Genomic DNA, 85694 nt, shown 5'->3' with positions numbered 1-85694 from the left:
TATACATCGATAAACTTCTTTACCTACATTGTTTTTCAAAATCCTAAATCGATACTTTGGTGTCCACACTATGTGATATTGACATCTCCAAAATACGTGGGAAGCTTGATTATATCTGCTCATGTTATTTGTCCTCTTTGACTTCGCTAAAAATCAAGGGAGCATTTAACATGGGTAGAACTACAGGCAAAGCCAAACTGAATGATAACCACCTACTGAAGTAGGTGGTTTAGGGCTGAAAACAAAAGGGCTGATCATGATCAGCCCTTTTTGCTATCTGCTATTGACTCTAACCCAAGCCGACATCGGCAATCCGCTTTTGAATTAACTCACCACATTCTTCTTTGACCACTCTTCTCAACCATTGCTGTGAGGCAGAAGAGTCGCAGCGTGAGTGCCAAATCAACGAGTAATCAAATGGCATAAACTCGAATGGCAGCGGCTTAACGACTAAGTCATAACGCTCTGCAACCAAGTATGCCAAATCAGCCGGTACCGTAATCACTAACGGCATTCTATCGACAATCGCCAATGCCGCTTCAAGGTGATAAGCACGCAGTACCATTTTCCTCGGTTGTTGATTGGCTAAAGCGTTGTCCAATAACGCCTTTACACCATCACTGATCGCAATCATCGCATGAGGTAAAGATACATAATCCTCGAGACTCAACGAACTGTCTGCCAAGGGGTGATTTTTAGAGAGTAAGCACGACACACCCACAGGGCCAAGGACCTCTTGATGAAGTGGCGCAACACTGCCACTTGGTCGGCAGATCGCCATATCGACGCGCTCGGTACTAAGCTGCTTAAACAAATGTTCATGCTGCAGCGGGGCGAATTCTAAAGAGATATTCGGTGCTTGCTCATAAATCTTCGGCAGTGCATACGGCAAAATGGTTTGCATCGCATAATCAGTGGTCGCAATTAGAAAGCGTTCACTGCAATAGTAAGGGTCGAAATCACTCGGGCTAAGTAGTTGACGGAATGACTCCAAAGGCTGATCAATTCGCTGACTGATCTCGAGTGCTTTTTTGGTCGGAATAAGATGCTGGCCCTGGCGAGTAAACAGAGGATCGTTGAGTAAGTCTCTTAAGCGCCCTAATACTCGGCTGGTTGCCGACTGGCTCAAGTTGAGACGAAGCGCTGCCTGGCTAACACTGCCCTCTTCAATCAATACCTTTAAGGCGACCAATAAATTAAGGTCTCTACGATAGATGTCTTCTAATTCCACGCCACTTACCTAGCTGAATACAATGATCATTGTTCACTAACTTGTTTATAGCATGCTTTAGATAAAAAAAATCCCGCAATTACGCGGGGAAGCCCAAGAAAATTTGGGGATAGTGTCGGAATGTCGTATCGGAATTTGTTTGCTGTACTTAGGTTAGTGCTCTTGCTCTTCGGCTACACCCTGCCAACGGCGCATCTCAACCCAAATACCAATAATCGTTGCTACTATGCCAAAAATAGGCATCAGTGAGGTCTCTGTCGATGAACGTAAAACTAACGCACAAAAAGAAATAAAACAGAGAACCGAATAAATTGTTAATCTATCTAATCCTGTCAACATCGCCACTCCTTAGCTAGTTGCCTTTGTTTCAAGTTGTTATCAACTTGTTAACTAAGTTATAGGAAATGATTCTGTTTGCCAAGCACTTATTGCATATTTTTTCTGCAGACGTATTATTCACACGTTAGATAGATATAGAGATACAAACCATGACATTCAAACCTGAACTGGCAACCCATACTTTAGAAGCTGAAGGCCTGCGTTGCCCGGAGCCAGTAATGATGGTTAGGAAGACAATTAGAAACATGCAGGATGGCGATGTGTTACTGGTAAAAGCTGACGATCCTTCGACCACTCGAGATATCCCGAGCTTTTGTCGATTTATGGATCACCAGTTGGTCGGCCAAGAGACAGAAACGCTGCCATACCAGTATTTGATCAAAAAGGGATTGGAGGCGTAACGCCCCACCGAGAATCAAACATCAAAAAAGCCGCTAGTACCCTATGTTCTTAAGCAGAACTCAGAGTACCAGCGGCTTTTTGTTTATTCATCTCTAGACTTGGTTTGCAGATAATCAAGCTGCTGTTGTAACGCTCGGATGTCTTTACGCATCGGAATAATATGCGCGACTCGAATCCAAGCCTCTACTGCAAGTCCAGTCATGATCATAGCGCCGGCGACCATTGGTAGCCACATGTCCGTCAGCACCATGCCTAATAGTGTAAGTGCAAGACCAAAGGTAAATAGATAGCTTTGGCTTTGTGGAGTAATACCCATATAACGCGTCAACATAATCATGCCCTCGTGTTCTTAACTCACAAGATTAAAATATCATGACAAGTATGACAGTTATATGTCCATTCGCTCGATAAACCCCACAATACTGTAAGAGTATGACCTACAACACATTACTCCACTGGTTGAGTATAATAAGACTCAAAACACTCATGAGTAAAACGCAGCAGCGATAGCCAAACCGACAAATAACAGGGCTGTAATCTTACGAATCAGATCGAGTGGCATCTTGTCTGCCGACAGCTTACCAATGATCACTACAGGTACATTCGCTAGCAACATGCCTATGGTTGTACCCAGAATCACCCACGCTAAAGCATCGGCGTATTGCGCCCCTAGGATAGAAGTCGCAATCTGGGTCTTATCACCAATTTCAGCGATAAAAAACGCAATAAAACTAGCAACAAAAGGGCCACGGTTTGAGATCTGTTCATCATCATCGAGCTTATCGGGAATCAGAATCCAGCCCGCCATTGCAATAAAACTGACCACCAGCACCCACTTTAAAACTTCTGGCGATAAGTAATCAGCGACAACCACACCGAGCCACGCTGCAAGAGCATGATTGGCTATGGTGGCAAAGAAGATAGCCGCAATGATAGGTATCGGTTTTCGATATCGACTGGCTAATAAAAGGGATAGCAACTGGGTCTTATCACCGATCTCGGCTAAAGCGACAGTTGTAATTGAAATTGCTAAAACGCTCACGACATGCTCATTTGGGATGGAGATTATTATATTTAACCAAAGACAAACCTCGCGCCCCATCCCGGTTCACGATGCTTGTCTAAGGTCTTGCTAAGCGCCACCAAGGTGGTGGTTGCCTCGAACGCCATGATGATTTTGCATCAATTATGTTGACGAACGAACTCATTCACTAGGATATGAACAAGTAAGCTACTCCCCAAAGACCGCGAGATTCTAATCACCCACGTAGTCAAAAACAAGTGTCAAACTTATCAAAATATCTACTTGCACCGAAAAACAAACATTAAAGGCAAAAAAATCCATTAAACGACATTTTAGACCACTAATTAAACAAGATTACCCCTACTCGCTTTACGAATATCTCGGTATACTCAGAGGTTATTTTTCTCATTCATTTAAAAGAATCGCGCGAACCTGACTATGCAAAAATACGATATCAAAACCTTCCAGGGAATGATCCTCGCGCTGCAGGATTACTGGGCTCAAAACGGTTGTACCATTGTTCAACCTCTAGATATGGAAGTAGGTGCAGGCACCTCTCACCCAATGACATGTCTACGAGCACTTGGCCCAGAGCCAATGTCTACAGCTTACGTACAACCTTCACGTCGTCCTACTGATGGCCGTTACGGTGAAAACCCTAACCGTCTTCAGCACTACTACCAATTCCAAGTAGCGCTAAAACCATCGCCAGACAATATCCAAGAGTTGTACCTAGGCTCACTAGAGGTTCTTGGTGTTGACCCACTTGTTCACGACATTCGCTTCGTTGAAGATAACTGGGAAAACCCAACACTAGGTGCATGGGGCCTTGGTTGGGAAGTATGGCTAAACGGCATGGAAGTAACTCAGTTTACTTACTTCCAACAGGTTGGCGGCCTTGAGTGTAAGCCTGTAACAGGCGAGATCACTTACGGTATCGAGCGTCTAGCAATGTACATCCAGGAAGTAGACTCAGTTTACGACCTAGTATGGAACGTTGCACCAGACGGCTCTAACGTAACTTACGGTGACATCTTCCACCAAAACGAAGTTGAGCAGTCAACGTACAACTTCGAACACGCAGACGTAAATTTCCTATTCGGTTTCTTCGACCAGTGTGAAAAAGAGTGTAAAGAGCTACTTGAGCTTGAGAAGCCACTTCCGCTTCCAGCTTACGAGCGCATTCTAAAAGCAGGCCACGCATTCAACATCCTTGATGCGCGCAAAGCTATCTCTGTAACAGAGCGTCAACGTTACATCCTTCGTATTCGCAACCTAACTAAATCAGTTGCAGAAGCATACTACGCATCACGTGAAGCACTTGGCTTCCCAATGTGCAAGAAGGACGAGGAGAAGTAATCATGGCTAAAGAATTTCTAATTGAACTGGGTACTGAAGAGCTACCACCAACGCAACTTCGCACTCTAGCAGAAGCATTCGCGGCAAACTTCGAAGCTGAGCTTAAAGGCGCAAACCTAGCGCACGAAGGCGTGAAGTGGTACGCAGCGCCTCGTCGTCTTGCTCTAAAAGTAGCAGCACTGGCTGAAGGCCAAGAAGACAAAGTTGTTGAAAAACGTGGCCCAGCGGTTTCTGTAGCATTCGATGCTGACGGCAACGCAACTAAAGCTGCTCAAGGTTGGGCTCGTGGTAACGGCATCACGGTTGAACAAGCTGACCGTCTAGTAACAGACAAAGGCGAGTGGCTTCTTTTCAAACAAGAAGTAAAAGGCCAAGCGACGTCTGAAATCGTTGTTGAACTAGCGGCTAAAGCACTAGGTAACCTGCCTATCGCTAAGCCAATGCGCTGGGGTAACAAAACAACTCAGTTCATCCGTCCGGTTAAAACACTGACTATGCTAATGGGCGCTGACCTTATCGAAGGTGAGATCCTAGGCGTAGCATCTGGCCGCACTATCCGTGGTCACCGCTTCATGGGTGAGCAAGAGTTCACTATCGATTCTGCAGAGCAATACCCAGCGATCCTAGAAGAGCGCGGTAAAGTAATGGCAGATTACGAAGCGCGTAAAGCAATCATCCTAGCTGATTCGCAAAAAGCAGCAGCAGCGGTTGGCGGTAAAGCTGACTTAGAAGATGATCTTGTTGAAGAAGTAACATCTCTGGTTGAATGGCCAGTAGTACTAACAGCGAAGTTTGAAGAAGAGTTTCTAAAAGTACCTTCTGAAGCATTGGTTTACACCATGAAAGGTGACCAAAAATACTTCCCTGTTTACGATGAAAACAAGAAGCTACTTCCTAACTTTATCTTCGTATCGAACATCGAGTCTAAAGAGCCTCGCCACGTTATCGAAGGTAACGAGAAGGTTGTACGCCCACGTCTTGCTGATGCTGAATTTTTCTTCAACACTGACCGTAAGCGCCCTCTGATCGACCGTCTTCCAGAACTAGACCAAGCTATCTTCCAGAAGCAACTTGGTACTATCAAAGACAAAACAGACCGCATCACTGAACTTGCTGGCTACATAGCTGAGCAAATCAATGCTGACGTTGAGAAGTCTAAGCGCGCAGGCCTACTGGCTAAATGTGACCTAATGACCTCTATGGTATTCGAATTCACGGATACTCAAGGTGTAATGGGTATGCACTACGCGACTCACGATGGTGAAGACGAGCAAGTTGCACTAGCACTTTACGAGCAGTACATGCCTCGTTTCGCTGGTGATGACCTACCAAGCACTGGTATTTCTTCTGCAGTAGCAATGGCAGACAAGCTAGACACTATCGTAGGTATCTTCGGTATTGGCCAAGCTCCAAAAGGTTCTGACCCATTCGCTCTACGTCGTGCATCACTAGGTGTGCTACGTATTATCGTTGAAAACGGCTACAACCTAGACCTAACTGATCTGATCGCAAAAGCGAAAGAACTACTGGGCGACAAGCTAACCAACGACAACGTAGAAGCTGACGTTATCGACTTCATGCTAGGTCGTTTCCGCGCATGGTACCAAGATGCTGGCTTCAGCGTGGATATCATCCAGGCAGTACTAGCTAACCGTCCAACTAAGCCAACTGACTTTGACCAACGCGTTAAAGCGGTTTCTCACTTCCGTGAACTAGAAGCGGCAGAAACACTAGCAGCAGCGAACAAACGTGTAGGTAACATCCTTGCGAAATTCGATGGCGAGCTAGCAGCAGATATCGATCTAGCCCTTCTTCAAGAAGATGCAGAGAAAGCACTGGCTGAAAACGTTGCTGTAATGACAGAAGCACTAGAGCCAGCATTCGCGACAGGTAACTACCAAGAAGCCCTAAGCAAGCTAGCAGCTCTACGTGAGCCTGTTGATGCGTTCTTCGATAACGTTATGGTTATGGCTGATGACGAAGCACTTAAGAAGAACCGTCTAACGCTACTGAATAACCTACGTAACCTGTTCCTACAGATTGCTGACATCTCTCTACTGCAAAAATAAGTACGAGTGAGAAAGCTGTTCAAAGCGCTGCTCTGAGCAACGAAAGGTAAATACCCAAAGGGAAGCGAAAGCTTCCCTTTTTGTTTTTGTGAGCCAAGCATTTGTTTGTAGAGGTGTTATTGATTAACTGAATGAATCAGCACTCAGACTGTAGAGGGCATTGTTTGCTATAACTGACCTGTTTATTCAGGGGAAGGAAACAATGAAAAAAACAGTACTTGCACTTTCAATGCTTGCACTCAGCGCATGCAGCCAAACTAGCGACAACAGCCTATTACTGGCGATTGATAACGACACCGTGGTGTTCGAATCGACAGGCAAAGGCACTGTGATCGCAGAACAGGAACTCGCCAAAGGTAGCTATACCTTCTCCATCAGCGACAGCGAAAATACCTGTGGCACCAACTATGAGCTGGCGGAAGAGAGTCGCATTAAGTTCAATAAACCCCTTCGCCTGGACGATTGCGCTGAGAAATCTGAGCTCGCTATTAAGGTCTTTCGCGCGAATACCTACCAATTTATACTCAACCCGCAAACTAATGAGTTAACGGTTCAAATAAAACCAAAGCAACAACAAGTTCAAAGCTTTGCTTGTCCGGTTCCTAGTGACGGGCCAACCACCATCAATGTTGCTCAAACCTTTGATGATGGCACCGTGGTCAGAGATGCCCTTTCCGGAATACAAACAACGGTCACTAACGGCAGTGTCACCATGCAACCAGCTGAAAGTAGCCAAGGCGTCTTATTACTAGAAAAGGTTGAGCCTGAAACCAAAGCAGATTTTAGTTGGGATAACGCCACGGTTTACTTCGTGATGACCGACCGCTTCCACAACGGTAACCCTGACAACGACAATAGCTACGGCCGTAGCCAAGACGGACAAGATGAAATCGGCACATTCCATGGCGGTGACCTAGCAGGCTTAACCGAAAAGCTCGACTACATTGAATCTCTCGGTGCTAATGCAATCTGGATTACGTCTCCCTTAGAGCAGATACATGGTTGGGTTGGCGGTGGTGACCGTGGCGATTTCAAACACTATGGCTACCATGGTTACTACCATCAAGATTGGACCAAACTTGATGACAACATGGGTACTGAAGACGAGCTAAAAACCTTCATCGATACTGCGCACAGCAAAGGCATTCGTGTCATCTGGGATATAGTCATGAACCACACTGGCTACGCTACCCTGGCCGACATGCAGGAGTTCGACTTTGGTAAGCTCAACCTAAGTGATGAAGAAGCAACAAAAATGCTTGGTGAGAACTGGACAGATTGGCAACCAGCAAAAGGTCAGAACTGGCACTACTTCAACAACTACATATCTTACGGCGACAAAGAAGCGTGGGAAAAATGGTGGGGCAAAGCCTGGCTGCGCAGCGATATCGGAGCTTACGACTCTCCGGGTTACAACAACCTGACCATGTCGTTAGCGCACCTGCCCGATCTCAAAACAGAATCGACAGAAACAACAGGGCTACCAAACTTCTATCGCAACAAATCCACCAGCGCGACTGATGAGCTCAAAACACCTCGTGACCACCTCATCACTTGGCTTTCAGACTGGGTACGTGAATACGGCGTGGATGGCTTTAGAGTCGATACCGCAAAACACGTTGAGCTCGAAGCCTGGGCAGAGCTAAAAGAGAGCGCCAACCAAGCTCTTGCTGAATGGAAACAGAATAACCCTGACAAAGCCTTAGATGACTTACCTTTCTGGATGACCGGCGAAGTCTGGGCACACAGTGTGGTGAAATCAGATTACTTCGCTAACGGATTTGATTCGATCATCAACTTTGAATTCCAGAGCGACATCGCCCCTAAAGCGCTTAAATGCCTATCCGCTCTCGATGCTGACTACCTTCGCTATGCCGAGAAGATCAACAGTGACAGCGAGTTCAACGTGTTGAGTTACTTATCCTCTCACGACACCTCACTATTCTGGACGCAGCACGGCAGTGACTTTGCCAAACAGACCAAAGCGGCAAACGCACTGATGTTGGCTCCGGGTGCAGTCCAGATCTATTACGGAGATGAAATCGCCCGTGATTTCGGCCCAACGGGTTCCGACCCTATGCAGGGTACTCGTTCAGACATGCCTTGGGAGCAAATAACCGGAGAGCGAGCTGAGCTGTTAAAACACTGGCAAGCACTCGGACAATTCCGTCAGCGCCACCCTGCTGTCGCTCAAGGAAAGCACATCATCCGCAACAGCAAGGGCTACTATGCGTTTGAGCGCCAATACCAAGATGACAAAGTGCTAGTTGTGTATACCGGCTCGAAATAAGCCAGCAGGTTTAAACAGTCAAAACTCATGGAGAAGCTTCGGCTTCTCCTTTTTGATCTCAAAAACCAGTGCAATAAGCAAGCAGTCACTCATTAGCCAAACTTTATAGAAGTTTTTTACGTGTTAGAGCATTTGGCGCTATGCGTTGCAAAAACATTGCGGTATGTTCAAGGATTACACTGATGGCAGACATAAGGTCTGCCTTAATGACACATAACAAGCAATCACAATGAATTAGGTAAAATAAGTAATGCAGTTCTCTAAGTTTGGTGAAAAGTTTAATCGTTACTCTGGAATCACTCGTTTAATGGATGATTTGAATGATGGCCTGCGCACTCCTGGCGCAATCATGCTTGGTGGTGGCAACCCAGCCGCTATCCCTGCCATGCTCGATTACTTTAACCAAGCCAGTGCCGACATGCTCGCCAGTGGAGAACTCATCGCCGCCCTCGCCAACTACGATGGCCCACAAGGCAAAGATAGCTTTATTAAGTCTTTAGCGGCTATGCTGAAAGAGACCTATGGCTGGGACATCAGCGAGAAGAACATCAGCCTAACTAACGGCAGCCAAAGCGGCTTCTTCTACCTGTTCAATCTACTAGCTGGCCAGCAGCCTGACGGTTCTCACAAGAAAATCTTGCTGCCAATCGCACCTGAATACATCGGCTACGGTGACGCTGGGATTGATGACGATATTTTTATCTCTTACCACCCTGAGATCGAGCTACTAGAAAACCGCCAGTTCAAATACCATGTCGATTTCGAACAGCTAAAAGTGGATGACTCCGTCGCTGCTATCTGTGCGTCTCGCCCAACTAACCCAACCGGTAACGTACTGACAGATGAGGAAGTGCGTAAGTTGGATAAACTCGCACGTGACAACAACATCCCACTGCTGATCGACAATGCTTACGGCCTACCATTCCCAAACATCATCTTTGAAGATGTGGAACCATTCTGGAATGAAAACACGATTCTGTGCATGAGCCTTTCTAAGCTTGGTTTGCCTGGTGTGCGTTGCGGTATCGTGATTGCGAGCGAAGAAGTAACCCAAGCGCTAACCAACATGAATGGCATCATCAGCTTAGCGCCAAGCAGTGTTGGGCCAGCTATCGCCAACCACATGATTGAAAACGGTGATCTGCTGCGCTTGAGCAGTGAAGTGATCAAGCCTTTCTATAAAGAAAAGTCTTTGCGCGCCGTTGAACTGCTGCAAGAAGCGATTGATGACCCGCGTTTTCGTATTCACAAACCTGAAGGCGCTATCTTCTTGTGGCTATGGTTTGATGAACTGCCAATCACCACCATGGAACTGTACGACAGATTGAAAGCTCGCGGCGTATTGATTGTTCCGGGTGAATACTTCTTTATCGGCCAAGAAGACGAGTGGGATCATGCTCATCAGTGCCTACGTATGAACTACGTACAAGACGATGAAGCGATGCAGAAGGGTATTGCGATCATTGCTGAAGAAGTGAAAAAGGCTTACAGCGAAAGCAAATAGAGATTCCCTACTCGGTCGTTCCTCCCTCTATGGAATGACGCTAGAAGGACAAACAAAAAGAGCACCTCATAGGTGCTCTTTCACTTTTACTTCCCGATAATGTTTGTCACTTGAATACCCTAAATAATTGGGGCTTCAGCTAGGCGACTAGAAAATTCAGCCCTATGAGCATAGGGAACCTATGTGATTAGGGGGAATTTACGACGTCAACAACGCTGTAGTTTCAAGTATGACGAGTATTAGCCTTCTAGTAGGCTATTACCATTGATAGCAATCTTACGAGGTTGCATCGCTTCTGGGATTTCGCGCTCTAGGTCGATGTGAAGAAGACCATTTTCCATGCTTGCACCGACCACTTTTACGTAGTCTGCTAGTTGGAATTTACGCTCGAAATCACGCTCTGCGATACCTTGGTACACATAGGTTTTTTCTGCTTCAGGTTTACGCTCACCTTTAACAATTAGCATATTCTCTTTCTGAGTCAGGTCTAATTGGTCATCAGCAAAACCAGCAACAGCCATCGTTATACGGTAGTTGTTCTCGTCTTTTTGCTCGATGTTGTATGGAGGGTAACCGCCAGAAGTGTTCTTCGATGTGTTCGCTTCCATCATGTTGAATAGACGATCGAAGCCGATTGCGTTGCGGTAAAGTGGAGTGAAATCTACAGTTCTCATAATGCTATCCTTTTAGTAAGCAATAGTCTTAGCTGCGAATTTTACTTAGATCGAACCTGTGTATGAGACCAAGCAAACAGCTAAGAGATTCAATTCGCATTCCTCGGGTTTCACCTCTATTGGCGACAACACTGGGACATGACAGTGAATCAATTTTTAAGTTGTGTGCTGCTAAAGTTATCCTCTGTTGAGCGATACTTAGTCAGCGGTAATGAAGGTTCTGTTTCTTCTCTTGTAGAGCAAGACAGTCATCCTCTTCACAAATAGATATATGGATTGAGCAAAATAGTTTCAAGGGATTACTTTCAATTATTTTTTTAATTCAATATTTTTCAATCACTTAAAAACAAAAAAAGACTGCCATTTCTGGCAGTCTTTTAAATAACTTAGATTGCTTTTTGGGACAATCTACACATCCAAGTTAGCAACCTTCAATGCGTTTTCTTCGATGAAGTTACGACGAGGTTCAACTTGGTCACCCATTAGCGTCGTGAACAGCTGGTCAGCGCCGACTGCATCTTCAATCGTTACTTGCATCATGCGACGTGTCTCTGGGTCCATTGTGGTTTCCCAAAGCTGATCTGGGTTCATCTCACCTAGACCTTTGTATCGTTGTAGGCTTAGACCACGACGAGACTCTTTAATCAACCAGTTAAGCGCTTCAACAAAGTTTGATACTGCTTGAGTACGCTCACCACGTTTGATGTAAGCGCCCTCTTCAATCAGGCCATCTAACGCTTCTGATAGGCTTGCTAGTTTGCCGTACTCTTTCGAGTTGAACAGATCAACGCTTAGTGCGTGTTCGTGTGTCACACCGTGAGTACGAACCACAATCTTAGGTAGGCTTAGACCTAACTCTTCATGCTTCTCAACTTCTAGAGAGTACTGGCTTGCACCAACCTCTTTCGCATTCAGTTGTTCTACTAGCTGCTTGCCCCATGCCTCTACCGCTGACTCATCGTGACACTGCTCTGCAGTTAGACGAGGCATGTAGATCATTTCATGCATTAGAGCATGTGGGTAACGGCGGCTCATGCGCTCCACCAGCTTGATACCAGAGTTGTATTGCTGAACTAGCTTCTCTAGTGCTTCACCTGCCAATGCTGGTGCATCAGGGTTTACGTGTAGCGCTGCGTTGTCTAGAGCCAATGCTACTTGGTATTGGTTCATTGCATCTTCATCTTTGATGTACTGCTCTTGCTTACCTTTCTTCACTTTGTAAAGCGGTGGCTGAGCAATGTAGATGTAGCCACGCTCAATAAGCTCTGGCATTTGACGGTAGAAGAAGGTCAATAGTAGCGTACGAATGTGCGAACCATCGACATCGGCATCGGTCATGATGATGATGTTGTGGTAACGCAGCTTATCTGGGTTGTATTCGTCGCGGCCGATACCACAGCCAAGAGCAGTGATCAGCGTTGCCACTTCTTGTGAAGAAAGCATCTTGTCGAAACGTGCTTTCTCTACGTTTAGGATCTTACCTTTTAGTGGAAGAATCGCTTGGTTCTTACGGTTACGGCCTTGTTTTGCGGAGCCGCCTGCCGAGTCACCCTCCACTATGTATAGTTCAGACAGTGCAGGGTCTTTTTCCTGACAGTCTGCAAGCTTGCCTGGTAGGCCAGCTAGGTCTAAAGCACCTTTACGACGGGTCATTTCACGTGCTTTACGCGCTGCATCACGAGCTCGTGCTGCATCGATAATTTTAGTACAAACGGTTTTCGCTTCTGTTGGGTTCTCAATCAGGAACTCAGACAGTTTTTCACCCATCGCTTGTTCAACGGCAGATTTCACTTCAGAAGAAACTAGCTTGTCTTTAGTTTGGCTAGAGAACTTAGGATCTGGCACTTTTACCGAGATAACTGCAGTCAGACCTTCACGAGCATCATCACCCGATGTTGCTGTCTTCGCTTTCTTAGAGAAGCCTTCCTTATCCATGAAGCTGTTCAGAGTACGCGTCAGCGCAGCACGGAAACCAGCAAGGTGAGTACCACCATCACGTTGAGGAATGTTGTTGGTGAAACAGTAGATGTTCTCTTGGTAACCATCGTTCCATTGCATTGCTACTTCAACAGTAATGCCATCTTCACGTTCGTGGTCGAAGTGGAAGATTTTTTGAATGATTGGTGTTTTGTTGGTGTTTAGGTGATCAACGAACGCCTGAATACCACCTTCAAACATGAAGTGATCCGATTTATCTTCTTCACGCTCATCAATCAGCTTGATAGAAACGCCTGAGTTTAGGAACGACAGTTCACGTAGACGTTTAGCTAGAATATCGTAGTGGAAAAGTACATTTGAGAATGTCTCTTCACTTGGCCAGAAACGGATTTCTGTACCCGTTTTATCCGTATCACCAATCACAGCTAGTGGCGCTTGAGGCTCACCGTGGTGGTACGTTTGAGTATGGATTTGACCACCGCGGTGGATAGTAAGAGTAACCTGCTTAGACAGTGCGTTTACTACTGAAACACCTACACCGTGCAAGCCACCTGATACCTTGTATGAGTTATCATCGAACTTACCACCAGCGTGAAGAACCGTCATGATTACTTCAGCAGCAGACACGTTCTCTTCTGGGTGAATTTCAGTTGGAATACCACGGCCGTCATCGCGTACCGATACTGAATTGTCTTCATGGATAGTAACAATGATGTCATTACAGTGACCAGCAAGCGCTTCATCAATAGAGTTATCTACTACCTCGAAGACCATGTGGTGCAGACCGGTACCATCATCCGTGTCGCCAATGTACATTCCAGGACGCTTACGAACCGCATCCAGACCCTTCAGTACCTTAATACTCGATGAATCGTAATTATCTGACATAGTTACTCTCTGACTAATTATCCTTGCTCTATTTTGCCATGTTCCACATGAAACATCCTGCTATTTTCATCATGCATATCTGCAATCTGATCAGCGGTAATAGAGCTTACAAAAACTTGAGCCTCGGTCGCCTTTAAACACTCAGCAAGACGTGCGCGGCGTTGGCTATCTAATTCGGAAGCGAAGTCATCTATTAAATAGATACACTGCTTACCTGTCATTTGAGTGAGGTGCTGCCCTTGTGCTACTCGCAACGCACACACCATCAACTTCAATTGACCTCGTGACAAGACATCTTCCACTGGAGTGCCGTTCACTTTTATCTTCAGGTCCGCTTTGTTTGGTCCACTAAAGGTGTAACCAAGCTGCTGATCCCTTTCAAAATTCTTCTCTAATATCTCGGCATATGGGGTATCTTTGTCCCAGCCGCGATAATAGTTAATCTTTATCTCAAACTCAGGTAGGAAGGTCGCGCAGATATCTTCAGCGACTTCTTTAAGCTGATTGACGTAGGTGGCACGCCACTCACTGATGCTTTCCGCTAAACGGGCCAGTTCTTGGTCCCAGTAGCTCAACTCTCGATAATGCGTTGCCGTTTTCAATAAGGCGTTTCGCTGCTTATTGAGGCGCTTTACCCTGCCCCATGCATCATAGAAACCCGACTCACTGTGGAAGACTCCCCAATCAATGAATGCGCGGCGATGCTTAGGTCCATCTGTCAGTAAATCAAACCCTTCCGGGTGAATCAACTGCAAAGGTAAGACTTGCGCTAACTGCGCGAGTTTTTGCCCAGTTTGACCGCTTATTTTAACCTCTGTTGTGCCATCGCGCTGCTTATTAATGCCAATTGGCAGCTCAAATTGATCCGAGGTCATAAAACGGCCGTGCACAAACAGTTCGCTACACTCATTTTGTATGATGCGTCCCGTTAGGGAACTCTTAAATGAGCGACCGTGGCCGAGCAGATATACCGCTTCAAGGACACTGGTTTTACCGCTTCCGTTAGGCCCTATAAGAAAGTTAAAGCCTGATGACGGTTGAATGTCACAGGCTTCAATATTTCTAAACTGCTTAACGATTAGACGAGAGAGTGGCATAGCGTCATCATATTAATCATTAACGATGGCACCAACTCTATAGGCGGATTGGCATAACAACGTACATTGCGCTGTCATCTTGTGCATTTTCAATCAAGGCACTCGCGTTCGCGTCTGACATTGAGATACGAACCTGTTCACAACGCAGTGTATTCAATACATCAAGTACATAGCTTACGTTGAAGCCGATCTCTAGCGCGTCACCATCATAAGTCACGTCTAGCATCTCTTCGGCTTCTTCTTGTTCTGGGTTGTTAGCGGTAATGCGCATCTCGCTATCTGCAAGGTTCACGCGAACACCACGGAATTTTTCATTCGATAGAATCGCTGCACGAGAGAACGCTGAACGCAATTCATCACAGCCCGCTTCTAGTGTCTTGGTAGTATTCTGCGGCATTACGCGGCGATAATCAGGGAAACGACCATCAACAAGCTTCGAAGTGAAGACATAGTTGTTCACTTCAGCACGCACGTTTGAGTTACCAATTTGCAGCGTTACTGGTTGTTCAGGTGCATCCAATAGCTTCACTAGCTCTTGCACACCTTTACGAGGCACAATGATCTGCTTCTGTGCAAAGTCAGCACCAAGCTGAGCTTGAGATACCGCCATACGGTGACCATCGGTCGCCACACTACGTAGAGTCGAGCCTTCAATCTCAAACAACATACCGTTGAGGTAGTAACGAACGTCTTGGTTCGCCATTGAGAATTGAGTTTTTTCGATAAGACCACGCAGTTCAGCTTGTGTCACAGACACTTCAACTTCGCTGCTCCAGTCTTCAATATTGGGGAAATCGGCCGCAGGCAAGGTTGCCAATGAGAAGCGGCTACGACCAGAGCGTACTTGAACACGGTCGCCATCCAATACCACAGTGATCACTGAGCTATCAGGTAAACCACGGCAGATATCTAGGAATTTACGAGAAGGCACAGTAATGCTGCCCGCTTCAAAATCACCTTCAAGCGTTACACGGCTGATCAGTTCAACTTCTAGGTCCGTTGCTGTCATCGACAACACGTTATCTTCTACCTTAATCAGTAGGTTTCCTAGAATTGGAAGTGTTGGCCTGCCACCTAGCGCGCCAGACACTTGTTGTAACGGCTTAATCAGATGACTACGTTCAATGGTAAATTTCATATCTTGCTCTTACGGTCTAAATGGCACGCAACATAGGTGCGTGACCAAGATTCTGCTTATTAAGGTTAAGAATACTGTGTATTAAGAAGAAAGGGTACGAATCAAGTTCGAATAATCTTCTTTAATGTCGTGGCTCTCTTCACGCAGCTGAGCAATCTTACGGCAAGCGTGCAGTACCGTGGTGTGGTCACGGCCACCAAATGCATCACCAATCTCAGGCAAGCTGTGGTTAGTCAGCTCTTTTGCTAGTGCCATCGCCAATTGACGTGGACGAGCAACAGAACGAGAACGACGCTTAGACAGCAGGTCAGCCACTTTGATTTTGTAGTACTCCGCCACTGTCTTCTGAATATTATCGATAGTAACCAGCTTCTCTTGCAGTGCCAGTAGATCACGTAGCGCTTCGCGTACGAAATCGATAGTGATTGGACGACCAGTGAAGTTCGCATTCGCGATAACACGGTTCAGTGCGCCTTCGAGCTCACGAACGTTAGAACGCAGACGCTTAGCAATAAAGAATGCCACTTCATCTGCAAGGTGAATTTGATGGTCTTCTGCTTTCTTCATTAAGATCGCAACACGCGTCTCAAGCTCTGGTGGCTCGATCGCAACCGTCAAACCCCAACCGAAACGAGATTTAAGACGATCTTCTACGCCGTTGATCTCTTTTGGATAACGGTCAGAAGTTAGGATGATCTGTTGGTTGCCTTCAAGCAGCGCATTAAAGGTATGGAAGAACTCTTCTTGAGAGCGCTCTTTATTCGCGAAGAATTGGATGTCATCGATAAGCAGTGCATCAACACTACGGTAGTAGCGTTTGAATTCTTCGATCGCATTGTTTTGTAGCGCTTTAACCATATCCTGAACAAAACGCTCAGAGTGCATGTAAACCACTTTTGCATTCGGCTTGCCATCAACAATGGCATTACCTACCGCGTGCAACAAGTGAGTTTTACCTAGGCCGGTGCCACCGTATAGAAATAGTGGGTTGTATGCCGCGCCTGGGTTATCTGCCACCTGACGTGCTGCAGCCAAACCAAGTTGGTTCGACTTACCCTCAACAAAGTTATTGAACTTGTGTTTAGGGTTCACGTTTGAACGGTGGTTGATGTCCACATCCACAGGCTCTTCATCGCGCCATGTGTTATGAACAGGCTTACGAGCTTGCAGCTGTGCAGGCGCCGACGACTCTGCCGCTACATCCGCAGCGGTACGAGTTGGCGCAGGAGCCGATGCAGGTGCTGCCGGCTTAGGTGCCGATACACGCTTGCTGCCGACTTCAAAATGCAGATGCGGGATATCGTTGCCGCAATATTCTTGCAACAGACGGTTAATGCTATTTAAGTACTTATCACGAACCCAATCGAGTACGAAACGGTTCGGTGCAAATAGAGTTAGAGTATTGTCATTGAGCTCCGCTTGTAACGGACGAACCCACATACTGAATTCTGTAGCTGGTAACTCTTCTTGAAGCTGTTGCAAACACTGCAACCAAAGCGAAGATGACACGGTGCCCCCACTCTATTTAAGTAATATGAAATGACTGCTAATTTTACCTGTTGATAAGTCAGATCACCAGCAATTGATCACAGATCCAGTGAATAAGATCCAAGTTATTCACAATAAATTTGTAATTAACCGGCGGATCCGCACATCTTGCCCCAAATTTACTCACACAACGATCCACTTATGCCCGGATCCTTGCTAGTTATCCCCAAAACGAGAATGCGATCTAGTTATGGTTAATAACATCTGGTTATTTATTCTATCGAGCAATTTACCAGTAACATCCAATCCCATAAATATAAGGAGTTACCAAATGAATAACTGGATTAAGGCTGCAATTGCGGCTATCGCACTCTCTGCTGCTACTGTTCAAGCTGCGACTGAAGTTAAAGTCGGCATGTCTGGTCGCTACTTCCCATTTACTTTCGTTAAGCAAGACCAACTACAAGGTTTTGAAGTGGATTTATGGGATGAGATCGGTAAACGTAACGACTACAAGGTTGAGTACGTGACAGCGAACTTCTCTGGTCTGTTTGGTCTTCTTGAAACGGGTCGAATCGATACCATTTCTAACCAAATTACAATGACGGATGCACGTAAAGCGAAATACCTATTCGCAGACCCATACGTAGTAGACGGCGCGCAAATTACTGTTCGTAAGGGTAATGATAGCATTAAAGGTATCGAAGACCTTGAAGGTAAGACTGTTGCGGTAAACCTAGGCTCGAACTTTGAACAACTGCTACGCAGCTACGATAAAGACGGCAAGATCAACGTGAAAACCTACGACACAGGTATTGAACACGATGTCGCTCTTGGTCGTGCCGATGCATTCGTTATGGATCGCCTATCTGCACTAGAGCTTATCAAGAAGACTGGTCTACCATTACAGCTAGCAGGTCAGCCATTCGAAACGATTGAAAATGCTTGGCCTTTCGTAGACAACGACAACGGTAAGAAACTACAAGCCGAAGTAAATGAAGCATTAGCAGCAATGCGCGCAGATGGTACGCTAGAAAGTATCTCTCAGAAATGGTTTGGTGCGGACATTACTCAGAAGTAATCACTCACTCTCCATTCAAGGCCCACTGCTTTATACAGCGGTGGGCTTTTGCTTTTATATCACTGATAAAAACGCTTGATATCACGCGGCTTCCAATAAAAATACGAGATAGATTATGGGATTTGATTTTAACTACATGCTAGAGCTGCTACCGATACTGTTAAAGTATCTCGGCACCACCATGGAGATGGCGATTTGGGGCTTGTTCTTTGCTCTGATCCTGTCTGTTATACTGGCAAACATTCGTGTGTTCAAAATCCCAGTACTTGACCAACTCAGCCAGCTTTATATTAGCTTCTTCCGTGGCACACCACTGCTGGTTCAGCTGTTCCTCCTTTATTACGGCTTACCTCAGGTATTCCCGTGGATGGTTGGCTTAGATGCATTCAGTGCTGCAGTCATTGGTTTAACCCTGCACTTTGCCGCTTACATGGCAGAAAGTATTCGCGCCGCGATTATCGGTATTGATCGCAGCCAGATGGAAGCGAGCCTTTCGGTAGGTATGACGACTAGCCAAGCGATGCGCCGAGTGATCTTGCCGCAAGCGACCCGTGTCGCTCTGCCTTCTTTGATGAACTACTTCATCGATATGATCAAATCGACCTCACTTGCCTTTACGCTAGGCGTGGCTGAGATTATGGCTAAAGCTCAAATGGAGGCATCTTCAAGCTTCCGCTTCTTCGAGGCTTTCTTGGCAGTAGCACTGATTTACTGGGGCGTGGTGGTTATCCTCACTCGTATTCAAATTTGGGCCGAAGTGAAACTGAATAAGGCATACGTACGATGATCAAATTACAAAATATCCACAAGCACTTTGGTGACACCGAAGTTCTCAAAGGGATCGACCTAGAAATCAAGCAAGGTGAGATCATTGTTATCATAGGTTCGAGTGGTACAGGTAAGTCTACACTACTGCGCTGTGTGAACTTTCTTGAACAAGCCGACCAAGGTACGATCTCGATTGATGACATCAAAGTCGATGCCCAAAAGCATACCAAAGCAGAAGTGCTAGCACTGCGACGTAAGACCGGCTTTGTTTTCCAAAACTATGCCCTATTTGCTCACCAAACCGCCAAGCAGAACATTGCTGAAGGTTTGATTACAGTGCGTGGTTGGAAGAAGCAACAAGCCTATGAAAAAGCACAACAAATACTTGATGATATCGGCCTAGGCGACAAAGCAGACAGCTACCCAGCAGCGCTTTCTGGCGGTCAACAGCAACGTGTTGGTATTGGCCGTGCAATGGCACTCCAACCAGAGCTTTTACTGTTTGATGAGCCCACTTCTGCGCTGGATCCTGAGTGGGTTGGCGAAGTACTTAACCTAATGAAAAAATTGGCAAACCAGCATCAAACCATGCTGGTGGTTACCCATGAAATGCAGTTCGCTAGAGAGGTCGCAGACCGAGTGATCTTCATGGCTGACGGTCATATTGTCGAGCAGGGATCTCCACAGGATATTTTTGGTAATCCACAAGATCCTAAATTAAAAAAATTCCTAAATAAGGTTGGGATCGACTAAGGATCCTTGTGATTTTAGTTATTCTACGTATAATCCCCCGACCGGAATTTTAGTTAACCCAATCATTGACACTTTTTGTGACAGTGATTACAATTCCGCCTCTTTGTTGAGAGGCGTCGGTTTTCCTTTCTTATATAAAGAAGAGAAAAAATGCCCACGCCGGGTTTAACAAAAACCTAAAACTACTGATCAGTAAGGTAATTACAATGAAACGCACTTTTCAACCTACAGTTCTAAAGCGTAAGCGTACTCACGGTTTCCGTGCTCGCATGGCTACTAAGAACGGTCGCGCAACAATCAATGCACGTCGTGCAAAAGGCCGTAAGCGTCTTTCTAAGTAATCTTTGATTATTTTGAATAAGCTAGCCTTCGGTCGGGAGTTACGCTTGTTAACTCCCGAACATTATCAAAATGTCTTCAAGCAAGCTCATCGAGCTGGCTCTCCTCATTTCACAATCATTGCTCGAAATAACTCTCTTTCAAATCCTCGTCTTGGATTAGCCGTTCCGAAAAAGCAGATTAAAACCGCCGTGGGTCGTAATCGATTCAAGCGTCTTACTCGTGAAAGCTTTCGTAACACTCAGCACAAACTTCCTAACAAAGATTTTGTTGTAATCGCTAAGAAGAGCGCGCAAGATTTAAGCAATGAAGAAATGTTCAAGCTACTCGACAAATTATGGCTTCGCCTGTCTCGCCCTTCGCGTGGATAGCGCTAATACCCATCTATTTTTATAGATGGTTTATTAGTCCACTCATCGGCCCACGCTGCCGATTTACTCCAACCTGCTCTTTATATGCGATAGAAGCGTTGAAAGCTCACGGTTTTGTAAAAGGGTGTTGGTTATCAGGCAAACGTCTATTAAAATGCCATCCTTTGAACGATGGGGGCTTTGACCCCGTTCCACCAGTCCAAAAACAAGACAGAGATAAATAACGATGGATTCTCAACGTAATATCCTGTTAATCGCATTGGCTTTGGTTTCTTTCCTACTTTTCCAACAATGGAATGTAGCTAAGAACCCAGCTCCTCAAGCGGTTGAGCAGGCACAATCTGGCAGCACCCTACCAGCGCCATCTTATGCAGATGATCTAGACCCGGCTCCTGGTCAAGTTGCTTCTTCTGCAAAAACTATCACAGTGACCACTGATGTACTGACTCTGTCAATTGATACGGTTGGTGGTGATGTTGTGAAAGCAGACCTAAATGATTACTCAGCTGAGTTTGATTCTGAAGAGAGCTTTGTTCTTCTTAAGAATGAGCCAGGCCACCAATTTATCGCTCAAAGCGGTCTAGTTGGTCCTCAAGGTATCGACCTTAGCAGCACAAACCGCCCTAGCTACACGGTTTCAGCAGACAGCTTTACGCTGGCTGACGGTCAGGATGAACTACGCATCCCAATGACTTACCAAGCGAATGGCCTAGATTACACAAAAACATTCATCCTTAAGCGCGGCAGCTACGCGATTGACGTTGAATACGATGTAGTCAACAACTCTGGCAACAACGCGACATTCGGTATGTACGCTCACCTACGTCAAAACGTTATGGATGACGGCGGTAGCCTAACAATGCCAACTTACCGTGGTGGTGCTTACTCTACGGAAGACACGCGTTACAAAAAATACAGCTTCGACGACATGCAAGATCGCAACCTGTCTCTTAACCTAGCAAATGGTCAAGGTTGGGCAGCGATGATTCAGCACTACTTTGCAAGTGCTTGGATCCCACGCGACGAAGCAGGCAGCAACCTTTACACTCGTGTAATCGGTAACCTAGGCGACATCGGTGTTCGTATGCCGAACAAAACCATCGCTAACGGTGACGAAGCAAGCTTTAAAGCAACGCTTTGGGTTGGTCCAAAACTTCAAGACCAAATGGCAGCAACTGCACCAAACCTAGACTTGGTAGTAGATTACGGCTGGCTATGGTTCATTGCTAAACCACTTCATACTCTGCTTTCGTTCATTCAAGGCTTCGTATCGAACTGGGGTGTGGCAATCATCATCCTAACTTTCATCGTTCGTGGTGCTATGTACCCACTAACGAAAGCTCAGTACACGTCTATGGCGAAAATGCGTATGCTTCAGCCTAAGCTGACTGCAATGCGTGAGCGTATCGGCGACGACCGTCAACGCATGAGCCAAGAAATGATGGAGCTTTACAAGAAAGAGAAAGTAAACCCACTAGGTGGCTGTTTACCTATCCTTCTGCAAATGCCTATCTTCATTTCGCTATACTGGGCACTAATGGAGTCTGTTGAACTGCGTCACTCACCGTTCTTCGGTTGGATTACTGACCTTTCAGCGCAAGACCCATACTACATCTTGCCACTTCTGATGGGTGCTTCAATGTTCCTAATCCAGAAGATGAGCCCGACAACTGTAACGGATCCAATGCAGCAGAAGATCATGACCTTTATGCCGGTTATGTTCACATTCTTCTTCCTGTTCTTCCCTTCAGGTCTGGTTCTTTACTGGCTAGTATCGAACATCGTAACTCTGATTCAGCAAACGCTTATCTACCGCGCGCTGGAAAAGAAAGGCTTACATTCTAAGTAAGTTCGATAATAGAAAGAGCTAAAGAAAGGCGACCAAAAGGTCGCCTTTTTGTTTTTAGCTGATTACAATTCAGCTAATTGATTAATCGTGAATGCCCTTTTCGGCGTTCACATGCTAGCAGGCACAACTATGACTACAGATACGATTGTTGCTCAAGCGACCGCGCCCGGCCGTGGTGGCGTCGGTATTATCCGCGTTTCCGGCCCATTAGCGACTCAGGTTGCCCTAGAAGTAACGGGAAAAACACTTAAGCCTCGCTACGCTGAGTACCTACCTTTTAAATCTGCCGATGGCATCGAGCTCGACCAAGGTATCGCGCTCTACTTCCCTAACCCGCACTCCTTTACCGGTGAAGATGTCCTAGAGCTGCAAGGTCACGGTGGCCCTGTGGTTATGGATATGCTCATCAAACGCATCCTAAGCATCTCAGGCGTGCGTGCAGCTCGTCCTGGTGAGTTCTCAGAGCGTGCGTTCTTAAACGACAAAATGGATTTAACCCAAGCCGAAGCGATCGCTGACTTGATTGACGCAAGCTCAGAAGAAGCGGCCAAATCCGCACTGCAATCTCTTCAAGGTGAGTTCTCAAAACGCATTAACACACTAGTCGATTCACTGATTCACCTGCGTATCTATGTTGAAGCAGCTATCGACTTCCCAGAAGAAGAGATCGACTTTCTGGCAGACGGTAAAGTAAGTGCTGACTTACAGGCTATCATCGACAACCTAGAGGCAGTACGCCAAGAAGCCAACCAAGGTGCCATCATGCGTGAAGGCATGAAGGTGGTGATTGCAGGCCGCCCAAATGCCGGTAAATCTAGCCTACTGAACGCGCTGTCAGGCAAAGAGTCGGCAATAGTGACTGATATTGCTGGTACTACACGTGATGTACTGCGAGAACACATCCATATTGATGGTATGCCACTGCATATTATCGATACCGCAGGCTTACGTGATGCGTCTGATGAAGTTGAAAAAATCGGCATTGAGCGTGCTTGGGAAGAAATAGCTCAGGCTGACCGAGTCCTATTTATGGTGGATGGCACTACAACCGATGCCACAGACCCGAAAGATATCTGGCCAGATTTCGTTGATCGTTTACCAGATAACATTGGGATGACCGTCATTCGTAACAAAGCGGATCAAACCAATGAAGAGCTCGGGATTTGTCACGTGAACGATCCAACTCTGATTCGCTTGTCCGCAAAAACAGGTCAAGGCGTGGATGCCCTACGTAGTCACCTAAAAGAGTGTATGGGCTTTGCTGGTGGTCATGAAGGTGGCTTTATGGCTCGCCGTCGTCACTTGGATGCGCTTGAGCGTGCCTCAGAGCACCTCGATATTGGCCAGCAGCAACTTGAAGGCTACATGGCGGGTGAAATCTTGGCGGAAGAGCTTCGTATCACTCAGCTACACCTTAATGAGATCACAGGCGAGTTCAGCTCAGACGATCTCTTAGGGCGTATCTTCTCTTCATTCTGTATTGGTAAATAACCCAAGAAGGCTGGCTGATGCCGGCCTTTTTCTTTAGTAAGGACAGCTTAATGATCCACATTATTACAGGTAGCACCTTAGGTGGCGCTGAATACGTTGGCGATCACCTTAATGATCTTCTAGAAGAACAAGGCCATGAGATAACGCTACACAACCAGCCTGAATACAATGATATTCCTCAGCAAGGCTTCTGGTTAGTAGTGACCTCGACCCATGGTGCCGGTGAATTCCCTGACAATATCAAGCCATTCATAGCCGATCTGACAGAGCACGCACCTCAACTCGATAAGGTTCGCTTTGCTGTGATTGCCATTGGTGATTCAAGCTACGACACCTTCTGCGCAGCAGGCCAAACCGCTCATGAGTTATTAACAAAACTTGGCGGACAGGCGATTTCTGACTGTTTTACCATCGATGTTTTGGAGACTCCGGTCCCTGAAGACGCTGCAGAAGAGTGGTTTAACGATCATAGTGACCAATTTTAACCCTCTATTCTCTTAAAAAAGCGGCTTTTGCCGCTTTTTTTGTGCCTGAATATCGAGATTGTGAATAACTTTTTGGGGTAAAAGCCGAAAATTAGCCATTTATTTTCAAGATCTGTTGTGGATAAGATCATACATATTCGGTGATTAACCTATAGTTATCCAAATAACAAGTTTTAGAGCTATTTACCTCTGTGAATAAGTAGCCATTTTGATCCCAGCTAGTCCTCACTCTGATCAAAGTTAGATCACACCATTTGATCCAAAAAAGATCCATGATCTCGTTGATCATTTCCGACTTATCCACAGACCGCTTCGATCCTAATAATAGATCCAATAAAAGATCTCTTTAAAGATCTTATCTATATTAATTAAAAACAGCTTAATCGAAAAATTCCAAAAACGTTTTCTCAAGCTATGAAAACAGGTAGAATATCGCTCCTTTTTATCAGTTTAGAAAACGTTTGAATACCTGAGGTCGGTTCATGCTTTATCACGAAAAATTTGACGTCATCGTTGTTGGTGGCGGCCATGCAGGAACGGAAGCCGCACTCGCATCTGCACGTACTGGTCAAAGTACGTTATTACTTACTCATAATATCGATACCTTGGGACAAATGTCTTGTAACCCAGCTATCGGTGGTATCGGTAAGGGCCACTTGGTGAAAGAGGTCGATGCAATGGGTGGTTTGATGGCACAAGCCATTGATCATGCAGGTATTCAGTTCAGAACACTAAACGCGTCAAAAGGTCCTGCGGTTCGTGCAACGCGCGCTCAAGCAGACCGAGCGCTTTACAAAGCCTTTGTGCGTAATGTTCTTGAAAACACACCAAACCTAACCTTGTTTCAACAATCGGTTGATGACCTAATCGTTGAACAGGATCAAGTGGTCGGTGTGGTAACCCAAATGGGTCTTAAGTTCCGGGCTGATGCTGTGGTACTGACGGTGGGTACATTCCTAGGCGGTAAGATCCATATTGGTATGGAAAGTTCTTCTGGTGGTCGTGCTGGTGATCCACCATCGATCGCTTTAGCGGACCGTCTTCGTGATCTTCCCTTTAGAGTTGATCGCTTGAAAACCGGCACGCCTCCTCGTATCGATGCGCGTAGTGTTGATTTTTCTGAGCTTGAGGTTCAACACGGTGATAACCCAACACCGGTTTTCTCATTCATGGGCAGCCGAGCACAACAGCCACGCCAAATCCCATGTTACATCACGCACACCAATGAAAATACGCACGATGTGATTCGTGCCAACCTTGACCGTAGCCCTATGTACGCTGGCGTGATTGAGGGTATTGGTCCTCGCTACTGTCCTTCGATTGAAGACAAAGTGATGCGTTTTGCTGATAAAAACAGCCACCAAATTTTTATTGAGCCTGAAGGCCTAACGACACATGAGTTATACCCGAATGGTATCTCTACTAGTCTGCCGTTTGATGTACAGGTTCAAATTGTTCGCTCAATGAAGGGCTTCGAAAATGCTCACATCGTGCGCCCTGGCTACGCGATTGAGTATGATTTCTTCGATCCTCGCGACCTAAAACTGACTTACGAAACGAAGTTTATTAAAGGTCTGTTCTTTGCTGGTCAAATCAACGGTACAACTGGTTATGAAGAAGCAGCTGCGCAAGGCCTGATGGCTGGTTTGAACGCAAGCTTGTTTACTCAAGGCAAAGAAGGCTGGAGCCCACGTCGTGACCAAGCTTACATGGGCGTTCTGATCGACGACCTATCAACCATGGGCACCAAAGAACCGTACCGTATGTTTACGTCTCGTGCGGAATACCGTCTGTTGCTTCGTGAAGACAACGCCGATATCCGTCTGACAGAAAAATCTCGTGAACTTGGTTTGATTGATGATGCACGTTGGGCTCGATTCAATGAGAAGATGGACAACATGGAGAAAGAACGTCAGCGTCTGAAAGAGACTTGGATTAATCCAAAATCTGAAGATATTGGCGCGCTGAACCAGATCCTAAAAACACCAATGTCTCGTGAAGCGAGCGGTGAAGATCTTCTGCGTCGTCCTGAAATGACTTACTCACAGTTGACGGCTCTGGATCGTTTTTCTCCTGCACTGGAAGATCAACAAGCGGCTGAGCAAGTTGAGATCCAAGTGAAGTACGAAGGCTACATTCAGCGTCAGCAAGACGAAATTGAAAAATCACTGCGTCATGAAAACACCAAACTTCCTGCTGATATTGATTACAGCCAAGTAAAAGGGCTTTCTAACGAAGTGGTTCTAAAACTAACTAACGCTAAACCGGATTCAATTGGTATTGCTTCTCGTATTTCGGGTATTACACCTGCGGCAATTTCAATTCTACTGGTTTACTTGAAAAAACACGGCCTGTTGAAAAAGGGTGAGGAAGCATAATGAGCGTATTACGCGAAAAACTGGATCACCTGATTGGCCAGACTGACCTAGAAGTATCTGAAAAACAACGTAGCCAGTTGGTTGGCTACGTTGAGTTACTCAACAAATGGAACAAGGCTTACAACCTGACTTCGGTTCGTGACCCATTAGAAATGATGGTGAAACATATCTTAGATAGCATCATTGTTAGCACTCACTTACAGGGTAAGCGCTTTATCGATGTAGGCACCGGACCTGGCTTACCTGGGATTCCGCTCTCAATCATGAACCCAGACTGCGAGTTTTACTTGCTAGATAGCTTAGGTAAGCGTATTCGTTTTATTAAACAGGTAGTTCATGAGCTAGGGATCGACAACGTTGTGCCAGTTCAAAGCCGTGTTGAAGAGTTTCAACCTGAAGAAAAGTTTGATGCAGTGCTCAGTCGCGCATTTGCGTCAATGACAGACATGGTAGAGTGGTGTCACCATTTACCTAAAGAGCAATCCGGTGTATTTTTGGCTCTTAAGGGACAACATCCTAGAGACGAAATTGACCTGTTACCTGAATGGTGTTCAGTGACAGACATTAAAGCTTTGCGAGTGCCAGAGCTTGACGGAGAGCGTCATCTAGTAACTTTATCGCGTCAGGGATAATCAGCGAGGCCATAGTGGGTAGAATCGTAGCAATTGCCAACCAGAAGGGCGGCGTAGGAAAAACAACAACTTGCATTAACTTAGCAGCATCAATGGCGGCAACTAAACGCAAGATATTGGTTGTTGACCTCGATCCTCAAGGTAATGCCACTATGGCGAGCGGTGTCGACAAATATCAGGTTGAAGCAACTGCTTACGATTTGCTGGTTGAAGACACCCCATTTGATGAGGTAGTTTGCCGGAGTACATCTGGTAATTATGACCTCATCGCCGCAAACGGTGATGTTACTGCGGCAGAAATCAAACTAATGGAAGTGTTTGCGCGTGAAGTTCGCCTTAAAAATGCACTCGCATCCATTCGCGATAATTATGATTTCATCTTTATTGATTGCCCGCCCTCATTAAACCTTCTTACAATTAATGCCATGGCAGCTGCCGATTCCGTATTAGTTCCAATGCAATGTGAATACTTTGCTCTTGAAGGTTTGACTGCGTTGATGGATACCATAAGTAAGCTTGCGGCGGTGGTTAACGAGAACCTGAAGATCGAAGGTCTTCTGCGTACTATGTATGATCCTCGCAACCGCTTATCAAACGAAGTATCAGATCAACTCAAAAAACACTTCGGTAGCAAGGTCTACCGAACCGTGATCCCTAGAAATGTACGCCTTGCTGAAGCGCCGAGTCACGGCAAACCAGCAATGTACTACGACAAATATTCCGCTGGTGCTAAGGCATATCTTGCTCTTGCAGGCGAAATGTTGCGTCGTGAAGAAGTCCCAGTATAGGTCTAACCAAAGGAATTCGCTCAATGTCTAAGCGTGGTTTAGGAAAAGGGCTAGATGCACTGCTTGCAACTAGCTCATTGGCTCGTGAAAAACAGCAAGTCGCTTCTCATAGTCAGGCGTTATCGGCTGATGGAGAGCTAACAGAGTTGGCTGTTGGTAGCTTGAAGCCAGGTGTTTATCAACCGCGTAAAGATATCGCGCCTGAAGCGCTAGAAGAGCTGGCGGCTTCCATTCAATCTCAAGGCATTATCCAGCCAATCGTTGTACGTCCATTAGCACAAGATCAGTATGAGATTATTGCGGGTGAGCGTCGTTGGAGAGCAGCTCGTCAAGCAGGCCTTAAGCAAGTGCCGTGTCTGGTCAAGCGAGTGGAAGACAAAGCCGCTATTGCGATGGCGTTAATCGAGAATATTCAGCGTGAAGACCTGAATGTTATTGAGGAAGCACAAGCGCTAGAGCGCTTACAGAATGAATTTGAACTGACGCACCAGCAAGTCGCTGATGTGATTGGTAAATCGAGAGCAACGGTTAGTAACTTATTACGTCTAAATCAGCTCGAAAATGAAGTAAAAGGTTTAGTTTCCAACAAACAACTGGAAATGGGGCATGCTCGAGCACTGCTTGCGCTCGAAGGTGATACCCAAGTTGAGACAGCGAACACTGCGGCGACCAAAAACATGACCGTGCGTCAAACTGAACAACTTGTTAAAAAGTGTTTAAAACCAGACGTTGAGCCAGAATCGAAGCCTGAAGACACAGAAGCTATCGAACTTTCACGAAGACTCACGGAAAAATTGCAAGCAAACGTTTCAGTTACTCGTTCTGTTAGCGGTAAGTCAAAAGTGACAATTACTCTTGATGAGCCTCACAAATTAGAGCAACTTATTGCTAAATTAGAGTACTAAATGAGATAATTGATTTAGGTCAATTATGTAATAAACAAGTAATTTCGTACAAAAGTTGTCGGTTTGTATGCAAAAATGTAAATGATTGCAGCGTTCTTATTGCAATCGATTTGGCTGAACGTATAATTTTCGCCAATTTCTCAGCACGCTTTTTAGCGAGTGGTAAAGTGGGCTTAAAGAGGAACGAATACATGGTAGCGGCGTTAGCAAGACCAGGACGAGTGCTTGCAAAGCAAATGTTATTGATCGAGCTTAGCGCGGTTATATTAGTGGCGATAGGGTTAGGTTTAGCTGTTAATCCTGACTGGGGTTTTGCTGCATTGATCGGTGGCGGTATTTTTGTCATCGCGAATGTGGTTTTTTGTGTGTGTGCTTTCCTTTTTTGTGGAGCTCGCGCGACTAAGTTAGTTGCGGCGTCGTTCTATGCTGGCGAAGCGCTAAAAATCCTAATCACAGTTCTACTATTCTCTATTGTCTACATGTATATGCAGGTGGAGTTAATTCCCCTCAAACTGACCTATTTACTGGTTCTTGGTATTAATATCTTTGCGCCAGTGCTTTTCATTAACAATAAGAAATAGGACGAGTTATGGCTGCGGCAACAGCATCCGGATACATTGAACACCACTTACAGAATCTATCTTTAGCTAAGTTAGGTTTTGTAGAGGAGACAAGTTTCTGGAACGTACATATAGACAGTCTGTTTTTTTCGGTGTTGACAGGGATGTTATTCCTTTGGGTTTTTCGCTCAGTCGCTAAGAAAGCAACAGTAGGTGTACCTGGTAAGCTTCAGTGTTTTGTAGAAATGGTAGTGGAATTCGTTGGCGACAACGTTAAAGAAACTTTCCATGGCCGCAACCCGCTGATTGCCCCATTAGCACTGACTATATTCTGCTGGATTATTTTAATGAACTTGATGGACTTAGTGCCAATCGATTTCTTACCATATCCTGCAGAGCATTGGTTAGGCATCCCTTACTTGAAAGTGGTTCCTACAGCTGATGTAAATATAACCATGGCAATGGCTCTAGGTGTTTTTGCTCTGATGATCTACTACAGCATCAAAGTAAAAGGCTTGGGCGGATTTGCTAAAGAATTGGCACTGCATCCATTTAATCACCCAATCATGATTCCATTTAACTTGGTACTTGAGGTAATTTCGCTTCTGGCGAAGCCACTATCTCTAGGTATGCGTTTATTTGGTAATATGTTTGCGGGTGAGGTGGTGTTTATTCTTATCGCGGCAATGCTACCGTGGTACTTACAATGGGTAGGTGCACTACCTTGGGCTATCTTCCACATCTTGGTTATTTTGATTCAAGCATTTGTTTTCATGATGTTGACAATTGTTTACTTATCAATGGCTCACGAAGATAGTGATCACTAAAAAAAATTTTTAAGCTTTATTCTAACTATTAATGTTAATCGGAGAACGTAAATGGAAACTGTACTAAGTTTTTCAGCAATCGCTGTTGCTATTATTGTTGGTCTTTGTGCCGTAGGTACTGCAATTGGTTTTGCTATTCTTGGTGGTAAATTCCTAGAAGGCGCTGCGCGTCAACCTGAAATGGCTCCTATGCTACAAGTTAAGATGTTCATCATCGCTGGTCTACTGGATGCTGTTCCAATGATCGGTATCGTAATCGCACTACTATTCACGTTTGCTAACCCATTTGTTGGTCAACTAGCAGGCTAATTAACTCTTTAATAGTTAATTAAATTTTTGTAGTTGATTCTTAACGAGGGGTAGCTGTTGTGAATATGAACGCAACTCTGCTAGGTCAAGCAATTGCTTTTTCACTGTTTGTTTGGTTCTGCATGAAATATGTATGGCCACCAATCATGCAAGCAATTGAAGAGCGTCAGAAGAAAATTGCTGACGGTCTAGTAGCCGCTGAGCGCGCTGCTAAAGACTTGAACCTGGCACAAGCCAACGCTTCTGAGCAAATGAAAGAAGCAAAGCGCACTGCAACTGAGGTTATTGAACAGGCAAACAAACGTAAAGCTCAAATTATTGATGAAGCTCGCGAAGAAGCTCAGGCAGAACGCCAGAAAATCTTAGCGCAAGCTGAAGCAGAACTTGAAGCTGAGCGTACACGTGCCCGTGATGACCTGCGCAAACAAGTCGCAACTCTGGCTATAGCTGGTGCTGAGAAGATCCTTGAGCGTACGATCGATAAAGACGTACACAAAGACCTTCTTGACAACATTACTGCAAAACTTTAAAGCAAGGGGCTGTATATGTCTGATTTGACAACAATCGCACGCCCCTATGCTAAAGCAGCTTTTGACTTTGCGGTAGAAAAAGGTGAGCTTGACCAATGGAGTCAAATGCTCTCTTTTGCTGCCGAAGTGGCACAAAACAATGATATCCACAATCTACTAAGCAGTTCTCTAACTGCTGAAAAATTAGCGGAAGTATTCATTGCAGTTTGTGGCGAACAATTTGATGAATTCGGCCAGAACTTGATAAAAGTGATGGCAGAGAATGGCCGATTAATGGCTTTTCCTGATGTTTGCAAAGAGTTCTTATTGCTCAAACAAGAGCACGAGAAAGAGATCGACGTTGAAGTGACTTCAGCGGTTGAACTTTCGGAAGAACAACGCGCAGATATCAGCAGCAAATTGGAACAGCGCCTAGCGCGCAAAGTACAGCTGAATTGCAGTATAGATGAGACTCTGCTTAGCGGAGTTATTATTCGAGCCGGAGACCTAGTCATCGATAACTCAGCGCGTGGTCGACTAGACCGCCTGAGCGATGCATTGCAGTCTTAATGGGGATTGGAGCATGCAACTTAATTCCACTGAAATTAGCGATCTAATTAAACAACGTATTGAATCTTTCGACGTTGTTAGTGAAGCTCGCAATGAAGGTACTATCGTTTCGGTAAGCGATGGCATCCTTAGCATTCACGGCCTAGCGGACGTGATGCAAGGTGAAATGATTGAACTACCGGGTGGCCGTTACGCGCTAGCACTTAACTTGAACCGTGATTCGGTTGGTGCTGTTGTAATGGGCCCATATGCTGACCTACAGGAAGGCATGAAAGTTACAGGTACTGGCCGCATTCTTGAAGTGCCAGTAGGTCCAGAACTACTTGGTCGTGTTGTAAACACACTAGGTGAGCCAATTGATGGTAAAGGTCCTATCGAAGCGAAACTAACTTCGCCTGTAGAAGTAATTGCACCAGGTGTAATCGACCGTAAATCGGTAGATCAACCTGTACAAACTGGTTACAAGTCTGTTGACTCAATGATCCCTATCGGTCGTGGTCAACGTGAGCTAGTAATCGGTGACCGTCAAACTGGTAAAACAGCGATGGCGATCGATGCGATTATTAACCAAAAAGATTCTGGTATTTTCTCTATCTACGTAGCAATCGGTCAGAAAGCATCGACTATCGCTAACGTAGTTCGCAAACTAGAAGAGCACGGCGCGCTAGCTAACACTATCGTTGTTGTTGCATCTGCTTCTGAATCTGCAGCGCTACAATACCTAGCGCCATACGCAGGTTGTGCGATGGGTGAATACTTCCGTGATCGCGGTGAAGATGCACTGATTGTTTATGATGATCTATCTAAGCAAGCGGTAGCTTACCGTCAGATCTCGCTACTACTTAAGCGTCCACCAGGTCGTGAAGCATTCCCTGGTGATGTTTTCTACCTTCACTCTCGTCTACTAGAGCGTGCTGCTCGTGTAAGCGAACACTACGTAGAAACATTCACTAAAGGTGAAGTGAAAGGCAAGACTGGTTCTTTAACTGCTCTTCCTATCATTGAAACGCAAGCTGGTGACGTATCTGCATTCGTACCGACGAACGTAATCTCGATTACCGATGGTCAGATCTTCCTACAAACTGAGCTATTCAACGCGGGCGTACGTCCAGCTGTTGACCCAGGTATCTCAGTATCTCGTGTAGGTGGTTCAGCGCAGACTAAAATCATCAAGAAGCTATCTGGCGGTATCCGTACAGCTCTAGCACAGTACCGTGAACTAGCGGCATTCGCACAGTTCTCGTCTGACCTTGATGAAGCGACTAAGAAGCAGCTAGACCATGGTCAAAAAGTTACAGAGCTAATGAAGCAGAAGCAATACGCTCCTATGTCTGTATTTGACCAAGCACTTGTAATCTTCGCTGCAGAGCGTGGTTACCTTCAAGATGTAGCGCTTGATAAGCTGCTAGATTTTGAAGCTGCTTTACTATCGTTTGCTCGCGGTCAATATGGCGATCTAGCTACACAGATCGACACAACGGGTGCTTACAACAATGATATCGAAGCTGAGCTGAAGAAGCTTGTTGACGATTTCAAAGCAACCCAGACCTGGTAATTGGTGGGTGGCCTTCGGGTCACCTCATACCATTAACGGAGAGTAACGATGGCCGGCGCAAAAGAGATACGTAATAAAATCGGTAGTGTTAAAAGCACACAGAAGATTACGAAAGCAATGGAAATGGTAGCAGCTTCAAAAATGCGTCGTTCTCAAGACGCAATGGAAGCTACTCGTCCATATGCAGAAACAATGCGTAAAGTGATCGGTCATTTGGCTAACGGTAGCCTTGAGTATAAGCATCCTTATCTTGAGGAACGTGAAGCCAAACGTGTTGGTTACATCATCGTTTCTACAGACCGTGGTCTATGTGGCGGCTTGAACATTAACTTGTTCAAGAAAGCTATGTTAGACATGAAAGACTGGTCTGAGAAAGGTGCTGAAGTTGAACTGGCAATTATCGGTTCAAAAGCAACAGCATTTTTCAACAACAGCGGCGCGAAAGTAGCAGCTCAAGTTTCTGGCCTAGGCGATAGCCCAAGCCTTGAAGACTTAATCGGCTCTGTAAGCGTAATGCTAAAGAAATATGATGAAGGTGAATTGGATCGCCTGTTCGTAGTGTTCAACAAGTTTGAAAACACTATGGTACAAGAACCAACGATCGATCAATTACTTCCTTTGCCTAAATCAGATAGCGAAGACATGCAGCGCGATCATGCTTGGGACTACATTTATGAGCCTGAGCCAAAACCACTACTAGATGCACTATTGGTTCGTTACGTCGAATCTCAAGTGTACCAAGGTGTGGTAGAGAACCTTGCTTGTGAGCAAGCGGCTCGAATGATTGCAATGAAAGCTGCAACCGACAACGCTAGCGACCTAATCGATGATTTAGAGCTTGTGTACAACAAGGCGCGTCAAGCGGCTATTACACAAGAACTTTCTGAAATCGTTTCAGGCGCAGCAGCGGTTTAATCGCTTATTCGTTTTAAGCTTAGGTAAAACTAAATAGTTAGAGGATTAACGATGGCTACAGGTAAGATCGTACAGATCATCGGTGCGGTAGTCGACGTAGAGTTCCCACAGGGCGAAGTACCTCGTGTATACGATGCTCTGAATGTTAATGAAGTGAAAGAGCGTCTAGTTCTTGAAGTTCAGCAACAACTTGGCGGTGGCGTAGTTCGCGCAATCGTAATGGGTAGCTCTGATGGTTTACGTCGTGGTTTGACAGTAGAAAATACTGGCGCTCCAATCTCAGTACCAGTAGGTACTAAGACCTTAGGTCGTATCATGAACGTTCTAGGTGACGCGATTGATGAGTGTGGTGAAATCGGTGCAGAAGAGCACTACGCAATTCACCGTGAAGCTCCAAGCTACGAAGAACAGTCTAACGAGACAGCTCTTCTAGAGACGGGTGTTAAGGTAATCGACTTGGTTTGTCCATTCGCTAAGGGTGGTAAAATCGGTCTATTCGGTGGTGCAGGTGTAGGTAAGACCGTTAACATGATGGAACTTATCAACAACATCGCACTTCAACACTCTGGCCTATCTGTATTTGCAGGTGTAGGTGAGCGTACTCGTGAAGGTAACGATTTCTACTTTGAGATGCAGGAAGCAGGCGTTGTAAACGTTGAAAAACCTGAAGAATCAAAAGTAGCGATGGTTTACGGTCAGATGAACGAGCCACCAGGTAACCGTCTACGTGTTGCACTGACTGGTCTAACAATGGCTGAGCGTTTCCGTGACGAAGGTCGTGACGTTCTACTGTTCGTAGATAACATCTACCGTTACACGCTTGCAGGTACTGAGGTATCAGCACTTCTAGGCCGTATGCCTTCTGCGGTAGGTTACCAACCTACTCTTGCGGAAGAAATGGGTGTTCTACAAGAGCGTATCACGTCAACTAAGCAAGGTTCTATCACGTCTGTACAGGCGGTATACGTACCTGCGGATGACTTGACTGACCCGTCTCCAGCAACAACGTTCGCGCACTTGGATGCAACGGTTGTACTTAACCGTAACATCGCAGCTATGGGTCTATACCCAGCGATCGACCCGCTAGATTCTACTTCTCGCCAACTGGATCCATTGGTAGTTGGACAAGAGCACTACGACATCGCTCGTGGCGTTCAGTCTACACTTCAGCGCTATAAAGAGCTGAAAGACATCATTGCTATCCTAGGTATGGACGAGCTATCTGAAGAAGATAAGCAAGTAGTATCTCGTGCTCGTAAGATTGAGAAGTTCCTTACTCAGCCTTACCACGTAGCGGAAGTATTTACTGGTGACCCAGGTGTTTACGTACCTCTAAAAGAGACTCTACGTGGCTTCCAAGGTCTACTATCTGGTGAATACGATGACATTCCAGAGCAAGCGTTCATGTACTGCGGTACTATCGACGAAGCTATTGAGAATGCTAAGAAGCTATAAGGCTAACTAGGAGGCGATATGGCAGCAATAACCTTTCACCTAGACGTAGTAAGTGCAGAGAAAAAGCTTTTCTCTGGTCTTGTTGAGACGTTTCAGGTGACCGGTAGTGAGGGTGAGCTTGGTATTTTCCATGGTCATACTCCACTGCTGACCGCTATCAAGCCTGGTATGGTGCGTATTGTTAAGCAGCACGGCCACGAAGAAATTATTTATGTTTCTGGTGGTATGGTAGAAGTTCAGCCTGGTACAGCGACTGTACTGGCTGATACAGCTATCCGTGGTGAAGAACTAGACGCAGCAAAGGCGGAAGAAGCTAAGCGCAAGGCTGTGGAGAATATCCAAAATCAGCATGGCGACATAGACTTCGCACAAGCGGCCGGTGAACTGGCTAAAGCCATTGCTCAGTTACGAGTTATCGAACTGACAAAACAGCGCCGTTAATCTTTTATAAGATTATTGGTTCTGAGATAAAGGCGACCTAAGGGTCGCCTTTTTGTTTTTTTTGCATTCTCATAAATATACGTTTACGTATCACTACCGATTAAATGGTTATTACAATTTAAGTTTTTGTCTCAAAACGGTTACAATATCAGCTTAATAAAAATTACGTCGGATAGGTTTACAATGAAGTTTAGCGCGGTAATTCTTGCAGCGGGCAAAGGCACTCGCATGTACTCAAACACACCAAAGGTTCTGCATACTCTTGCGGGCAAACCAATGGTGAAGCATGTGATCGATACCTGTAATGGTCTAGGCGCTCAAAACATCCACTTGGTTTACGGCCATGGTGGTGATCAGATGAAGGCTACTTTGGCTGAGGAATCGGTAAATTGGGCACTGCAAGCAGAGCAGTTAGGTACAGGTCACGCGGTTGATCAGGCATCAGCGCACTTTGCTGATGATGAGAAAGTACTGGTGCTTTACGGTGATGTTCCTCTTATCTCGCCTGAAACTATTGAAAACCTATTAGACGCTCAACCAAACGGTGGTATTGCACTACTAACGGTTGTGATGGATAACCCAATGGGTTATGGCCGTATCATTCGTCGCAATGGTCCAGTAGTGGCGATCGTTGAACAAAAAGATGCAACGGATGAGCAGAAGCTTATCAAAGAGATCAACACCGGCGTGATGGTTGCGACAGGCGGTGATCTTAAGCGTTGGTTGTCTGGTTTAAGCAATGACAACGCGCAAGGTGAATACTATCTAACTGACGTGATTGCTGCAGCTCACGATGAAGGTCGTGCGGTAGAAGCGGTACACCCTGTAAGCCCAATTGAAGTTGAAGGTGTGAACGATCGCTCTCAACTTGCTCGTTTAGAGCGTGCTTACCAAGCAGAACAAGCAGACAAGCTATTGAAGCAGGGCGTTATGTTACGCGACCCTAGCCGCTTTGATCTACGTGGCGAACTGCAGTGTGGTATGGACGTTGAGATCGATACCAACGTTATTATTGAAGGCAGCGTAAGTATTGGTGATAACGTGGTTATCGGCACTGGATGTGTTTTAAAAGACTGTGAAATTGATGACAACACGGTTATTCGCCCATACAGCGTAATTGAAGGTGCGACTGTTGGTGAAGACTGCACAGTTGGTCCATTTACTCGCCTACGTCCAGGCGCTGACATGCGCAATGATTCGCACGTTGGTAACTTTGTTGAAGTGAAGAACACTCGTCTTGGTGAAGGTTCTAAAGCCAACCACCTTACTTATTTAGGTGATGCTGAGATTGGCCAGCGCGTAAACGTTGGTGCTGGTGCTATTACTTGTAACTACGATGGTGCGAACAAGTTTAAGACCATCATCGGCGACGATGTTTTCGTTGGTTCTGATAGTCAATTAATTGCCCCTGTTACTATCGGCAATGGCGCGACAGTAGGTGCGGGTTCTACGGTAACACGTGACGTTTCTGAAAATGAACTGGTTATCAGCCGTGCTAAAGAGCGCAAGATTGCGGATTGGCAGCGCCCAAAGAAAAAGTAATCTTCGAACACCTAAAGTGTGATTCTTGTGAAAGCCAGCAACTTACGTTGCTGGCTTTTTTGTCATCATTTACTGATAAAAAAATAATCTATTTCCTAATTGTATTTTGTAGGCAGATTGTTAATATTTGGGCTGTCATTCTGTAAATTTAAAGTGTGTGCAAAATGAGACTTGTTGATAAAAAGTGGCAAACCTTGCCGATCGTTATTTTATCTTTTTCAATGCTGGTGGGCTTATACGGCTTTTACATCACCTTGGAAAAGTTAGTGGTAGAGAACGAACGTAACCATCTCGTCTCATTGATGTCTGATGTTGTCTATGAAATCCGTGAAGATAGCAGCTTGTTTACCCCCGGAGTGGATGTGGACGACTATATAGGCAATCTTACGCAAGCCAGTACTCGACTGAGAATTCAGGTCATTAACACTGACGGTGTGGTGATACAGACCTCTCCGATCATGCTCTTGCAAGTGTTGAGAATCACAGCAATCGCCCTGAGTTTCAACAAGCTTTAAAAACCGGCCTTGGTAGTGACGTGCGCTTTAGTACAGTTACCTCTGTCGATCGTATCTATTACTCGCACAAAGAGTCGATGAACAGTAGCAGTTTCGTTATCGTGATCTCTTCACCAATGCATCAACTTAAGCAGATGAACTTCCAGCTAATGGGTATTCTGATCGGGATGGTCGTATTGAGCTTGAGCTTTTTGATTGGCACTTCGTATGTGAGTAACCGTCAGATAGTACATAAGGTCGAAGAAGAGCAGAAGAAGCAAGATGAGCGTATTCGCCAAAGAACCCATGAGATTGAGTTGATGCACCGTTTGGCCAATATGCTTGCGGCATGTAACAACATGGTGGAAGCTCAGCAGATTGTCTCAGATATCTTGCCGCGAATTCTTGGTAAGGTGAACGGCAGTGTTTCATTGATGCGTGCTTCGCGTAACCAGCTCATTACTCAGCTCGATTGGGGAGACACTTGGCCCGGAAGTGCGAGCTTTGCACCGGAAGAGTGTTGGTCATTGCGTAAGGGGCGAGCACATCAATCAAATGATGACTTCCACTCTTTAACTTGTGGTCACATGCATGAGATGGAAAACAATCAGACGCTTTGTATCCCATTGACTGCGCATGGCAACACCATTGGCATCATGCACCTTTATTTCGGTCAAGGTCATATCGAGATTGACCCAATCACCGAGCAATTGGCTTTCAGTGTGTCAGAACACCTAGGCTTGGCGCTTGCTAACTTGAGCCTGCAAGAGAAGCTCCGTTCGCAAGCATTGAGCGATCCACTCACAGGACTGTTCAACCGTCGTTTCTTCGAGCAGAAGCTAGAAGAACACTCGATGAATTCGGCCACCAGCGAGCAACCTTTGTCATTGCTGATGCTCGATTTGGATCACTTCAAACGCTTCAATGATAACTTTGGCCATGATGCAGGTGACTTCGTACTAAAAGAGATCAGTGCACTACTCAAACAGAGTGTCAGTGAAGATGAGATAGCTTGTCGCTTAGGTGGTGAAGAGTTGGCTGTGCTGCTTCCACATTACACCATGCAGCAAGCGACCGAGTTCGGACAAACCTTGTGTGATGCAGTTCGTTCCATGCACTTAGAGCACAAAGGGCTATCTTTAGGTCAATTAGGTGTATCGATCGGTGTTGCTACGTATCCTAAGCCAGCCTCAGATACCGAATCTCTAGTGAAAATGGCGGACAACGCGTTGTACATGGCAAAAGACATGGGACGCAGTCGAGTGGTTAACTATGATGAATACAGCCGCCATAAGGCACCTGCGTTAGAAGTTGTTGATGGAGAAGCGGTTTCGCAGTAACTCTAGTGAGTACAACATTCAGATATAAAAAGAGCGAGTAACCTCGCTCTTTTTTTGTTTTGATGAAGCTAGAAACTAGTCTTGCTTCTCTTCTGCTACAACACGAGAGTTATCTGGTGCTGCAAAGTGTTCTGAAAGCTCTTTGTTCGACACAATATAGCCAACCCACAGGGCGCCTAAACAAATTACAACTGCAATACCTGTTGCACTTAGTGCTTGGCTTGCCATTGCTGCTACCAATGCGCTTGATAGGCCGCTGATGCTGATTTGCAAGCTATTCTGTAGGCCAGCCGCTGTTGCTGGGCTTTGCTTCGCACTTGATAGAGCACGGTTTACCACGATTGGGTAAAGTGCGCCATTCGCTACGGCAATCAGACAGAAAGGTGCAAGTAGAGGCCAGATTGATGTCAGCTCCCACTGTGATGCGATGAAGATAAGCATTGCAGCAACGCTGAACAAACCAAGCAGATTTCTTAGTACCACGCCATCGCCATATTTCTTCACGGCTTGCTTACCGAAGTAACCACCCGCCATGAATGCGATCGTCTGTGGGATGAAACTCAGGCCGATGTCTTTTGCTTCGTAGCCTAGCTGAGCCATGATCTCAGGCATACCCGTTAGGTAAGCGAAGAACGCTGCAGAAGCTGATGCAAACATCAATACGTTACCCACGTAAGGCTTCGATTTAAGCAGCATCTTAATATCAGTTTTAACTGATGTCTGTTTTTCTTCTGGCGCTTCTTTTGGTTGAGCCATAGTGGTTGCCACTAGCAGTGCACCCATTAGTGTTAATGTCACGAAGATGCTGTGCCAGCCAAAGTTATCTGCCAGTAGTACACCAAGTTGAGGTGCCAGAGCTGGAGACAGCGCCACCAAAGGCATGATGGTTGCAAAAATTTGTTGGCTGCTGCTCTCTGAGTAACGCTTGATAACCATCGCTTGCCAGATTACCGCTGGTGCACATACGCCAATCGCTTGAATGAAGCGCAGCGTCAGTAGGTGCCATACCTCAGTACTGAATGCCAAACCGAACGAAGCGGCAGTGAAAATAAAAAGACCAACTGCCAACGTATTGCGGTGACCGTATTTATCACTAGCCAATCCCCAAAGCAGTTGACCCATTGCCATACCACCAAGGAACACAGTAAGAGATAGTGCGATCTGCTCTGGACCGGTTGCGAAATCGATCTCCATCGCCTTAAATGCAGGAAGGTACATATCGGTCGCGATAAAACCTAGCATTGAAAGTACTGCAAGGTAGACCAATTGAAATTTAGAAATATTCATAAGATGCCATTACACTAAAAGTAGTGATGTTTTTATCATCAAAAAAATTGTTTGATATACAGAGGTGAAAGTCCCTGTTTATTTATGCTGACATTCTATTTTTCGGGTCTGATAAAATAAAACGCTAAAATATGTGGTTATCAATCAAAAAATTTGAAGGCTTATGTTCTCTAAATCCTCTTTAGAAATGCTCGATACAGTGGCGCGCTTAGGCAGTTTTACCGCGGCGGCTGAGCAGTTGCACAAAGTACCCTCGGCGATCAGTTATGGTGTTAGGCAGGTCGAGCAAGAACTGGATGTGCTACTTTTCAGGCGCTTACCGAGAAAGGTCGAGCTCACTCCGGCAGGTGAACTCTTCATTGAAGAGGCGCGTGCACTTCTGAGGCAGATGGAAGAGGTCAGTGCCCAGACTCGTCGAGCAGCTCGTGGCTGGAAGAAGACCTTGCGTCTGACGCTCGATAATGTGGTGAAGCTCGACAAGATGAAGCCGATGATTGAAGAGTTTTATCAAACCTTTGAGTTTGCTGAGCTACAGATCAACATGGAAGTGTTTAACGGCTCTTGGGAAGCAATAGCACAAGGTCGAGCGGATATCGTAATTGGCGCGACCTCTGCGGTGCCAGTGGGTGGCGATTTTGAAGTCAAAGACATGGGGCAATTAGATTGGGCGTTTGTAATGTCGCCAAGTCACCCGTGTGTGCGCGAACAGAACCTCAATGAAGAGTTCGTGAGCCAATATCCAGCTATCTGTTTGGATGACACCTCAAGCGTGTTGCCTAAGCGCCACACAGGACACTACGCCAATCAAAGGCGTTTGCTGTTACCTAATTGGTATAGCGCTATTGAATGCCTGAAGAACGGCGTTGGAGTCGGGTACATGCCAAGGCATATTGCCGCGCCGATTATCGAGCAAGGTTTGCTGGTGGAGAAAATCTTGCCAGAACCAAGCCCGTTGAGTCAGTGCTGCTTGGTGTGGCGAAAAGACGACAACCACAAGTTGATCGAGTGGATGGTCAACTATTTAGGATCCAGTGAACAACTTCACCGAGATTGGTTGGATCATCGCAAAGCGATCTAGTTGAAAGATCTTTGTCGGCAAGATCAAAAAGAGCGAGTGAAAACTCGCTCTTTTGTTTTGGTAACTCGCTCTTATGACAAGAAGAACTTGTAAGAAGGGTTATCGGTTTCATCTTTACACTGATAACCAAGCTCTCTCAGGTGCGTAGAGAACTGAGCCAAATCTTCATCATCCAGTTCGAAGCCACATAATACACGACCGTAATCAGCACCGTGATTACGATAGTTGAACAGGCTGATATTCCAGTGGGTACCTAAGGTATCAAGGAACTTAATCAATGCACCTGGATATTCTGGAAACTCAAAGCTGTACAAGCGCTCTTTCAATGGTTTTGATGGCTTGCCACCAATCATGTAGCGAATGTGCAGTTTTGCCATCTCATCATCAGACAGGTCGACGACTGGGTAGCCACCTCCACGTAGGTCGTTGATGATGTGATCGAGTTCTTCCTGTCCACCATTGAGACGTACACCGACGAAGATGTTCGCCAGGCTGTCATCGTTATGACGGTAGTTAAACTCAGTCACAGCACGGCCGCCAATGATATTACAGAACTCTAGGAAGGCACCTTGTCGTTCAGGAATAGTAACCGCAAGTAGACCTTCTCGCTTCTCACCCAATTCACAACGTTCAGACACATAGCGCAGACCATGGAAGTTGGTATTAGCACCAGACAGTACCGTTGCCAGTTGTTTGCCTTGCAATTGGTTCTGCTCAGCAAACTTCTTCAAACCTGCCAGAGCAAGCGCACCAGAAGGTTCGGCAATCGCACGAGTGTCTTCAAAGATGTCTTTTACAGCAGAGCAGATCTCATCGCTAGATACAGCAATGTGACCATCGATGTACTGCTGACACAGACGGAATGTCTCTTCACCAATGCGCTTAACCGCAACGCCATCAGCAAACATGCTGACTTGATCCAGTACTACTGGTTCACCGGCGTCCAGTGCTGCTTTCAAGCAAGATGAATCTTCTGGTTCAACCGCGATGACTTTGATTTCTGGCATCAGCTGCTTAACCAGTACTGCGACACCTGCAGCTAAACCACCACCACCGACAGGAACAAAGATGTAATCCATGTGACCATTTTGCTGAAGCATCTCCATACCCATGGTGCCTTGCCCCGCGATCACCAATGGATGATCGAAAGGAGGCACAAAGGTGTAGCCATGTTCAGCAGAAAGGCGCTCTGCTTCAGCCTTCGCTTCATCAAAGTTGCTGCCATGCAGAACCACGTTACCGCCAAAGCCACGTACAGCATCGACCTTGATGTCTGGTGTGGTTTTTGGCATCACAATCGTGGTTTGAATACCAAGCTTAGAACCGGACAGCGCCATACCTTGAGCATGGTTACCTGCGGATGCGGCAATCACACCTGCGGCTTTCTGTTGCTCTGAAAGGCTTGATACCATGTTGTAGGCACCACGTAGCTTGAACGAGTGGACCGGCTGACGGTCTTCACGCTTTAGCTGAACCTGATTACCAATACGAGCACTTAAGCGAGGCATCTCTTGCAGAGGTGTCACTATTGCTGCTTCGTAAACTGGGGCTCTCAGGATCTGACGCAGATAATCTGCGCCAGTTTGTTTTTGGGGACTGACCGTGTCATCACTCATAGATTAGCCCTCAAGCTTCGACTTATCACGCACCGCACCTTTATCGGCACTGGTAGCCATGCTTGCGTAAGCTTTTAGTGCGAATGATACTTCGCGTTGACGGTCTGCAGGTTTCCAGCCTAGTGCATCCTGCTTAACACGACGTGCTTCTAGCTCAGCTTCAGGCACATCCAGTGTGATCGAACGGCTAGGGATGTCGATAGTGATGATGTCGCCATCTTGAACCAAGCCGATAGTACCGCCACTTGCTGCTTCTGGAGAAGCGTGACCGATAGATAGGCCCGATGTACCACCAGAGAAACGACCATCTGTTAGTAGTGCACAAGACTTACCTAAGCCCATCGATTTTAGGTAAGTTGTCGGGTAAAGCATCTCTTGCATGCCCGGACCACCTTTAGGACCTTCGTAACGGATAACAACTACTTCACCCGCTTTTACTTTACCGCCTAAGATGCCTTCTACGGCAGTATCTTGGCTTTCAAATACGATCGCAGGACCTTGGAATTTCAGGTTCTCTTCATCAACACCAGCTGTCTTAACGATACAACCGTCAACGGCGATGTTACCTGAAAGTACCGCTAGGCCGCCTTCTTGGCTGAATGCATTCTCTTTAGTACGGATACAACCTTCTTTGCGGTCGTCATCAAGGCGATCCCAACGACAATCTTGTGAGAAGGCTTTGGTAGTACGAATACCTGCAGGGCCAGCGCGGAAGAACTTAAGTACCGCTTCGTCTTCTGTCTGCATGATGTCGTATTGAGCAAGCTGCTCTTGCATGCTTAGGCCAAGCACAGTGCGAGTTTGGTTGTTCAGTAGGCCAGCGCGGTCTAGTTCACCTAGGATAGCCATTACACCACCTGCGCGGTGAACGTCTTCCATGTGATATTTCGGTGTTGAAGGTGCCACTTTACATAGGTGTGGAACACGGCGAGACATCTCGTCGATATCACCCATATCAAAGTCGACTTCACCCTCTTGAGCCGCTGCCAATAGGTGAAGAACGGTATTACTTGAACCACCCATTGCGATATCTAGAGCCATCGCATTTTCAAAGGCTGCGCGGTTCGCGATATTGCGAGGCAGTGCTGATTCGTCGTCTTGCTCGTAGTAACGCTTAGTCAGGTCAACGATACGCTTGCCGGCATTGATGAACAGCTCTTCACGGTCAGCGTGGGTTGCTAGCATAGAACCGTTACCTGGCTGAGATAGACCAAGCGCTTCGGTTAGACAGTTCATTGAGTTAGCCGTGAACATACCTGAACATGAACCACATGTTGGACATGCTGAGCGCTCTACTTGCTCACTTTGCTCATCTGAGATTGTTGGATCGGCACCTTGGATCATCGCATCAACAAGGTCTAGCTTGATGATTTGATCGGAAAGCTTGGTTTTACCTGCTTCCATTGGGCCGCCTGATACAAAGATCACTGGGATGTTTAGGCGCATAGCTGCCATCATCATTCCCGGGGTGATTTTGTCACAGTTAGAGATACATACCATCGCATCCGCACAGTGAGCATTAACCATGTACTCTACAGAGTCTGCGATAAGCTCACGTGATGGCAGAGAGTACAGCATGCCGCCGTGACCCATTGCGATACCATCATCAACTGCGATGGTGTTGAATTCTTTAGCTATACCGCCCGCTTTCTCGATTTCACCCGCAACCAATTGGCCCATATCTTTAAGGTGAACGTGGCCTGGAACGAATTGAGTGAAAGAGTTTACAACTGCGATGATTGGCTTACCGAAGTCATCATCTTTAACGCCAGTTGCACGCCATAAAGCGCGCGCACCAGCCATGTTGCGTCCGTGGGTAGTCGTTGCTGAACGATAGATTGGCATTGCTTAAATCCTTATAAAATATTTGGCTGTTGCTTACTGATTTTCTGAAGTTTGGTTTTCTGGGTAAACATAGTCTAGCCAGCCCCACTTATCTTCAGTGGTACCATTGAAAAGACCAAAGTAAGCCGCTTGAACTTTTTCAGTGATAGGACCTCGTTTTCCTTCACCTACTGTAATTTTGTCTACACTGCGAACTGGAACAATTTCCGCTGCTGTGCCTGTCATGAAGACTTCGTCGGCAAGGTATAGCGCTTCACGAGCAATGTTCTCTTCACGGATCTCATAACCCATGTCTTTTGCTAGCGTCATGATCGAATCACGCGTGATGCCCGGCAGAATCGCGCTGGTTGCTGGTGGTGTAGATAGCACGCCATTGCGCACGACAAAGATGTTTTCACCCGCACCTTCAGAAAGGTAACCATCAACACTGAGAGCGATGCCTTCATCGTAACCATGGCGACGTGCTTCACCACCAACCAGTAGTGAAGATAGGTAGTTACCACCCGCTTTCGCAGCCGTTGGGATAGTGTTTGGAGCCGCACGGTTCCAGCTTGAGATCATTGCATCTACGCCATTTTCTAGCGCTTCTTCACCTAGGTAAGAGCCCCAAGGGAAAGCGGCAATGATAAGGTCCATTTCAGTGTTTTCTGGAGGACATACACCCAAACCCACGTTACCAACAAAGCCTAGAGGGCGAATGTATGCTGACTCTAGTTTGTTTTGACGTAGTGTTTCGCGAGTCGCTTCCATAATCTCTTCCTCAGTGTAAGGAATCGGGAAGCGGTAGATTTTTGCTGAATCTTTTAGGCGCTTTGCGTGTTCTGGGTGACGGAAGATGACCGGACCTTTTGGCGTGTCGTAGCAACGTACACCTTCAAACACTGAAGTACCGTAGTGCATAGTGTGGGTTAAGACGTGAACGTTCGCCTCTGCCCAAGGAACCATTTCACCGTTAAACCAAATATAGTCTGCCGTTTTTGCTGTCATGTTTGCGGTTCCTTATGCACTTATCTTTTGTTGTAAGTTGTTGTTTGGCAATTCATTACGACTGATAGAGATAACGTCAACGGTACGTACATCCCACAGTTTTTCGATTTGATTAACCAAGAAGGAAATTGGACGTTCACTGTCGACAATGATCTCTACGCTGGCGATCTTACTTTCATGGTTCTGAGTGCCGGCTACTTGCTTAACAATAAAGCCACGGTGACGAATAACACGAAGAACACGCTCTAGTAGTACAGGCTTATCATCGGCTTTGATGTCTAATAGGTATCTTTTCATGTTATGTGTTCTCCAACATATCACTGTTTGAAGCACCTGGCGGTACTAGTGGCCATACGTTCTCTTCTTCATCGATAAGAACATGAAGTAGGTAAGCCGTCTTGCTCTCTAGCATCTCTTTTAGAGCGGGTTCTACTTCTTCTTTGCGAGTGATGGTCTTGCCCGGGATATCGAAGGCTTTTGCAAGCATTACGAAGTCTGGGTTGTCATCTAAGATGGTTTCACTGTGGCGACCATCAAAGAACAGCGATTGCCATTGGCGAACCATACCCAAGCGAGAGTTGTTTAGCAGTACCATCTTCACTGGGATTTGGCGGCGTTTTAGCGTACCAAGCTCTTGCACGTTCATCATGAACGAACCATCACCAGAGATAAGGATAGATTGGTCATCAGGACGGCCAACCAAAGCACCCATCGCGGCTGGTAAACCAAAGCCCATGGTGCCTAAACCGGCAGATGTGATGAAGTTTTGTGGATCGCGAGGTTGAATATGCTGCGCAGCCCACATTTGGTGTTGGCCTACATCAGTTGAAACGATAGAGCTTGCTGGCATCATGTCTGAAAGCTGCTTCAACAGCAGTGGAGCGAAGATCAGATCGCCAGGGTGGTCATAACGCCACTTGAATGAGCTACGTAGGCCTTCTGAGTGGTGAACCCAAGAAGAGATATCTTGAGTAAGCTCTAGTTGAGGCATGATCTTGTTGATGTCACCACGAATTGGCGCATTAGCCAGACGCAGTTTGCTGAACTCAGCTGCATCGATATCGATATGGATAACCTTAGCGTGAGGTGCAAAGGTATCTAGCTTGCCAGTTACTCGGTCATCAAAACGAGCACCAACAACAATCAGTAAATCACTCTCTTGAACCACTAGGTTAGCGGCTTTGGTGCCGTGCATACCTAACATGCCTAAGTAGTGTGGGTCGTCACGCTCAATGGTGCCTAAACCTTTCAATGTGCTTACAGCTGGCATTGGGTTAAGACGTAAAAACTCACGAACTGCGCCGGTTGCTTTTGCCAGTTGCACACCACCACCTACGTATAAAACAGGGCGGGTTGCTTGAGACAAGAAGTATTGTGCCTGCTCAATTGCATCGGTTGTCGCAACCGGAATTGCAGGAGGAGTAAATTCAGGAAGAGAGTTAACAGGAGCTTCAGCCAGTTGAACATCTTTGGCGATATCAACGATAACTGGGCCAGGTCGGCCAGATTTTGCTACCACAAACGCTTCGGCTAGTGTTGGAGCTAGCTCTTCAATGTCGGTGACTAGGTAGCTGTGTTTAGTACATGATAGAGACATACCAATCACATCCATCTCTTGGAATGCATCGGTACCTATGTGGGAGCTTGCAACTTGACCTGTGATTGCAACCAATGGGATAGAATCCATAAAGGCATCGGCTAAACCAGTGACTAGGTTAGTAGCACCAGGGCCTGAGGTTGCCATACACACTGCCACATCTTGTGTTGCACGAGCCATACCGATCGCAGCCATTGCTGCGCCTTGCTCATGGCGACATAAGATATGTTCAACTCCGCCGTCATAAAGTGCATCGTAGATTGGCATGATGGCACCACCTGGGTAGCCAAATACGGTCTCTATTCCTTGCTGCTTTAGTGCGGATACGACTAATTCTGCGCCTTTCATCGGAATTCTCCCGTATTACCTTTATTTTGGTAACTTTTTCCTTTGTCTCTGCACATCTTGTGCTCCCATTCTTCCTGTAAATCGGCAAAGCCGAAAATGTTCAAAAATATAAAATTCGAATCTATAAATTAGAAAAAACCCCCGGACTTGTCAGTGCGGGGGTTTTTTCTAATTCGTGGTTACTTTTTTCCCACTCGCCCCCGCGCAGTCTCAATAATGACTACGATAATCAGGTTAATCAGTGCGTAAATGCGAGCGTTGAAGTTCATATAATTCGAGTTTTCTTGTTTATTCTGTTCAGTAAATGTCTACATCTCTAGTGTTATCACACAAATCTGTCGCATGACAAGGAAAATGTCATTCTTTTTTCACATTAAAACACCATTCCACCAAGCTATATAACAATCTTATTGCTTTGGTGCGCAACGAATATCCAGAGCGAATACTTTTAAATCAAAGACAAAGGAAAGTTATGGGACTCGCGATAATTCATAGCCGGGCTAGTGTGGGGGTAGAAGCGCCAGAAGTGACGGTTGAGGTGCATATCAGCAATGGAATGCCGGGGTTCACGCTGGTGGGTTTACCTGAAACGACAGTCAAAGAGTCCAAGGATAGAGTCCGAAGTGCCATCATCAATTCTCGCTTTGAGTTTCCATCGAAAAGAATCACGGTCAACCTTGCTCCGGCGGATTTGCCAAAAGAGGGCGGGCGTTTTGATTTACCGATTGCGCTTGGAATCTTAGTCGCCTCTGAGCAACTTCCTACTTCCAAGATCGCGCAGCATGAGTTTATCGGTGAGTTGGCACTGTCGGGAGAACTGCGTTCAGTGAAAGGGGTACTGCCAGCAACACTGGCTGCTGATAGTGTTGAGCGCTGCTTGGTTGTGCCGCATTACAATGGCGATCAGGCAGCCCTAGTGGGTAAAGGAGCCCATAAGTCGGCGCAAACCCTATTGGAAGTTTGCGCAGATATGTGTGGTCAGGCTCAACTGGGTTTGTATCGCACCGAGCAACATCAAGTCGATGTGTCTGAGCTTCGTGACTTGCAGGACATCATTGGCCAACAGCAGGGTAAGCGAGCATCACCGTCACCTCGATCAAGTTTATGGAAGTATCACCTGTAAAATAATGCAAAAAGTGTTACCCTTTAGTTTGTGTTACTTAACAGTGGTTATCCATATGATTCTTAAGAAGGCTATCGAATTAGAAGTAGGCGCATTAGGTTCTTTCAATGGAGAGACAGAAGAGCTGAATGGTGAACATTTGAGAGTTATCAAATATCAGGCACCAGAGGTGGTACTTAAGTTTCCCGTGTTGCATAGCACTTCTATGATGAGTGAATGTCTTGATGCTAACTTGTTCTTACAGCAGAAATACACAGGTCGTGTTAATTACAAGGATATAGAGGACAAGAATAGAGATAGCGATGGTGAGACAGTTCAGGTGGTCACACTTGATAAGATAGCAGCTTCACTCAAAGCATACTTTACTTTCTGCGAAGAAGAGAGCTTAGATATTTACGATGGCCTACTAAACACTTTCTCTGCTGACCAGAAACTATGGCTGCCGCCATACCGATTTAAAAGTCATGTCATTGATAGAGTGAAATCTAGAGAGATAGAGTTCAGCACTGGGAACCTTTTACTCTTGCACGTTAAACAGTTTTACGAATGGATGTATAAGACTGGTCGAATTGATAAGATCCCTTTTGATTACAAGTACGTTTCAGTATCCAAGGGCAAGGATAAAGACGATGATGAGTTGGACTTTCTCTTTGCTCCTGATGCAGTTATTTCTGCATATAAGAAACCACTCCTAGTACAAACAACTGACCTAAGGGTACCAAAGAAACACAAATCGGATAAGGTGAAACGAGACAATCAGCCTTGGTCACTAGCTGAAATGACGGCTTTTTTCGGAACTCAATACATGCAGTTTGAGACAAGACGCCTCTGGGCTGATTTAGGTTTTCAGGTGGGTCTCAGAGCTAAAGAAATAACCCGCTTACCTGATGAACAAATTGTAGATCCTGAACTCTCTGATAAATCAGTATTCGATGTTGAGATAATTGGCAAAAATGACAAGCGAAGAACCGTATTAGTTCCCAAGAAACTGATGTCACGTCTTTTTGCTCATAAGAATTCTGCAAAACGACTCAAGCATATGCCTAAGTACAAATCCTACTTAGAAAGCCTTCCTGAACACTCCGATGCATTAGCCTACGAACAAACACACGGCAAGCCATTATTTATAAACCAACGTGGGGTCAGAATCTCTGAGCGCTCTGTTATTAATATTGTTTCCAAATCGAGACCAGAACTCAGAAAAAAAGGCAACTTAATCCTTGATGAGCCGCACTTTCATGGCTCTAGAGCCACATATGCTACAAGGTTAATTAAAGCTATGTTCGCTATGGGGATGCCATTAGGTTTCATCAAATGGAAGGTTATGGAGCTGCTAGGTCATAATAACTGGGATACCACATTACAGCATTACGTTAATGTGGCCAGAGGCATTACATATGATGAGAAGTTAGACCTGTGGGTTAGTGAAATTTACAAGGATGTCGAAGAACGTTTAACTCGGGAAAAACAGGAGCTAAGTCAAGAAGTGGAAGCTTCAGTAATAGAACTAGGAAGTGAGGATCAGGGATGACAATAAGTGAAGCAAACATGGTTAAAAAGTTTCACGAGAAGAATGGATCCATCATTGAAAGGCATCATTTGCAAGATTCTAGGCTACTGAAGCAATTAGATAGCATACTCACAACTTCTTTACCTGCGGGAGCATCAAGGGACACAAAGCGCCAAACAATAAATTATTTCTTTGAACTCTTGGACTGTTTATCCGATGAAAACCTTAAGGTATTGAGAGGTTCTGGCGTAAGCTTCTTGTTAGAAGAAACAGATGTATGGGTTGAGCTAGAATATCTTATTCATGCTGCTCACGCTTCTAACCCCAAAAAAGCAGTAGGATTAAGAAAGGCTTTAGCAAATATCATAAATTACTCTCATGGTATTTATGCAACATCTAAAATAGTTACTACAGAAACTCTGGTAGGTAATGAGTACAGACTTCAATTACACAGTGACCTCATTTTTAATCATGGACTTTTTGGAACAAAGCTTTTTCAAGATCTAAGAGACTTAACTTCCTCTGTTTACAAACATGGTGGATTATCAGTAACGCTTGCTGGCTCTATCAAAGGGTTTTTTGACATCTTACCTCTTTTGAATAATCAGCAAATCAAGAAGTTAAAAGAAAAAGGTTTGCATCCACTTATAATCAATAAGGTGGATTGGATCGATCTTGAGTATACCATATATAACGTAAGTGACGAAAAATCAGCTTTGCTACGAATAAAACAACTAACTAACTTAATAAATTACTCTAATGGTGTTTATAAGCAGGCTGATTTAATTACAACAACTAAACATGAAGGGGTTGATACCCCAGTGTTATACAGTGCTTACCATGTGTCGATTGAATTCTTTGATGCACTTGTTGATTGGAAAGTTAAGAAACTAAGTAATGATGTTAAAGAATGGACTGTCAGGTTGAGTATAATTGGTGCATTAGAAGCAATTGAATACATAAAAAGTAGTGATAAGTATAAAGAAATATTCACTGATGTAAATCTGTTGATATTCAATGAAAATATAGATTTGTCAGAAGATTTAAAGGGAAATATAGATCATTTTAATCATAAAACTATGATTGAAGTCTTGACTCCGCTAGGTATTGATTACCCAAATTATAGAGTGCCACTAAAGTTACAAGGAGGAGATGTATTTTTAAAAAATACCTACAAATACTCAAGGGTAATATTCAATGAATTAGCGGATATAGCTACAAAACATGAATTTAAGGGAGTAAGTAGAACCACTGTCATGCATTACTTTTCAGACTTTGACTCTATTGGCCTTCCATTGCTAAAAGAGATACTACCTGATAATGAATTTAATGAGTTATGTAGATTAGGTCTTAATTATTTAGATAAAGAAGATATCAATGATAGGATCAATGAACGCGCCAGATTAATTGGAGCAAAGTCATTATATCGTCTTGGATTGTCAATACTAAAACATCATTTCAATAAAGATGTATTTGTTATAAAAGACTCTCCATATACGTTATATTTTGGCGGTATATCAAGAAATAATGAAATTAAACCTATGAGCCTAGATGTCTTAGGGTATTTATCAGAAAAGGCTTTCTATGACTTCAAAGTAAAACATGAAGAATATATGCGAAATCTAGACCATCTTGATATTTCTGAAATAACCTATCACTCAAAACTTCAGAATTTTATAGCTGGTTTAAAAAAAGTCTTGCCAAGGTTATCCAGTAAACAATTAGAGGCAATAAAAGATAATGGATTATTAGCCTTTGTTGATAGAAAATACAATGTAGGTGTTACTTGCTTAGAGATATTTCAATCTCTTGTAAAAGATAAAAGCGAAAATTCCACAACAATTATGCACTATAGAAATTCATTTAGGAGTATTATTGGCGAGTTTGCTGGAGAGGTTCCTGATGTGTATGTTATATCAAACTCTAAAGATGAGAAAATTAAAAAGATTTCTGGTAATAGTAATAAACACTATACAGTGGAAGAAGTTAGAGAATTGGCTTTCTACATAGAGAAAGCACTAAGATGTAAAAATACTTCTTTACGTGATAAAATATATTTCTATTATGCAAAGATACAAATAAAGACAGGTTGGAATCAACAGCCATTATTGGACTTATCATTAAATAGATTAACCAAAAGAGTTAACCCTATAACTAATCAAGAAAACTATGACTTGGTTTTGATTAAAAATAGGCGTTCATATAAGCCAAGTCAATATGACTTTGATAGCAGTTCAGTTGCAGACCGAGACTTAAGGTCGGTTGTAAGAGATATTATATTTGTCAGAGATAACCTAACTTCTGAACTCAGGAAAAAACACAGTGTCGAAAATCATTTATTTATAGAGCCATGTGAAGTGAATGGTGTAAAAAGGATAGATGCCGGTAATTTAAGAAGGATACCTAAATTAATATCAGACTTAGGGTGTAAGATACACTATAACCCAAGAAAAATTAGAAAAGGTGGCGTAAATTTTATTTACAAAAATATAGCCAAGAGTGTGAGAGAATATGAGGATTTGGCTGCTCATAACTTTCAAACTTTCCTGAAAAGCTACAAAACGATATCAAAATCTGAGGGCGAGGAAACACTTTCAAGGGGAATCGATATAATGGCTAACTATTTCTCAGGGAAAGAAATAAGCCAAGAGTTAAATGCTATCGATGATATTAATGAACTTGATAATGCTCAAGAAACACCAGTAGGAGTTTGCTTATCAGAACCAGATAGCGATGAAGTGAAACGATTTAATAAATTAAATGCTAAAATTGTTGATAAAGACAATAAGTATTGCGGCGATTTTCTTGCTTGTATTTGGTGTAAGTATTTTAAAGTAGTGAAAGACGCAGACCATATGTGGAAGTTATTGTCATATAAAGAATATGTCATATCATCAATGGAGCGAGCTATAGTCAATAATGAAGATCCTGAAAATCAGAGGGAGTTCGTTGACATATTGTCAAAGAGAGTTGATGACATTATATCTTTCATAGAAGCATCTAAGCCAGACATTGTTAATAAAGCGAGATCTTTAATTGAGACAAAGGGGCTGCACCCTGATTGGGAGTTTGCATTTCCATTATCTAATATTGTAGGTAATAGCCATGAATAAATTGGATGAAGTGTTTGATCAGCTAGTGTCTCAAGAGCTAGATGGAAGCTATAAAATTAATAGGCTAACATTGGAAGAAGTCAATCAAATACCTGATTTTACTGTCTACGAATCACAGTTGAACGGCGAAGCTTACAATTTTAAAGGTAATAAATTTAGACCAAATAAAACTGAAAAAAGACTCGTAATAGAGACGCTTCCTATATTCGAGTTTGAAGTAAAAACGATTTTTATCTTAATAGCTAAGCGTGGTACTAAACTAGGAGGTGCCACAAAAAGGTTCAGTACATCTTCAAGAATAATAAAAGAATTGATAAGGCTCTCAAAGTATCTTAACTCCAGAGGTTATGAATCATTTCATGAATTAGGTGAATTACCAAAGTTGAAGTTTAATGATGTTGTTTCATCTTATATTAACTATCGGCAGGAGGGTGGTCCGTCAACAGTTGGTGTGGTTAAGGACTCCTTGACCGTATTGCTTGAGCTGAACTTCATAAATCAAGAGTTTTCAAAGGAAGTTATTGAGGCTAACACTAAAGCCAAACGAACTAAAGCTGATACTGTCAACCGACTGAAACACCCATTAGTTCCACCGATGATTCAGAAAAAAATAATTTCTGAATGTAGTAAATTATTTGAAAATAAAAAGGATATCAAGCGGTTTATCGCCCTAGGGAAAAAAGTTAATGTCAATTTTGAAGCTTATGCACTAAGAAACCCAAATGTGAACCAGAATGTTTTAAGTATATTACCTAGAATGTTGAGTAAAGATGAAGTTGTTGAATATAGGGGGCTAAGGGATAAGATAAGAAGAATAACTCCTTATGCATTTACTATGTTGCTAGCTCTTACAGGGTTTAGGGTATCGGAAGGCAAAGCAACAAAAAACAACGCTCATAAGTGTAAAAGAGAAAATGGGAAGGTGAAATATTTCATTGAGTCAACATTGAGGAAATATACCAATGAGGATGTTGTTCTTGATTGGGTATCCTGTAAACAAGTGTATGACGCTATGAAATTACTAAGTGACGTTAATACTGTCTATTATGATAGAATTAAGCTAATTCTAAAATACTACCCTTCAAAAATTAGTGAAAGGAACGGGGAGCTATTTGAAGAAGCTCTTGAAAATAATTATCTCTTCGCATTTAACTACGCATCACAAAAAGGAAACCTCTGGTTTCCTAAACCAACCAAACCAATTAAAACTGATACTTCTGGGCAAGGCTCGACTGCTGTAGCGTTAGATTTAATTGAAGTTGAAGTAACAGAGTCTGATATTGAGTTTTTAAAAAAATACAAATGCAACTATAAATCAGTAAGTGCAAACTCTGGCATGAGAGGAGTTGAATATAAAGTAGGAGATATTTTCAGAGTTACGCCTCATATGTTGAGGCATAGTTTTGCGTGGTTCATTATTGCCAATAAATTAGGCGATATCCATCATATATCCCAACAGTTTAAGCATATGAACGAGATGGTCACATTTGTTTATGCTCAACGTGGTTTTGAGGCGATTGATGATTTAAAAAATATTATCGAGGGATTTGATGCTCTTTTAACAGAGGAAGTAATTACCGATATTGTAGAAAGCGCTATAAAAGGTGAAATAGGTGGCGGTGGTGGCAAGCGGCTGAAAAACATCGTCAATAAATTAAACAAAGGGCAATCAGGAATTATATTCTCGACAGACCATCACGAACATATAGAGAGTATCCAAGAGCTAATTGCCTTGGCGACAAAAAACAGTGATGGAATCCTTGGTTTACCTCATGGTTATTGTGCAGCAGGTTCTAGCTGTAAAATGCACAATGTGGCCGTTCCTGATAGCTGTATTTATTGTTATACATATTTTGCGACTAGAAGGCACTTACCATTTTGGACGGCAACCAAAAACAGCGCCGAGCGAGGCATTAGCCGAATCATGGATGCTGGCTTAGCTGATAGATACCAAGCCTTCTTAAGTGTCTTGAAAAGGACGCTAGCATCAGCTGATAAGGCTATATCTGATATAGAAGGTAATGGAACAAAAGAGGTTTATAATGGGTAAAGTATCAGAGAAAAAAATTGAGCAGGCTTTAGCCCTTTTTATCAGTGAAGATAGAAAAATAAATGCTAATGCCATCGCGAGATATCTAGGCTGCCAACGCTCTAACATTGCCAATAACTATCCTAAACAATTGGCAAAAATTGACACTGCGGGGCAAGTTCAAAAAGCACAATGGGATAATAGAGATTTATCCTATAAAAATAAGAAGCTAACAGAGCAGAATAAGAAGCAACGGAAGGCTATATCACAGTTGAGTAAGTCGGCTAAAGGTGATGACGTATCTGCCTTACTATCACACATTAACGCCTTGTACAGCATGTATGATGATATGAGAGTCAGATACGAGAATGCATCTGAGTTACTACTAGAATATAAAGAAAAGTATGGGAAGCTTTAATGCGCAGTGAAGTGACTATTTTAGGTAAAGGCTATAACAGCATCCCCCTAGTTTTGAATTTAAATAGGAATAACTTCGAGAATTAAGCGTGTACGTTTCATTGGGCTTCATACCCCGTTATGTACTACTACTTTCTCTTCGTGCGCGCTACTCATAGGCTTTGTGTGGGTGTAGGGTTGTACTGTTGCCTGAGAAGTATTCATCCAATGATAGAGCTCGATATGCTCACGGAATTGAAATGTTGCGTGAATAAGTTAGGCCTGAAGTGATTGTATTTATGTGATATTTCTCATTATCAATGGTAAATATGTAGATTGTGTGATAGAAAATAACCACAAAAAGTGTTGGCTAAAAATGAATTTTAAGGTTGGTTATGGAACGCTCTCTCAGTGATACGTTTAAGAAAATTAACGATCAAACTTTGTTATTGCCTGACTTCCAGCGGGATTACAAATGGGGAACGGCAAAACAGCAAAGCTTACTTGCATCGATTCTACTTAAGTTTCCGGTTGGCAGTTCCTTGATTTTAGAAGGGCAGTCAAACGATTTTGCTTTGCGTAAAATTGGGGAAACGGTTCAACACACTTTAGCTAGTGCTGATCCCTGCGAATATTTGCTCGATGGGCAGCAGAGAACAACTACACTGTACAATGCATTTAATGATGTGTTTGACTTCTCTCAGTTCTCTGACCAAGCTGAACTGTCCGAATTCATTTCGAAAAAAGCCAATCCGATGAAAGTTCGTTGGTTTATTCGCGTGCCGGTTGTTGGTAAGGCGAATGAAAACGTTACTGATGTTTTCAATGCTACTAAGGTCGTGTTTGATAAAGATGGCCTTGATCACTTTGAGCCAAATGATATCGTCGATATTTTTAACTGTGAAACGTTCAATGAGCGCAACAGTAAAGGTGTGTCTAAATGGTTTTCTCCATACAACCAAATTAAAGCCATCGAGACGGGTAAGACTAAACCACAGGTCATCACTCAATTTGTCAACGACTGTGTCGAATATGGCATGATTCCTTTGTTTATGATTGGTACCAAGTCGATCGTAGTAAACCGTATCTTAGAGGGGATTGCTGAAATCAACATGCAGGCAATCCGTGACAAATACGAAGACGATTTTTCCTTCATTAAAGAACATTACGATACAGCACAGCTTTTTGATGGTATTGACTCCATTGAAGAGTGTGAAGAAAATAGTATTGTCTACTCAGAAGAAATCGAAAAAATCTTCATCACTTGTAAAAGTGAGTGGAAGAATAATGTTTCTAACTACTTAATTCGTGATATTTTTGATGACTATAAACTCAATAGTCTCGTGACCAACGATATTCGCCGAGCTATTCCTATTTTCTGCCACTTGAACGATGGTGGCATGAAGCTTGATGACTTTGACTTGGTATCAGCTAAAGTTGCAAAGAGCGTTGCTGGGGATACGTCTACATACTCACTCAGCTCTATCATTCGTTCAATGTTTATTAAACCTGTTACTCTTTGTTCTTCGCTTCAGCACGCGAGTGGTGCATCCGGTGGTCTGTATCTCAATGAGCTAGACAGTTTGTCTGATGGTTTACCTTCTGGTTACCTTTCTAAGGCGATTCTCGCTATCTGTACTGCATTAGCTCGCCGTGAAATTGAGCTTGAAGCGGGCAACGATTTTGAAGTGAAGAAAAAAGATACCAGTTCAAAAACGTTACTGAGTCTAGATACTGAAATTATCCGCAAGTATATTGAAACTGCGACTTTAGCAGTACAGCGCGCATATTCGTTCCTATTGATTCGCTGTGGTGTTCATAACTCTAACAAGCTGCACTATAAGCTAATGATTCAGCCTATCGCTTTCATTTTCGCGGAAGAGCGTTTTTGGAATGATTCTGCGGTGCATAAAAAAGTCGAGTTCTGGTATTGGACGAGTGCGTTCTCTGGTCGTTACCTTTACGATCAAAGTGCAGTAGTGATTGATGATATTAATCAGTTGTACAACTGGGTTGCTAACGGAGAGGGACAGGTAATCTTGGATCGAGAAACGCAGATTTTCCAAGATGACAAGTTTGCATCTAAAGACCTGTTGATGCAGCGTTTAAATGAGTACCCGAAAGAAGGAATTCATAACCTGATTTTACAATACGTTTTGAGTGTGTCGCCAAGTTATGACTTACATGCAACAGAAACTAAGCCACTCAATGCATTCAGAAAGAACGAGCAGGATGACGTTGTGTTGTGGCCGGCGAATGCGTCAGATGGTTTGAATGACCACCACATTATCCCTCTGGGATCTGTAAAGGGACTGGGCCAAAAAACCGAGGATATCCGCCAAGACCCTAACCACATTTTAAACAGTCCATTAAACCGGGTACTGATTTCTGGTGCGGCGAATAATGTGATTAGCTCAATGGACCCCTCGCGTTATTTTGCTGATATTCCACAAAACAATATTGTGATGAATTCGCTTCTGATCGGTGGTTCGTTTAAACGTATCTCTACTAGTTCCACGATAGAGGATATTGAAGCTGCTTTGTCTGATCGTTTTAACGAGCTGGAAAGCTCTTTGAAGTCTCGTTTGTTGAGCTTACGCGTCTAAGCTTAACGTACCTACCATAATCTTATAAGGCGCTTTGTATGTTGTACAAAGCGCCTTTTTTATTGCAGTCTTCACTTATTTGTAGCAAGTTATACAGGCGCCACCACCCTCTTCAAGATCGTACATTGCGTCCATGTCTAGCGTGTCGATGAGCATGCTTTCATCGACCATTGCATGCATACCTAAGCGGCGTTTTCTCTCACGTTGCTTTTTCTTTTCGAACCGAGCCTTTACCTTCTCATGGTTTTCTTTGATTTGTTTGATGCGCTCGGGATCTTCGAGCGTTTCTAATGGTTCATTAGGGCCCATCCAAAAGAAGGTTTCACCATTGGCACTGGTTTCCGCTCTTTTCTCATAAGACTTTGCTTCTTCAAAGGCTTCTGGGTGCTCTTCACGTAGGCGAACCCATTCAATCTTGCGTTGGAAGAAGCAGAACGTACAGCCTGAACGAGAGCGCCAGTCGTAGTACTTGGGTAAACCCAATCCGGCACTATCAAGAATGTCGAGTACTCCCTGTTTCTTTATGCCGTCTTCTGCAAATGGCATTTTAATAGTGAGGTACTTTTGGTTTTCATTCGGACGGTAACCGTCTCGCCAGGGTTCATCTGCGCGAATACCGACATAAGAGATGACTTCATAGCCATCATTAAGAAAAGGTCGAATCCATTTTTCAAAGGGCTCGAGTTTCATGCGAATCGTACACCACCGTTGCTGACCAGCGGGTAGAAAATTATTGTGTTGCTCTAACCAATAATCGAACCCTTTCTTGTCATTGATGTGCAAAATTGGTTTACCCAGTACAATTTCAAGTTGTTCTAGGTATTCATACACCTCGGGTAGTTCTTTGCCAGTATCAGTAAAGAAATACTCGATATCGAGTTCAGGATAGTTTCTAGCCATGTACACTGCAAGAGCAGCACTGTCCTTACCTCCTGATAAGCCAAGGACATGTTTTACCTTACGTTTATCACTCATTAATAATACCTGCGTGCGTTAACTTTGCGCTTCGAGCGATTTTCTTAGTAGTTGTTGTAATAGATTGATTTTATGGAAATCATCGAGCCCTGAGAGCTGGCGTTCAATCGTAATTATGGTACTTTTCAGCTCTTCTGTTTCTATTGCTCTGATTTCTCGTTTGAACGATGTCAGCTTGCCGTCATCCCCTTCTAAAACGAGGGAGACCAACTTTGTTTTACTGGATGGGAAGGCTGCACCGCTGCTATTACGTTGGGATTTCACTACACTCAAAAAATCTTGGGCGTAATCACTGATTTTGTTTGACGCAGTCTGAAGGATACCTTCGTTCCAGTTCTGTTTTCCGCGTCCGATGACGATCTGAATGATGCTTTCCAGCCATTGTAACAATCCTGTGTCACTTTTCGCGAGTTCGCGTGCGAACGCCTTTAAGCGCAAGTCGCCGGAGTTTTGCTCGACATATTGGCACATATCCACAAGCTCTTCGCCACTTTCGGGGAAAATGGTTTTCACCTTGATTTTAATCGCGGCAAGCATCTGCTCGTGCTTTTGTCTCAATGTCTTAAAGCAGTCCTCTAACACATCGATTTGACTCGCAAACTCATCAGCACCAAAGGCGATTAACTCTTTGCGTAAGTCTTTGATGAGTAGTGTATGCGGGTCATTGGCTTGTAAAAATAGATCTCGGATCCTCAAATAGGTTCTATTGCGCTCGTCATTGTCTGGGAAAATATGGTGCGCGTTTTTTACCCAGTGTGGAAGGTTGTGCATAGTCGTTACTAATGGCGTCGCGACAGAAAGGATGTTATTGGATACATCACGGTTAGTTTCAGACGCCGCGAAAATCGCGAGATGCTGCAACCATTCTTTCTCATCTTTCGCCAAAACAATGTATTTAACGGCGAGATCGCCCGGATTCTTGATCAGTTTGTGGACATATTCACTATCTGGTTCTGTAATAAAGGCAAATTCACCAGACATATCTTTTTCGTAAAAGGCGATTTGTTCACCCATCGATTTCAAAAACGCGAGCAAGTAGATCGGGATGACACCTTTTGTTAAACCAAAAGGCGCGTTTGCCCAAAGCTCCGCGATTTCAGATAAGTCGACCTCGTTGCCCTTGCGATCTTTTAGGCGTTTTTCCGCAGCGGCGAATACTGCATTTAATTTTTTATCTAGGTTATCTCTAAACCAATGCTGCCCTTTTTCACCTTCAGCTGAGTGAATGTTAGTATTTTTTAAGCAGCTGATATACATTGATTTCTCCGGTGGAAACCCTTTAATACCCAAATCCTCTCGATCTTCTGCATCAAGCATCGCTTCCAGTAGTTTTTTCAAAGCGGAAACCGCCGTACCAGAGAGTTTGTTACGGTTAACTAGCTCATTAAGAATTCTAGGGGCTTGATGGAATATGCTGTCAGCGGCAAAAGTGGCGATTTCACTCATCGTTTCTTTACCATAGACCATGCCATTGTGTATCCATCGCGAGTTACTGAAGGCGGTAGTCAATGCCCCGTCTAAAGCCGATTGAGCGTTAAACGAGCGTGCTCTATGTTCTTCCCTAGCGACCTTGTCGTGCGTCAGCGCTGCGCCAGTGGTCTTGTCACTTTTGATGAGCTCCAGTGCGTACTTTTCATTAGCTAGACCGATGATTTCATTTGCATTAGGTGCACATGCGATCATCAATGACTTATCATTGCGTGTCAGCTCAAGTAGGCGATCTTCTGGTTCTTCTTTTAGCAATAACAAGAAGTTTGCAAACTCGCCACTCCGAGATCGAATAAGGGTCGGCATATCGATATAGTTGAGTTGCATCGCTACGGTTTGAGCAGCCCATCTCAATGTACCAAATTCATGATAGTGGCCTTTTGCAATTACTTGAGAACTAAAGTTAATGCGCTCAATAGCTTCGTGGCTGTTATGCAGTTGTTCTATTTTCTCTTCTACTAAGCCTGCAATATCGAGATCGGAGCCTTCAAATACGACCCAAGAAGATAAGTACTTTCTAAAGACTATGCATGAGGTTTCTTTGAGCCGCTGTAAGCATCCTTTTAGCTGCTTTTTATCGGTAATCTCCGTTGCGGTAAGGAGTATGGTTTCCGTCGCTGTTAGGTTAGCTGATTTACCAAACAGGGTAATTAATGAGATAGCTTTAAGCAATGCGATGCATTGTGGTGAAAAATCTTGTTTGAGCGCTTTTCTTATCGCATCCGCCGCTGTTGCCCATCCATGTCCATCAGGAGAGCCCAATATTGCGTGTTCCATGTTAGCTTCAAGATAATCCCACAGATGGCTAAGATCGTATCGAGCGTTTTGGTTACTCGTTTGTTGTAAGAAAAGTTGGAAGCTGAATTGCTCGTACGAGTTTAAAAAGCTGAATGTACTGCGTTCGTTTTGACTAAAGCGCCTCTTGGCGATAGGCCCTAGTAGTAATGCTGTTAATGGGTGAAGTGGAACACATTGCTCTAGGCGCGTGAGTAGCAACTCTTTACGCTGTTGTTTGTCTTCAAGAGCTGAGAGTACGCGTTGAACGAGATCATCACCACTACGGTGTGGTGATGTTGTTTTGATCGAGTTACTGATCAGCGCGACTGTTTCATCGGTCGACACATTGTACAGAATGTCGCTGTAACGGCCTTGAATTTTGGCCCATTCATCTTGTAGTTTAGTGCCGCGCTCTTTTGCATACTCACTGAATGCTTGATGTAGCAAGCCTAAGAAAATGACAGGAGTATCAATGCGAGAGAGCTCTTCAGCAATGTCTTGGAATAAGTGTAAATCCCCCCCGCTTCGGTTAATGAACTCTAAGCTTTTCCCCATCTCATCGGCAATGATCAATACACCATCAACATAAGGCGCGACATCATCAAAGAGAGCCTTCCATGAGCTAATCAGTTCGCTATCACTCTCAACACTGGCTTTACGGTACTTGTTAAGCACTTTGGTCTTATGCGTCTTAGGGTGCTCCTCAAGTGCTCTCAACGTGGCACTCCAAAAAGATTCGATAGGGCCATTGACGCCTCCTACGGCACGTATTTGTAGCCATCCCTTCTGATATGGTGTGCTCTCTTTTAATAGTGATTGTGACTCTGCATTAATGGAGTTGATTGCAGCACTACGGATACTTGAGTCAGCATGCAATAGACCTGCCATGAGCAGCGCTACCGTCGATTTACCGGACCCGTAAGCTCCTGTTAATGTGTAAGCGCTTTGTCCTGTTTGGCCGTACTGGCGAAAGAGTGTTTCTAAGGAAGCTTGTGCTGTCCCGTGATAAACCAAGCCAGGAAAGAAGTCGGCGCTCAAGTCACTATCGATACGGGTTGAACGTTGGTGGCGTGTAGCGATAGAGTATTGTTTACTGAGAGTCACGCTTATTTTTCCTCTGGTTGGTAGTAGTGTTTAAGGTACTGGCTTGGGTCTATGCAATCGATGCTGTCAAAAGAGTGCTGCACTTGTCTTAAGCCCTGAGTATCGGTCCAAGCAATTTTGCCGTCAGTGAGTGTTTCGACTTGATCCAATTTGTCACTCAACCCTACGGAAGATAGGCGGAATATTCGGCCTGGGGAGCCTATGTCATTTAACAATGCGTCAAAAGATAAGGTGTTGACCTTGCTACCTTTATGTTTTTTCTGCATGTAATCAATCAGTGCATAGGTGAAAATTTCGACGGGCAAAGATGGACGTCGAGTAAGCTCCGCAATGTAGCTTTTAGCGTCCTCTTGTTTTAATAGGCCGAGTTCGGTAAACGGAGAGGCAAAGCTGTCTTCGTTGATTTTGTTGGTCTGTAACGATTTGTGTGCATACATTTGTAAAAGACAATCAATGTCTTTATTCAGCGTTGCTTCTGTGAGTTCTTTTTCATGATTCGCCAGTGCGTCTTTGATTTCTGTCGCTAAGGACTCTTTCTTTACTTTTATTCCATTGAAATAATTAAAGAAAAATCTAGAAGCGTTAAGTTCAGCTTTAGTAGGCTCGATAGATTGCAACAACCAATGTAGGAGCCAAGTTGTGCCTATTTTATCGAGGTATTCATCATACGCAGTATGCTCGTATTTGTCCGTAAACAAGCGCTCAGCAAGCGGTGTCAATTGATAAATCTGTTCTTTGTTATCGATACAAATCACCAAGTTGAGCGCACGGATCCAGTGTCGAACAGACAGTACCATGTTCTTACCTACGCCCATCGATTGCATTTGCTGCTCTATGTTCGATTTACTAGAAAGGGATTCACCTTTTACAACTTCTTGAATAATCTTGTAAATCCACCCGTAACGAATAGGGAAAGTTTGATGTCCGGAGAATTTCAGTGTCGTAGATTCGATGTTCAATGCGCTTACCTTGCTGAATTGGAGATTTTATCCAAACAGCGATCTTACACATTAATACCTTCAGGTCTAGCCGCTTTTGCTGAAAGGTGATACGGGGCTGTTTTTTTATACAGTGATCGGGTCATTACGTTCACTGAAGCTATTTGGTAATATCCTTTGTGCAGTTTAGTGTATGATGGTTAACTAATAGGAATCTATGATGTCATTTTTATATTAATCATTGGGTTAGTTATATTTTATTGAGAAGTGCTTTATAGGGAAACCCAAATCGGTATACGATACACCTTTATAGCGAACTTCAATCCTTGGCTAGAGTTTTATTGCTTATAATGAACAATTACTATGACTATGCTGCTTCTACGCCGGTCTCTCCACAAGTTTTAGATGCCATGAAACCTTGGGAGAACGAAAAGTTTGCGAATGCCTCGTCAGCTCACCAAGCGGGACGTGTCAGCACTCAGGCAATCCAACAAGCAAGAGAGTGTATTGCTGAGAAGATAGGAGCGCTACCGAGTGAGATTATTTTTACAAGTGGGGCCAGTGAAGCGAACAACCTCGCACTAAAAGGTGTTGCTTTCAAACATCTAGATAGTAAAAGCCACATTATTACTTCAGAGATTGAACACAAGTGCATTCTTAATACTTGCGCATTTCTCGAGTCAATCGGCTTCGAAGTGACTTACCTCGCACCAGATAGAGATGGTCGTATATCGCCATCGTCTCTCGCAGCTGAAATACGAAGTAACACTATTTTGATTTCCATCCACCACGTTAATAATGAACTTGGGACTATTCAACCCATAGAAGACTTTGGTGCGATAGCTTTTAAGCATAATATCCCCTTTCACACTGACGCTGCACAGAGTTTTTGTAAATGTGATATCGATGTAGACGATATGGATATCGACATGCTCTCGTTATCAGGTCACAAAATCTACGGTCCGAAAGGCATAGGCGCACTTTACATACGGGACGCCAGAGACTCTGAACTCGTCCCACTGATCCACGGGGGGGGGCAAGAATTAGGGTTGCGAGGCGGGACCTCTCCTACCCCGTTGATCGTTGGACTTGCCGCGGCGGTGGAATCGTATCCAACAAAATCAGGCTTTATCGAAAAGCAATTTCTCGACGTAATGGCACATTTTGATTTTACAAGGAATGGCGGCGCATCTGTAGTTCCGTCGACGTGGAGTGTTACATTTCACACGGATGAAGAAGTGAAGCGCTTTACGAGCGAGCACCCTTGGCTGATTTCTCAAGGTTCTGCGTGTAATGCGCTCTCAAATGTGGCTTCACATGTCCTTACAGCGATTGGTATGCCCGAAGATGTTGCACGACGCACTTATCGTATCAGCCTTCCACCATACCAGTTCAGTGAGAGTTGAGCCTAAAGCCAGAGACAGTTTTTCCAGCTTGAAGCAAGCGCTCTTCGTACATTTTTCGGTGCAAAATGACTTCAATTGTTGGCGTTGTTCCTAAGAGCTTTGATAGTCGCAGATCAAAGCGCTTTTGCTTTTCATACTGCCCACTCTGTTTATCAAGCAACAAGTGTTTATTGAGTAAGGGTGGGCGGTGCTGTTCATCTACATAGTCAAAAAAATCGATATCTTGATCTGCCATCTTTATTTTTGTTCTTTCGACTAAATACGGGACTGATTCTTCGAAATCATCGTATTGAGTCAAGGTAAGCTTCCCGGAGTTGATATGTATTTTGATCAAGTCAATGCTGTCATCGAGCTCACCGTACATCTGCAAAGCGGCTCCAATATAAACGCGTAAAAGAAGCGGTAACTGTTCTATATAGATCTTGTGGAAAATTAGAGAGTGTCCTTCGTTGAGGATGCTCGCCGGTAATTGCTGGTGAGCTTTGACACACTGCTCTCCAATGAGCTCCGTATCTGCGATCGCAAAAAGTAACTCGGTCGCGAGATTAATGGCCGTACGATAATCATCAAACAAGGCTTTAATATCACGCTTTAGGCTTTCAGGCTGTTGTGTGTAGGGTTTGCGCTTGTCAAATAGCCCAATAGCAAAATAGACAAGTAGGTCCTCTTTTCGGGATTTCTCTGCATTGGCAAATTCTCGTGTATCGAACATTTCCTGAAGTAAACGAAACACTTTTTTATGAGAACCAATTAAACTTCTCACTTCTTCAGAACGGTTAAATTCGTCATTCGCCGGTATCCGGCCAAGTTCCAGACATACGTTCCAAAAATCATCAAACAAAGTGCTGTTTTGGCTAATGACCAACTTGGCTTTATCTTTACTCTCTATAGGCTGAGGCGATGTCAGTTGCTGCCAAGTATGGTGTCGCTGGTACTTACTTTGGAGGTAACGCTGTTCTTCTAGCTTATCTTTGAATATGTAGAAGATGCCCGGTGCAACAGCAATAGCATCCTCTTGCAAAGAGCGTTCTAAGTACCCCTTGAATTCTGATTGCGCGTAGTATTTTTGGAACGTGTTTCTCGACGTAATCACTCCGTCTTTATAGGGTTGGAACTGCGCAATATACGAATCGTTGGCCAGCATTACCGAGACGACCAGTACTTTGTTTGCTAGCTCCCAAGCGCTCAATAGTGCTTCAAGACGTTCATCTTGGTCTTCGATAACATTTAGGACAAACCCCAAGTTCACAATATCCGAATTGACTTTATCGTTATCAGGTGAGAAAACCGGATCCCAGCCCAACGCATCGAGCCCGTGTGCTTCAAGCTCTCTCAGGTCATCCCCTCGGCCACATCCGTAATCGAAAATAGAAAACCGCCCATCTAGGTAACCTTGCTTCGCCAATGTTTTCATCGGGCCTGATAGTTCATGACGTACAATGGCTGTTTTGTGGCGATCTATCCCTGTATCTTTTTGAGCATTACTGAATGCATCCGGTTCGGCTTTCAGTATCCTCCCATCGACTAACTGGTATCCCTTTTTTTGGATCAAATTTAACCACGACTGTTTGAAGCCAATAGTGCGGGTGTTCTCGTATAGGCCCGCAGCCTCTCCTTCTTTAGTCAGTGCGGTGAAGAGCTCAAAATGGTCACTGCCTGGTAGAATCATCGTCTCTTTTCGATGCAGAATCGGTGGATTTTCTGAAGAGCGATAGCAAGTCACTTTATGACTAAGTTTGCTCAGATCTACATTCAGGCTCTGCTCTAACGCTGGGTAGGAAGCGGTATAAAAGGTAGGGTAATTCAACAACGATAAACGGAATTCCTTTTTAAACAGCTTAATGAGGTTCCATTGGTCGTCCGGTAAGTTTACCGCTTGAGCAACCGCCCGTACGAACTTTTCTAGTGAGTGGGGAAGTTCACTCATAGCATCCCTATGCAGGTAAACCGCATCGGGAAGCTGCTTCCCTATACGAACCTGATTGACAAGCTGTTTAAATAGTTGGAAATCCATATATATCACCCTTGGCGCCTAATCGCTCTATTTTAACGGGTTTAATCATGCTTAACTATCCATTGTTACCCTACTTTCGGGTGCCAACCTCCCTCACAATAGAGATCAAAAGAGCTGAACCCTCGTTATTAAAAGTGTCGTCGAACATTAGCGTTATAACTCGACAATAAAGTTCGAAACTTTCCGATGTTTTTTGTCGTCGTTTGTCTTTCCCTCTAAGAAGGTTTTGCTCCAAAAACACTTAGAATCAATACTCTACACAATTCAGAGGGCGTGCATTTCCCCTATCAAATCTAATCCGAGCCTAGGAGAAAGAGCATCATCATCCCTCCTTTCAGTGGTGAATGGCGTTTTTCAATGCCTAAACCCGCATATATTCATGTCAAGATGTGATTTTCATTCAATAGATCATTTTAATTTCAATATGTTACCTATGGCATAGTGGTTAAAATGAAATCGTGAAATATTTAATCAGGTCAAGGTAATATGAGCTATCGAGTTGTACGGATCACAGAGTTAATGGCTTATGAGTTTGGACAAGTTGAAGGTGGCTTTAATGAACTCAATGAACGCGAGTTGAAGACGGCAATTCCGTCTGGGATGGGGTTTAAAGCTTTCATGGATCAGTTAAGGCAAGGACACCTTGTTTTACTGACGGACTCACCCTCAACACCGATGTTGCTCTCTGAATCAGGAACGATGGGGGGAGGCAAAACGTGGTCTTTGAACTCTCAAGCTACCGATAACGTTGAGCCTGCTGCACAAAGTGCATTGCTAGCGAGAACTCGAATGAGTGGAAGTAGCGCTGGTTACAGTCGAAATCAGAGTCTACATCCTCCGCTACCGATGCCAACGTATGTTCCAGAGCCTCCGAGACCAGATTACTCAGATGAACCACCGAAGCTAAAGTATGAATACAGCTTTGAAATTACGTGCTCTCAAGATTCAGCACGCAGGGCTAGCAATTGCCACTTTATTTTAGCCAAAACAAAGAATGAAGTGGAGCTAGGTCGCTGGGTTGAAACAAAAACTGAACATGGCACCCGCTACACTATACAGACGGCATTTGATGAGCCTAAACGGCTTGTCGCCCAAGTTGCTTCTCGTCCTATGGGGATTTCTCCTACACATCCCGTCAAAGTCAGAAATATCGGCGCACAAGTTGCCAATGAAGGCTTTATTCCCGTGACACCTACCGTGCAATTGGGCGAACGATTAGGGTTCCCTACCGAAGGCTTTTATTATCACTTCCACGACAGTCAGTTGGTACAAGAGTACCGTTTACTTGGTGATGGACGTTGGAGTTTTTATGCCAACCTAAGTAGGCATCAGCGTCTTGACCCTGAGCGCGGGTACAACACGGATCAATCTGTCATTCTAGTCTTTTGGAAGCTAGGAGGCAAAGTTGTTGAAAATCAGTATCTCGTTTACCTAGAAAAACAAATTACTCGCGATGAGCTGGATAATTTGACCGAAGAGTGGTTGAACGAGCATGGGGTAAAATTAGATATTCCTCAGCTACTTGAAGCGACCAAACACCCCATAATTAAACGAACTGAAGTAACGAAACCAGCCGAACAAAAGCAACCTGAGCCAGTTAATCATATTGTTCAAACCGATCCCGAAACAGGAGCGCGAGAAACGTGGATGAAGATTGCCAAGCAGCACGGTCTCGCTCCAAAAGCTTTATTGGATCTCAATCCGCAGTATGACGCAGATCCGATGTCTTTATCGGTAGGTGATTCTCTGAATGTACAGAAGTCGCAACCTCAATGCATTGAAAAAGAATCCGTTTATGAGATACCGCCAGAGAGTCCTAAGCGATTTAACCAACCGTTGAATACATTTTATGGATATACAGGCCACTGTTTAGCTGATACTTCAATAGTCTCAATCAATAGCGAAAGGTTGGTCGAAAAAGACATCCCTGTGGTAAATATCAAAACAGTCTCTGACGTTGCAACAGAATTTGAACTTGGTTTTACCCAAGTAGGACAAACACAGCCGCTTGAAAACTATTGGCAAAGCCTTTTCTCTTCAGAAACAAGTGAAGACATCAAAAAGCTTTTGAAGAAATATAACACGCATTTGAATAACCCAGTGCGGCAGGGAGAGATAGTAGTAGTACCAACTAAAGAACCAACCACTGAAGCACATAGAAGTAAGCTTGATTCTCTTATTGAGGAAGCAAAAGCAGCCAGTGCCGAGTTAGCGAAACTAACTGAAGAACAAGTTGCTACCGTTAATCGACACTTTGAGTTATTAGACTATTATGCTAGCGAAGCAATCAAAAAAATTGAGGAGGACGGTCTTCCAACTGACCTATATGCCGATGTATCAATAGGAGTTGGTGTTGTAGCAGCATTTGTTGAACAACATTTAAAAAACATCAATGGTGTGCTTCTTGAAATAAACCATCTTTACGTATCACAGGTGGCAATGGCGAGTCGCGTTGGTGGTGTCAACTATGGTTCTTTTATCGCAGAGCGAGCTTCGCTCTTTAAAAAGTTAGATGGTAGCTTTGCCGCGTTATCAAAGCGTAGCGTTCAAATACCTGTTTATACTCAGATTAAACGCAACCTCAAACTATCTACTCGCTCAATCATTCATAATGCCGATGAGATTATCGCAAAAGGTATCGTGCCTAATTTAGGTAAGCGTATGGCAAATGTGGCGATTGGTATCGCTACATCTCGTGGAGTTGGCTACGTTGGGCTAGTGCTTGGCGCAGCAAGTGGCGCGAAGAATATCTATGATGCATGCTCTGTCGATGGCTCTGGTGAATGTGGCAGAATAACTACTCGTGAAGTGGCTGGATTTATTGGCGGAATTTACGGTGGAGGCGTCATGGGTAATGCAGCAGTTGGTGGAACACTATTAGCACTAGGGGTTGTTGGTGTAACTTCTGCTCCGATCTTAGCGATTGCTTCAGTAGGGGCTTTTGTTGCAGGTGGTGCTGTAGGTGGTATCGCAGGTTCTACTATAGGAAAGAATGTCGGTGATGTTATTTATATTGCTTATCAGTGGGGGCAAGAGCAGCTTGAAGTCATTCAGGAAAGTTTTTGATGATTACTCTTAAATTAGTTTTAGCCTTATTCTCGATTATCATATTTTGGTACTTTGTCATCTGGTGCGTACTAGGTGCTATATCTGGAGCAGTATTGAGCTTAGGAGATCCTCAACGCATTGTCTTTATTGATAAACAGTTAGCAAAAGATGTCGATAAACTTCACTCTGATTATCAGTGTATGATGTCTTATAATATCTTGACAAGATTCATGGGGTATTGCTTTAAGTACCCTTTTATACGTTATAGGGTGAAAGTTTACTCTTGGAAATTCAATGTGTTTATGTGGTTGAATTGTATTGGATTTTGGTTGTTTTTTATAACGTTATGTATAGCGCTTCTAGCGAAGTTATTTGTACCGATAGTCCTAGGTTAATGAAACAAAAGAGCTATGTAATCAAGTTAAGATAGTTGGTTCATCGTTTTATTGGAAATTTGTGACCATCTCTTCTTTGATTTCCACTATTTCATGAAGTGATCTTTGTTCATTTGAATGCTTAACAAAGTAAGCATTCATGGCTCTGTTGCAATTATAGTCGAGCCAGGCATTATTATGAACCTGTGGTTGACTGAATGTGGTCATTTGATTGGAGGTTCGCAATACCTGAAATTCCCGAGAGATGCTAATTTAGCAGACTCACTGATGCGCTTATGTCCATTTTTGTTAAATAGCGGTTTAAATGCTCACTAACCAGGTTTATTAAGCAGGATGCACTAAGATGTGGGCTTGATGTATCTCTGCGTTCCACTCTTTCATTTCAGCAAGGAATAGGCCGTGAGTATTAATAGAATTGATGAGCTCTGGTGCACGCTCTAGTTGGATAAGCATCGATAGTGGGGTTACTTGGTTGTGTTCTTTATCAAAACCGTGTTCGACTTGCTCCTCTAACATGTAAAGAACCCCTGGTTCCGCTTCGCTACCTTCCTCAAACAGTCGCGACTCAATACCCTCTTCGTCATAAAGGTGTACGAGTAGGTTATAAAGCTTTTCAGCGCCGACGAGTTTGGCTTTATTCGACTGTGAGTTTAGCTGGTGCAGTTTTATTTCTAGGTTTCCACCTTTTTTTCTTGCTACGCTGAGCATCAGCTTTATGTCTTTTTTTATATTTGATAACGACTTATCGTTGAGCTTTGGCTTAAGGTATTTGATAAGGATGTCATTGCGCGTTGTGACTGGTACAAAACGGGTGGATGCTGATACCTGACACAACAAATGAAGCAGGGCGTGGGTAATGACGTTGTGAAGGTTGTGGTAGTAGTCAAAGTCTCTTTTGATTTGCATGGGCAAGATAACGTTGTGGTTCGATATTTCAAAATATGGGGGCTCGTAGTGCTTTATCAACCACAATCTTGAATCGTGAAGTGGTTTCCCATACTTTTAGTTATTCATGATTTCCTAATGTTTAATTTCCCGAAACTGATATGCCTAAAAGTCAGTTTCAACTTTGTTGTCACACTTTCTTTGGATAGCCATGATAGAAATACACTTCGGAAGCAGAAAAGTTTCAAACTATTTATAACTATTATCCTCCAACAAAAAAGAAAAAGCCAAGGGCTTCCAACGATATTACTCATCTCTCCCGAACACGATGCAGCAGAGGATGAAGGGTAAGTCAAACTATGCTTTAGAGAATTGAACGCTCGAAACTAATAATAAAGAGGTAGTAGTTTGTTGAGCGAAGCCGTATTAAATAACAGTGAACTTGCGATATTTAGTCTATAACTTTAGACTAGACGTGAGAGCCTCGGGTATTTCTGCTTTTTCATTGAGCTGCTATTTACTGTCTGGCCAGAAGTAATAGTATCAATTTGAATCTGGCGTAGTTGCAAAGCAGCCCTCCGAGGACATACGATAGCCCTGTTTTTCCGCTCATAGAGTATTAACTACAGGTAGATACGATGAGAGCCGCTAACAGTGGCTCTTATCGTATCTAAGCACCAGAAAAGCTAAGATATCTCTCTTCAGATTCGTCACGTTTATATGTGGTGCGTAACACATTTCAGAGCAAATGTGTGTTTGTCGTGAACTTTTCTGGCACACCTCTGGATATCTATCAGCAATCGCAAGAAATGGGTGTCTATATAGTGAAATATGACATCTAACCACTAGTATTACCTGTCTTTGAATTCACAAAAGTTTGAGTTTGCAGGTAGGAGTAGTAACAGTGAATTTAACCTCATTTACGGTTGGAGCGTAACTCCCCAGGAAATTGAGATGAATGACGGTAAGATTAACCGAAAATTTAATAAAATTTACGGTTGCATCAGGTGATTTTTTGTTAACGTTGGTATTTTTTCTTCAGCTTTTCTAGCTCTTCTGGATTGTTTTGCTCTAGCTCTTTCTCATATTCATCCATGTGTTTCGAGAGCCAAATGTGGACTTTTTGCGCATAAAGAGCAAAAACACCAATAGCTAAACTCAATGCGATTACTATACTTAAAAACAATATCCTAATCCTCTCATGATTTATGTAGGCGCGCTAGAGAGTAATAGCGAGCAACCCTATCAATTCATCAGTTGTAGCTGTCTTCCATGAATCATTTCTCGTTTATTGTATATACAACAATACGATACTTGGATTAGTTATGGTGTAGCAAAATCAGCTGACCACTGAATAGAACGAGCTTGTAACTCGCAAACGTCGAGACATTTCCGTGTTAAAGTTATCAAATTACACCATTTGTCGCCTATTGTGTAAGTGTAGTTATATTCGGAGGTACTTTAATGTTCAGTGTTGCTTATGAGATGCTTGGAGGTGATAAGCGCAAAGCTCACAGTGTAAGCGATAGTCTAAAAATTATTCGTCAAGGTCTTCCTGTCGGGACGTTGGATAGAGGAATGTTAATTATTGGTCTGACTAAGACAGAGTACGCGAAACTCATTGGCGTTAATCTGCGTACTCTCCGGCGAAAAGTGAAAGAACCGAACGCAACGCTAAGTCCAACGGCCAGTGAACATGCGCTTATGCTTACCGATATGGTCAAAGAAGCAGATGTGTATTTTGGTAATCGTGATGCGACATTACGCTGGTTAAATAAACCTAGTTTGGTGTTTGGCAAAGAAACACCACTTTCATTCTGTGATACAATAACTGGCATCATTCTGGTGATAGAAGAGATCAATAAGTTGAAATACGGATATACGGTTTAAATGGAAACCTACCTATTGTCACACAACAACTTTATTGACATGGTTGGGAAAGTCAGTCTGTTTGGTTTTGCGATTTGGACCTTAGACACGCTATGATTGGTTCTTATGCAGCGTATCTCTGCGTTGCATTTTAGGGCGCTATAGCTCGACATATTAACCTGAGTTCTTTGAGATAAAATTATCTCAAGAAATATCGCCATATTTGATACGATTTAATGCCTCTAAAACGCGTTTTAAGTCACCTTCAAGCACTACTTCAAGCGGAGTTAAACCAGACAGCGCTGGAATTGCAGAAGTTAACCATTCTGTTTTCAAGTCAGAGTCGTCAAACACACCCTCCATTTGAACTTTTAAGGTAGGATATTGTGAAAGAATATACTCTATAGACTTTGACTGGATATCCCCCTCAAATCTGACTTTACGTAAAGTCCATGAACCGTCTTTATTTTCCAGCCATTCGATTTGATCGCCTTCATTCCATTGCAATTGTTTTTGCAGTATTTCTGGAATGGTGAAGAAAGCTTCACCATCACTAGTCTTCTCAATTTTTACTTTCATTGCTGCTTAAAACCTATTCTATTCACATAGTGGGGTTATGACACGTTTATGTTAGTACTAGAACCCCTATCAATTCATCAGTTGTAGCTGCCTTCTTTGAACCATTTATAGTATATACGACAATACGATGCTTGAATTGGCTTTGGTGTAGCAAAAGCAGCTTGCCACTAATTGGAAAGTGATAAGCTCCCAGCATACTAAATTCTCACCAAACTGATAAGAAAAGGTAGGCCAAACCAGTAAAGTATGACGGCTAAGTGAGATAGCTTAGAGATAGGCACAACCAATATAGAGCAACCTGTCTAGATTGTGTGCTCCATATAATGTTTGATATTCAATGGGTTTTTCTGATGTGATCGCTCAAATCCCTCCGTTTAGGTAACGATTTTCCATAAAACCTCAAATCAGTACATATAAAGTATGCATAAGTAACACTTTTTTGTGTTATCTCTTTGTAAGCCTTGTCTGGCAGTATTTATAATACTTTTAGTAAAAAACTAGGTGACGCTAGCCGTCTGGAGATCGCAGCTGCGGGTAACCATAACTTACTTTTTCTCGGACCTCCTGGAACGGGCAAGACCATGTTAGCGTCTCGTCTGCGTGATTTGTTACCTGATATGAGTGATGATGAGGCGATGGAAACGGCATCGGTGGCTTCGTTGACTCAGCAAGAGATCAATCAGTACAACTGGAAGCAACGTCCGTTTCGCGCGCCACATCATTCGAGCTCAATGGCAGCGCTGGTTGGTGGTGGCTCTGTACCTCGCCCGGGCGAGATCTCTTTGGCACATAATGGTTTATTGTTTCTTGATGAGATCTATGTAATCCTAATGATTAAAAAGTATCAAAAATGTTCTATGATGTTGTAAATAAAGTACATTTTGTTTTTTATTACTATCTTTTTTTGTTGATGATTGTCAGGTTGATATTTATATTAACCATTAGTTGTCAATCTATAGGGTTAAATCATGAATATAAAAACATTGAGTGGACTTTCTTTGTTAAATACCGCCCTGTCAGGGGAATACCTTAGCTACCTCAAATCAGCTTCTGAATTATCTCAGCCAAAAGAACATACTCAAGCATTACTGAATACTTATTCTGCATACTGTTATTTAGTGGAGCAAGGCAACTACACAGCATTAAAAATCCTAAATGACTCTATCTCGTTCAATAAGCACGTTCAATTGTTCATTGGCTTCATTTATGACAACGATAACATCCCTCTCAATCAAAGATACTCGTATTGCAATAGAGCCAAAACCCTTTTTCGCTATATTGCACAGGATAAGCACTTAAGCTTGAATGAGATAAAACTATCAAACCTCAAAATAACAGAAGATGCTTCAAACTGCCTACTGCAATTTCGCAAGCTTAAGATAGATAAAATAAAAGTTGATTACCTAAACGGGTGGCGGGTTGTATCAAAAGAAGGCAAAAGCTTCGAGGCTCATCTTGATACGCTTTATGTAAATTTTGGCGAGGATTTTACTAATAAAGTTCATATTGCGCTAAAAAACTATGCTTCAACACGTAAATCATCATCCCTTGCAGGCATTCTGTATGAACTTAGAGTCTTTTTTGATGGAATGTCCACCGTTTATTCTGAACGGGGTGGGTTAACTATACAAACTTACTTGAGTCGCAACCATGTTCAGCTTTTCTTCCATAAGGTGTTTAAGGTGCTATTTGTTCGCTCCCTAGCCGCACATCACAACCCAAAGCGCTTTCACTCTCGGTGGGCGAATATCATTAACTATTATACAGATTGTTTTATTAACACAGGCGTTTTTAGTGAACCTCATAAACCGTTCATTGTTCCAAAATGGAAAGACCCTAAGGATGCAGCGCCCACATTTTCAGTTGGTGGCAACGCAGCGCAGCGGGAAAAAAATAGATGGTTTGCCAACATTCCGTTGAAAATTAAAGATGAAGAGGCTGTATTAATCATTCAGCAACGTGTAGAGCGTGATATGGAGCATATCAGGCAAGTGTGCATCTTGAAGTTTGAGGAACTTTTAGAGCGAGAAGGTAGAAATAAAGCTTTCCTCAACACTGGTCTAGTTAAACCGCTGAACAGCAATTCACACAACACTCAGTATCACAATATTGTTGGTGCAGATAAGCTAAACAACACGGTTGCAACATTTTACGCACACGGCATAGGCGCAAAGTTAAAGTATCAGACATTTTTGGGCTTTTCCGGTAACTCAACACAACTTCACACGGAGTTAAATTTACCTACTAGCTCAACACTAAATGCTCTTTTAACGCTACTTGTAATGGAACACCCCCTGATAACACCCTCTTGGCTTGAAAGGTGGGAGTTATTTGATTCTCATGGCAATAAGGTGGGTTACAAGCAAGTTGGTAATCAATATATTGCGGTAAGCTATAAATCACGCAAAGGGCCAACCAACGCGCAACAAGAAGTTGTGCTCAATGAGCTTTCCAAATCTGTTGTTGAGTTTTTGATACAACATACTCATATGTGTCGTGAATACTTAAAAGATAAGGGGGATGTGAATTGGCGAAAGATGATTCTGACCGCTTCCATTTCTAATGTGATATGTCCAAGTAATCTTAATGTCACTCTTCACGCTGCGAATGACTTCTATGATTCGTTATTAGATAAATCGCTCTTTGATAAGGGCAGTGATATCAGCCAAGTTGATGCAGAAGCTATTTCTGATATTCATTCATTGCGCTCGATTAGACGACACCGAGGTTTTCAAATTTATCTGGAAACACGCTCAATGGATGCGGTTTCGGAAGCGCTTGGTCATGAAAAGAAAGACACTAACTTACTGACTTCTTATCTTCCTAAACCACTTATGGACTTCTTTAATGATCGTTGGGTACGTCAGTTCCAGAATGCGATCTTGCTTGAAGCCATGAAAGACTCTGTGTACCGCCTAGACTCCGTTAAGATGAGTGCTGAAGACATTGAGGAATTCCTACATAATCACGGTATCTGTAATATTCCAGAGCATTTCGACCACGGTTTTGTTCGGCAGGGCGCTACTGGCAATGAAGCCTCTGAGTCTTTAGTGTTCAACCAGTTAACTTACACCATATCAACCTCTCTTTTGCAGTTATTAATGGTGATACGCCTTATTGTTGAGAGTGACGATGATGAGAAACCATTCTTGGATATCGTTTTTCACTGGTATCAGTCAGCAGTATTTGTCCTAGATACCCTAAGTTCAGGCAAGCATAGTGCTGACACTGATTTAATGGAGATGCTTGATATTGCAGCCCAAAATAAGCTTGATGCTGATTCGATTAAAGGAGCGCTGCTATGTTGAGTGACGCCATCGGCAATTCCCCTATTGCTAGCCTCATTGAAGACATTGCATTAGACCATTCGACGCTCAATAGTCTAAGTTCAGATACACTTGAGCAAATTATAAACTTCTCAGTAGCTAATGATGATTATCGGGCATTAGATATCATCACTCACATCCATACGGGCATCTATGGCTATGATGAAAGACAACCTGAGTGGTTAGAATCCAGTTTTACCGCAACTAAATGGTTAATAAAACTAAATAAAACCTCAAAAGCTATACATTGGGACAGTGTGTATTTAGATGATGGGAAGAACCTAACGGATACAAAGCATCGCAAATTATTAAACAGTTTTAAATACTGGATTACAGCGATAGATAACCCGCTTGAAAATGGTGGAAAAGTTGTCAGCCCAGCAGTGGCTTACCAAAAGATTAACAAAGTTGTTGCCTTAATAAATGCTATATTGCTGCACTCGAAGGAGTTAAAGCTTGCAAAATACCACCTTCAAAATGTGAATGATGACTTTTGGCTGAACATTTTGATTAAACTCGCTGAGCATGGGAATTTTCATGGAGTATATGATTTTAGCAACCGCGTTAAGACGTTGCTAGACAATGCTAGTGCGAGTGTTTCAGATGAAGATACTCAAAGATTAAAAGAAAAATACCCCTATGTTAATCGACATATTGCCCAAGATGAGACTTTATTATCTTTATCAGTGAGAGACAGGGCGTGTGCTTGGCTTTTTGAACAAGGGTTTTATTTAAAAGGTGAATTTATTACTTACGAAGGCAATGGAGCTGTACTAAGTAAGTTGTTATTTGATAGAAAGATGCTTTATCACGACATCAAAACCTATAATTATCCCGAGCTTTACCTCAAAGAAGCCAAGAAAAGATCAGAGTATCGTGCAGTTGAGAATAAAGATGCATCATCAGGTACGAATCAGAAAAATATCTCAAAGTATATTGAAGCAATTAGACTGATTCATACCAATTGTGAACGTGAAGATGCAGCAAACCCATCAATTATGTCTGAGCGTGTCAATGCTGGTAGCATTAGTCAGTTAGTTGACTTAAAAAAGGTAGGGAGAACACGTACCTTACCGCCTAAGTTTGTGTTTAACTTAATTCGTCAGTGCTATGAGTTTGCCAAAGAGCATCTACCTACCGACAAAGGTGAAGTTACTTTACTAGACGAAATGCTAACTCTGCTATCTAAAGCAAGAAGCAAATCTGCTACAAAAAATTCCAACACACTCCGACCATCACAAGGCAGCCTAGCTTGGAATGAAGAATTGCATCGAAATATATCTAGTTCGGAGCGAGGTTACTGGCTTGAAACGGAAGCAATCAATTGCCTGAGTAGTGAATACCTTAAAAAAGGGATAAAGCAGGTTCAAGGCTTTGCTGATAGCGCTGAAAACCGACATAAACGTATTCGAGCCAATAAAAGTTTGTTTGAACTGTTCTCGGTGCTGCAAGGCGCAATACAAGTCTTGGTGGGTGCAATCATGGCTCGAAGACAAGATGAATTAATCAAGTTGAAGCCACATGGCAACCTATCACCTAATGTAAGCCCCTTTTCTGAAGAAGGTGAAAAAACAGAGTACAACCTGATATTTAAGGTAAAAAAAACTGGCTCAAAAGGGGTAAATGCAACAATAGAAAGACCAATTCCCTTATCTATCGCAAGGTTCATTTGGCATTTGGAGCAATTTAACATCAAGGCCAATGAATTGAATTTATCCAAGGGAAAGTTGTCTCTGTTTAACAACTTACACTCAAGACAATGCCACTTAAGTCCTACAAGTCACATAACCTACAATGCACATCTCGATGCTTTATGTGATTACGTCGAAACTGATTTAGTGCAGTATGACAACGGTGAGTACCGCCGTAATTACGTTCGTCAGCACCAATTAAGGCGCTTCTTTGCGATGGCATTCTTCTGGTCTAAAGGATTCGATGGTATGGATGCTCTGCGTTGGATGCTTGGACATTCAGATATGGAGCATCTCTATAATTACATCTCTGAATCAGAGACAGGGGCGGTACTTTATGGGGCGAAAGCCAGCGTGATCGTTCGCGGTGTTGTCGATTCCACCTCTGAGCTTGCGAAGCTCGAAGGAATAGAAGAGGTTCGCAAAATAATTGCAGAGCGAATGACAGGTGATAGCTCAACGCCGATTACTATAGAGACAGTGAGGGAGGCAGCGGAAGATTACGATGATGAGTATTATCTAACCATCCCTCACATTAGCCGACTTCAAAAAGAGCAAGACATTGAAACAGAGGTTATTCAGCTTTTAGAAGAAGGTCGAATCACGCTTGAGCCAGAGTTCTTTACCATCGAAGATGCTGATGGAGGTACAACTCAAACCTTTAATCTAATTTTAAAAATCAAAGACCTTGATTGAGGATTGGGACAATGAAAGTTTTAGAGAAGAACCAAACTAAGATACTTGAAACAGAAACGCTGTTAAAGGAAATCATCACAACCCCCGCTGAATTTAAAGATGATGAAGTGCTTGTGAAGGCTCTTAAATCACAATCTGGCATCGCTAAATATCAGAATGAAGATCGTAAAATCACGTCGTGTTCGTTAAACACAGTAAAAAGTATTTCAGAAGCACTTCTAGAGAGGGGTTTCTTATCGTTAGATGAGCTTCGTATTAATGCTAAAGAGAAAATAGATGAGGCTCAAAGTGATGCAGGAACGGCAAAGGGTAGTAAAAGAAAAACCAAAGCAGATCTCGAATCGGAAAAAGCAGAGCTTAAATCAGAGCTAGATGCAGCACAGCGCAGCAATTTTCTAACGCTAGTGATTATTTCGGAATTACGCTCCAAGTTAAAACAACTCGCGGTGCATGAAGGAGCAGTGGAGGAGCGACTGGAGCTTTATCGAGAGCACAATCGGAAGATTGAAGCAGAGTTGAGCCATACGTTGGATGGCGAACTTTTGAGTTCGAAGCTGAAACAACTCGCGGATCTAATTGAAACTTTGAATGGAGAAGTTTAATGGCGGTTCGTAAGCTTAAAGACTTTGAACAATGGAGTCACCTTGGGTTTGATGGCAAGCTTGTCTTTCGTAAGCCACTGGATATTCCCTTCGTAACCTACAGTAATCATACTCCTTGCTATGAAGCCAATGCCTACATCCATAGTTTGATGGTGAGAAACTTAAAAAGTGACACTATTCGAGGGTATGCCCACGATATCATCCACTTGGTTCACTTTATTGAAAAACAGCCATTATTGAGTCGCTTCAGCCAGCTTACTGACGCAACATTTACCCTTTTTGTTCAATCATTACAGGCAGAGAGAACGCCGCTTGGCGAACTAAAACGCAAGAATAACTCCGTTATAAAGATTGCACATACCTGTTTGGATTTTTTGCAGTTTATCCAAGCGTTTCATGATTTGAGTGCTTTTATTGGCAAAGACAAAGGTAACTCAATTCAGATACTCGAAAAGCATTACAAACGCAAACAGGAAGGTCACAAAGGGTTTATAGAAGGTACTAAAATAACGCACTCTGCTGTACCAAAAAAAGATGAGATCAAGAAACGCCACCCTGTTTCTTCTGATGATGCTTTACGTGTGTGGGAGCACATAAAGACTCAGGAAAACAAAGATAAGCGCAGAAGGGATATGGCGTTGTATACCGCGATGGAACAACTGGGCGCTCGTGTCACGGAGTTTCACTTAATTACGTTGAGTGATTATCAGGAGGCTAGGCGTACAGGGATGATGACCCTCACTACCTTAAAGCGTAAGGATGACAACACCACTCGAAAAATTCCTGTGTCACACCTTTTGTTGTCAATGATTGCGGATTACATCAAAGTTCGCAAAAAGGTCATGAGGCAGAAAAAAGTCAAACATGACTACCTTTTTGTCGGCTTAAAAACAGGTAAAGCCTTTTCTGCCGATTCATGGGGGACTTACATGAACAAGTGGAAAAAAGACCTTGGTATCGAGGGGGAATTGCACCCTCACCTCTGGAGACATGCATTTATTACAGACAAGCTGAAGGAGCTTATTCTTGCCACTAAAGAGGTGAATGATAAGGATGATTTCCGAAAACATCTGCTTCACACACAAACGTTTAAAATGCAGCTTCAGCAGTGGACAGGTCATACAAACCTTAGCTCTTTAGATACTTATATTGACCTCGCATTTGCAGATATTCACGGCTATACAGAGGTTTATAATGCAGTATCACTAAAGTCGAGTGTTGACTTAGCAAATCGTCAGATTGAGTTGTTAGAAGAGCAGATAGCAAGGAAGGAGTTAACGCCTACCGCAGCGCTAGTTGAGATCAGAGCATTGTTAGAAGCTTTTCAGTCAGATATCGATAAATGCATTGTATCTTCGGGAAAGTAGAGGTGGTAGGTTCGAGAATGTTCAATTAAACACTTAGGTAGGATGCTGCGATATTTAGTTTAACCAGTGAGGCTTAGCGCCTCCATGTAGGGCATCATTACATTAGTCATTCTGCAACGCTTAGCATTCTCCCAGAGCTTCCGCTGATCTAGTTTGTTGGCTCGTTTGGCTTCTGTAAGTGCTTCAATCGCAACATCAATACCGATCTTGTTGCGGAACTTAAAGCAATCAACGACCGTCCGTTCAACGTCCGTAACCATAACAGGGACACCATCAATTTCTGTTGAGATAACTCCAAAATCCTCAGTCTCCCTGTTGCGAATAATCTGAATGCTTGGATAGTCAATGTTGGGTGCTCTATCGTCTTTTTTGATGCAGAGCCATACCTGAGAAGGTGCTTGGGTGGTGAGGTTGTGGTATCTGAGAGCCGACAGAAGGCAGATAACACTATTTTTAGCTCTGGCACTGACTTCTGCAAAAGAATGCATCTCAGACTCTTCTCGACCTATATAACCGTAGAGTCCTCTCTGTAGTTTTTCTATGTGACCCTTTTCCACGGCGCGAGAAAGGGCGGCACGCGTTATGTTGAATTTTGCTGCGTCCGAGGTCGTAAATATGGATAGCTCTTTAAGCTTTGCTAGATATGCTGGGTTCATGCTGATTGATACGTTTTGTCATACTTTACATTCATTGTATGGCAAAATGTATCATTTTCCATTTTTCCTTTGACGGAGTTTAGCCTTGGTATCGGTCTGGTCTTCTGCTTTGGCTAAATGTGCTAGGAACTACCAATTTTGTGGGCTTTACCTCTGATAGCTCATGTTCAGAAAATTCCTGATTTTTGATATGCCGACAAAACCCTCGCCCATCATGACCTCCATCGGAGTGCGCCCATCGAGCTTTGCATTGCGCATATTTACCCAGCCATATTTGATCTCTGGATTATACGGGTAGAGCATACTGAGATGTTTGTGGATCGCCAATAGGTTGATAACTCGCTCGTGTGAATCCCGCCCCCTAGGGATACCTGTAGTCCCAGCCTCCATTGCTCGTAACCTGTTGCTGTTCGTTAGACTTATACCGAGTAGCGAACACTGAGTAGTACGTGAGATATCCCAATAGCCAAGCAACCTCATCACGGTTTTTGCTAACGTTATAGACGTATTTTTGTTCAGCCTCTTAGGCATACTGACACCTCTTGAGTGACAAATGATACAGCTTGCTCACCAGTTCAGCGGGTCGAACATCATTGCGCGACATTGGGGGAGTATTGGCAATTGATGTATCGTTGGCATCTCTAGGCACATTTTTCGTTGATCATGTTCTTTGCAAGTGTAGTTTCCGAAGTTCCGAAAGCTGGTTTTAAATTTGGATATTTCCCCTCTCTACGGCACCACAAAACTCTACCCAGTCTTGAACGTATATGTAAACAGAGTGGCTAACCGTTTTTCCAGCCATAAATCTATCTAATGCTGCTAGTAGATTCTGAGGTAAATTAGTAGGATCGACGACTGGAAACGGTGAGTCATCGAGTTTAAATTCTTTCAATGCGGGGAGGTTTTTCATTGGACTTTGCTCCTTGTATTATGAGGCTAAAACATAGATTTTGGAAAAACATCAGATTAGCCTGAAAAGCTCTCAGCTAACTGTCTCTCTAAAGTATCCCGTATTTTTGAAAGCTCCATGTAGCCTCGATCACCACATATGCCAGCCATCTCCGTTTGAACTAAATGTAGTAAAATAACTACCTGATCATTCGTTAAATCTAATTCCATAGTTGCTCCATAATAATCATCCCACACAATATCCATTGGTAACGTAGCTTAGTTAGGCTCCTCTTCATCCGGAGGTCTTCGATTTTTTATTTTTCGTAACGTCAACATCACGCCTAATGGTATTCCTATAGCAGCCCTAATAACCCTGCAAAATTGGTCAATACAAACTCACTCTACTTGAAATCGCCACAGTCCCTTAACACCCTAATGTGCTGCTAATTAAGGGAGTCTCCTTCCTTCTCTTTCCTGATGTAATCAATGACAGGAGGGCGAGCATCAGGTCTCCAAATAGTTTTATATTCACTATTACAACCACGCATATCGAATAAGCCCTTCGACAGGCTGATATCATCATGAATCTTTACGAACATTAGATTTTTGAAGTGTTTAAATAACTGAGCGATAGTACGACCTAAAATGCAATCCTGAAAAATTGGTTTATAAACCTCACTTTGTATATTTGTAATGCAGAGGTACCGTCCACTCTCTGGCGCTACAGGTTTGTATTGGTTGGAAAAGTTCAACCTTAACAATAATTTGCATGTTGTTTTATCAAAAAGCTCTAACTGCCAATCGTTTTGAATGGTGTTACTTGGGTCTTCATTGTCTAACCCAGCAAATTGTAGGCTATCGATGATCTCACTGCACAACAGCTCTCGTATTTGCGGTCGGAGGGGGAGTGCTCCGCCATAGTTATCTAGGTCAATAAAATTTTTGCACATTCATACTCCACTGTATGTTTCGTTGATTTTTACACATCTAACCCTGAAGAAACATCACTCTAACTGGTTCTATCGGTGATTAAAACTTCTTGGTTGTTACTTTGTTTTTAATTTTGATATTGATCGTTATTTTTGTGAGTTTAATTTGGGTTTTTTGTGGTTTTTATTGGCTTTTAAATTTTAAATTTTAATTTAAAGTTGTGGTAATATAGTGACTTATGGTTATGTTTTTGATTTTTTGGTATTTGGGTTTGTTTGTTGGTTTTAATTGTTGTTTTTAGTGTTTTTTTTGTCGGGTTTGTAGGCGTATATCTCATATAGGCCGAGTGTGATTACTTTGGAAAGTTGCTCTCAATGTGCAGCCGACCATAAGTGGACGATAGACCGACTTCAGGCTGGCTAGGAGGATTCAAGGAAGGCGAATTTTAGATGCTATAGTTTGAGCGATTCATCTTTGTCGGGTGGACGACACTTGTTACCAAGTGCCGCCTCCCTAAGAACCCAGCGTGCAACTTTCACTGCACTAGGCTCAAGCCTCCACAAAGGCATCAAATGATACCCAGCAACTTATAAAGCAGTCGGAGCAGGTTCGTTCCAAGAGTTACGAGCTAGCCTTTTAGACTTTCTCTTTGCCAAGTATTCTTGGTATTGAGGGTCAAATGGTGTCGCTGCACTTCGGATTTTCACATGCCTTTCTATCGGCA

At 43.7% G+C, this 85694-nt stretch carries 68 protein-coding genes and 3 pseudogenes; 44 read left to right on the top strand and 27 right to left on the bottom strand.

The window, feature by feature from the left end; genetic code table 11:
• From L1D55_RS13085 to L1D55_RS13075, 3 genes are all read right to left on the bottom strand, one after another.
• Positions 1–123: transposase (locus L1D55_RS13085; protein WP_239917693.1), on the bottom strand; the 123-nt coding region annotated here is incomplete at its 3' end.
• Between the two features lie 166 nt (positions 124–289).
• Positions 290–1231 carry a LysR family transcriptional regulator gene (locus L1D55_RS13080; RefSeq protein ID WP_008223218.1) on the bottom strand — a complete coding sequence of 314 codons (942 nt, stop codon included), beginning with the start codon at positions 1229–1231 and terminating at the stop codon, positions 290–292.
• A 153-nt stretch (positions 1232–1384) separates the two neighbouring features.
• Positions 1385–1570, bottom strand: coding sequence for a hypothetical protein (locus L1D55_RS13075; protein WP_004739241.1), 186 nt, complete (start codon positions 1568–1570; stop codon positions 1385–1387).
• Between the two features lie 149 nt (positions 1571–1719).
• On the opposite strand from L1D55_RS13075, the gene tusA reads away from it, so the two are divergent.
• Positions 1720–1971 (top strand): sulfurtransferase TusA, encoded by a 252-nt coding sequence (tusA, locus tag L1D55_RS13070; RefSeq protein ID WP_004739242.1) that lies wholly within the window; start codon positions 1720–1722, stop codon positions 1969–1971.
• A gap of 83 nt (positions 1972–2054) precedes the next feature.
• Here tusA and L1D55_RS13065 read toward each other — a convergent pair whose 3' ends face one another.
• Complete coding sequence (locus L1D55_RS13065; RefSeq protein ID WP_008223224.1) at positions 2055–2309, bottom strand: hypothetical protein; 255 nt, start codon at positions 2307–2309, stop codon at positions 2055–2057.
• 147 nt (positions 2310–2456) lie between these two features.
• The gene (locus tag L1D55_RS13060) at positions 2457–3014 is read right to left on the bottom strand and encodes a TMEM165/GDT1 family protein (RefSeq protein ID WP_004739245.1); all 558 of its coding nucleotides are present in this window, start codon (positions 3012–3014) and stop codon (positions 2457–2459) included.
• 420 nt (positions 3015–3434) lie between these two features.
• On the opposite strand from L1D55_RS13060, the gene glyQ reads away from it, so the two are divergent.
• From glyQ to L1D55_RS13040, 4 genes are all read left to right on the top strand, one after another.
• Positions 3435–4355 (top strand): glycine--tRNA ligase subunit alpha, encoded by a 921-nt coding sequence (gene glyQ / locus L1D55_RS13055; protein WP_239917692.1) that lies wholly within the window; start codon positions 3435–3437, stop codon positions 4353–4355.
• A gap of 2 nt (positions 4356–4357) precedes the next feature.
• Positions 4358–6424 (top strand): glycine--tRNA ligase subunit beta, encoded by a 2067-nt coding sequence (gene glyS / locus L1D55_RS13050; protein WP_239917691.1) that lies wholly within the window; start codon positions 4358–4360, stop codon positions 6422–6424.
• A 202-nt stretch (positions 6425–6626) separates the two neighbouring features.
• Positions 6627–8714 (top strand): alpha-amylase, encoded by a 2088-nt coding sequence (locus L1D55_RS13045; RefSeq protein ID WP_239917690.1) that lies wholly within the window; start codon positions 6627–6629, stop codon positions 8712–8714.
• A 250-nt stretch (positions 8715–8964) separates the two neighbouring features.
• Positions 8965–10218: a valine--pyruvate transaminase gene (locus tag L1D55_RS13040; protein ID WP_102426366.1), complete on the top strand. Its 1254-nt coding sequence runs from the start codon at positions 8965–8967 to the stop codon at positions 10216–10218.
• A gap of 239 nt (positions 10219–10457) precedes the next feature.
• On the opposite strand, the gene L1D55_RS13035 is transcribed toward L1D55_RS13040, so the two are convergent.
• The 5 genes from L1D55_RS13035 to dnaA form a co-directional block, all read right to left on the bottom strand.
• Positions 10458–10892, bottom strand: coding sequence for an Hsp20 family protein (locus tag L1D55_RS13035; protein WP_004739258.1), 435 nt, complete (start codon positions 10890–10892; stop codon positions 10458–10460).
• A 408-nt stretch (positions 10893–11300) separates the two neighbouring features.
• On the bottom strand, positions 11301–13718 hold the full coding sequence (gene gyrB / locus L1D55_RS13030; RefSeq protein WP_102426367.1) for a DNA topoisomerase (ATP-hydrolyzing) subunit B: 2418 nt from the start codon (positions 13716–13718) through the stop codon (positions 11301–11303).
• 17 nt (positions 13719–13735) lie between these two features.
• Positions 13736–14815: a DNA replication/repair protein RecF gene (gene recF, locus L1D55_RS13025; RefSeq protein WP_239917689.1), complete on the bottom strand. Its 1080-nt coding sequence runs from the start codon at positions 14813–14815 to the stop codon at positions 13736–13738.
• A 37-nt stretch (positions 14816–14852) separates the two neighbouring features.
• Complete coding sequence (dnaN, locus tag L1D55_RS13020; protein WP_063522131.1) at positions 14853–15953, bottom strand: DNA polymerase III subunit beta; 1101 nt, start codon at positions 15951–15953, stop codon at positions 14853–14855.
• An 81-nt stretch (positions 15954–16034) separates the two neighbouring features.
• Positions 16035–17462: a chromosomal replication initiator protein DnaA gene (dnaA, locus tag L1D55_RS13015; RefSeq protein WP_004739264.1), complete on the bottom strand. Its 1428-nt coding sequence runs from the start codon at positions 17460–17462 to the stop codon at positions 16035–16037.
• A 310-nt stretch (positions 17463–17772) separates the two neighbouring features.
• On the opposite strand from dnaA, the gene L1D55_RS13010 reads away from it, so the two are divergent.
• From L1D55_RS13010 to L1D55_RS12895, 24 genes and pseudogenes are all read left to right on the top strand, one after another.
• Positions 17773–18522 carry an amino acid ABC transporter substrate-binding protein gene (locus L1D55_RS13010; RefSeq protein ID WP_060983463.1) on the top strand — a complete coding sequence of 250 codons (750 nt, stop codon included), beginning with the start codon at positions 17773–17775 and terminating at the stop codon, positions 18520–18522.
• Positions 18523–18637: 115 nt separating this feature from the next.
• Positions 18638–19309, top strand: a complete 672-nt coding sequence (locus L1D55_RS13005) for an amino acid ABC transporter permease (RefSeq protein WP_004739268.1) — start codon at positions 18638–18640, stop codon at positions 19307–19309.
• Positions 19306–20043, top strand: a complete 738-nt coding sequence (locus L1D55_RS13000; protein ID WP_008224668.1) for an amino acid ABC transporter ATP-binding protein — start codon at positions 19306–19308, stop codon at positions 20041–20043. Before L1D55_RS13005 ends, L1D55_RS13000 begins: the two co-directional genes overlap by 4 nt.
• 206 nt (positions 20044–20249) lie before the next feature.
• Entirely contained in the window at positions 20250–20384 is a 135-nt protein-coding gene (gene rpmH / locus L1D55_RS12995) for a 50S ribosomal protein L34 (RefSeq protein WP_004735800.1), read from the top strand.
• A gap of 45 nt (positions 20385–20429) precedes the next feature.
• Positions 20430–20753: a ribonuclease P protein component gene (gene rnpA, locus L1D55_RS12990; RefSeq protein WP_017055478.1), complete on the top strand. Its 324-nt coding sequence runs from the start codon at positions 20430–20432 to the stop codon at positions 20751–20753.
• Positions 20720–20977, top strand: coding sequence for a membrane protein insertion efficiency factor YidD (gene yidD, locus L1D55_RS12985; RefSeq protein WP_102426369.1), 258 nt, complete (start codon positions 20720–20722; stop codon positions 20975–20977). The genes rnpA and yidD overlap by 34 nt, the downstream gene beginning before the upstream one ends.
• 2 nt (positions 20978–20979) lie before the next feature.
• Positions 20980–22602, top strand: coding sequence for a membrane protein insertase YidC (yidC, locus tag L1D55_RS12980; RefSeq protein ID WP_128162547.1), 1623 nt, complete (start codon positions 20980–20982; stop codon positions 22600–22602).
• Between the two features lie 129 nt (positions 22603–22731).
• Positions 22732–24093, top strand: coding sequence for a tRNA uridine-5-carboxymethylaminomethyl(34) synthesis GTPase MnmE (gene mnmE / locus L1D55_RS12975; RefSeq protein ID WP_239917688.1), 1362 nt, complete (start codon positions 22732–22734; stop codon positions 24091–24093).
• A 50-nt stretch (positions 24094–24143) separates the two neighbouring features.
• Positions 24144–24578, top strand: a complete 435-nt coding sequence (gene mioC / locus L1D55_RS12970; protein WP_102424686.1) for an FMN-binding protein MioC — start codon at positions 24144–24146, stop codon at positions 24576–24578.
• A 482-nt stretch (positions 24579–25060) separates the two neighbouring features.
• Complete coding sequence (gene mnmG, locus L1D55_RS12965) at positions 25061–26956, top strand: tRNA uridine-5-carboxymethylaminomethyl(34) synthesis enzyme MnmG (RefSeq protein ID WP_004739281.1); 1896 nt, start codon at positions 25061–25063, stop codon at positions 26954–26956.
• The gene (rsmG, locus tag L1D55_RS12960; RefSeq protein ID WP_004739283.1) at positions 26956–27588 is read left to right on the top strand and encodes a 16S rRNA (guanine(527)-N(7))-methyltransferase RsmG; all 633 of its coding nucleotides are present in this window, start codon (positions 26956–26958) and stop codon (positions 27586–27588) included. The genes mnmG and rsmG overlap by 1 nt, the downstream gene beginning before the upstream one ends.
• Positions 27589–27602: 14 nt before the next feature.
• A complete protein-coding gene (locus L1D55_RS12955; protein WP_026084427.1) occupies positions 27603–28376 on the top strand; it encodes a ParA family protein in 774 nt (257 codons plus the stop codon).
• A 23-nt stretch (positions 28377–28399) separates the two neighbouring features.
• Positions 28400–29281 (top strand): ParB/RepB/Spo0J family partition protein, encoded by an 882-nt coding sequence (locus tag L1D55_RS12950; protein ID WP_239917687.1) that lies wholly within the window; start codon positions 28400–28402, stop codon positions 29279–29281.
• A 191-nt stretch (positions 29282–29472) separates the two neighbouring features.
• Positions 29473–29862 (top strand): F0F1 ATP synthase subunit I, encoded by a 390-nt coding sequence (locus L1D55_RS12945; protein WP_008221392.1) that lies wholly within the window; start codon positions 29473–29475, stop codon positions 29860–29862.
• Positions 29863–29870: 8 nt separating this feature from the next.
• A complete protein-coding gene (gene atpB, locus L1D55_RS12940; protein WP_004739289.1) occupies positions 29871–30668 on the top strand; it encodes a F0F1 ATP synthase subunit A in 798 nt (265 codons plus the stop codon).
• A gap of 51 nt (positions 30669–30719) precedes the next feature.
• Complete coding sequence (gene atpE, locus L1D55_RS12935; RefSeq protein WP_004411110.1) at positions 30720–30977, top strand: F0F1 ATP synthase subunit C; 258 nt, start codon at positions 30720–30722, stop codon at positions 30975–30977.
• Positions 30978–31036: 59 nt separating this feature from the next.
• Entirely contained in the window at positions 31037–31507 is a 471-nt protein-coding gene (atpF, locus tag L1D55_RS12930) for a F0F1 ATP synthase subunit B (RefSeq protein WP_032498590.1), read from the top strand.
• A 15-nt stretch (positions 31508–31522) separates the two neighbouring features.
• On the top strand, positions 31523–32056 hold the full coding sequence (gene atpH / locus L1D55_RS12925) for a F0F1 ATP synthase subunit delta (protein ID WP_004739291.1): 534 nt from the start codon (positions 31523–31525) through the stop codon (positions 32054–32056).
• Positions 32057–32069: 13 nt separating this feature from the next.
• Positions 32070–33611 carry a F0F1 ATP synthase subunit alpha gene (atpA, locus tag L1D55_RS12920; protein ID WP_004739292.1) on the top strand — a complete coding sequence of 514 codons (1542 nt, stop codon included), beginning with the start codon at positions 32070–32072 and terminating at the stop codon, positions 33609–33611.
• Between the two features lie 48 nt (positions 33612–33659).
• On the top strand, positions 33660–34526 hold the full coding sequence (gene atpG, locus L1D55_RS12915) for a F0F1 ATP synthase subunit gamma (protein ID WP_004739293.1): 867 nt from the start codon (positions 33660–33662) through the stop codon (positions 34524–34526).
• A 51-nt stretch (positions 34527–34577) separates the two neighbouring features.
• Positions 34578–35981, top strand: coding sequence for a F0F1 ATP synthase subunit beta (gene atpD, locus L1D55_RS12910; protein ID WP_004739295.1), 1404 nt, complete (start codon positions 34578–34580; stop codon positions 35979–35981).
• An 18-nt stretch (positions 35982–35999) separates the two neighbouring features.
• Positions 36000–36422, top strand: a complete 423-nt coding sequence (locus L1D55_RS12905) for a F0F1 ATP synthase subunit epsilon (RefSeq protein ID WP_004739296.1) — start codon at positions 36000–36002, stop codon at positions 36420–36422.
• A 183-nt stretch (positions 36423–36605) separates the two neighbouring features.
• Positions 36606–37964 carry a bifunctional UDP-N-acetylglucosamine diphosphorylase/glucosamine-1-phosphate N-acetyltransferase GlmU gene (glmU, locus tag L1D55_RS12900; protein WP_239917686.1) on the top strand — a complete coding sequence of 453 codons (1359 nt, stop codon included), beginning with the start codon at positions 36606–36608 and terminating at the stop codon, positions 37962–37964.
• A 221-nt stretch (positions 37965–38185) separates the two neighbouring features.
• A pseudogene (locus tag L1D55_RS12895) lies at positions 38186–39798 on the top strand (sensor domain-containing diguanylate cyclase).
• Positions 39799–39873: 75 nt separating this feature from the next.
• Here L1D55_RS12895 and punC read toward each other — a convergent pair.
• Positions 39874–41085 carry a purine nucleoside transporter PunC gene (gene punC / locus L1D55_RS12890; RefSeq protein WP_239917685.1) on the bottom strand — a complete coding sequence of 404 codons (1212 nt, stop codon included), beginning with the start codon at positions 41083–41085 and terminating at the stop codon, positions 39874–39876.
• A gap of 163 nt (positions 41086–41248) precedes the next feature.
• Here punC and punR point away from each other — a divergent pair, with 163 nt between their 5' ends.
• Positions 41249–42163 carry a DNA-binding transcriptional activator PunR gene (punR, locus tag L1D55_RS12885; protein WP_061033956.1) on the top strand — a complete coding sequence of 305 codons (915 nt, stop codon included), beginning with the start codon at positions 41249–41251 and terminating at the stop codon, positions 42161–42163.
• A gap of 71 nt (positions 42164–42234) precedes the next feature.
• Here punR and ilvA read toward each other — a convergent pair whose 3' ends face one another.
• From ilvA to ilvG, 5 genes are read right to left on the bottom strand one after another with little or no spacing between them, the layout of a single operon-like run.
• Positions 42235–43779 carry a threonine ammonia-lyase, biosynthetic gene (ilvA, locus tag L1D55_RS12880; RefSeq protein WP_239917684.1) on the bottom strand — a complete coding sequence of 515 codons (1545 nt, stop codon included), beginning with the start codon at positions 43777–43779 and terminating at the stop codon, positions 42235–42237.
• Between the two features lie 3 nt (positions 43780–43782).
• A complete protein-coding gene (gene ilvD / locus L1D55_RS12875; RefSeq protein WP_171368724.1) occupies positions 43783–45624 on the bottom strand; it encodes a dihydroxy-acid dehydratase in 1842 nt (613 codons plus the stop codon).
• A 33-nt stretch (positions 45625–45657) separates the two neighbouring features.
• Positions 45658–46611, bottom strand: a complete 954-nt coding sequence (locus L1D55_RS12870) for a branched-chain amino acid transaminase (RefSeq protein WP_239917683.1) — start codon at positions 46609–46611, stop codon at positions 45658–45660.
• 12 nt (positions 46612–46623) lie between these two features.
• The gene (ilvM, locus tag L1D55_RS12865) at positions 46624–46908 is read right to left on the bottom strand and encodes an acetolactate synthase 2 small subunit (RefSeq protein WP_004739310.1); all 285 of its coding nucleotides are present in this window, start codon (positions 46906–46908) and stop codon (positions 46624–46626) included.
• Position 46909: 1 nt separating this feature from the next.
• Positions 46910–48556, bottom strand: a complete 1647-nt coding sequence (gene ilvG / locus L1D55_RS12860; RefSeq protein ID WP_239917682.1) for an acetolactate synthase 2 catalytic subunit — start codon at positions 48554–48556, stop codon at positions 46910–46912.
• 472 nt (positions 48557–49028) lie between these two features.
• Between ilvG and L1D55_RS12855 the strand changes: the two are divergent.
• The 6 genes and pseudogenes from L1D55_RS12855 to L1D55_RS12830 all read left to right on the top strand — a co-directional run.
• Positions 49029–49637, top strand: a pseudogene (locus tag L1D55_RS12855) (magnesium chelatase domain-containing protein); the annotation flags it as partial.
• Between the two features lie 97 nt (positions 49638–49734).
• Entirely contained in the window at positions 49735–51210 is a 1476-nt protein-coding gene (locus tag L1D55_RS12850; protein ID WP_239917681.1) for a tyrosine-type recombinase/integrase, read from the top strand.
• Positions 51207–54302, top strand: coding sequence for a hypothetical protein (locus L1D55_RS12845; protein ID WP_239917680.1), 3096 nt, complete (start codon positions 51207–51209; stop codon positions 54300–54302). The genes L1D55_RS12850 and L1D55_RS12845 overlap by 4 nt, the downstream gene beginning before the upstream one ends.
• Entirely contained in the window at positions 54295–56352 is a 2058-nt protein-coding gene (locus L1D55_RS12840) for a hypothetical protein (RefSeq protein WP_239917679.1), read from the top strand. Before L1D55_RS12845 ends, L1D55_RS12840 begins: the two co-directional genes overlap by 8 nt.
• Positions 56345–56749 carry a hypothetical protein gene (locus tag L1D55_RS12835; RefSeq protein WP_239917678.1) on the top strand — a complete coding sequence of 135 codons (405 nt, stop codon included), beginning with the start codon at positions 56345–56347 and terminating at the stop codon, positions 56747–56749. The genes L1D55_RS12840 and L1D55_RS12835 overlap by 8 nt, the downstream gene beginning before the upstream one ends.
• A gap of 373 nt (positions 56750–57122) precedes the next feature.
• A complete protein-coding gene (locus L1D55_RS12830; protein ID WP_239917677.1) occupies positions 57123–59333 on the top strand; it encodes a DUF262 domain-containing protein in 2211 nt (736 codons plus the stop codon).
• Positions 59334–59408: 75 nt separating this feature from the next.
• Here L1D55_RS12830 and L1D55_RS12825 read toward each other — a convergent pair whose 3' ends face one another.
• The 3 genes from L1D55_RS12825 to L1D55_RS12815 are packed head-to-tail and all read right to left on the bottom strand — an operon-like array spanning position 59409 to position 64636.
• Positions 59409–60308, bottom strand: a complete 900-nt coding sequence (locus tag L1D55_RS12825; RefSeq protein WP_239917676.1) for a phosphoadenosine phosphosulfate reductase family protein — start codon at positions 60306–60308, stop codon at positions 59409–59411.
• Positions 60309–60326: 18 nt separating this feature from the next.
• A complete protein-coding gene (locus tag L1D55_RS12820) occupies positions 60327–63677 on the bottom strand; it encodes a hypothetical protein (protein ID WP_239917675.1) in 3351 nt (1116 codons plus the stop codon).
• Between the two features lie 2 nt (positions 63678–63679).
• Positions 63680–64636 carry a DUF4007 family protein gene (locus L1D55_RS12815; protein ID WP_239917674.1) on the bottom strand — a complete coding sequence of 319 codons (957 nt, stop codon included), beginning with the start codon at positions 64634–64636 and terminating at the stop codon, positions 63680–63682.
• Between the two features lie 329 nt (positions 64637–64965).
• Between L1D55_RS12815 and L1D55_RS12810 the strand changes: the two genes are divergently transcribed.
• Positions 64966–66021, top strand: coding sequence for a cysteine desulfurase family protein (locus L1D55_RS12810; RefSeq protein WP_239917673.1), 1056 nt, complete (start codon positions 64966–64968; stop codon positions 66019–66021).
• Here L1D55_RS12810 and L1D55_RS12805 read toward each other — a convergent pair.
• Positions 66008–68035 (bottom strand): DNA phosphorothioation-associated putative methyltransferase, encoded by a 2028-nt coding sequence (locus L1D55_RS12805; RefSeq protein ID WP_239917672.1) that lies wholly within the window; start codon positions 68033–68035, stop codon positions 66008–66010. The two genes, L1D55_RS12810 and L1D55_RS12805, sit on opposite strands and share 14 nt — an antisense overlap.
• A 486-nt stretch (positions 68036–68521) precedes the next feature.
• Between L1D55_RS12805 and L1D55_RS12800 the strand changes: the two genes are divergently transcribed.
• Positions 68522–71101, top strand: coding sequence for a hypothetical protein (locus tag L1D55_RS12800; protein WP_239917671.1), 2580 nt, complete (start codon positions 68522–68524; stop codon positions 71099–71101).
• 701 nt (positions 71102–71802) lie between these two features.
• On the opposite strand, the gene L1D55_RS12795 is transcribed toward L1D55_RS12800, so the two are convergent.
• Together L1D55_RS12795 and L1D55_RS12790 are read right to left on the bottom strand one after the other, a co-directional pair.
• A complete protein-coding gene (locus L1D55_RS12795; protein ID WP_140367512.1) occupies positions 71803–72384 on the bottom strand; it encodes a DUF2913 family protein in 582 nt (193 codons plus the stop codon).
• Positions 72385–73381: 997 nt separating this feature from the next.
• Positions 73382–73549, bottom strand: coding sequence for a hypothetical protein (locus L1D55_RS12790; RefSeq protein ID WP_180912791.1), 168 nt, complete (start codon positions 73547–73549; stop codon positions 73382–73384).
• A 278-nt stretch (positions 73550–73827) separates the two neighbouring features.
• Here L1D55_RS12790 and L1D55_RS12785 point away from each other — a divergent pair, with 278 nt between their 5' ends.
• Complete coding sequence (locus L1D55_RS12785) at positions 73828–74253, top strand: antitoxin Xre/MbcA/ParS toxin-binding domain-containing protein (protein WP_345772782.1); 426 nt, start codon at positions 73828–73830, stop codon at positions 74251–74253.
• Between the two features lie 183 nt (positions 74254–74436).
• Here L1D55_RS12785 and L1D55_RS12780 read toward each other — a convergent pair whose 3' ends face one another.
• Positions 74437–74811: an MbcA/ParS/Xre antitoxin family protein gene (locus L1D55_RS12780; protein ID WP_140367506.1), complete on the bottom strand. Its 375-nt coding sequence runs from the start codon at positions 74809–74811 to the stop codon at positions 74437–74439.
• 515 nt (positions 74812–75326) lie between these two features.
• Here L1D55_RS12780 and L1D55_RS12775 point away from each other — a divergent pair.
• The 5 genes and pseudogenes from L1D55_RS12775 to L1D55_RS12755 form a co-directional block, all read left to right on the top strand.
• A pseudogene (locus tag L1D55_RS12775) lies at positions 75327–75626 on the top strand (ATP-binding protein); the annotation flags it as partial.
• A gap of 153 nt (positions 75627–75779) precedes the next feature.
• Positions 75780–78119 carry a hypothetical protein gene (locus L1D55_RS12770; protein ID WP_239917669.1) on the top strand — a complete coding sequence of 780 codons (2340 nt, stop codon included), beginning with the start codon at positions 75780–75782 and terminating at the stop codon, positions 78117–78119.
• Positions 78113–80524, top strand: a complete 2412-nt coding sequence (locus L1D55_RS12765) for an integrase (protein ID WP_239917668.1) — start codon at positions 78113–78115, stop codon at positions 80522–80524. Before L1D55_RS12770 ends, L1D55_RS12765 begins: the two co-directional genes overlap by 7 nt.
• A gap of 11 nt (positions 80525–80535) precedes the next feature.
• Positions 80536–81126, top strand: coding sequence for a hypothetical protein (locus tag L1D55_RS12760; RefSeq protein WP_239917667.1), 591 nt, complete (start codon positions 80536–80538; stop codon positions 81124–81126).
• Positions 81126–82493: a site-specific integrase gene (locus L1D55_RS12755; RefSeq protein WP_239917666.1), complete on the top strand. Its 1368-nt coding sequence runs from the start codon at positions 81126–81128 to the stop codon at positions 82491–82493. The genes L1D55_RS12760 and L1D55_RS12755 overlap by 1 nt, the downstream gene beginning before the upstream one ends.
• A 59-nt stretch (positions 82494–82552) precedes the next feature.
• Here the strand turns inward: L1D55_RS12755 and L1D55_RS12750 are convergent, their stop codons facing one another.
• The 4 genes from L1D55_RS12750 to L1D55_RS12735 form a co-directional block, all read right to left on the bottom strand.
• Positions 82553–83149, bottom strand: a complete 597-nt coding sequence (locus L1D55_RS12750; protein ID WP_239917665.1) for a type IV toxin-antitoxin system AbiEi family antitoxin domain-containing protein — start codon at positions 83147–83149, stop codon at positions 82553–82555.
• Positions 83150–83855: 706 nt separating this feature from the next.
• Positions 83856–84059 (bottom strand): hypothetical protein, encoded by a 204-nt coding sequence (locus L1D55_RS12745; RefSeq protein WP_239917664.1) that lies wholly within the window; start codon positions 84057–84059, stop codon positions 83856–83858.
• Between the two features lie 56 nt (positions 84060–84115).
• Complete coding sequence (locus L1D55_RS12740; protein WP_019350930.1) at positions 84116–84268, bottom strand: hypothetical protein; 153 nt, start codon at positions 84266–84268, stop codon at positions 84116–84118.
• A 215-nt stretch (positions 84269–84483) separates the two neighbouring features.
• Complete coding sequence (locus L1D55_RS12735) at positions 84484–84990, bottom strand: hypothetical protein (RefSeq protein WP_239917663.1); 507 nt, start codon at positions 84988–84990, stop codon at positions 84484–84486.
• Between the last annotated feature and the right edge of the window lie 704 nt (positions 84991–85694).

Origin of the sequence: Vibrio sp. Isolate22 (genome assembly GCF_022398115.1) — a bacterium.
Lineage (GTDB): Bacteria > Pseudomonadota > Gammaproteobacteria > Enterobacterales > Vibrionaceae > Vibrio.
This window is presented reverse-complemented; position numbering and strand designations above follow the sequence as displayed.

Coding starts and splice junctions, on each gene's coding strand:
- glyS (WP_239917691.1), top strand. CDS start 4,358: ATGGCTAAAGAATTTCTAATTGAACTGGGTACTGAAGAGCTACCACCA.
- ilvG (WP_239917682.1), bottom strand. CDS start 48,556: ATGAAAGGCGCAGAATTAGTCGTATCCGCACTAAAGCAGCAAGGAATA.
- L1D55_RS12840 (WP_239917679.1), top strand. CDS start 54,295: ATGAATAAATTGGATGAAGTGTTTGATCAGCTAGTGTCTCAAGAGCTA.
- rsmG (WP_004739283.1), top strand. CDS start 26,956: ATGAGCGTATTACGCGAAAAACTGGATCACCTGATTGGCCAGACTGAC.
- punC (WP_239917685.1), bottom strand. CDS start 41,085: ATGAATATTTCTAAATTTCAATTGGTCTACCTTGCAGTACTTTCAATG.
- yidD (WP_102426369.1), top strand. CDS start 20,720: ATGGCTTCGCCTGTCTCGCCCTTCGCGTGGATAGCGCTAATACCCATC.
- L1D55_RS12795 (WP_140367512.1), bottom strand. CDS start 72,384: ATGCAAATCAAAAGAGACTTTGACTACTACCACAACCTTCACAACGTC.
- L1D55_RS13000 (WP_008224668.1), top strand. CDS start 19,306: ATGATCAAATTACAAAATATCCACAAGCACTTTGGTGACACCGAAGTT.
- L1D55_RS12825 (WP_239917676.1), bottom strand. CDS start 60,308: ATGAGTGATAAACGTAAGGTAAAACATGTCCTTGGCTTATCAGGAGGT.
- L1D55_RS13005 (WP_004739268.1), top strand. CDS start 18,638: ATGGGATTTGATTTTAACTACATGCTAGAGCTGCTACCGATACTGTTA.
- L1D55_RS12760 (WP_239917667.1), top strand. CDS start 80,536: ATGAAAGTTTTAGAGAAGAACCAAACTAAGATACTTGAAACAGAAACG.
- L1D55_RS12745 (WP_239917664.1), bottom strand. CDS start 84,059: ATGAAAAACCTCCCCGCATTGAAAGAATTTAAACTCGATGACTCACCG.
- L1D55_RS12870 (WP_239917683.1), bottom strand. CDS start 46,611: ATGACAGCAAAAACGGCAGACTATATTTGGTTTAACGGTGAAATGGTT.
- L1D55_RS13040 (WP_102426366.1), top strand. CDS start 8,965: ATGCAGTTCTCTAAGTTTGGTGAAAAGTTTAATCGTTACTCTGGAATC.
- L1D55_RS12765 (WP_239917668.1), top strand. CDS start 78,113: ATGTTGAGTGACGCCATCGGCAATTCCCCTATTGCTAGCCTCATTGAA.
- ilvA (WP_239917684.1), bottom strand. CDS start 43,779: ATGAGTGATGACACGGTCAGTCCCCAAAAACAAACTGGCGCAGATTAT.
- punR (WP_061033956.1), top strand. CDS start 41,249: ATGTTCTCTAAATCCTCTTTAGAAATGCTCGATACAGTGGCGCGCTTA.
- L1D55_RS13065 (WP_008223224.1), bottom strand. CDS start 2,309: ATGATTATGTTGACGCGTTATATGGGTATTACTCCACAAAGCCAAAGC.
- L1D55_RS12850 (WP_239917681.1), top strand. CDS start 49,735: ATGATTCTTAAGAAGGCTATCGAATTAGAAGTAGGCGCATTAGGTTCT.
- L1D55_RS12770 (WP_239917669.1), top strand. CDS start 75,780: ATGAATATAAAAACATTGAGTGGACTTTCTTTGTTAAATACCGCCCTG.
- L1D55_RS13045 (WP_239917690.1), top strand. CDS start 6,627: ATGAAAAAAACAGTACTTGCACTTTCAATGCTTGCACTCAGCGCATGC.
- L1D55_RS12950 (WP_239917687.1), top strand. CDS start 28,400: ATGTCTAAGCGTGGTTTAGGAAAAGGGCTAGATGCACTGCTTGCAACT.
- yidC (WP_128162547.1), top strand. CDS start 20,980: ATGGATTCTCAACGTAATATCCTGTTAATCGCATTGGCTTTGGTTTCT.
- L1D55_RS13010 (WP_060983463.1), top strand. CDS start 17,773: ATGAATAACTGGATTAAGGCTGCAATTGCGGCTATCGCACTCTCTGCT.
- L1D55_RS12740 (WP_019350930.1), bottom strand. CDS start 84,268: ATGGAATTAGATTTAACGAATGATCAGGTAGTTATTTTACTACATTTA.
- glmU (WP_239917686.1), top strand. CDS start 36,606: ATGAAGTTTAGCGCGGTAATTCTTGCAGCGGGCAAAGGCACTCGCATG.
- L1D55_RS12810 (WP_239917673.1), top strand. CDS start 64,966: ATGAACAATTACTATGACTATGCTGCTTCTACGCCGGTCTCTCCACAA.
- tusA (WP_004739242.1), top strand. CDS start 1,720: ATGACATTCAAACCTGAACTGGCAACCCATACTTTAGAAGCTGAAGGC.
- glyQ (WP_239917692.1), top strand. CDS start 3,435: ATGCAAAAATACGATATCAAAACCTTCCAGGGAATGATCCTCGCGCTG.
- L1D55_RS12755 (WP_239917666.1), top strand. CDS start 81,126: ATGGCGGTTCGTAAGCTTAAAGACTTTGAACAATGGAGTCACCTTGGG.
- rpmH (WP_004735800.1), top strand. CDS start 20,250: ATGAAACGCACTTTTCAACCTACAGTTCTAAAGCGTAAGCGTACTCAC.
- L1D55_RS12735 (WP_239917663.1), bottom strand. CDS start 84,990: ATGTGCAAAAATTTTATTGACCTAGATAACTATGGCGGAGCACTCCCC.
- L1D55_RS12830 (WP_239917677.1), top strand. CDS start 57,123: ATGGAACGCTCTCTCAGTGATACGTTTAAGAAAATTAACGATCAAACT.
- ilvD (WP_171368724.1), bottom strand. CDS start 45,624: ATGCCAATCTATCGTTCAGCAACGACTACCCACGGACGCAACATGGCT.
- recF (WP_239917689.1), bottom strand. CDS start 14,815: ATGCCACTCTCTCGTCTAATCGTTAAGCAGTTTAGAAATATTGAAGCC.
- L1D55_RS12845 (WP_239917680.1), top strand. CDS start 51,207: ATGACAATAAGTGAAGCAAACATGGTTAAAAAGTTTCACGAGAAGAAT.
- L1D55_RS12835 (WP_239917678.1), top strand. CDS start 56,345: ATGGGTAAAGTATCAGAGAAAAAAATTGAGCAGGCTTTAGCCCTTTTT.
- L1D55_RS12800 (WP_239917671.1), top strand. CDS start 68,522: ATGAGCTATCGAGTTGTACGGATCACAGAGTTAATGGCTTATGAGTTT.
- mnmE (WP_239917688.1), top strand. CDS start 22,732: ATGACTACAGATACGATTGTTGCTCAAGCGACCGCGCCCGGCCGTGGT.
- dnaN (WP_063522131.1), bottom strand. CDS start 15,953: ATGAAATTTACCATTGAACGTAGTCATCTGATTAAGCCGTTACAACAA.
- atpG (WP_004739293.1), top strand. CDS start 33,660: ATGGCCGGCGCAAAAGAGATACGTAATAAAATCGGTAGTGTTAAAAGC.
- L1D55_RS12945 (WP_008221392.1), top strand. CDS start 29,473: ATGGTAGCGGCGTTAGCAAGACCAGGACGAGTGCTTGCAAAGCAAATG.
- gyrB (WP_102426367.1), bottom strand. CDS start 13,718: ATGTCAGATAATTACGATTCATCGAGTATTAAGGTACTGAAGGGTCTG.
- atpA (WP_004739292.1), top strand. CDS start 32,070: ATGCAACTTAATTCCACTGAAATTAGCGATCTAATTAAACAACGTATT.
- L1D55_RS12785 (WP_345772782.1), top strand. CDS start 73,828: ATGTTCAGTGTTGCTTATGAGATGCTTGGAGGTGATAAGCGCAAAGCT.
- mnmG (WP_004739281.1), top strand. CDS start 25,061: ATGCTTTATCACGAAAAATTTGACGTCATCGTTGTTGGTGGCGGCCAT.
- atpH (WP_004739291.1), top strand. CDS start 31,523: ATGTCTGATTTGACAACAATCGCACGCCCCTATGCTAAAGCAGCTTTT.
- L1D55_RS13075 (WP_004739241.1), bottom strand. CDS start 1,570: ATGTTGACAGGATTAGATAGATTAACAATTTATTCGGTTCTCTGTTTT.
- L1D55_RS12750 (WP_239917665.1), bottom strand. CDS start 83,149: ATGAACCCAGCATATCTAGCAAAGCTTAAAGAGCTATCCATATTTACG.
- L1D55_RS12905 (WP_004739296.1), top strand. CDS start 36,000: ATGGCAGCAATAACCTTTCACCTAGACGTAGTAAGTGCAGAGAAAAAG.
- L1D55_RS12780 (WP_140367506.1), bottom strand. CDS start 74,811: ATGAAAGTAAAAATTGAGAAGACTAGTGATGGTGAAGCTTTCTTCACC.
- ilvM (WP_004739310.1), bottom strand. CDS start 46,908: ATGAAAAGATACCTATTAGACATCAAAGCCGATGATAAGCCTGTACTA.
- atpE (WP_004411110.1), top strand. CDS start 30,720: ATGGAAACTGTACTAAGTTTTTCAGCAATCGCTGTTGCTATTATTGTT.
- L1D55_RS12805 (WP_239917672.1), bottom strand. CDS start 68,035: ATGGATTTCCAACTATTTAAACAGCTTGTCAATCAGGTTCGTATAGGG.
- atpB (WP_004739289.1), top strand. CDS start 29,871: ATGGCTGCGGCAACAGCATCCGGATACATTGAACACCACTTACAGAAT.
- mioC (WP_102424686.1), top strand. CDS start 24,144: ATGATCCACATTATTACAGGTAGCACCTTAGGTGGCGCTGAATACGTT.
- L1D55_RS13035 (WP_004739258.1), bottom strand. CDS start 10,892: ATGAGAACTGTAGATTTCACTCCACTTTACCGCAACGCAATCGGCTTC.
- atpD (WP_004739295.1), top strand. CDS start 34,578: ATGGCTACAGGTAAGATCGTACAGATCATCGGTGCGGTAGTCGACGTA.